Source organism: Paenibacillus sp. SJS-P3, from assembly GCF_056711585.1.
Map to the genome: position 1 here is coordinate 130344 of NZ_CM160043.1, position 114790 is coordinate 245133.

Sequence of the window (114790 nt, forward strand, 5' to 3'; positions counted from 1 at the left end):
ATTCCCATGACACGACGCGTTCCATCACGAAGCTGATGTTCCCGAGCTACGAGGAGGAGCATCTGGTCATCGCCAAGGATGCGGACGACAAGGCGCTCAAGCAGCAGGCGCTGGTCGCTCTGTTCCAGATGGGCTATCCGGGCGCGCCGACGATTTATTACGGCGACGAGGTGGGAGTGACGGGCACGAAGGATCCGGATTCCCGCCGCACGTTCCCATGGGAGCGGGTCGTGGAGAGCAGCGAAGGTCCTGCCGGCAAAAGCTACTCGGCAACCGGCTCCTACGCCGGATTGCTGGACTCCTATCAAAAGGCGGCCAAGCTCCGCGAAGCGGAGGCGGTGCTGCGCACAGGCGATCTGAAGGCGGTCTACGCCACCGGCGACGCCATCGCTTACGCCCGCAAGAACGACACGAAGGCCGCGCTCGTCTCCATCAACCGCGGCAATGCAGAGCAGAAAATCACCGCCGACGTGACGGGATACCTGCCGGACGGCCTGAAGCTTGTCGACGGCCTGGGCAGCGGCATCAGCGCCGTCGTAACCGGAGGCAAGCTGGAATACACGCTGCCGGCTCTCTCCGGGGTCATGATGATTTCCGAAGGCGCGCTGTCGCCTGTCGCGGAAGTCGGCGGCCTGCTGGCCAATGCGGGCAACGGCAGCGTCGAGCTGTCCTGGAACGCCGTTGACGGCGCCGAGGGCTACCGCGTCTACCGTTCCCTGATCGACGGCGGCAAGCTGGAGCTGGCCGGCACGAGCACGGAAGCGGCATTCACCGACACGGCCGTAACCAACGGAACCAAGTACTATTACAGCGTCGCGGCCTTCCAAGGCGCTTCCGAAGGATTGCCGGGCCCGACCGTATCGGCGACTCCGGCCTATTCCATCACGGAAGTGTCGGCCGTATCGACCGTCGCTGCGGACGTCTATCTCGGCGTAGGCCGGACGACGGGCGAGCTGACCGTATCCGTGAAGGCTCCCGGCCTGACGGACCGGGGAGACGGACAGCAGCCGGCCGGTCTCATCGGCAAGCTGATGTATTTCCCGGACGGCTCGGCCAAGGCCGAGGCCGCTTCCAAGCCGCTGAAGTTCAAGGCGGACGGAGCTGGCGGGGACAAGGTGTACACGGCTTCCTTCGAGCCGCTGCAAGCGGGCGTGTATCACTATTACGCCGCCTTCTCCGCTGATAACGGAGAGACCTGGACGGAATCCCCGGAGCCGACCCATGTCACGGTGTTCCCGAATGAGGACACGGATGCGCCGGCCACTCCGGCGCTGGCCGCCATTACGGTGGAATCCAGCCGGGCGGTGCTGAACTGGACGAGCGGGGACGACTCCGTCTATGGCTTCGAAATATATCGTGCTTCCGGAGCGGACGGCTCGTTCAAGCGGATCGCTTCGGTCACGGGCGGCAAGCGCAGCTATACCGACTTTACGGTGAGCAACGACACGGCCTACCGCTACAAGGTCGCGGCCTACGACATGGCGTACAACCGCAGCTTCTCGGAAGAGCAGAGCGTGACGCCGAAGCTGGTCATGGTGGATGTGACTCTCCGTCTCCATCTGCCGGATTATACGCCCAGCACGGATGACATCACCATTGCCGGCGATTTCAACGGCTGGAACGTGACATCGACCAAGCTGAACGTGCCGAGCGGCGCGACGAATCGCAGCGTGGTGGAATATTCGTTCAAGATGATGGCCGGCAAGTCGATCCAGTACAAATACGCCCGCGGCGATTGGGGCAAGGAAGCTCTCACCAGCCATAACCGTCTTGCCGGGGATACGCAGGATCCGGGCAACTGGGCCTATAGCTCCACCGATACGAACATGCAGCTTAAAATTTCCAATCAAGGCGGCAACCGCATGGTGATCGACGACTATGTCCTCCGCTGGGTGGACATGCCGTTGATGGTTCTCCAGCCGCGCATTTCTTACGGGGAAGACATCCGCTACTCCACGGATGAGGACCATTGGACGCTTAGCGCCAACGTTCCTTACGGTGTGGCCTTCACGATCAACAACCAGCCGATCGCCGACAGCGCCATGGATGCCGAAGGCAATGTGTATCTGCAGAATATTCCTCTGGTGCCGGGCGAGAACCGGTTCGTGCTCCATATCGAGCCGACGCAGGAGACGCTGAACCTGCCGTTCTATACGGATAAAGGACGGGCGAGCCAAGCAACCAGGACGATCAATGTCGTCATTGACCGCCCTTCGGACGAAGCGACGCCAAGCGCGAAGCCGAGCGAGTCGCCAAGCGCGACGCCAAGCCCGACGCCGAGCGCGAAGCCGAGCGAGTCGCCAAGCGCGACGCCGAGCGCGACGCCGAGCGCAACGCCGAGCGGGTCGCCGAGTGCGACGCCGAGCGAGTCGCCTAGCGCAACGCCGAGCGAATCGCCGAGTGCGACGCCGAGCGGGTCGCCGAGCGCAACGCCGAGCGAATCGCCGGCTGCAACGCCAAGTCCGAGCAGCGCGCCTTGGACGCCGTCCCCGACGGCTGCTCCAAGCGCTTCTCCGTCTCCATCGCCGGCCGGACACGCCTTCTCGATTTCGGCTGCCGACCTCAAGCCGGATACAGGCGGCGAAGTGAACGTGACGCTGGGTGAGGCCGTCCAGACGGTGCTGATTCCTAGAGAAGCCGCCGGTCTTGCCGCAGGCTCCGTGCTGCGGATCCATAAGGGCACAACCACGATCGTGCTGCCGCAGGAGCTGTTGGCCGCAGCGGCTGCGGAAGGCAAGGGCAGCCTTGTACTCCGCCTGGATGAAATCTCCGGCACCGAGGCGGACGCTCTTCTGGCCGGACTCAAGAAGCAAGGCCGATTCGGCAGCCTCGCGGCGACCGGCTCTGCCATTCAGGCGAGACTGCTCGTTCAGAACGGAGATTCCGAGCAGGCGGTATCCGCGAAGGGCATGAAGCTGAGCTTCAAAGCGGCTTCCGCAGCGGACGGGAAGACGGCTAACGTATACCGGATCGACGGAACCGGAACCGGGGCCTACGTCCGCGGAACGTGGAACGACGCCGACGGCAGCTGGACCGTTCCGGCCGACGGCAGCTTCGCTTATGCGCTGCTGAATGCCAGCCGCGCGTTCTCCGATCTCCCTGCCGGGCATTGGTCGGCAGCGGCCGTCCAGTTCCTGGCTGCCCGCGAGTTCGTGAACGGCGTCTCGGAGCAGCAGTTCGCTCCGAACAAGGCCGTCACCCGCGCAGAATTCGCCGCGATGCTCGCCCGGATTCTGGAGCTGAAGCCGGGCAGCGCCAAGCCTTTTGCGGATGTAGGCGAGAACGCCTGGTATGCGGATTCCGTCAGCAGCGCCTATGAGGCCGGAATCATCGGCGGCAGGGGCCATGATGCCTTCGCTCCGGGAGCATCCGTCACCCGCGAGGAAATGGCGGTCATGCTGATGCGCGCTTATGCGTACGGAATCAAAGCAGGCATGGTGCCGGCATTGCCGTCGGATTCGTCCGCTCCTTCCTTCAAGGACCAGTCCGCCATCAGCGGCTGGGCAGCGAAGGATGTCCTTGCAGCCGCAGGGCTTGGACTGCTCGGCGGACGGGACAACGGCTCCTTCGCTCCGGCGGATCAGCTGACCCGCGCGGAAAGCGCAGCGGCGCTCTACCGCTTGCTGAGCCGATAAGATCAAAAAAGAGGCTTGGGGATGCACATCCCCAAGCCTCTTTGTCTATCCATCAAGCGTCCCGGCTGCTTCGCGCTATCCTTGGCGACTCATGACAAGCAGCACGATTGCGGCGATGACCGCCAGGCAAGCCAGCGTAAACAAGGCGATTTTCCAAGGACTGCGCGGAGCGTGGCCGGATACTAGCCCGGTCTGTCCGTTGACCATGAAGCGGTACAGCTTGGATTTGTACGTGTAAGTCGCGTTCCATACCGGCAGCAGGAGATGCTTGTAGGTCTGGTCGGCGTACCGGGTGCTGATGCTCAGATTGCTGATCTCGTCGCCGCCGATCTGCGAGCGGACAGCTCCTTCCACCGAGGAGGCGATTCTATCCTTCGCCAGCTCCCAGCCCCGGGAGCGGCCGATCGAGTAACGTTCGGCGACATAACCGCTGAGATAGTCCGGCTTGTAGCCGAGCAGTCCTTCCAGGCGGAAGTCGCCGAGACGGTCCAGCAGCTTGGCGTCGTACTGGCCGGAAGCGGGAATGAGCACATCGTCGAAAAAATGGCTGTAGCTGCCGCTCACGTAGTGCCAGACCGTGTAGCGCTCCTGCTCGGTATACGTCTCGGTTTTTCCGTCTACGGTCCGGGTGCGGGTCACGGTCCGGTAATGATAATCGCCCCGCTGGGCGGAGTAGGCGGAGTCTGTGTCCGAATCATACGTCCAGTAGGGAATATAGATTCCTGACAGACGGGCGGCCGTGCGCTCCCGTTTGAAGGCATTGGGCAGGAACCAGCGCTTTTTCTTCCAGGCACGGAAGGAAGCCTCCGCAGCCTCGCTGTCGACATGAAACGGAATGAGCGATTCCGGGCGGATGCTGGCCGACTCCGGCTGGGGCAGCACCTTGGGCGAGCCGCAAAATACGCATACCGTCGCCGTCTGCTGGGCAGGAATGAGGCTTTCGCCGCCGCAATTGCCGCATTTGACCGCGATCTGGGAGATGCCCCAATCCGTATCGGCATCGTCCCTGCCATCCTCGAGGTCATACTCGCTGGGCGGGGTGCGGTCTTCCTCGATTTCCTGCAATCGACCGCAGTACTGGCATTTGAGCTGCTGGCTGTCCGCATCGAACAGCATGGGCCCCCCGCATCCGGCGCAAGGAAAAGCAATGACCTCCGGAACCTTCACTTCTTCGGCCATCGGAATCTACACCTTGGTTCCGCAGTTGGAGCAGAACTTCGCGCCGGGTGCGAGCGGCTGACCGCATTCCGAACAGAACTTCTTGCTGCCTGGAGCGGTGCCGGAATTCTGCGGCGCATCGCTCGCCGCCGAGCCTCCTCCAGAGGAGCCGCCTGCCGGTTCGCTGCTTCCTGCCGGGCTTCCGCCCGCAGCTGAATGGCTGCCCGCGCTCTCCTCGCCTTGCTGCGACAGCATCCGGCCCATCGCCTGGCCCAGCGCTATTCCGGCTCCGAGACCGATGCCCGCGCCGGCGCCTCCGTCCGGGTTGTTGGCCGCTTCCCGGATTGCTTCGGCGGATTGGTATTTCATATAGGTGTCCAGATTGCCCACGATCCCCATGGACGATCTGCGGTCGATGGCGCGCTCCACATCTTCGGGGAGCGACAGGTTCTCGATCGTGAGGGCGGTGAGGCCCAGCCCCATGGAGGCGAATTGGGGCTGTAGCTTGGCGGCCGCGGCGCTGCCGAGCTCGTCGTATGAAGCGGCGAGATCGATGACGGGAATCCGCGATTCGCCCAGCAGGTCGCTGATTCCGGACACGATGACGGATTTCAGGTAGCCCCCGACATTTTCCGCAGAGAACGTCGCTTGGGTGCCGAAGATTTCCCGGAGAAACACCGCCGGATCATGGACCTTCAGGGCGTAGTTGCCGAAGCCGCGCAGCCGCACCATGCCGAACTCCGCATCCCTCATGATGACCGGGTTGGACGTCCCCCACTTGAGCTGCGTGAAGTTGCGCGTGCTGACGAAGTAGACGTCGGCCTTGAACGGCGAGTTGAAGCCGTATTTCCACGACTTGAGGGCGGTCAGGACCGGCATGTTCTGCGTGCTCAGCGTATAGGTGCCGGGGCCGAAAACATCGGCGATCTGGCCTTCGTTGACGAAGACGGCCGCCTGCGACTCGCGCACGACGAGCTTGGCTCCCATTTTGATGGCATTGTCGTAGACGGGGAAACGGTAGACCATGGAGCCGGTGTCATCCAGCCACTCGATCACTTCGATGAATTGGCCTTTCAGAAAATCGAACAGTCCCATGTGACGCCTCCGATCAGTAAGGTTTTTCCCTATTATAAACGCTGCATGGCGACGATTCGACACCACTTGGTAAAAAGAGGGGAGGGAACAACAAAAAAACCGCTGCCTCAGGCACCGGTTGTAAGGGTTGTGATGGTCGAGACGACAGGATTTGAACCTGCGACCTCTTGCTCCCGAAGCAAGCGCTCTACCAAGCTGAGCCACGTCTCGAAAACGTTGCAAAAAAATAATAGCATGGATGCAAAGAAGCTGTAAAGATGGAAGCCCTTCATCCTAAGGACGAAGGGCTTGCGCTTATTTGCACACGTATTCGGTCAAAACGGCCTGAAGCTCGTAAATATTGAGAGACTTGTTGAACGTCTTCGAGACGGGTGTCGGACTGCCGGATACCCAGAACTTGAGCTCGGCGTCCAGATCGAAGTGGCCGGCCGTCTCGACGGCGAAATGCGAAATGCTTTTGTACGGGTACGAATGGTACTCCGTCTTCTTGCCGGTCAGTCCCTGCTTGTCGATGAGGATCAGCCTGCGGTCAGTGAATAGGAACATGTCTCGTATCAGCTTGTAGGCTTTCTCCACGCGTTCGTTCCGGCCCAGCATGTGCTGGAATTCCTTCTGCACCTCGGCAGGAGCAAGCTCGGATGCATTCCCCATCAGCCCGTCAAATAAGCCCATTGATCATCGCCCTTTCCTTCATTCAGCTTTCCACTTCTAACGCATGAGAAGGAGTAAAGTTCCAAAAAAAGGATAAATGGAATTCAGAGCCTCAAATTCACCATGAATAATATATATAATATTACAGGCAACCCTATAGCAGATAATATTGTGATTGCAGTACGTACATTTTTCTCATTTCGTAATATAAACGCTAAAAACTTATACCCTAAAATACCAATCCATCCACCCAAACAATTTAAAATGATGTCATCAATGTCAGCTGCTCCGATGCCTAAAAGCCACTGAATGATTTCAACAGATAAACTCACAAAGAATATAACCAACAGATTGGTTATTACTCTTATGTCCTTTTTGAATAGTGACAAATAAGTGCCAAGAGGAATAAGGATAACAATATTACCAACCACATTGCTAAAAGCGAATTTTTTTATAGTCGCAGAACCACCAAGTATATATTCCTTTATACTATAAAAAGGAATAAGATTGATTGACCTATTTAAAGTCCTTTGATCATTAAAGATCTCCGAAAGTGAAATTCTTGATAATAATAGTAGTTTAATTAAGAAAACGATGTAAAAAATGAAAACGACATATAAGAAAATTGATTTAATTCGCTCTCGTTTATTCATAGAACCTCCAATTTTCTTTTATCCCTGCTTATTCTTTGACGTTCAGTTTATAAATTATGTTCACTGAGTCAGAAACTTTTTTACGTGCTTAATAAAACTAACCCAATTATAGTCTAATTAGCAATCAGCCATCTTCATGTAAAAGAAAATTTACGGGATTTTTTCTAAGTCTTTTATATCAAGACGATGCAAGATAACCATTCGTGAAAGCAGCGCCAGTTCGAAATGCATTCTTTTTGCAATAACCGGTATCTCGCTTACTGGCTGCTGGATTACGTTGGCCTCGTATTGATGATCAATCTTTACGGTGATCAATGGACATAAAAAAAACCTCCTACAAGGACTCGTAGGAGATCGCCTTTTTTATATATATTGCCTGCCGCATGTGGCGGAAAGTTCGCTCGAATTGACGTTATAGACTGTGTGCCTTGCGCCAAGCCATCCGAAACCATTCAACGCTTGGAAATGTTGATGTTACGCGGTTTTGAAGGAAATGGCGCGCCCGATACGATTCGAACGTACGACCTGCAGTTTAGGAAACTGTTGCTCTATCCTGCTGAGCTACGGGCGCGCATCGGATTTACTATACCATGGTTGGGAACATCCCTGCAACCTGGGCGTCAATCCGACACGGCCATCAGGTAGGACGGGCGCAGCGATTCCCTGCGGACCGCGATCGGATAGTTGACGCCTCTCCAGGTCCGGAATGCCGTGGTGAATACATAGAGCCGGTCATCGGCGGCCAGCAGGCGATGCGTGTCCAGGCAGTACACCATCCTGGCGCCCGCAGCGAATTGCTCCTTCTGCTTCTTCTCCATCATTCTTCATCCATCCTCCCGCTTGCGTTCCTATCAGCTTTCCCGTCGAGCGAGCCCGCCAAACCTGTTCTCTGTCTTTATCTATATGAAGAAGGGACGAGATTCAGAACTTGAAGCCGGCAGGAGAATGGGCGGAAGCCGGGTTGCTTCACACAGTTCTATCTGTTATACTTTATGTATAACAAACACACATTAAACGAGGAGGAGGATGCCGCCATGATCGTCTCCATCGATTACGAGTCCGACACTCCGCTCTATACGCAGCTATACGACGAAATCGTCCGAGGCATCGCATCAGGCCGGCTGGAGTCCGGGGAGAATCTCCCCTCGGTCCGCAGCCTCGCCGGCGACCTCGGCATCAACCTGCATACGGTCAACAAGACGTATCAGCTGCTGAAGCAGGAGGGTTTTGTCCATATCCACCGGCAAAAGGGAGCGGTCGTGCAGGCGGCTGGGTCCTTGCCTGTCACGGATGCTTTCCGAACGCGGATGGAGCGGCAGCTGGAATCGCTCGCCTCTGAAGCGTTGTGCAGAAGCATTCGGGAAGAAGAGTTTCTGGAGAAATGCCGAAGCGCCTATCGGAGCATCCGGCCTCAAGCAAGAGATATGCATGAAGGGGGAAATGAGCGATGAATATGTCTATGTACGGATTCGGCTTGACGATGGGGGCTGTCTATCTGCTCATCCTGGCCGCTGCGGCTTTCCAGCCCTCTTTTGCTCCGCGGAATATCCTGTTCGGAATCTCGGTTCCGAAGTCGGCTGTCGACGATGATGCCGTCCGCAAGCTTCGCCGTTCCTATACGAGTCAGGTGATTGTGTACGGCCTCGCATTCGGCATCCTGGTTGCCGCGGGAATCCTATGGAAAGCCGGCGGGACGATGCCTGCCGAGAGCCTTTCGCAATGGCTGGCGACGCTGCCGGTCGGCGCCCTGCTGGCGCTGCTCGGCATTTCGGGAGGCCTGTTCGTCGCTTTCCACCAGAAGGCGGAGCGCCTGAAGCGCGAGGCAGGCTGGCAGGAGGAGAAAAGGACCGCCGCAAGCCTGTCGATCCGCAAGGAGCGGCTCCATTATCCGCTGTATGCATTTGCTCCCCATCTGCTCGTCATTCTTATCTGTGTTGGAGCCGCTTGGCTGCTGTACGGCAAAATACCGGACAGCATCATTACTCATTATAATGCCCAAGGAATTCCGGATCGGATTCAGGACAAATCCTACGGTACTGTATTCGAGATGAATATTGTCCAGCTGTTCATGCTGGCCGTATTCATCTTCGTCAACTACACGACGGGGGCAGCCCGGGTGAAGATCGATCCGGCTGACCCGGAGCGCTCGGAGGAGCAGCAGCGCCGCTATCGCAAGGGAATGTCCTTGCTGCTGCTTCTGCTGGGCCTCGGCATGATGATCTTCATGGGGTTCCTGCAGGCCTTCATGCTGTACGGCGGGAGCCGGATGGATGGAATCCTGATCGGGGCGGCGGGCATTGCGCCGCTTGTCATGTCGGCGGCTTTCGTCATCAGCATGATGAAGCTCGGCAAGGGCAGGATGGAGGCATCGAGACCGGGAGAGGATTCAAAGTGGAAGGCGGGGGCTTTCTATTGGGACCGGTCGGACTCCGCTATTTTCGTCGAGAAGCGGACGGGCATCGGGTTTACGCTCAACTGGGGCCATCCTGTTTCTTGGGTGATAATCGCAGTTATTCTCGGATTTGCCTGCATTCCCTTATTTTTGAATCGATAGTCCTATTCAAATGAGGCAAAAGACTTAATCCAAAACCGGATTTGTCGAATATTTCCACCATTTATCGTTATTTTGTCGACAAGTTATTACAAACAAATTCTCCTCATACGGGTATAATAAAGAACAGCCCGACGGAAGAAGCATCCAGGTGAGGAGCGTAACTTGAGCGACAATATGATGAGGAACGAACGATTGGAGAGGCTGCAGGAGCTGCGCAGCAAGCTATATCAGGCAGCTGAGGAGCGGGGGAGCCTGACGGATCCCGAAGTTCTGGCCATCAGCGAGGAAGCGGACCGCTTAATCGTCGAGCTGCAGCAGCAGCAGCGGGAGTTCAAGCTCGAACGGATATGGAAACAAGGGCCTGCGGCCCGGTGAGCAAGAGAGCAGATGATGCCTCCCTTGAGAACCGGAGCTGCAGGCCCTTACTTGTTCTCACCGAGTGGAACGGGATTTGCGCAGCCGTCTGAAAAAATCGGTGAGCAGCGAAGCGCACTCCTCTTGAAGTACCCCGGACGTAAGCTCGGCTATGTGATTGAACCTCGGCTCGTCCAAGAGATTCATCAGCGTGCCGGCGCAGCCGGCCTTGGGATCGGGCGTGCCGTACACAACCCGCTTGACCCTGGATTGGACCAGAGCTCCGGCGCACATCGGGCAGGGCTCGAGCGTGACGTACAGCGTGCAGTCCAGCAGCCTCCATGCGGCAAGGCTCCGGCTCGCTTCACGGATGGCCAGCATCTCCGCGTGCGCAGTCGAATCGGGCAGCGATTCCCTCAAGTTGTGGCCGCGGCCGATGATCTTTCCCTCATGCACGATAATGGCGCCGATCGGCACCTCTCCGATCGCTTCCGCTTTTCTGGCCTCGGCGATCGCCTCGCGCATCCAACGCTCATCTTCTTCCTGACGAAGCAAATCAATCTTTCCTTCCTGATGCGGGTTTATGGACTTATTGTCCCTGATACCCGGGGCGGATGCAAGCCGCTTGTACACAGAATCTGTGCATAAGAGCCCGCCGCAAGCATGTCTGCTCGTTCCTCTCGCTAGGAAGTGACTTTCGACAGGGAGGGGATGTCGAATAATAGCGTTTTATGCTACGAACAAACATTCTTTTGTTAACATGTTGTGCACAATTTTGTGGATAACTATAAATTATTTGAATCTTCCCGCAAACTATCCACCGAAATGCTGTGCACAACTCTCTGAAAATGTTGATAAGTCATCGTTTTTGTGGACAGAGCTGTGAATACATTCGGAATAGAGAAGAAGAGGACGTTGATCTGTGGATCAAAAGTCCTTTTATGCCATTGGACCCTTAACAGAAAAGGCCGCAGCTTGGATAAATGTGGTATCATCTGGGTATTGATCCTCATATAAGGATGTGTCCGGCATTGTCCGTCAAAACCAGGCTTTCCCTTATCATTTCCGTGCTGGTCAGCGTGATGCTGGTCTTGAATGTCTTCATCAACGATCATTTCATCCGCCGGGAACTGAATTCGCAAACGACCATGTTCTCGGAGACGGTGGGCAAGCATACGTCGGCTTTGGTGGAAGAATTCCTTGAAGGAAGGGAGGAGAAGCGCGAGAGAGCGGCGACGATTCTGCGCCACGCTGCCGTGCAGGCGGCATCCCTGGTAGGAGGAGAGGAAACGCAGGCCAGCCTCAAGAAGGCGGCCAAGCTGACGGGAGCCGAGAAGCTGGAGCTGCTGAAGCCGGTGTCTGGCGGCTACCAGATCATCGCATCCAGCGACGCCGGAAGGATTGGCCAAATGGCGCTCGGGAGGAACGATCTTCCTGTGGAATGGACGGGCGGGCCTCCAGCCAGCGGGCAGCGCTATCTCATGAAGGATACCTTCTCGGACGGGGGCAAGGTTCCTGTATCCTGGGGCTATTACACCGATTCCGAGCATCCCTACATCATTGCATTGACGATCTATGCGCATGGCTACTCTCCGGACTCGCTGATCGATCAAGTCAGGACCTATCAGCCCGAGGTGCTTGAGATCGGCATCTGGAGCATGGGCGGGCAAAAGGGAACCGATGCCAGCGCCTTGAAGTACGGAAGCGAGCAGTACGCTTCGGATCCGCGGGGAATGGAGCTGCTGAAGCTGGCGGAAGCAGGCCAGGTGCAGTCGGAACAAGCGGTCATCAGAGGCAAGTCCGTGCTCCGCTCCTGGTATCCCTTCCAGGAAGCGCAAAACAACAACTACGTCATTTCCGTCGTAGTCGACCGTACCAAGATCGAGAACCTTTCCTCCATGCACCGCCGCAATCAGATCGGCAGCTCTCTCCTCATCCTTGCCGCGACGCTGATCGGAACATGGGTCATCATCCAACTGCTCCTGCGGCCGCTCAAGGGGATTCTGCACAAAGTCAACGAAGTCGCGTTCGGCAGGTTCGACCGGGATATCGAAGTGAAGCGCAGCGATGAGATCGGGGAGCTGGCGAGCCGCATCAACCATATGTCGGGAAGCCTGAAATCGTATACGGACAAGCTTAAGGCGGCCGTCAATGAAAATGCGCTCATGAAGGAAGAGCTGGAATCGATCTTCAACAACACGGCCGATCCCATCGTCATCATCGGCTTGGACGGGAATCTGCTGAGGGTCAATGAATCCTTCCTCCATACTTTCGGGTATTCTCCTGCGGACATTTCGTCTCTCCGCATTACGGATATCGTCCATCCCGTCGAGCATGCCTATAAGAATCCGGAGCTCGCCCGCATGCTTCAGGGGGAGGCGCTGCCGCCCGGAGAAGAGAAGTGGCGCCATAAGGACGGGGATTACCTGATGGTGGGCGTGACGTTGTCCACCGTCCGCAATTCACAGGGAGAGGTGTGGAGCCTGGTGGCAGTCGCCCGCGATGTCACCTCCAGGGCCAAGATGGAAGAGCTGCTGCGGCAGTCGGAGAAGCTGACGACGGTCGGCCAGCTCGCTGCCGGCGTCGCCCATGAAATCCGCAATCCGCTGACGACTTTGCGAGGGTTCCTGCAGCTGCAGCAGCAGAGCGGCAGGCTGAATCTGCAGCATAACGACATCATGCTGGCCGAGCTTGACCGGATCAACCTGATCGTGAGCGAATTCCTCATCCTGGCGAAGCCTCAGGCCGCCAAGTTCGAGATCAAGGACGTCCGGTACACGCTGGGCGACGTCATCTCGCTGCTGGACAGCGAGGGACACCTCAAGAATGCCGTCTTCCATACCCGCTTCACGAACGATAGCTGCCTGATCTCCTGCGAGGAGAACCAGCTCAAGCAGGTGTTCATCAATGTCATCAAAAACGCCATCGAAGCCATGCCGCAAGGCGGCAACGTTTACTTCGACATCCACAGGGAAGAGCCGCATTCCGTCTCTGTCCGGATCACGGATGAAGGGATCGGAATTGCGGAGGATATCATCCCCAAGATCGGGAATCCTTTCTTTACGGGCAAAGAAACCGGAACGGGACTCGGCATCATGGTCAGCCAGCGGATCATCCAGAGCCACAAAGGCCGTATGGAAATCCAAAGCAAGCTGGGCCAAGGCACATCCATCACCATCACGCTGCCCATGTCTTCCGATAGGCGCAGCGGTGAAGACGGAGCGGCTTCTTGAGAGCGGCTGCGGGTGTGGTACAATGGTACCATTGAAGCTGCTGCCGAAGCGGCGCTTAGGCAGGCAGCAAGAGCCGAGGTGGATCGATTGCGAATCAATAAATGGATCAGCGAAACGGGGTTCTGCTCCCGCAGGGAAGCGGACAAGCTGGTAGAAGGCGGACAGGTTACGATCAACGGCGCGCTTGCCGTCCTGGGATCCCAAGTCCAGGATGGCGACGAGATCCGGGTGAAGGGCGAGCTGGTATCCGTCCACCGGGGCCATGTTTATCTGGCTCTGAACAAGCCGGTGGGCATTACGTCCACGACGGAGTCCCACATCGAGGGCAACATCGTCGATTTCGTCGGCCATAAGGAACGGATCTTCCCGATCGGACGCCTGGACAAGGATTCCGAGGGTCTGATCCTGCTCACCAACGACGGAGATATCGTCAACCGGATCCTCCGCGCGGAAGGCCGCCATGAGAAGGAGTACGTCGTGACCATCGACCAGCCGGTCACGCCGATGTTCCTGAAGGGAATGAGCGAGGGCGTACGCATCCTGGGCAGCATGACGCTGCCCTGCAAGGTGACCAAGGTCGGAGAGAGGACTTTCCGGATCATCCTCACCGAGGGCAAGAACCGGCAGATCCGGCGCATGTGCAGCGCCTTCGGCTACAAGGTCCGCCGGCTGCAGCGGCTGCGGATCATGAACATCCAGCTCGGCAGCCTGCCGGCCGGCAAATGGCGCGATCTCAGCCGCGAGGAGCTGCAGCAGCTGTTTTCCGATCTGGACTATGAGCCGGCTTCCCCCGCAGGAAGCCGGAGCTGAAACGGCGACAGGGATCAAGCTGCCGATGTCGCCATGGAGGATATCCAGGAGCCACTGGCGTCACCGCCGAGCGTTGCTCGTGCGAGCCCTATTAAAGAAGCCCCGCTTTCGCCGGTTCAACCGGCGGTAGCGGGGCTTTTGTGGAGATGGGTGCCGAAGCGGCGATAGCTCGGCGGCAAAATGGGACGCAAGAGCTTGCGGTCATGACGGAGAGAATGAGTCCTACTTGAAGACTTCCGATACCTCGCTTTTGGCTGAAGGTTCGGCGTAGTTGCGGATGATGGACACCTCGACCCGCCGGTTCTTGGCTCTGCCGACATCGGTGTCGTTGGTGGCCAGAGGCTTGTACTCGCCGTAGCCGACGGCGCTGAAGCGCTTCGGATCGAGGCTCGGATTGAGCAGGAGGACGTCCATGAAGCGGACGGCGCGCATCGTGCTCAGATCCCAGTTGGAGCTGAATTCGGAATTGTTGATCGGCTGGTTGTCGGTATGGCCCGACACCATGATCTCGTAATTGGGATATTTCTGCAGCATGCCGCCGATGAAGGTGCCGAGCTTGCGGGATTCGGGCTTCACCGCCGCGCTGCCGGAAGGGAACAAGGCACGGTCGCTGATCGTGATCATCAGGCGGGACTGGTTGAGCTTCGTCTCCAGCTGGGTGCTGAGGCCGTTGTCCTTGATGTACTTGTCCACCTGGCGCTTGAGCTTCTCGAGATCTTCCTGCTCCTTGCGCATCAGCTCCTGCATCGCCTTGTCCAGGCTCTGGGAGTCCTGGGTCGACTGCGACGAATCCGAGGAGGACTGTCCCTGCTCCTTTTCCTTCTTGTCGGATACCATCGCCTGGGCGTCGATCGACTTGTAGCTCTCGAGGACGCCGTTGCCTCCGCTGAGGGCGATGTTGAAGGCGCGGCTCATCTGCTCGAACTTCTTGGCGTCGACCGAGCTGGAGGCGTAGAGAACGATGAAGAGGGCGAGCAGCAGGGTGAGCAGGTCGGCATAGGGGATGAGCCAAGACTCGTCCACATGCTCTTCGTGGTCGTCGTGCTTATGTTTCTTGCTCAATGAGCTTCCCTTCTTTCGATTCCTGCATTTGGATTCGTTCCTTCGGCGTCAGGTAGACCGACAGCTTCTGGTTGATGGCGATCGTCGAGACGCCGGACTGGATGGAGAGAAGGCCTTCGACCATCATCAGCTTGAGCTGGATTTCGCGCTTGGAAATCCGCTTCAGCTTGTTGGCGATCGGATGCCACAGCACGTAGCCGGTGAAGATGCCGAGCAGCGTCGCGATGAACGCGCCGGCGATCGCATGGGCCAGCTTCTCCATGTCGCTCATGTCCGAGAGGGCCGCGATGAGGCCGACTACGGCTCCGAGAACCCCGAGCGTCGGGGCGTAGGTGCCGGCTTGGGTGAAGATGAGGGCGCCGGCCTTGTGCCGGTCCTCCGTCGCCGCGATGTCCTCGAGCAGCACCTCGCGCACGAAGTCCTGATCGTTGCCGTCGATGATCATGCGCATGCCGTTCTTCAGGAACGGGTCCTCGATGTCCTCGACCTTCGTCTCCAGAGCGAGCAGTCCTTCGCGGCGGGTTACAGAAGCCCAGTCCGCGAACATGCCGATCAGATTTTGGCGGGACAGCAGCTTGGGACTGAAGAAGACGAGCTTCAAGAGAGTCGGGAACTTGGCGATCTCCGACATCGGGAAGCCGATGAAGAGCGCTGCGGCCGTTCCGACAATGATGATCATAAATGCCGCTGGGTTAGCGAGATTGTGGAGCGGAGCTCCCTTTAGCACCATGCCGACCAATACGGCGGCAAAACCCAGTACAATACCGATGAATGTGGATTTTTCCATAATACACCCCGTCCAAAAATGGTTGATGACAGGCTCTCCAAGCGCCGAGGCGATGCGGAGCCGAGCCCTTTGTGTCCTATATATCGACTTCTCGGCTGGTTGCGATTAGAGAAATTTTGGCTTTTATTGTGTCACCAGGCGTTAAGGCTCCACATATCCGTGTACAATAGGAAAATAGATCCGTATTTACAGGAAGGATGGCGGAAGGCATGGGCGTGAAGCATGCGAGGGAATACAAGGAAATATTGGAAGATCTGACGGTCGCGGTGAGCGCGATTCGCGATAGTTACTCCTTTTTCGATATGAGCCAGGAGGATTGGGGCGAGCTTGGGGACCAGGAGAAGCATGAGGTGATGGAGGCGCTGGCCGACGATGTCTTCTACGGCCTCGGCGAGGAGCCGATCCTGCATGTGGGCGAGGGTGTCGTCGCCTATAAGCCGAAGTTCCATGTCATCGAGGTGCTGGTGGACGGCAAGGAAGCCCGCATCGTACGGCTGATCTGAGCTCGCCGCCGAGAACGAGGATGCGTCAGCCGAGAGCGGGCAGGAGTGCGCCGGCGAAACTGCGGATAGAAAAAAACGACCAGCCGGATGCGTACCGCATGCCGGCTGATCGCGATGCGCGAAAAAGGGCTGGCTGTAGGGCTCTCCGGGAGCTCTTCGAAAGCTTGTCACGCAAGGGAGAGTCCGATACAATAGCAATTAATGTCAAATTATCTCACATAAATGACCGGTACAGGAGAGGCTCCAGCGATGAAGATGGATTCAAGCGAGCGGCCGGAGGCGGACCAGCCGTCCCGCCCGCAGAACCCGAGAGCCTACTATCAACCGATCCTGGCCCTGGATACCCGGATCGTAACTGGATACGAAGTCCTTGGAAGAGATTGCGGAGCCTCCGGCACGCGCAGCCTGGGGGCTTATTTCAGCCATCCCGGCGTTTCCGAGGAGGCCAAGAGGGAGCTCGACGCCTGCATCCGGGAGCAGGCCGTGCAGGAGCATGGCCGGCTGGGACGGACCGAGAAGCTGTTCATCAATCTTCAGCCGGGGTGGCTGTCCGGCGGGTCCTCCGGCAGCGTGGACAGCTCTGTCCTTCATATGTTGAAGCTGCTGGAGCAATGCCAAGTCGATCCCGGCCTGATCTGCATCGAGGTGACGGAGGAGAATTTCGACGGAGAAATCGAATGTCTCGTGGGAGCGGTGCAGGAATTCCGCAGGGCGGGCTGCAGCATCGCCGTCGACGACGTCGGAAGCCGGTTCAGCAATCTGGACCGGATCGCGCATATCCAGCCGGACATGCTTAAGGTCGATATGAATATGGTGTCCAGGAGCGCACATCACGAAGGCTTCCACGGGGTGCTGAGATCGCTCTCGGCCATCGCCGACGGAATCGGCGCCTCCCTGCTCATGGAAGGGGTCGAGACCCGGCAGGATCTGCAGCGGGCGATATCGGCCGGAGCGCGCTACGTGCAAGGTTATCTGTTCTCGGGAGCGGAGGCTTCCTTCGGCAGCAGGGACCGGTATAAGCATCTGCTTGATTCGGAGCTGCTGGAGACCAAGCGGAAGCAGGCGGGAGAGGAAAGCGGACGCTGGAAGCAGGCCGAGGAGCTCGCCCGCGAGGCGGAGCGTCTGCTCCAGGACAGCGGAGGGGAAGGCGGCGAGGAGGCTTTCCTGGCACCGCTGCTCCGAAAGCTCGATGCAGGCTGCATCCGCGCCTATCTGTGCCGGTCCGACGGCATCCAGCTCTCCGCCGACTATCAGCGCACGGTAGACGGATGGATGCGGGAGGAGCGGTATCGGGGCTCGGACTGGAGCTGGCGTCCCTACTTCGTCTACAGCAGCGTTGAGCTGCTGTCCGGGCGGCGCTTCGCCATCTCAAGGCCGTATACGGATCTCCACCGGGCAGGCCGAGTGCGCACCGTGTCCGTGCCGGCGGGACCGGACATGTTCCTGCTTGTGGACGTCCGGGAGGACGAGCCGGGCTGACGGGAGAGCCTATGGAGGCTGCAGTGAGTACGGGCCGTTGGAAGTAGAGCTGAGCCGAGGTCCAACCGGGCCGCAGGAAGGAGTAGAGCTGAGGTCCAACCGGACCGCTGGAAGGAATAGAGCTGATGTCCAACCGAACAGCTGGAAGGAATAGAGCTGAGGTCCCCGAACCGCAGGAAGGAATAGAGCTGAGGTCCAACCGGACCGCTGGAAGGAATAGAGCTGAGGTCCAACCGGGCCGCAGGAAGGAATAGAGCTGAGGTCCAACCGGGCCGCAGGATGGAGTAGAGCCGAGGTCCAACCGAACCGCTGGAAGGAATAGAGCTAATTTACATCCCAGCCGCTGACGGTCAGCGGCCCTTGTACACCATGCAGTGGAACATCTTCGGTCCTTCCGGCGTTCCGCGTTCGTAGGTGTCGGTCAGGCGGAATCCGGCTTTCTCGTAGGCGCGCTTCGCACGGCGATTCCAGATGAGCACCTCGAGGTCGATCTCGTCCCCGGGCTTGCGCCGCTTGGCTTCTTGGACAAGCAGCGAGACGAAGGCCGGGCCGAGCCCGTCCCCGCACAGATCGGGCCGCATCGCCAGACCGAGGCGGGTGACGCCCTGGATGGGAAAGAACTGCGCGTAGCCCATCAGCTCGCCGTCCTCCGGATCGACAACGGCTGCATACTGCTCCTGCCTGAGCTTGGGATCTCCGATCTCGATCTCCAGCTTCCTGAGCACTTCCCAAGGATCATTATTGTAGACGTCATAGGGGGGCTCGAAGCGCCAGCCGCATACTTCCTCGGCATGCCGCTCCGTCATGGGTACGACCTGCCAGCCCAGCCCGCCGTCGGGTTTATTCGTCATATAAGGGTTCACTCCTTCGGCCGTGATAACGGTTGACTCGTCATGGCCATTATACCATTCCGGATTGCTCTCATGATATGATGGGGAGACAACAGGAACTCATCATGTAAAACTTGCACCTGAGGGAGCTGCGATGCGAAAACTGATTTTGCTAGGTTGCCTGTCCTATTTCGTCATAGGGCTAGCCCATGTCGTCGCCGGGGCGCTGCTGGAGCCGGTCATGAAGGAGTATGCGCTTGATTACAGCTCGGCAGGGCAATGGATCACCAACCAATTCATCGGGTTTCTGATCGGCGTTCTGGCGGCGCCGGCGCTCTCCTCGCGGATCGGCCGCCGGAGCACGCTGGTGCTCGCCATGGGAGCGCTGACAATTGCCGAGGCGGTGTACAGCACGCTGCCGCCTTGGGATATCATTCTGCTGGTCGCGCCGGTGGCCGGGTTCGGATTCGGCGTGACGGAGGCTATCGTAGGCGCGTTGATCATGGACGTGTTCGTCAAAGGCAAAGCTTCCGCGATGGGCTGGCTCGAAGTCTGCTTCGGCGTCGGAGCGCTCGTGATGCCCGGAGTGGCTTCCATACTCATCCAGGGCGGAATCTGGCCCATGAGCTTCCCGGTGCTCACCGCGCTGGCGGGCATCTGCCTCCTGCTCTGGATGACGCTGTCGTTCGGGGAGGCGGAAGAGGCGGTCGCCTATGTACCGCGCCGACCTGCACTCCTTGAAGGCTCGCCTGACGAAGCGCCTGCGCCGGGCCTGGATGGACCGGTCATGGTCAGGCAGAGGACAGAAGGCGAAGGCGCCGGAGAAGCGGGCGCCGTGCCAGCGGGAGCCGCAGATGCTGAAGAAGGAGGGCTTGCCGGAGCAAGGCCGGCTTCTCCCGCTGAGCCTGCTGCCGGATCCGGCAGCGCTTCGGCTGTTAGGGCCGATGCAAGGGCGGAGAGCGGGCATCCAGGCCATGGGACGGCTCCGGCGAGGCAAGGTCTCGCGGATCGGGCCGGCAGCGTCGGCGGGTCCCCGCCGGAGCTTGCGGACGGGCGAGCGGCTGACCGGCCTGTCCGTCCCCGCTATGCACGAGGCTCGATGCCGCTGTTGACGGCAGGCATGCTGTTCTTTTTCCTCTATGTCGGCATGGAGATGGTGTTCGCGAACTATCTGCCCTCGGTCATGACCTCGCAGGCTGGACTGAAGGAAGCGGAAGCATCCGCCGTTCTCAGCCTGTTCTGGGGCACGATGGTGGCTGGACGTCTGTTCATCGGAGCGGCGACCAAGGCGGCAGGCTACCGGACTTATCTGCTCGTATCCGTCGGAGCATCGCTCGTGTCTCTCGTTCTGATGTCGGGCGTAACGGAGTCGGGCTTGTCCTGGATGCTGGTGCTGGTCGCGCTCGCCGGACTGTTCATGGCGGGGATATTCGCGGTCGCGCTGATCTACGTCAACGAGAAGCTGCCGGGCATGACGGATCGCACGACGAGCCTCATGGTCGCTTGCGGCGGCCTTGGCGGGGCGCTGTTCCCCAAGCTGGCAGGCTGGATTCTCGACGTCTATGACTGGCATGTCCTGCTGCAGATGACGGCTGCGATGGCCGCCATGCTGCTCGTGCTGCTGCTTGCGCTTCTGGCGCTGCGGGGCGGGGAGCGGAAGAGCCGGGAGGGTTCGGCTGCTGCGGAGTAAGCCGGCCGGGTTGGAAGCGCAATAGATGGGGAAACTGCATTGGCGGTTGGAATGAGCGCCGAGCAGCTGAATAGAAGAGGCTGACATTGGCATCCTGCTCGGATGAACAGCCTGGGTAATTGCAGAACAAGCTCTAGAAGCGTGGTGAAAAAGTGACCGGAGGGTCGGAATGGAGTCGGAACAGCGTCAGCGTTCGCCTTTGTCGTCTGATTTCAACTGCTAATCCCTTTTTCAATGAAATCAGAACGACAACAGCGATTGGAGACCCATACCGACCGCAGGCCACCTATTTTTCAACACGCTTCTAGAATCGCTGGAACCGATCACGGCGCAGGCTTGGATCGGAGCCAAGCCTATTCGCTTATGAGGAGGATTTTCCCATGGGAACCATCGTATCGCCGAAATGGCTGCTGGCCCGGATGTATGAACCTGATCTCGTCATCGCGGACTGCCGGTTCGCGCTCGGCAAGCCGCTGTCGGGGCGCTCTGCCTATGAGGAAGCCCATATTCCCGGCGCCGTGTATCTGGACCTGGAGCAGGATTTGTCGGCTCCGGTCGGAGCGCATGGCGGGCGCCATCCGCTGCCGGAGCCGGAAGCGCTGCAGGCGGTGTTCCGCCGCGCGGGCATCGGCCCGGACTCCCGCGTCGTCGCGTACGACGACCAGGGCGGGGCGATGGCCTCGCGTCTGTGGTGGCTGCTGCGCTGGCTCGGCCATGACGCGGTCTATGTCATGGACGAAGGCTTCGGCGCCTGGCAAGCCGCAGGCTTTCCCGTGACGGCCGAGACGCGCATCGTCGTCCCGGGCGGCTTTGCCGCCAGGCCGCAGCCGCATCGGCTCGCGGACCTGGAGGAAGTGCGCGCCGCCTCGTCTGCGGCTGCGCCAGGGTGTTGGGCCGCCGGCGGCAGCGGCGGCCCTGCCGGGACGGATGCGGCCGGCGGGCACGCATCCGTGGAGGCGGTCCAACCGGGGAATCTGGCCCCGGTTGACCGCCTCGGCGTCGAGGCCTCCGTCGTAGACGGCCTCGAAGCGGCGTTCGGCTCGGTAGAGGAGCCGAACGAGGCAGCGGAAGGGGCGGGCGAAGCCGCCGCCCCGCTGCTGATCGACTCCCGCGACCCGATCCGGTACGCGGGCATCGAGGAGCCGCTTGACGCCAAGGCCGGGCATATTCCCGGCGCCGTCAACCGGTTCTGGAAGGGCGTTCAGGACGAGCAGGGCCGCTGGAAGTCCGGCGCCGCTCTGGAAGATGCGTTCGCCGGACTTCCGAAGGATCGCGAGATGATTGTCTATTGCGGCTCCGGCGTGACGGCTACGCCGAATGTGCTCGCACTGGAAGCGGCAGGCTTCACCAATGTGAAGCTGTATGCGGGCAGCTGGAGCGATTGGATTAGCTATGAGGGGAATCCGATTGCGACAGGGGAAGAGTAAGAACCGAGAGACCGCGTCGAACGCGGGTTTGGGGGCTGTGACAGGTTGTGAGCTAGTGACCTGTTGCAGCCCTCTTTGGGCTTTTCTGTCAACAGCTTGCAAACAAGAACCCGACGAAAGCAGTTGCAGGGACCTCGGAGCCAGCCACAGCAAGGTGGTCGGGTCAGGTGGTTGTTGAACGCTTGTCGGTTTCGCGTGCGTCCATCCACAAACAGTCCCGGCTTGTCCTTTCGTGCGGAGCAAGTGGACGACCGCCTATGGGAGCAATTCGCGTGGCTTTCCTTGGTGTTCCCGGTATCCCCCTGTTTGGCGGCATCGGCATCAAGAACGGGAAGGTTCGAGGGAGTGGACGTGGAAGAACCAAAGCCATTCCACCGCGCAAACCGTCACGACCGGGAGCCGTTCGGAGCAAGAGTCCTCCCGAAGTCCAGCAACGCCAGCAGCTGAGCAATCCAAGCGGACAATGTATGTAAGTACGATCTACAGAAAGTTTGCTACACTGTTGCGGGAAAAATTATAAAATCCCTTTACGGGAATATTCCTCATATGGTATATTTCGTTTATGGAAAAATTTAACGAAAGGAGTTGATCAGGGAGTGATGAACGAAGAGGTTACCGCCTTTATCGAGAACTTGGGAGAAACATGGCAAATTGAGCTTTCTAGGCGGCTGAGAGATATGGTTCACCAAACCATTCCATCGGTTGAAGAACGAATTCAATACAAAAAGCCCCATTTTCTGAAAAACGGCCACTATGCCGCAGTGATTTCACCTTCGAAGGATGCGATAGCCTTTATGATCATGAACACAGCTGGGATGGACTTTCCGAAGGGCTTCGAAGGACCGCCGGAACGCAAATGGATCAAAATTAAAGAAGGAGTTTCCCCAGACTACACCGTGCTTTCCTCGTTACTCGCTCAAGCCACTCAAGCGCTCTAATGAAGAGACAGCATTGGGTCGGAGAAAGATAATATGGAAACGGAGACGCTCGGTGCTTTAGCAGAGCCCACACGAATGCGGATTGTGGAGCTACTGCGCAACGGCCCACTTACCGTAGGGGAAATTACGAATAAGCTGCAAATCCGGCAGCCACAAGCATCAAAACACTTAAAAGTACTTAATGAAGCGAAGATCGTTGATGTGCATCCAGTTGCCAATCGTCGGTTTTACAAGCTTAGATCCCAACCCCTTCAGGAGATGGATACCTGGCTTAGCACGTTTCGCAGCTTGTGGGAAAATCAATTTGATCAGTTGGATGAGTATCTAACTAAACTCCAGAACCAAAGTAGCAGGGAGGAATAGAAATGGTAAACCATGAAGTGTTGTTAACTCGTGAATTTAACGCTCCACGCGAACTCGTGTTTAAGGTGTGGACGGAGGCGGAGCATTTTAGCAAATGGTGGGGTCCAAAGGGATTCACTCTCGAAATCAGCAAGATGGATGCCCGTCCGGGCGGAATTTTCCTCGGGTGCCAGAAATCGCCCGATGGAATGAGCATGTGGGGGAAATTCGTGTATCAAGAAGTGAGTGAGCCGGAAAAACTTGTTTTCATTCAATCGTTCAGTGATGAACAAGGGAATACAGTGCGGGCTCCATTTAACCCGAACTGGCCGCTTGAGATTATTAACATCCTGACCTTCGATGAAGTGGATGGAAGGACCACAGTAACATTCAGTGGCGGTCCAGTGAATGCATCGGAAGAGGAAATGGCAGCATTCGATGCTATGAAGCCAATGGTCAAGCAAGGGTTCGCCGGTACGTTCGAACAGTTGGACCAATACTTGGCCAGCCAGCAATAATGGAGAAAGCAACGTTCCGACTGCAGGGACGTTGCTTTTTGCTGTTTCCATGCCTCTTTTGGATACAGTAGTTTAGGAGAAACTTGTTTGCAAACATCCATTCAACAGCTTGCAAACAGTCCCCATCCGTCCAAACCCCAGCCCATCCACCCTTTGCCGAACCCCACTTTTTTGTTCCGGAATCCTGCGAACACAGGGGATCGTGGGGGATAAGAAGCTGGAGCGATTGGATTTCGTATATACAGCAAACCGAGCATGCGCTCGTATCCTCTGTATATGCTCAAAGAAGGCCGGGAAGCCCGCATCACGGTATGCAAACCCGGCCCGCCTTAAAAGTATTCGTCGGGCGTAATTCTGTTGCGGGTTCAGATGGTTCGGTTTCTTCTGGGCGTACTTCGGCCTCGATTTGAATCAGGTTCGCTCGTTCACGTACTTCTAAGGCAGACAGTGAAATAGGCCGTCCCAAGATGACAGGGACGGCCTTAAGTCGTTGCATTGATCTGACGGCCGATGTATACTGGCTTCATTATTGATCAATCACTATCGAAAGGGGGATCGAGGGATGGCTAAATCCGATGCAACGTCCGTTAATCGTAAAACGGAGATTATTTCTGCGGCGATCGAAGTATTCGCGGAAGTCGGCTATTACCGAGCTACGACGGCACAGGTGGCAGAACGGGCGAGTATTTCGCAGCCCTACGTATTTCGATTTTTCTCGACGAAGGAAAAGCTGTTGCTGGGCGCGTTGGAGGTCTCCTGGTACAGGGTGATCGAGTCGTTCCGTGAGGTGGTGGAGACGACATCGCCGGAATTGCTGGAGGCTACGCTTATTCAGGAATACGAGAATATTCAGGCGATGCACCGGAACGAGATGTTCTTGCAGATGCAGGCGCAGACCATTCGGGAGGAAGCGATCCAGGAGACGATGCGGGGCGGCTTTAAGGAAGTCCGCGATATGGTGCTGACGGCGTTCCGTGAAGCCGGTCTCGAGAAGCCCGAAGAGCGGACGATGCTGTTTCTCGCCCGGGGAGTGCTGTGCAATGTGGCCGTCGCGCTGCATATGCCCGAATTGATGAAGGGATGAAGGGGGAAGTTTTTCCCAAAAGTGTTATTGACCAATCACTAACCATTTGTTACAGTGGATATAAAGTTAGTGATTGATCAATCACAAAGCCGCGAAGTGAAATTCAGACGCTCCACTTGTGGCAATTTGATCGTCAGCTGCATAAGTACGCAATAATCAAAGCGAATTGGCAAGAGACCGGAAATTTTTTTGAAGAGTTGTAATTGATCAATCAATCACAAAAAATACGAAAGAGGTCGAGATGAGATGACGATAACGAAGGCAATGGTCATTGGAGCAACCGGCGGAACGGGAGCCGCGATTACGGAGGAACTGGTGAAGCGCGGGATCGACACGATTGCGTTCGGGCGTTCGCGTCAGAAATTAGAGCAATTCGCGAGTCGGCTAGGCAGCCCCGATCATCTGACGCTTGCCGTAGGGGACGCTATGCGACCCGACGATATCGTTTCTCAAGCAGGCGGAACAGACGTATGGTTTCATTGCGCGAATGTTCCGTACCACGAGATGACGAATAAGCTGATTCCGCTGGGCGAGTCGGTGATGGAGGCGGCGGACCGCATGGCTGTCCGGGTCGTCGCGATTGACGGTATATACCCATACGGCAGGAGACAATCCGACCCTGTAACCGAGGAGCATCCCAAAGAGCCGCATACTCGAAAAGGAAAAGTCCGCTTGGACTATGAACGGATGTTGTTCAGCAAGCGGTGGAACAAGGCCAAGGTTTTGATCGCCCGATTGCCGGATTATTATGGACCAACAGCCAACGAAGCCTCTTATTTGGGCTCGACTCTGGAGGCGATCGCGGCCGGCAAGATGTCGTTTTTCATCGGCAATATGCATATTCCTCGCGAATATGTCTATTTGCCGGATGCGGCGGCCATGATTGTCGAGCTGGCCGGCAGAGACTTCGCCTACGAACAGAATTGGCATATCCCGGGTGCCGGCTTAATCGCCGGGCGAGACATCGTGAAGATCGCGCATACGGCAAGCGGCAGCATCAAACCGGTCATTCCGTTGAAGAAGCTGGGTTTGTCTCTGCTCGGAATCGTCTTGCCCGTTATGAAGGAAGTGGTGGAGATGCTTTACTTAACCGAAGAGCCGCTGACGCTAAGCAGAGACAAGTACGAACGGTTCATCGGTCCAATCGTGGCAACGCCCTTCCAGGAAGGGATCGCCTCAACGATAAAAGCCTTGAATATGAAAAATTAAGACCACTACAGACTGAACCTGGCCGCCAGACGTTGAATAGCATCCGTCTTGATCAGTTTGTTAATGATAAGGAAACCAAGTGTACCCCCAAGAGTATTGGCTAGAATGTCGTTAATATCCGTACTTCTGCCGTTGCCAAGAGTAATCCGGATGATCAACTGCAGAATTTCAAACGAGAGGCTGAGGAGTAGAGCGAGTTTCGCCATTTTTGTTATGCTGCCGTATTTAGGATTCAACAAAGGCAGATAGATACCCAGTGGGATCAGCATGATGATATTCAGGATAAAGGTCTTTAAATCGACTGTTAATATAGGGATATAATTAATCGTTTTGTACCAAGGCGTCTGGTTCGCATATAATCCGATATTTACATCAATCGGAAAGAATACCAAATGGATAACAACGATTAGATAGATGCTGAACGTGAACAGCAAGGTGTATTGCAGAGGTGTAAACTTCCGTTTCTTAACTATAGCCAGTGCCAACAGAACGATCAGAAATACATCGGCAGCAGGACATACCAGGATTCAATGGTGAATTGGATAGACATATGCTTGGAATCTCCCTTCACTAGGCATAGATTATTGATATTAGAAACAAAGACAGACTACGAAGAATAACCTGGGCAGTCTGTCTTCTTATTTATTTGGCAGAAGGCAGCTCAATTCTTGTTTCCAATCCCTTGATATATTGATCCTCATGTACGCTCTCTGAAAAATCATCCTTGATTACAAAAGGCTTCAGAATCAAATATTTGGTCTCCCCGGGTGTTGAGGCATATCGGCTGTCAAAGTTCAGGCTGTTCGCTTCATACTCGCCATCCCCGCCCAGGGTGGCCAATTGGCGGCCTTGATCGTTGAATACGGCTACACCGATATGACGTAATCTGAGTTCATCTTTCATTTCCAATGTAATCATGTTGTTCAATGCAATTGAATAATTCACACGAGTCGTCAATGGGGTCAACTGCAGGTCGATGACGGAGAAAGTAAGCTCTTCATTGGGGACAACAGCATTCGGATGTACATTTTCTATATCTTCCGTGGTTTTATGGAAGGGAACATTCAGTTTAAATTCATGGTCAATTCCGTCCAAGATGACCGTTACATCGGCAATGAATGAGTCGGAAATGGAGCTGGTGCTGGATATATCGAGAACTTCTTCAAAGATTAGCATGTTCGGATGTTCTTCCCCGGCACCCATGTAGGATCCGCCCTTCAGGAACGAACCCGGATCTCCTTGCGATTTTCCGTCAACACTGAAATATACATTCTCAATTGCATTGCTGAGTTTCATTACCTTTTTTCCGTTATCATAGCGGCCATTCTTCAGATTAGGAGCCGTCACACTGACCAGAAAAGCGGCCCGGCTTCCGTCGAAGACCGTCTCTTTCACCTCAAGCTTAATGTCTTTATAGGAAACATTGCTGTTCACGGTTGAGGCAAGCCCAAGGTCACCGGCATTGCGGAGTCCGGTGTCGCCTTCAATAGAGCTGAAGATGCTTCCTATTAAAGGAATATTCTTGATCGAGCCCGCCATGACCGGAGACACGAAGCCGGAAGTGAAGAGTGCTGCTCCGAGGAAGACAGCTGCTGCAGTGACATAGGTTGATGCGCGCAGCCGCGAACGTGTGGGTCTGTTAGTACGCTGGGCAGGCAGCTCCGTGAGCGAAGCGTAAGTCTCATCCAGACGTGTGCGGACAAGCGGTGACATCTCCATATCTGTGTTGTTCACCTCTTTCTGTTTTTTCAGTTCCATCTGTAGTTTAAACGGATCCATAGTTCATCTTCCCTTCACGAAAGATTTTAAAATTTTTCAAAAGTGTATCGCGTGCTCTGGAAAGGCGCATCTTGACGGCACTCTCCGAGATGTCGAGGACACTGGCCACCTGCCGCAGCGGCAAGTCTTCAAAATAATGAAGAATGACAACGATACGCTGCTTCTCATCCAGTCGGTCCACGGCTTCTCTCAAATCAACTTTATCGTAGTCGTCGGAGTTTGAAGAAGACGCCAGAAGCTCTGAGCAAACTACGGTGCGGGAGCGGCCTGACAGAATCGTATTGCATTCATTGATCAGAATTCGGAGGATCCAGGTCTTAAAGAATTTGGGCTCACGAAGGGAATGTATCGATTTATAAGCCTTCAGGATGGTTTCCTGTAGGGCATCTGCGACATCTTCGTCTTTACCCACGATGGATTTGGCCATATGGTGTAAAGAGTTCTCCAAGTGCTTGACAAGGCTGATAAAAGCATTGCGGTCGCCCGCTGTCGCTTGAACCGCAAGTTGATTTAACTCCACATTCCACACTCCTTTTTTCTTATCTACAAGTTAGACTGCTCCCGTCGGTATAGGGTCACATTTATTTTTGTAATATAACTATCTTTTGAACTTATCTTGATTCTCCCTTTCTTCATACCCTAGTCTGGACGGCTTGGCCGTCACCAGCAGGACACGCACCAGCCTACCTCGGGCCAGTCGCTCCCATAGATGATCGGAAGAAGAGCCATAGGGGTAGAACGATCAGGGCAAATGACAAAGGGGCGGAGTGGGATCTCCATAGCCGGGAGCGCGTTACGCGAAACGTGTCTCGCAAAATAGACGACAGAGCAGGGGGACGCAACTCGCCCTGCTCTTTTTTTGTTATACAGTTGAAATGTATAGTTCGACTGTATATAATAATATAAAGTTCAACTGTACAGTTAGACTGTATATGGGAAGGGGGAGCGCTGCATGAAGCATCCGCTGCTGCCGCTGTCGGAAACGATGCATTATATCTTGCTCTCGCTCAAGGAGCCGCTTCATGGATACGCGATCATGCAAACGGTCGAGCAGATGAGCGCAGGGACTGTCATTCTGGCGGCCGGAACGCTGTACGGGGCCGTGGAGAACTTGAGCAAGCACGGCTGGATCGAGCCGGTGCCGGGCGAGACGGGCCGCCGGAAAGTATACAGGATCACGCAGGACGGAGAACGCATCCTGGAAATCGAGCGAAGAAGGGTAGAGCATCTGCTATCACTTTATGAAACGAGGGATCGCCATGAAAAAACGTAGATGGTTCATCAACCTGCTGAAAGAGGAGAAGTGGCTGAACGATCGGCTGGCCGAAGGATACTCCTGCCGGCGGATCGGCCCGCTCGGCGGGTACACCTTTGAGCCTTCCAGCCGCAGGATGGTTATCCGTCTCGATTATCAGGATCGTATGAGCGCGGGGAAGTACGAGGATTATAAGATGACCTACGCGGATTTCGGGTGGACCCTTCTGAAGGGCAGCCGATGGGGGAGCGTGCAATATTGGCAAAAGCCTGCGGACGGGCGCGACGAGATCTTTTCCGATGCCGGCTCGCTGGTTGCCTTCTATAAGCGCCTGACCCATTATGCGCTGACGACGGCATGTCTCTTCTTCATTTACATCTGTGCCGTGTTCAACGGCCACATTTTTAACGCTATGTTCAATATCAAAGCAAGCTATCTGACGGACGGCTTATGGGAGATGGAAGGAGCTTCCTTCTGGCGCGCCTTTCTATTCGAGACCCCATTCGCGATGCTTCGCTTCCTGCCGGCCTGGATCTTTGCGATCTGCTGCCTCATGTGCCTCTACAGCTATTATCAATACTATAAGCTGAAAAAGAAATACGCCTGACCGGCGGCTTATGCCCAAGGCAATATGCATTGTTCGGGCGACGCGTTCACGAACGCCTGAATGGAGGGCTGACGCAGCGCGCGGCCTTCCCGCCATCTCCACTCGCTGTACTGCACCTTGGCCGTCAGCTTCGGCATCACCCAGTAGGCGTCCTTGTAGCGCTCCGGCCGGTTGGCGAACGGGGAGCCCGGGGCCGCCATCGGCGCCAGCGCCTGCGTCAGGGCCCGCCATTCCGCTCTCGACAGCTTGCCGGTGCCGGTATGGCCGATGTACCATAGTCTGCCTTCGCTATCGTACTGCTCGAGCAGCACGGCATTCACGTATCTTCCGCTGAGCGTGTAGCCGCCGATCGCCGCCATGATGTCCCCGTAATTTTTCACCTTCCTCCATCGCGAATCCTTGCCGCCTACGGCATAGGTGCTGCGCAGATCCTTGCACACGATCCCCTCCATGTCCTGCTTCCGGATCGCCTCGAACAGGTCAATATAATTTCATTTGACCTAAATAAACAATTGGCTATATAGACTGAATTAAAGAATAGCATTTTGAAAAATCGGCCAGTCCTAGTTGGGGTAATAGAGGAAACAACAACCAGTTAGGACGTGATTTTATGGCAACAACCGACGAAAAGCATAGAGTTGAAAAGGCGCTTCGCGAGGCTTCCGACAAACGGATGTATGAGCGTTATTTGGCGGTGCTACACGGCCTTGAAGGCCGCACGATTAAGACATATCGAAGATGATCAAACGGATGGAGAAAACCACCGCCGGATACATTCATAGCTATGAGCGTGACGGAATTGGAGGTCTTGGGCTGGGCCATTCACCCGGCAAACCCCGCCGGCTTACGGATGAGCAAGAGAAGATCCTGGCGGGCACCATTGCAAACAAGCGGCCGGTCGACGTAGCATCGAAGCCAAGTATACATGGACCCTCAAGCTCCGAAAGCTATACGGAAAAAGGAATGTCCGTCCTGCTGCACCGGCTCGGATTCAGCCACACAAAGGCAACTTACACCATGGAACTGGCCGATCCTGCGGAGCAGGCAGCGTTCAAATCGGAGACCTTCCCAGCGCTAAAAAAAGCTGATGAACCAAGAAATCGACCATCTGCTGTTTGAAGACGAGTGCATGATTCGGACGTACCAGTCGCTGCAATATAACTGGTTCCCGATTGGGCAGCAACGAAAGGTTCCGACTTACGGACGCCAAGAAGGCGCGAAACTGTTTGGCGTGCTGGATTACGAGACCGGGCACGTGCTCTACCGTGACGGCGAGCGGTATGATGCCCCGGCTTTTATCCAGTTCCTCGATGCTGTTCTGAAGGCCTATCCTGAAGGCAAGATGGTGATGGTCCTGGATAACGGCCAGATTCATCATGCCGCACAGGTACAAGCCTATTTGCAAGAGCATAAACGGCTGCAATTCGTCTTTCTGCCGAAGTACTCGCCGGATCTCAACTTAGTTGAAGGGCTATGGAAATGGTTGAAAAGCGATGTCCTCCATAATGTGTTTTACAAGAAGTTTTACCACATCCGCATCAACGTCGCCCCCTTCATGAAACGCGTCAATGCCAGGCCCATGGAGGTCATCGATCGGCTGTGTATCCGCATGTAATTCAAAAGTTCAGTCTATATAGTTGTATTATTTTTGCGTGTATTTGGACCTTCAGGGAGTGTAATTTGACGTTTTTTGCCAAAAGAATCCAGTTCATTGGCGTACCTTGCAACGCGCATAATGGCGTTGGCCCAATTTGTAAAATTTACATGATTTAAGATACGTATTGCCAGCACCCGTCATTGACGCTCTCTATGGTTACGTCCTATAGTGAGGGTTACGTGGCGGAACCCAATAACTGATCCTTTTTTGTCTTCTCGGACAGGGACTTCTCCATAAATTCTGCTTGTCTGTTTGCGAAACCCGCCGCTTACTGCGGCCAAGATCCTGCCCAGATCAACATGCGGAAGGTTGTCGGTTCGATTGACGTTAAAACGAAGGATATTTCTAATTTTTATCATCAGTTCGCTGGTTCCCTTTGTGAGTATTTTTTTCATCTCGAACTATACGATCGATCATATCTTCGATAACAAAATAGACAGCGGCATTAAAAGCAACCTGAGGCAGGTCGAGCTTTCCTTGCAAAATACGATCAGCAACCTGAATCATGTCTCACAGCATCTGGCATACGGCCAATCGATCATCAAACAACTGGACAACGTATGGTACCAACCGATGGACGCCTATCAGCGCGTACAGACCCGAGACCAGTTGAAAAATGAACTGAACATGGTTACATTCACGAACCCAAGCATAGGATTATCCTTTTATTATATAAAGGACGGCGACAAAATCGAGTTCGAAAACTTCCCGGTAAAAAAGACTTTTTCACTGAAATCGTTACCATTGCTTGCCCAATATTACGGCATTACCTATTTCGGCCCGTATCAAAGCATGAATGAATATGACGACCAAATTGTGTTGTCTGCGCTGAGGAAGGTGGGCCTTCCGGATCGGGACGATGTCTATGTGTACACGGAATCGGGATTTTCCATGACGCAAGATATCCTCGACAGCAACGAATACGGCGGAAGCCTTTCTCACCTGATCTTGGACAGCACCGGCCGGATTGCCTACAGTGATAAACCGCGTATATTCGCTGCCGGAGACGCCTTTCCCGGGGTTGACAAGGATGCGGAGACAGGCCTGTTTAAGGGCTATCACTGGTTCAGGCAGACTTCCAATCAAGGCTGGAGTGTCGTGTCCGTTATTTCCGAGACGGATTATAACAAGGAAAAAAATCGATGGATTTTGCAAGTTTTCCTGGTTTCCCTGGTTTTTTTTAATTTGACGATATTGTTTGCCTGGCTGCTCTGGAAAATGGTATACAGGCCGCTGAATATTTTTCAGGCTGAGATCAGGTTGATGTCTCACAATCGTTCGCCGTCGCAGCGTGAGCTGACGAAAATTCCCGAATTCGATTATCTGTTAAGGAAGTTTTCGGAGATGAAAGACGAGATCTGGAACTTGTTTAACGAGATAGAGCGGAAGGAGAAAAAACGTCACGATCTCGAGGTGGAGAAGCTGCTCTATCAGATCAACCCCCATTTCTTGATGAACACGCTGGATACGGTAAACTGGCTCGCGATGATGAACGGACAAAAGGAGATCAGCCGGCTCGTCAAGTCGCTGAACAAGCTGCTGTTTTACAATTTGGGCAAGCTTGGGCAGGTATCAACGATCCGGGAAGAGATCGATGCGCTGAAGCAGTACCTGGTGCTGCAGCAAATCCGCTATGACTTCCAGTTTGACGTTCGAATCGAATTGGACGACAGCATCCTTGAGATGGCCGTGCCACGCTTTATCCTTCAGCCGCTGGTTGAAAATTCACTTTATCATGGGTTAAGCGATGACGGCTATATCCACGTCAGTGTGAAGCGGGGTAAGGACGTGATGATTACGATTGAGGACAATGGGGCGGGCATGTCACAGGAGACGATCAATGAGCTGCTGAGCAGCCGGACGGTCGCCCAGGAAAAGATTGGCATGGGGATCGGGATGAATTATGTGATGCGCATACTGGAGGCCCGGTATGACAATAAAGCAAAACTGGAGATCATGAGTGAGATCGGCAGGGGGACCCGAATCGTTCTTACCCTGCCTTTGATTGGAGAGGATATGTCATCATGATCAAAGTACTTTTGGTGGACGACGATAAGCTGGTCCGCAAAGGCTTGATTTCGCTTCTCCCCTGGCACAAGTTCGGAATGCATGTTGTGGGGGAAGCCGGCAATGGCGAGAAAGCATTGGAGTTCCTGGAATCGCAGCCGGTTGACTTGCTGATCACCGACCTGTCCATGCCTGTCATGTCTGGTATTGAATTGCTGCGGGTCGTCCGTAAAAAGTATCCGCGCATGCATACGGTTGTCTTAACGCTTCATCAGGATTTTGAGTATATTCAGGAGGCGCTCAGGCTTGGCGCGATTGATTATATTGCGAAGGTGCAGATGGATGAAGACCAGTACGAGGACATTCTCGGCCGAATCGCCGAACGGATCGGCGAGTCAAATCCGGCGCTCCCGGCCGCTTTGCAAAATGACAGCCTCGTGCCCTCCGTTAAACAGAGTTATGCGTTGCTGCACCTCGAACGCGAAATCGATCATGGATGGCTGAATCTGGCGCATGCTGATGTAACCCTTCTTGAGGGGGATGCGCGCAGTTGGATATGTGTGCCCGCGGCAGGCCGCGAGGATGAAGGATTTAAAGTCCTATCGGACATAGTGCGCCTGGAACCAAACGTCGTGCTGCTTATTTTGTCCGACTTCCAGGGAATGACCGTGAACGATATGAAGCGTTGGATAAGAGACTATTCGCAGAAAGTGCTTTTTTATGCGTATCATCCGGACCGGACGATCATAACGGTTTCCAGGGCCAATCTCCAGGAGGAGATTAGCGAAACGGATCATTTGGCAATGGAGAAAATAAAGGATCAATGGTTGATATCCACATGGATTCATAACGAAGAAGGGTTTCAAAGCCTTCTGGTTGAAACAAAATCGCTGCGGCTGCAGCAGAATCAGTTAATGGGCATGTTGTATTCGCTGGTCACGGAGTGGAAACGGATGTTTGTCCATACCCTGTCGGTAAACATTCCTGCTATCCCCGCGGTGCATTCGTGGTTTGCGGTCGAGCAGTGGTTAGGCGAAGTCCGCGGTTGCATCCGGCAATCAATGAAGCATCTGTCCTATTCACCCGAAATCGTCGAGTTCATCACGAAGGCAATCATGATCATCCAGGAGGAAATGGACAGGCAGGTTACAGCCGCCGAACTGGCGCAGCGGCTCAATCTAAGCCGAAGCTACTTCAGTCAATGCTTTAAGGATATCATCGGAAAAACGTTCAACGAGTACTGCCGTTCTGTCCGCATAGAAAAGGCCAAGGAGTATTTGTTGAATACAAACAAGCCCATTGTCTGGATTGCGGAACAAACCGGGTACACGGACGAGAAGTATTTCAGCCGGATTTTCCGTGAATTGGCCGGTGAGCTTCCGAGTGAATATCGCCAGAATCATCGAAGGTAGATAAATGGGGGCAAGACAGTGGGGGGAATGTTGGAAATTATAGTTGGAGATTGTTGAATGCCGCAATAAATTGCCTTCATTTCTCTACCTGGACACCCGCCCGCTTCCTATCTCGGAAAGCCCGAGTAAGCGATTAAACTAATCGTGTAACCAAACTTGATTGGGAAGAGGGGCACAGAATGAAAAAGAAGATTGCAATCGGATTTCTTGCAGCAACGATGCTGCTGGCAACGGCCTGCTCGAACGAGGCGAAGGATTCCAGTACGGCTGAGACGAATACGCCGAAGGCGTCGAACACAGAGTCGGCCGAGAAGACACCTACGGCGGATCCTTTTGGCAAATATGAGGAGCCGGTAACGATCGGGATTGCCTACAGTGTTGACCCGAGCTTCAAGTCTACCAAAGGCGAAACGCTGGAGAACAACGCCTGGAAAAAGGCATTGAAAGACGACCTGAATGTCGAGTATAAAATCAACTGGCAGACGTCCAAAGAGAACTTTGACCAGAAAATGAACTTGTCAATCGCCAGCAACGATCTGCCCGATGTGGCGGTGGTTAGCCAAACGCAGCTGACGCAAATGGTGAAAGCGGGGCAACTCGAGGATTTAACGGAACCGTTCAATCAATATGCGTCTCCCTCTGTAAAGAAAATCATTGAGAGCACGAATGGAATTGCGCTGAACCAGGTAACCTTCGACGGCAAAATGATGGCCGTGCCGAATGTATCCGCCGAGGACTTTAATTTCTTGTGGATCCGCAAAGACTGGCTGGATAAGCTTGGCTTGGAGGTTCCGAAAACCGTGGAGGATGTCGAGAAGGTGGCGAAAGCCTTCGTTGAACAGGATCCTGACGGCAACGGCAAGAAAGATACGATCGGGATTGCCTCCGGCACCACATTGTACAACGATTTCACGGGCGGCCCTGCGGGCTTTGACCTGACGCCCATCTTCAGCGCATTTAACGCATACCCTGGGTATGTGGTAAAAGGCGCGGATGGCCAGCCGGTATATGGTTCGACGCTGCCTGAAACGAAAACAGCACTCGCCAAGCTGCGCGACATGTATGCAAATGGCCTGCTCGACAAGGAAATCGGCATTCGCAAAGCGGCTGAAGAGACGGTTATCAGCGGCAAAGCGGGCATGTTCTTCCTGGGCTTCTACGGCGGTTACTGGCCGCTGCCGACGGCATGGGCAAACGATCCGACAGCCAACTGGCAGGCCTATGCGGTGCCGCTTGATGCACAAGGCAAATACAATGCAAAGGTGACGAACCCTTCGAGCGGCTTCCTCGTCGTGCGCAAAGGCTACGAGCATCCGGAAGCGCCGATCAAGGTCAACAACCTGTATCTTCGCGATGAATCAAAGAACGGTAACGACTTCATGCTGGCGCGCAACTTCTTCGCGCCGCTTGATGAAATCGGATTTGAATACAAAGCGCTGCAAGAAGTACTGGCCGGGACGAAGAAACCGGAAGATTATTCGGATCTGACGGAGTACAAGCTGTTAAAGAACTCTCTGGAAACGATCAAGAATGCCAAGAAAGAGCCTTACGACAAGCTGGATATCCAGTACTGGAACCAGAAGGATAAGGACTTTATGCGCGCCTATTCCGTCATGGTCGGCGCGAAAAACCACTTCGATCCTAACCTTAACAAAGTGGAAAGCTTGAGTTATATGCGTACCAAAACGATGGAAAAGCGCTGGACGAACTTGACCAAGCTGGAGAACCAGGCCTTCCTGAAAATTATTATGGGCTCCGCGCCGATCGACTCCTTCGACCAATTCGTCAAGGATTGGAATAAGCAAGGCGGCGAGCAAATCCTGAAGGAATTGTCCGAAACGATCAAATAATTCGCGCTCCAAGCAAAGAACCCTTTCGACCGAAAGGGTTCTTTGCCATTGTCGGAGACGGGGTAGATAAATGTGGAATGGACAGGGGTGCATATGTATCATCGTCCGGCTGCGGCCGATTCCCGGTTCGCGTGAATCGTGTAATTTTCCTTCATTTATCTACCCAAACGTCCTCCCCCCTTCTAACTCGGTTGGCGGCCTTCCTTGTATATACTGTACGAGTAGCAGAAAGATTGGGGGACAGCATCTTGAAGAACAAAGGCTTCGCCAAACATTACTATTTAATGTTACTGCCGGGATTTGTGTGGCTGATTATGTTCAGTATTATTCCAATGTTCGGGATACTGATCGCCTTTGAGGATTTTCAGCCTGTTGACGGGGTATTCGGCTCGGATTGGGTCGGACTTGAGAACTTTAACTACATGTTCGATCTTACCGACAGCAAGATTATTTTCATAAATACCATCCGTATCGCCGTTATGAAGATCATCGCCAATCTGATCATTCCGGTCATTTTCGCTCTCATGCTTAATGAACTGCGGGCGGCTATTTTCAAAAGATGGGTCCAGACACTCGTCTATCTGCCGCACTTTCTGTCCTGGGTTATTCTGAGCGGCATTATTATCAATATCCTTTCGTTCTCCGGCCCTGTGAACAACTTGCTAGCCGCATTCAATATCGAACCGGTCCTGTTTATGGGCAAACCCGAGCTGTTCCCGTATCTGGCGGTCGGCAGTGATGTGTGGAAGGAATTCGGCTTCAATACGATTGTTTATCTGGCAGCATTAACGGGCATCAATCCCTCCTTGTACGAGGCGGCGGCACTGGACGGAGCGAATCGCTGGAAGCGGCTTACAAACATTACACTTCCGAGCATTACGCCAACCGTCATGCTTCTTCTCATCCTGAGTCTGGGCAATGTACTGAATGCGGGATTCGACCAAATTTTTAACTTGTATAATCCGCTTGTCTATTCGACTGCCGACATCATCGACACTTGGGTTTACCGCGAAGGTCTTCTGAAGATGCAGTATGGATTGGCTACCGCCGTTGGATTGCTAAAATCCGTGGTTGGCTTCCTTTTGATCACTTGTTCCTACTATCTCGCCAACCGGTTTACAAACTACCGGATTTTCTAACGAAGGAGTACTGACATGGTTAGAGACACGACCGCGGCATCCAGAATTGTCGATAACATTCTGATTTTTGTGTTGTTTGTGATCACGCTTCTATGTATTCTTCCGATTTGGTACACGTTAATGATCTCGCTCAGCGACAAAGCCGCCGCAGCCGGCGGGACCGTCAGTCTCTGGCCGATCGGCTTCAATGTAGCGTCTTACCAAGAGATCATGAAGGACAACGCATTTTTGCATTCATTCTGGGTGTCCATCCAGCGTGTCTTACTGGGCGCCGCTCTCAGCGTTATCGTAACGGTGCTGATGGCCTATCCGCTGTCTAAGACCGCCCGGGATTTCCGCCTGCGGAATGTGCTGATGTGGTGTCTCGTGTTCACGATGCTGTTCAACGGAGGCTTGATTCCGATGTATCAGACCGTGAAGGCGTATGGCCTGATCGACAGCATCTGGGTATTGGTGCTGTCCGGCGGACTGCCCGTCTTTAACGTGATACTGGTCATTAACTTCTTCAGAAATTTGCCCAAGGAGCTGGAGGAATCCGCTTTTGTGGATGGCGCCGGTCCCTGGTATACGCTGTTCAAGATTTTTGTCCCGCTGTCCGTCCCCGTCTTGGCAACCGTTACGCTGTTCAGTATTGTTGGTCATTGGAACGAGTTTTTCAGCGGTTTGGTATTTATGACGAGGCCCGAAAACTATCCGCTGCAGACCTATATCCAGCAGATGGTCGTCCAGCTCGATCTATCGGAAATCAATAACGATCCCGAGGAATTGAAACGGCTGAGCGAATTGTCGAACCAGACTCTTAATGCCGCCAAAATCTTTATTGCCATGATTCCGATCCTCGCGGTATATCCGTTTCTGCAACGATTCTTTATCCATGGCATTACGCTGGGATCGGTTAAGGAGTAATAAAGTCTGGGATAATTGAATCAGAAACTCATGGACCTGCATTGGTTCCGTTGAGTCATATACTTCTTGGAGGGATGGACATGATTCGCGTTACGGTATGGAACGAGTACCTGCATGAGAAGATGCATAAGGAGGTTGCGGGCATTTATCCGGACGGCATCCATCAGGCGATTGCAAACGGCATTTCATCGGAATCGATTGCAGTGCGGACTGCAACGCTGGAGCAGCCGGAGCATGGGCTGAGTGAAGGCGCGCTCCACGAGACGGATGTGCTCATATGGTGGGGGCATATGGGCCACGACGAAGTTGATGATGCCGTGGTCGATCGCGTTTACCAGCGCGTCCTGGACGGCATGGGGCTCATTGTGCTGCATTCGGGTCACTTCTCAAAGATTTTCAAGAAGCTGATGGGCACGGGCTGCGATCTCAAATGGCGCGAAGCCGGGGAGAAAGAGCGGATCTGGACGGTGAACCCCGCCCACCCAATTGCAGCCGGTATTCCCGAAACGTTCGTCATTCCGCATGAGGAAATGTACGGGGAGCATTTCGATATTCCTGCCCCCGACGAACTAATCTTCGTCAGTTGGTTCGAAGGCGGCGAAGTGTTCCGTAGCGGATGCACGTTCCATAGAGGGCAGGGGAAAATCTTTTATTTCCGACCCGGTCACGAGACTTTCCCCACTTACTATCAGCCTGAAGTGCTGCAGGTGATCAATAACGCAGTGAAATGGGCCGCTCCGTCGCAGGCGGCCAAACCGGTCCGCGGATTGCACGCGCCGCTTGAGAACGAAGAGGTAAAGAAGAGCTTCGAAGTGGTTTTGAGGCAGTGGGAGGCTTTCCGGGCGGCGCAGCAAGAAACCAGGCAATAAGCCGCGAAGGGCGAGTCCATAAAAAACAAAAGGCTTCTCATGGGTTCGACGAACTCATAAGAAGCCTTTTGTCATGTTACGCACGCGCGTGAGTTTGAACAAATCGGGCAACGGTTTCGGCATAAAACTCAGGCTGCTCGTATCGTGGCATATGGCCGCTGTATTCGAAAATCTGAAGTCGGCCGTTCGGTATGCAGTTCAAAAAAGCGTCGACATGCCTGTCGCATGTGACGTGATCATGCTTTCCCTTAAGCAGCAAGGCCGGGCATTTTATGGAAGAGAGAAGCGGCAAGATGGACCGTCCGATTTCATCCTCCGCATGAAGCTTGCTCTGAAATTGTTGCTGTTTGCCCCAATTGCTTTGAGGAAACGGCGACTCTGCAATCACCCGGTCGAAAAACAGCTTATCCGGTCCGTAAGTATAAAGATTCTCACGCTGATCTCCCAGACCGCTTAGCGCGTAGCCGAAGCAAGCCTGCATGATTTGGGCAGGCGTGCCGTACTCCTTGTCCGCCGCATTCCGGCACGCAGCCGCACGTTCCGGTTGTCCCAGCTTCTCATATTCCTTCGCGGCGCCCCTCATTAACGAACGGGCCGACAGAGCGTAATCAAACGTCGGAGACTCAAAGATTACGGTCTCGATCGACTGCGGATATAAGGTCGCATAATATAATGCGAGATAGCCACCAAAGGAGTGGCCGAGGACGGACCATTTCGGAATGTCGAGCTCGGAACGGAGCGCTTCACAGTCCTCCGCCAAATCATGCAGGGACAAGGCTTCTTCTTCGAACAGCGAATCCGAACGAAGACACCCCCGCTGATCGAATGTGATCAGGTAGACGGAGCCGGAAAGGCGGTGCGCCTGGAACAACTCAAAGTCGTACGCGCCTATTCCGGGACCTCCATGCAAGTACAGCAAAGCCGGTGATTTCGGATCCCCTGAACAGGTGACATATATATTTTTGCCGCGAATGTTTAAAAGACCTTCCGTTTTCATTTTCGACCACGCTCCTCGTCCATATAGTAGAACAGACAAGCGTGGCTGGCTTGATGCCGGGGCCGGATTTTGGGCTCCTCCTGCAGACGGATGCCGCAGACGGCTGAAGAGCTGTCAGGCTTGATTGAGTGATTCAAGTTGTAAGAATCAGGGGAACAGGACAGGGGTCAACGTTTCAAGCCGGATATCCGGAACGGATAAGCTCCATCCATATCGGATTAGGAGGTGAGGATAATCTGGTGGAGAGGCGGAACGGGCAAACACCCAAATCCCGGGAAATAGCGTGGTTAGTGGCACAAACAAACCAATTACAAAAAATACGTCATACGATCATAGGAAGGAGTTCTTCTCTAATATGCGTACCAGTCACCCTGACGGGGTCTAATATTTTTTCTGTGTCGGAGGAGCTGGCGAAACCGAAGTGGAATCAATTCGGCCATAGACCAAGATATATCGATAATCCCTGGAATAAAGAAAAGCCGCTGCTCCTCCGCTCATCGTGCCGCATGTACGATAAGAGAGAACATGGAGAGATGTGCTGAAGTTGTCGAAACGGACGGAAAAGCAGCGGTTTGAAAATTCGGGAATCCATCAAACAAGTCTAATCTGCGGGAACTTTCATGTGAAGGCTTTCTTAAATAATGTCGAGCTGAACCTTTCCAGTCGGTTTGGGGAACGCCTCATCTAACATCCCCAAGTCTTCCTCGGTAAGCTTAATACGTTCCGCCTCCGCATTCTCTTCCACATGCGCTGCTGTCGACGCCTTAGGAATGGCAATCACGTCACCGCTTCTAATGCACCAAGCCAAGAGAATCTGAAGCGGCTTCACGCCATGTCGATCGGCAATCTCCTTAACCACTGGATGCTCAACCAACCCTCTTCGTAATGTGCCCGCCTGGGCGAGCGGACTGTAGGCCATCATCGGGATTTTTCGCTCTCTCAACCAAGGAAGCAGGTCGTATTCTACGCCGCGGGAACCGAGATGATACAGCACCTGATCGACCATGCAATGCGTCCCTCGCGCCGCGTCGAACAGTTCCTTCATATCTTCCGTGTCCAGGTTCGAGACGCCCCATCGCAAAATTTTCCCCGCTTCGACCAACTGCTCCATCGCTTCTACCGTTTCGCTTAGAGGAATGCTTCCTCTCCAGTGAAGAAGATAAAGGTCGAGGCGGTCCGTCTTTAACCGCTTCAAGCTTTGTTCGCAGCTGCCGGCGATGCGATTCAGTCCCGCGTTGTGCGGGTACACTTTGGATACCAGAAACACTTGATCTCGTATCCCTTCGATCGCTTCTCCAACCAAGGACTCGGATCTGCCGTCGCCATACATTTCAGCCGAATCGATCAGGTTCAATCCAAGCTCCACACCGCGTCTTAACGTGCGAAGCTCTTCATTTTTTTTGGACGGATCATCCCCCATATACCACGTACCTTGACCGATTCTGGGCAAAGACGTCCCATCAGGAAGGGTTGCCATGCGCCCACCCCCTTATTTTTTACAATATTTTTCCCGCTGCGTCCCGTCCTATTCTCCATAGAGAATATGTTGGGCGATGTTTTTGCATTGGTCTCCCACACGTTCTAAGTTGCTAAGTATATCCAAGTAAATGGCACCTGAAGTAATGGGCATAATTTTGGTTCAATCGGTTAATATGCGCCTTACGGAACGTATTTTCCATTCGGGCTCTGTTTTAATGCAGACCTAACAAAGAAAGATGGAGGAATCCCTCATGGATCCTCCATCCTTCATCTTTCCTTGTTGAATTAATATGCCGCTGCTTGCCGCGCGGCTGCGCCTGAGCTAGAGACCGTAGATGCGGCTGTACTTCTCTTCCAGGTAGTCCACCAGATAGTCGGCCTTCAGATCTTCGCCTGTGACCTGGCGGATAAGCTGCTCCGGCGTATAGAGCTTGCCGTGACGATGAATCTTATCCTTCAGCCATTCCTGGATGCCTTCGAAGCGGCCGGCTTCGATGTCGGCATAGAAGTCGGGCTTCTCGCGCAGAATCGTATTCAGCAGCTGGGCTGCGTACAAGTTCCCGAGGGAGTAGGAAGGGAAGTAGCCGAAGCCGCCAAAGGACCAGTGGACATCCTGCAGGACGCCTTCCGTATCGTTGGCAGGCGTAATGCCGAGGTATTCCTGCATCTTCTCGTTCCAGATCGCCGGCAGCTCCGCCACCTCGATGTCTCCGTTGATCAGCGCCTTCTCGATCTCATACCGGATCATGATATGAAGGTTGTACGTCAGCTCATCCGCTTCCACTCGGATCATCGTAGGCTGCACGCTGTTGATCGCCCGGTAGAAGTCATGCTGGCTTACGTCTTCCAGCTGCTTCGGGAAGTGTTCCTGGAGCTTGGGATAGAAATATGTCCAGAACGACTCGCTGCGGCCGATCATATTTTCCAGGAAGCGGGACTGCGACTCGTGGATGCCGAAGGATGCTCCGCTGGACAGAGCGGTTTCTTTGAAGCGCGGATCGATGTTCTGCTCATAAATGCCATGTCCTGCCTCGTGAATCGTCCCGAATACCGCAGAACGCACATTATTCTTGAGATATCGGGTCGTAATTCGGACATCCCCGGTGTTTATGGACAGGGCGAACGGATGAACCGTCTCGTCCAGCCGTCCCGCGTTCATATCGAAGCCGAGGATCGGAAGGAAGTAGTGATTGAATTTTTTCTGCTGATCAACCTCGAATGCTTGCTCGAAGACGGCTGTCGAAGGCTTGTTGCCGGAGCTGTTGATCCTCTCCAGCAAGCCCACGCTGCTCTCTCTCAGCTTGGCGAACAACGGATCCAGTACCGCCACGCTTAAACCCGGCTCGAATTCATGCAGGAGAGCGTCATAAGGATGCTGATCATAGCCGAAAATTTCAGCCATTTTGCGGTTATAGTCAACGATCTTCTCCAAATAAGGCTGGAAGAGGGAGAAGTCGCTCGTCTCTCTGGCTTCTTCCCAGGCATCGTTGGCTTTGGAGGTGAGGACGACATAATCGCGGTACATCTCTTCGGGGATTTTCTTGAAGCGCTCATATTCCTCGGTGCGATCCCGAATCTGCGCCTGCGTGATTTCGTCCAGTTCAGCCTTTACCTCAGGAGCAGACAGGATTCGGAGCAGAGAGCCCATCTCTTCCGATACGGATAATTTGAACTGTTCCGTTCTGAACGTCCCGATTGCTTTGGCGAACAAGTCTCTCCCTTTCTTGGGAGCGGTCACCTTCTGATCCCATCCGACCAGACTCGAAATCATGCCTAGATGAGCGATCTTCTCTTCCAATGCTTTATACTGGTCGACAGCTGTCCGAATGTTTGGATCGAGGGATTTCAGTTCCATGCAAAAGCCTCCCATTAGAAACGATTGTTGTTGCCCTCACAAAAAAGACTGGTCAGTCTATTTTATTTAATCACTTTTTTTTCCTGTCATCAAGTGAATTTATGAACAGAAATATCCAGGAGATTTCCGCGGCAGCGGAAGAGGTGCCGGCGAACTCCATCCACCAAGGATCGCCGGCGAACTTTCCGCAGCTGGCGCGAAAATGAGCGAGACGGTGCCGGGCATGAGCTTCCCAGTTTTCTTGAAGCAATTGCCTTACATAAGGCGAAGTAAACGTCCGCCATACCGTATTTCATTCGCGCGCCGACATCTTCTCGCAATTCCCGTAAATGAGGCTTGCAGCCCTGTTCCATGCCACCATATTCAGCCGTTGATCCGTAATACAGGCCGGACTTGTTCCCTGCAGTGAAGGCTGGTAGAGGCATTTTATCGAAAAAGCAACTAAACGCTTGCGGTGAATGGGAAACTTCCGAATGCATGAATCGGGATCATTCCAAAATGCGGAGAAGGTCTCTCCGGAATCCGGCTCCAGCATCAAGAACCCGCGTCCGGCGCGGGTTCTTGATGTCTGCGGTTCCTCGTTAATCAATCGTCGCCACTTTCCACTCGCCTTGTTTATTCTTGAGCAGCGAGATGAGGCCGCTGCCCATCGTCAGGTAACCGTTGGAGTGAATGGCCTGATAAGTGAAGGCGTAATCGATCCTCTTTGTATCCGCGGGCTGCCCTTCGTAGGATAGGAAGTCGAAGCGGTATTGAATATCGGCGTACAAAAGAAAATCGAAGGCTTCCGCCGTCTGCGGAGAATAAAGGGAGGAGCTGAAAAGCTTCCGGTCTCCCGTTGCCCAGCCGTTCAGGCAATCCATGACGGCATCTGTCATCTGCTCGGTTCCCTTGCCGCTCAGCTTGGGGCGTGTGACGTATACACCGGGCTTGGGCAGCTTTTTCTTCTCCAGAAATTGAGCGTTCTCAAGCATCTTCGTGAATATCGGGAGCATCCGCTCCCGATATTCTATCGCCGTCCGAATCTCTGCGGTATAAGGCTTGCCATGCGCCGTGAAGGCAAAATAATCGACGGACGTTTCCCGGTCGCGGACCGTTCCCTTATATTCCTTGTACTTGATCCATAACGGATCCTGTTCGGAGGTCTTTAAGGCCATGGAACCAGAGCGAAAGAGCAGATGGTTCCGATGATACGAGGTTCCCCACGCCTTTCCCTTTCCTTCCTCGAACTCCTCAAGCGCAACCGGAACGAACACGGCAATCGGAGTGAGGGAATCGCTGAGCAGCTTGGTCTGCGTTTCCTGCCCGTCCACCATGAAGCTTCGGCCCGAACCGTCATAATCAGGCATGATTCCATCCGGGAACAGCGACTCGGAGGCGGCAGGCGCATCTGGAGAAGGGCCTGGTGCAGTTGGTCGGGGAGATGCTGCTCCTGCAGGCGGCGAGGCCGCAAGCTGCACCGTGGATTCCGAAGCGGGCTGGCGGCTGCGCGGCGCTTCTTGATCGGCACCGCAGCCTGCGGCGAGCACTAGCGTCAGGAGCGAAGCTGCGGCGTAGTTGACGTTCCGATTCATCCTAGGATCACCTCATCCATCAGACGTCGGGAATTTGAAAATGGTTACTGTTTTCCAGAGAGAGTTTGCTGCTTCCCCTGCACGGAATGATCATGGCTGGAATCTCCATTCCCGCACCACTTCGCGCTCATCCCGGCTCACCTCTGCAAAGCCGAGAGAAGCATAAAGGCCGGATGCCCGCATGTTGTCGGGCCGATGACCGAGCTTGATCGTGCCGCCCAATTGCTTCTCCTCGATATATCGCATGAGCTCTTTCATTCCGGAGCGTCCAAGCCCTCTTCCTTGGAACTTGCGATCCAGCATAAAAGCCATGATCCAGCAGCTTCCGTCAGAGGGATCGATAGCGTACACCGCGAATCCCGCGAGTTGTTCATCCGTGTACATCGCGAGAGGAGTGAACCCGCAATAGGCGGACTCAGCGAGCCAATAGACCGCAGGTACAGGAAATACGTCCTTCTGCTCGTCCGTGACTTCAAGCTGGGTGCAAGCGTACCAGTTATTTGGATCGATGGGTCGCAGTTCTACTGTCGGCCTCAAGCGGTACCGCAGCCGATCGCACGCCTTCAAGAGCTTGATCCGAAGCTGAAGAGCCCACTCGGGCGAGCGATGGATATCCATATTCTCCACGCTGCGGAGGAGACGTGCGAACGCATACAGGTCTGCAAACCTTTGAAAAAGAGGGAACGTCTGCACACAGCGTTCATCCAACGGTTTAATGGACCGATACCCGATTAGAAAATGCTCGATTTTCCGCTGGGCGCCGGCATCCTCTTGCTCCGCCAGATCGCTCAGGGCCGATGCTGCATCCATCCCGTACCAGTGGATCATGGCATCGTCAAAATCGATGACGGAAAAGCGGGATTCCTCTTCGTCATAAAAAATATTGTCCGTTTCGAAGTCATAATGAATCAAGCCCATATGTCTCTCTTCAGTCGGAAGCTTGGAGAGCTGTTCACGGATGCGTTCTAGCTCGTGCCGGGCCATTTCCTCCGAGGGATGCCGCTGCAATACGGAGGCGATGAAGTTTAGGGCGTCCATCCAGCTTTGTCGGGATTTCGACACGGCCGAATAAGACTCGGATAAAAGATGCAGCGAAGCAAGCGACCTTCCCCACTCTTCGGCATGCCGATCCGTCATGAGATCTAGCGGAATATGGTTTCCCTTGGCTTGTTCAAATACAACGCCGAAGTACGATCCATCTGCCGTCCGGATCGTTTCGATCCAGTTGCCGTATCGGGATAGGACAGGAGCGGCAGCCGGATAGCCGGACGATATCAGATACAGGATGAAATCAAGCTCTGCCCGAATATTCTCGAGACTGTTGTCCTCTTCATGGATATACCGTAGAAATTGCCGAACGCCGTTTCTTTCAGACAAGTAGACAAAATTGCTGCTTGCTCTCCAAAACGTCAGCGTGTTGGCATCATGCTCCCAGCATGAAATCAGTTGTTTGGCCGAGGAATCGTTTTCCGTTCCCCGTACCATGTTTTTTAGCGACATCATTTCCGGTTGCCTCCCATGGCCTAATGAGAGGTGTAAGGGTTACAAATAGCGACCTCTCACAGGTTCATTTGTATGTTCGTTCGTCTTCAACCACCATCACTCCTCAATCGTAGTAGGGATTTAATGTTTAGGTTTGGAGCGGATTAAATCTTTCCCTCGTAAAATATGGTTGAATATATTCCCAGTAGGATCAAGGGGTAATTTAGACTAAAGAGTTTTATACGAAGAGAGCCGGGGGCGGCTGTTTGCCGAGTGAATTCCGAGGGCACGAGCAGCATGGCCGGCAGATCGCCGCTGTCGATGCGGGGAGCGCCTATATCGCCTATTTGCTTGAAGATGGAATAATCGTACATGGTCGAAAAGAGCGAGAAGCAAGTGCCCAAGCCGGCCAATACAGAATCGATTCAAGACGAAATAAAATGATGCTGAAATCCGATCGTCTTGCTGCTATCGGTCAGGATGGCGGCGAAAAGAGCCACGAGGACAGCGTATCCTGCCGCGTACAGCATCGTTAAGTCCGAGCGCCCTCGGGATGTAGAGAGCCGAGGTTCCCTCCGGGAGATGGCCGAAGCCGGATAGAAGCGAGGCTTCAATCGTGCTTACGACCGGAAAGACCGAAAAGGACACCCTGCGAGGTGTCCCTTAGCGCTTTCATGCTGAATCTGGAGCCTGAAGCCCGGGCAGCGGGCCTACTCTCCCGCGAATCGCTCGAACGTTCTCTGGAAAATCTGAATCGACTGCTCCACCGTCAGATTGCCCATCGGGTTGAAGCGGTTCTGGCCGACGCCCTGCATCAGGCCGAGACCGACGGAGCGGTATACGTCCGCCTTCGCCCACGAGGCGATCGCCTCGTCATCTGCGAACGCGCCGGTTGGAGCGGCGGATCCCGGCGGCTTTCCGGCAACGCTTGCCAGCTTGCTCTCCAGCCGGGTCAGCAGGGCCGCGGCCTCCTGGCGGGTAATCTTCGCCAAGGGAGCGAACTCGGTCGGGGAGACGCCGCTGATCAGTCCGGCAGACACCGCCTTGGAGACGTTGGAGTCGCTCGTATCCTGAAACGGCTTCCGGTCTGCCGGAAGGCTGCTTCCCGTGGTGTTTTCATAAACCCCGACGAGCATGCGCACGAAATCTATGCGGCGGATCGGCGTCTGGTACTGCGTGTCCAGGGAATAGGGGATGAGACCGGCGCCCTTCGCCTTCGCATAGGCTTCCTTCGCCCAGCCGCTCGGGGTGTCGCCCGGCGCTGCCGGCCGCACGGTGACGTAGAGCGAGTTCTCCTGTCCCAAATAGTTGCTGTAGCGGATATAAGCAGCGCCCGCCTTCAAGCCGCGCAAGACGCCGGAGGAATCCACCGACGCGACGGACGGCTCGCTCGATTCCAGCTGTCCCGCCATTCCGCCTGCCACAGCGCCTTCCCCCGTTGAATAGAGGCGCAGCGGGACGCTCTCGCCCGGTGCAAGCGCGACCGCATCGCTGCCGAACCGTTTCATTTCCGTCATCCGGAAGAAGACGGTATCATATTCGATCGACGTTTCCGGACTGGCTTTGGAGCGGAGGCCGTCTATGCGCACGTGGAAGCGGTCGTCCTCTTTGAAGTCCGATATTCCGTCCGGACGGAAGATAATGCAGACCGGAATGCCGCCGTAACCGCCTTTGTCGACACGGAAGTATTCGCCGGACTTGTCCGTATCCGACTTGTCCAGCGTCCATTTCCGGCCGTCTTCTTGCCGGGTCACCGTTACGGTGATGGAGTCCGTGTCGTTTTTGTCGTACCGGTCCGTGTTCAGCGATACCGACCAGGCGTCCGAGGGCGAGAAGGCTTCGGACGGGAAATAACCTGCTGCCGGCCAGCCGATGAAATCATAATCGACGCTGCCAGCGGTCCTTCCTTTGTCAAAAACGTACATGGAGGAGTACGGCGACCCGTAACCGCCCGTCTCGACTGCCCGGACATAGCCGAACATCGTCCGGGTCATCGCCGGATTCAGGATCCATCTGCGGTGGCCGACCCGGTCGATATTGCTTGGATCGCTGTCCGACATGTAGCCGAGGACGCTGCTGTACAGCGTCGGGCTGCCCATATAGAGGTTGCTGCTGCTTGCTCCTGCATAACCCAGCTTGTACGGTCCCTCCTCCATCCCGGCCGGCTTGGCCGGAGAGTGGCTGAGCTGATCGTTCAGGGCGTTGATCAGCGATGCGCTCTGCTGCTGCCGATGCAGGGTCCAGTCCGGCTGCACGTCATCGGGGACTCCGGCCAAATAACGGACGAAATTCGTCGCCCGCACTCCGTCTTCGATATACTCGGCTTTTAATTTGCCTTCCTGGAAAGGAGCTGTCAGACTCGGCAATTGCTCGTAAATGTCGTTCCCGCTCATATAGGCAAAGGACCGCTTCATGGGCAGGTAGCTCTGCATCCATTTCTCGACGATCTCTTCCTTCGTTCTCGCGGCGGTTGTCTTCCCTATGCTGTCTGCGGCTTCGGCTGTCTGCGGCCATACGGCCAGCATGCCTGCGGCCAGGGCGCATGCGCAGAAGGCGGCCGTCGTCCTCGGCATCCATTCGCGAGGTTTCCAAGCGGTTTGATTGCGGTTCATTCGTTCCCACCCTCTTCACTCTATTCATCTGATGCCTTCTTCTCGTTATCGGCGGTAACGGGAAAAATCGGTAGGCCGCAAGACGAGTGGAGGACGAAATGGAGGAAGAAGCCGATAGCCTGCAAATGAGAGCGGGCTGTCGGCTTCAAAAGAGGGCATGAATGCCGGTTGTTGCTGGCACAGGGAGAGACAGGAAAGATGCAGGAAGGATGCAGGAAGGATGCAGGAAAGATGCAGGAAAGATGCAGGAAAGATGCAGGCTCTCTTCAGGCCCTCTTCGGCCCTCTTCAGGCCCTCTTCAGGCCCTCTTCAGGCCCTCTTCAGGCTACCTCTTGACCGCCAAGCAATAGTTCACATGATCGAAGGCCGTAATCGGGTGCTCGGGCTGGCTCTCATTATAGGCGTGAAACAGCTGCTCGGTAATTTCCTCCGGATTCAGATGCTGATCAATCCGCAAACCCATCTCTTCGAGCATCCGCTCCAGCTCGGAGCAGGAGTAGCCTGCCTGCATCGGCTCGCCCGCACGCGCGGTCATCATGAGCTGCTTCTGCACCCGCTCGCCTGCCTGAGGAGTGAATGTCTGCTCATCAGGATAATCGAAGACGATGCCGCTGCCGGCCGGAAGCAGGGAAACGATGCCGGACAACAGCTGCCGGAAATCGTCTTTGGCGAGGTAATAGCTGATGCCCAGCAGGCTGCAGAAGCTGAGCCGATCGGGATTGAACCCGGCGCAGGCCAGCACATGTCTCTGCCAATCCGGCTCGCGGAGGTCGACGGCGATGTGATGAAGATTGGGAGGCCGGTCCATATGCAGGGCGGACACGCGTGCATGCTTGTCGGCGGCCGTAACGGGATGGTCGAGCTCGAAGATCTCGAGCTTGGAGGCCCATTCCGGCTGGCGATAGGCGAACGTATCGTAGCCTGCGGCGAAGATGAGGTACTGCCTGGCTCCAAGCGCGGCGGCCGCAGCCAGTGCCCGCTCGGCAAATGCCGCCCGGCCGAGCGGAGTGGGTGAAAGCTGATGGTCGACAACCTTGCGGAGGGCTTGCTCCTGCGTCCCTGAGAACCCGGGCTGGAAGAACGCGATCGCCTGCGACATGTTGCTGGAGATTCCGTCGTATTCTTCATCGGTCAGCAGCTGCCTGGCGATCCGGTCGTCGAAGATTTTGACCGGATTGTGCTCGGCGTGGTAGGCGCGCGAGAACGCGCTGACAAGTGCGGTCAAGCTTTTTGATTCCATGATCATCACCTCTATTCCGTTGTATCATCGGGACGTGGCGAAAAACAACACTTGACTTTATTGTATTTTTATGGTATAATTTATCAAATATTTTTACATAGTTCACTATTCTGTCATATTTGAGGCGATTTTATTGTTCAGTCATACACGAATCTCCGCTGCGACCAATAGCTGAAGAGGAACAGGGAGGCTTCCGTCATCAGCTTGGCCGCGACGAGCGGGATGCCGATGCTGGCATGGAAGAAGAGCATCAAGCCGTAGTTCAGCAAGACGATCACGATGACGAGCGAGAAGTACCGGGGCAGCGATTTTGTGATCGCGGCCTCTTTGCCATGGGGGAAAACCATGCGGCGATTCATCGTGTAATTGAAGATGGAGCTGCATATCCGCGCTCCGATGACCGACAGGAGCAAGCTGGACGTCAGCCATTGAAGCAGGAGCAGCAGCGAGAAGTCCAGGATCGCGGCGAACCCGGAGGACGCGCAGAACTTCAGGAATGGAAAATAGATCCGGGCGGAATCGGCGAGCGGACGAAAGTGGGAGGACTTGTTGTCTTCCAGATAGACCGTGTCGATCGGCACCTCGACCAGGCCATAACCGGCTTGGGGAGCATCAAGCAGCATGTTCATCTCGTATTCGAAGCGCTCGCCCGGCACTTCGCACAGCCAGTCCAGCATGTCGGAGGAATACCCGCGCAGGCCGGTCTGCGTATCCTGGACAGGCCTTCCTGTCGCGAGGGCATAAACCATTCGCGTCGCCGAATTTCCGAAGCGGCTCCGCATGGGAACCTTGCCGGTGAATTGCCGGCTGCCGAGCACGATATGGCGGCGATGCTCGCGGACGGCTTCCGTAATCCGTACAATATCTCCAGGCAGATGCTGCCCGTCGCTGTCGGCGCAGACGACGCCCTCGCCGCCGCCCTGCCGCCGCACATAGTCGAAGCCGGTCTTGAGCGCGCTGCCTTTGCCTTCGTTCGACCGATGCGTCAGCACGGTGCAGCCCGTTTTCTCCAAGGAATCGAAGATCGTCCGGTATTGCTCGCCGCTGCCGTCGTCCACGACCAGGATCGGGTCGGAACTGACTGCCTTCAGGCTGCCGACAAGGGCGAGAAGGCGCTCGTCAGGCTCGTATGAGGGAATAAGGATGGTCATATCGGTTGCCTCCTTGTCAGGACTGGGGAACATAGATAATGTCGCTCACGCCTCGCTCGTTGCCCTTGCCGAGAGGATTGTTCACGACCCGGCCCATGAAGTACATCGTGGACGATCCGCCTCCGTCGAGATTGTAGGCTTCGGTGGCGCCGAGCTTCTTGAACAAGTCCGCGAACTCGGTGAGAGTCATGCCGCGGCTGTAGCCGCTGCTCCTTCCGTCGACCACGACAAACACCAGATGGTTGGGAGCGATCATCCCGATTCCGGTCCGCGGATTGGAGTCTTGAATGGAACGGTTGCCGAAGTTGCTGTCGATGCGCACGCTGCTGAAGTCGCCTGCGACCTCGCCGTCCTTCACGAGAACCGGCCCGAAGGAGAACGTGTTCGTCGCTCCCTCGGCAAGCAGGTCGGCCGAGGAGGTCTGCTCCTCGTCATAGGTCTGCAGGGTGCCGTTGCCGAGCAGGGCCAGGCCGTCGCGCGCCGGCTCGTCCCGGTACAAGGTGCCGTTGCGGATGATCACTCCATCGCTGCGGAAGCCGTAATAGTCGCCGTTGATCGCCAGCACGGCGTTGTTCGCCGCGGCGATCGCCGACGTGTTTTCGGTAATGTTCGTGCCGAAGGTGTTTTTGGCCAGGGCGGTCAACACGTTCGGGGTGTCGGCAAATTTCACGTCCGCCACGAAGTAAGTGACGGCATCGGAACCGGAGCCGGTCTGGACTTTCTTGATGCTTATCGTCCGGTTCGCATCGGAGTAGTTCCAGTCATCCGACTGGACTTGCGCCGTGGAAGAAGCGGCCGTCGTCTGCCCGACGGCGGTGCTGTTCGGGGCGACGACGACTTCGGCATGCTCGATCAGATAGCGGTCTGCCAGACGGTACAGGATGGTGGAGAGGATGAGGAGGGACATCGCGATGATAGCAATGATTTTGGTTTTTTTGCGCCGGTGGAACATGGCCGATCACTCCTTCAAGAGGTTGTTGCCGTTATCTTAGATCCGCTACCTGTAATGAAACTTAAATGGGAGGACGCCAATCAGGCCAGCCGCAGAAAATGCATTTACAATCTTGCCTGATTTCAGTATCATCAAAAGTAAATTCCGACTGTGCGTGACTGGCGGAGCATGGGTCCAACCATGAGGGAGCGCACGGATACAGCAGCCGTACGCCTGGGCAGAGGTAAGGGGGATACCCCTTACCTCTTTGCGTTTTTAAGCGGACAAAAAAAGGAGAGCTGCAGAAATGACGGAGCAAACGCTGATATTGGATGGGGCCCGAGTGGCCGGGGAAATCAAGGAGCAGTTGGCCAAAAGAGTCGAGACTCTAGCCGGCAAAGGAGTCGTGCCGTGCCTGGTTACGATTCTGGTGGGAGACGACCCGGCTTCCGAGACCTATGTCCGGATGAAGGGCAATGCCTGCCGGAAGCTCGGCATGGAGTCCAAGAGGATCCATCTCGATTCGGAAACGACGACAGGGGAGCTTGTGGACGTGATCCGCGGATTGAACGAGGACCCTGCCGTTCACGGCATCCTGCTGCAGCATCCCGTGCCGGAGCAGATTGACGAGAGGGAGGCTTTCGAGGCCATCGCGATCGACAAGGATGTGGACGGGGTCACGGCGCTCGGTTTTGCGCAAAACGCCTTCGGCTACGCAGCCTATCCATCCTGCACGCCTGCCGCCATCGTCGCCATTCTCGACTATTACGGCCTTCCGATCGAGGGCAAGCATGCCGTCGTCGTCGGACGCAGCCCGATCCTTGGCAAGCCCGTGTCGCTCATGCTCCTGAACCGCAACGCGACCGTGACCGTCTGCCACTCCAAGACGCAGCGGCTGAACGAGATTGTCGGACTTGGCGATATCGTCGTGGCGGCCGTCGGCAAGCCGAAGTTCATTCAGGGAGAATGGATCAAGGAAGGCGCCGTCATTCTCGATGCCGGCTACAACGAAGGAAATGTCGGCGACGCCGACTACGAGGCCTGCGCCCTCAAAGCGAGCGCGATTACGCCGGTTCCCGCGGGCGTAGGTCCGGTCACGATCGCGATGCTGCTCAAGCATACGGTGGATGCGGCGGAGAAAGCCCTTTCCGCCCGCTGATTGAAGACGGGAGCGGGATGAAGCCCAGGATGGACTGGACGAGAGAGGACCGGCTGCTCATCGTGAATGCCGACGATTTTGGACTGACCCGAGGGACGAACGATGCCGTCATGGATCTGTTTGCCCGCAGCTCGATTACTTCGGCATCCCTCATGATGACAGGCGCTGCCGCCAAGGAAGCCGTTGGCTCCGCCAGCCCTAAGGCCCGGAGCCATACGGGCATCCATCTTACGCTGTCCAGCGGAGAGACGTCGCCTCAGGCTCCTGTATATCGGGGGAGGGCGCTGCGCAGCTTGGTCGATGAGGATGGATTTTTCCATGCCGACATCTCGCTTCTGGAACGGCAGGGCGATCCCGAGGAGGTCAGGCTCGAGTTGGAAGCCCAGATCCAGGGCGCCATACAGGGAGGCATCGATCCGACCCATCTGGACAGCCATGCCGGAAGCGTGCTTGGCCTCCATACGGGCAGGGATTTTCTGGATCCTGTATTTGAGCTTTGCTGCCGATACGGGCTTCCTTTCAACCTTCCTTTGGGAATCGTGGAGCAGCCTTATTTCAGCTCGGTGCAAAAGGAAAGATTTCAAAGGCGGATCGATTCGGCTCGGCGAAGAGGAATTGTCCTCATCGACGATATGGTTTCACTGCCCTATTGTTCATCGGGCAGCTATGAAGAAGCCAAGCGGCAGCTGATTGAAATTCTAAGAGGCCTCAGACCGGGAATCACGCAGCTGACGCTGCATCCTTCGCAGGTGACGGAGGAGCTGAAGGCCGCGACAGCCTGCTTCCGCGAAAGGGAAATGGAGTACCGCCTTTTGATCGACCGCGACATCCGGCTGTTGTGGGAGACGGAGAAGATCAAGCTTCTGTCCTGGAGAGAGATCCGGGAGCTGCAGCGAGCGGGTTCGCGGGCTTGGCGAAGCCCGTGATTCTCTTTGAACGCAGCCTATTGCAACGGGGTGAAAGGGCATTGACCATTTGCCGCTCCGCTGACGGATGAGCAGGGAAGAGATGGCTTGATGCTCGCGGAACAGATTCTCGACAAGGATGCGCAAGAGCTGAGCTTTTCAGGGAACGGTCGACTTTTTTGGGGGCAAGCTATAGGGGAATGGAAAAGGGGCTGCCGAGTCTTGCTCGGCAGCCCTTAGAGTGCCGAAAAAGTGGTTATGGGTTTCAAATAAGGCCCAAATCGGTCCTTGGAGCGAAGCGAGAGTGGTCATGGGTTGCAAATAAGGCCCGAATTGGGCCTTGGAGCGAAGCGAAAGTGGTCATGGGTAGCAAATAAGGCCCGAATTGGGCCTTGGAGCGAAGCGAGAGTGGTCATGGGTTGCAAATAAGGCCCGAATCGGGCCTTGGAGCGAAGCGAGAGTGGTCATGGGTTGCAAATAAGGCCCGAATTGGGCCTTGGAGCAAAGCGAGAGTGGTCATGGGTAGCAAATAAGGCCCAAATCGGGCCTTGTAGCGAAGCAAGAGTGGTCATGGGTTGCAAATAAGGCCCGAATTGGGCCTTAGAGCGAAGCGAGAGTGGTCGTGGGTTGCAAATAAGGCCCGATTTGGGCCTTGGAGCAAAGCGAGAGTGGTCATGGGTAGTAAATAAGGGCCGAATCGGGCCTTGTAGCGAAGCAAGAGTGGTCATGGGTTGCAAATAAGGCCCGAATTGGGCCTTGGAGCGAAGCGAGAGTGGTCATGGGTTGCAAATAAGGCCCAAATCGGGCCTTGGAGCGAAGCAAAAGTAGTCATGGAGGGCAATAAAACCCTTATCGGGCCGCTGCCGAGTCTTGCTCGGCAACCTTGTTTCTCGCTCGGCAGCAGCCTTGTTTCTTGCTATTAACAGGTGAAGGATTCGACGCTCTGCAGATCCAGGCCGGAGAACGCCCAGCTGAACCCGGTCCAGCGGAAGCCCGCGACGGATGTGCGCCCGACAAAGACGGGATAGAACCAGAAGCCGGGCCCGAACCGGGGCCAGATGTACGTGAAGCGGAAGGAGCAGCCCGAGATGGCGCCGGGATCTACGGCGAAGGTCGAGACGAGCGGCTTCTGCGGCACCGCTTGAGGCGGTGGCGAAGAGGGAGCTTGAGCCCCGCCTGCAGGATCACCGGGAACACCGCCCGGCGTACCGCCCGGGAACCCGCCGGGAACACCGCCCGGGAAGCCTCCGGGAATACCACCCGGGAACCCGCCGGGAACACCGCCCGGCGAACCACCCGGCATGCCGCCCGGGAAGCCTCCGGGAACACCGCCCGGCGAACCACCCGGCATGCCGCCCGGGAAGCCTCCGGGAACACCGCCCGGCAAACCACCCGGCGTACCGCCCGGGAAGCCTCCGGGAGCACCGCCTGGCATGCCCCCGGGGAAACCGCCTGGAAATCCTCCGGGCAATCCTGGGGGCGTAGGAAGCATGAAACCCATGGTCAGAACTCCTTTTTGATCAGATGACTGCACGTGGCTACAGCAAGGTGATGGCGAGCAGATCGAACAGCACAAGCGGCAGGATCACATTGTTGTAGTACGGATTGACCGGTCCCGGCAGGAAGGCGCGGCTGCAGCCTTCATTGGAGAGACGGATGCAAAGGATGCTCTTGTGGCAATGAATGATGTAGCCTTCGAAAACGTCCCCGTCGATCGTCTCCACCTTGACGAGCCGATTCGCATGCTGCGAGCACAGCTGATGCAGATGGCTCTTGACCGACCGCAGCGTATGGCCGACATGCGGCTCGCATTTGTAGAACGGCTCCGCTGCCGCCGCTTCCATGTGGGAATAGGATGGGCTCATGAGGAAGATCCTCCTTTTATAGCAACCTGGGTTATCCTATGCAGATGCCTATGGCGAGGTTACGAAGGAGCAAGGAAAGCCGGCACCGGCAAGCTCCGGCTTGCTGCGGCGATGGCGGATCCGAGCCTTGCCGGACCCAGGACATTTTCCGAATAAAAAAGAAACTATCCGGGCTCATCCCCGTACTACAACAGACCAATCATTTAAAAGCTGTTCGAACACGCAAAAGAAAACGGGACTCCGAAGGGGAGTAGCTGCTACAGTAAAGTCGTCAATACGAGAGCCCACTCTCCGGCTTTACTGGCAATGCCGAACCGCATTGTTAGCGAGACCTTTGTGCATCCGAGGCCATTCATATCCTCGGGAAACAACGGTCTTTTTGCGTTCGGCCAGCTCATCTGGAGGAGGAAGAAGATGGATTTCGCTTTATTGATGGAATATGGATGGGTGCTGCTCGTCCTCATTGCCCTGGAAGGATTGCTGGCGGCCGACAATGCGCTCGTGCTGGCGATCATGGTGAAGCATCTGCCGGAGAAAGAACGCAAGAAAGCTCTCTTCTACGGCCTCGCCGGAGCGTTCGTATTCCGCTTCGCGTCCCTGTTCGTCATCTCGTTCCTCGTGGACGTATGGCAGGTGCAGGCGATAGGAGCATTGTATCTTCTGTTTATTGCCCTCAATCATATTTTCCGGAAAGTCATTGTCAAAAAAGGCGAGCGGAACGCGGAGCCGCATACCGGGGCCAAGCCCAAGAAAGCCGGGTTCTGGCCGACGGTCATCAAGGTGGAGCTGGCGGATATCGCCTTCGCCGTCGACTCCATCCTGGCTGCCGTGGCGCTGGCCGTGGCGCTGCCGACGACGAACCTGCCGAAGATCGGCGGCATGGACGGCGGCCACTTCGCCGTCATCTTCCTGGGCGGCTTCATCGGGCTGCTGATCATGCGCTTCGCTGCCAACTGGTTCGTCAAGCTGCTCGAGAGCAGGCCGTCGCTCGAAGTCGCCGCCTTTGTCATCGTCGGCTGGGTGGGCGTCAAGCTGGCGGTGCACACGCTGGCGCATCCCGCGCTGCATGTCATCCCGCATGACTTTGCCGAATCGACAGCCTGGAAGCTGACGTTCTACATCGTGCTTGTGCTGATCGCGGCCTGCGGCTGGTTCTTGTCCGGCAAGGCCAAGACGGAGCGGAAAGCGGAGACGGGAAGCTCGTTGTAACGTGGAATTCATCCGAGATGCAAGGCCGGACGCCCACAGCGGTGTCCGGTCCTTTTTTTCATCATCGGGGCGGCCGCTCGGGAATATTCTCGCCTTCGCCGCCATTGCTGGTAGAATGAAGGGAGTGTCTCTAGTCGGGGGAATGGGAAAGAGGGGAAGAGATGAGCGTCATACGGCTTGAAAATGTCACGAAGAAATACGAGGATGCTCTTATATTCCGCGAAATTTATTTTCGCGTGAGCCAGGGCGAGCGCGTCGCCGTCATCGGGCGCAACGGCGCCGGCAAGTCGACGCTGTTCAAGCTGATCATGGGCAAGGATGAGCCGACATCGGGCAAGGTGGAGGTTGATCCGAAGGCGAGGATCGGCTACTTCTCCCAATTTTCGGAGATGAGCGGCAGCCTGTCCGTCCAGCAGGAGCTGGAGCTGTGCTTCGAGCAGGTGGCCCTGATCGAGCGGGAGCTGCAGGAGGTGGCGGAGAAGCTGGGCACCGTCACGGATGACAGCGAGATGGACCGGCTGCTCTCGAGGCAGGCGGAGCTGTTCGAGCAGATGGAGCATCTGGACGGCTGGAACGTGTCCGTGGAGATCAACACGGTGCTGACGAAGCTCGGGTTCAACGACCGCTCGCGCCATCAGCCGGTGGACGAGCTGTCCGGAGGCTGGCGCAACCGCGCCGCGCTCGCCAAGCTGCTCGTGGAGCAGCCCGATGTCGTCCTGCTCGACGAGCCGACCAACTACCTGGACATCGAGGGAATCGCCTGGCTGGAGCAGTGGCTGTACCGGTTCGGCGGCGCCATGATCCTGATCTCCCATGACCGCCAGTTCATCGATAAGGTCGTCACGCGGACGATCGAGATCGAGAACTATCATTTCCAGGAGTATGAAGGAAACTACACTGATTACGTCCGCAAGAAGAAGATGCGCAAGAAGGAGCTCGACCGCCAGTTCGAGTGGGAGGAGGAGCTCCTGCTCATGGAGTCGGAAGCGATCGACAGCCGGGCGGAGCGCAAGTCGGCCAAGGACCGGCTGTCGCGCAAGCTGGCGGACAGCAGGAAGCGGATCGAGCCTCATCCCGTGAACGTGCTCATTACCGACATTTACGAGAGGCTCCGGTTCCCGGACAAGCTGGCGGAGGTCAAAGGAATCGGACAGGCCTACGACGGCCGGATCATCTTCGAGAACGTCAGCTTCGATATTCAGAAGGAAGACCGTCTGGTCATCACGGGTCCGAACGGAAGCGGCAAGTCGACGCTCATCAAGGCGCTTACGGGACAGGAGAAGCCGGAGAGAGGCGAGGTGAGCTGGGAGAAGGGCGTCGGGTACGCCTACTTCAACCGCATGTGGGAGGAGCTCGATCCGAAGGATACGGTCAGCCATGCCGTGAACACCTATGGACTCGGGCTTGACGCGCCGCGCAAGAAGGTGAACAAGTTCCTGTCCATGCTCCAATTCTCGGAGGCGGATCTCAGCAAGACGATCGGCAATCTGTCCGGCGGGCAGAAGGCGCGGGTGGCGCTGGCCAAATGCCTCCTGTCCGGCGCCGCCGTCATCATTCTGGACGAGCCGACGAACCATCTCGATCTGACGAGCATCCAGGTCATGGAGCAGGCGCTGATCCATTTCCCCGGCGCCGTCGTTACGGTCAGCCACGACCGCTTCTTCATCGACAAGATCGGCACGAAGATGCTCGCCTTCGATCCGGAGGCCGGAGTGACGATGCAGAATTTGTGAGGCGGGCAGAAGGCTCCGAGGGCGGCCCGGTTTTTGGACGCTAAGGAACGAGCTGCTGCAGAAGCTCGCCCCTTGCAGGTGAACAAATAAAGGCCAGGCGGTGTCCTTGAGGGACTCTGCCTGGCCTTTTTGTTGACTTAACCCATGGTTCAAGAAAAGAGTGCGTGAGGCTCCGTTCAGTCCTGGGGACGCGGCCCGGGCTCCAATCCCGTCGACGAGGCCGTTTTGATCAGCCGGATTCCGAGATCGTTCTCCAGCCGGATCTGGCAGGACAGCCGGACGGACGGGTCTTCGATGCCTTTGTTCCTCAGGGTGGCCGCTTCCGCCTCTCCCATCTCCGGGGCGTCGCCGGACAGCACTTCCACTGCGCAAGTGGTGCATCGGGAATTACCGCCGCAGCGGTGGAGCATATCGACCCCGTTATCCTCCAGCGCGAGCACGAGCTTCGTGCCTTCGCCCGCCTGAAGAGCTTCTTTTCCCTCGATTTGAATCGTCGGCAAGCGCGATCCCTCCTTTGAAATTTCAATTCTATAAATACATTCAAGCTCCATGCCCCTGATACCTGCAAAAACACAGCAGAAAAGGTCCTATTATCTCGCTAATATGAGCATGGAATGAGTTGCTTGGCGTCCATGGAATCCTCCTGGATGTGGGATGGGTTGAAATCGGGCTACAGCCATTGTACGGCCTCGATATTTCGTCGGGCATCGACTCATGAGTGCGGCTTTAACGGCATGGTTCCGGCATATGGGCGGTAAACGGCTTGGAAGAACCGGTTGTTTCCCGCGGAAGGACGGGATCTGTTGCATTTTGGACACATTATTTTCTTGAAATAGGCCAAATAGGTTGATCTATCAACTGATATTGATTATCATTACTAACTGAGGGTTTCAAAATCTGTCTATCCGGATTGGATATCGGCAGGCGCAACAGACTAGTCATGAATTGCGAATCGGCAAGCCGGCAATGATGGCGGCATCGGTTCCATCATCAAGGAGGATATCCCGTGGTAAAAAGCAAGCTGAAAGTTCCTGCCCTGCTGCTCAGCATCGCATTCATGTCCATGCTGCTCGCAGCCTGCGGAAGCGGCAATAATTCGAACACGGCGGCAGGCAACGACGCATCGCCGGCGCCAGCCTCGACGGCTCCGGCTGCGACGCCGGCGCAATCCAAAATGACGGACGGGCTCGGCCACGAGGTCGAAGTGCCGGCCAATCCGCAGCGCATCATCGCTTCCTACCTGGAGGACTACCTGGTCTCGCTCGGCGTGAAGCCGGCAGCCCAGTGGTCTGTAGCGAACGGCACCCAGGAGTACCTGCAGGATTCGCTGAAGGATCTCCCGACGATTCCATACGATCTTCCGCTTGAAGCGGTGACCAGCTTCGATCCGGATCTGCTCATCATCGGCTCGAACAGCGCCGTCGAAGGCGGCAAGTACGATCAGTATGCCAAGATCGCCCCGACCTTCGTGCTCGGCGACGAAGTGAACAACGACTGGCGCAAGGCGCTGCTGAAGATCGGCGAAGTTCTTCATAAGAGCGACGAAGCCCAAAAGGTGCTGGACGACTACGAGAAGAAGGCCGCAGACGCCAAGGCGAAGCTGGAAGCTGCGATTCCGGGCAAATCCGTTGCCGCCGTCTGGCTCGTCCAGGGCAAATTCTTCGTCGTCAGCGACAAGCTGTCGAGCGGAGCGGTGCTCTACAAGGATCTGGGGCTGAAGGCGCCGGAAGTCGTCAAGGAGATTTCCGCCTCGGGCGCAGGCAACTGGAACGCCATCTCGCTGGAGAAGCTGGCCGACCTGGATGCGGATTACCTCATTCTCGTGAACAGCGACAAGGACTCCGGATCCGCGGCGTTGAATGACGCCCTGTGGAAATCCGTGCCGGCCGTCAAGAACGGCAACGTATTCGAATATCCGAAATCGTCCAGCTGGCTCTACTATGGTCCGATTGCCAGCTCGCAGATGGTCGACAATCTGCTCAAGGATATCGTAAAATAAGAATGGAAAGATAGGAGGGAGCCGCGGCTCCCTTTTTTCGCTTGGAACTTATTTATTAAAACCTTGGAACTTTATTTTTCAAAGCCCTGGAACTCCATTTATCAACGCGGGAGTTCACCGCAACATGCGGGTGTCCGGCCGGGAGGCCGAATACGCCTGCAACTACAAGCAGACTGGGGAATCGGGACTATGGCAGCAACGACTCGCAAGGGAAGGGACGGCGGACAGCCTGCCGGAGATAAGGCGGACGACGCCTTACATAAGCTCCATTCCAGGCCAAGGACGGCTCTTGTCCTGATTGTTGCCGGGGTGGCGGCTCTTCTGTTCAGCCTGGCGCTGTCGGTCTCGTTCGGCGCGATGGACATCAAGTTCCGGATGGTATGGGAAGCGGTCTTCCATTACAACTCCGACTTGAAGGAGCATCAGGTCATTCAGGAGCTGCGCTTGCCGCGAGTGCTCGGATGCATGCTCGTCGGCAGCAGCTTCGCGGTTGCAGGAGCGGTCATGCAAGGAATGACGCGCAATCCGCTGGCGGATTCGGGCCTCATCGGCCTCAATTCGGGAGCGGCTTTCGCGATCGCACTCTGCCTCGCCTTCCTGCCTGGTCTTCCGTACCGTTATGTCGTGCTGCTGGCGTTTGTCGGGGCAGCGCTGAGCGCGGCATTGGTTTTCGCTCTCGGTTCATCCGTCCGCGGAGGGCTGACGCCGACGCGGCTCGTTCTCGCCGGCGTGACGCTCTCGGCGCTGCTGACAGCTCTCAGCGAAGGCATCGCCCTGTACTTCCGCATCGGCCAGGATCTGGCCTTCTGGTTCGCGGGAGGGGTCGCCAACATGCGCTGGCTGGAGCTGAAGATCATGACGCCATGGATCGCCATTGCGCTTGCCGGCGCCATGGCCCTCTCCCGATCGATCACGATGCTGAGCCTCGGCGAAGAGGTTGCCCGCGGACTGGGCTTGCGCTCCGGGCTGGTGAAGGGGCTTGGCCTCGCCATCGTCGTCGTGCTGGCGGGCTCAGCGGTGTCCGCCGTCGGCGCTGTCTCCTTCGTCGGGCTGCTCGTGCCGCATCTGGCGCGCAAGCTTGTCGGCGTCGACTATCGGTGGATCATCCCAACCTCAGCCGTGCTCGGAGCGCTGCTCGTCGTGCTGGCCGATCTGGCGGCAAGGACGGTCCATCCGCCCTTCGAGACGCCGATCGGAGCGATGATCTCGCTGATCGGCGTTCCCTTCTTCATCTATCTGGCCAACAAAGAGAGGAGGGAGCTATAGACGATGTTCATGTCCGAATCGGAGCGGCGCAAGCGCAGGAAAGCCTTGCTTGTCGCCGCCATCCTGAGCGCTGCGATCGCCATTGTTTTTGTCGTCAGCATGAATACAGGGGTGATCCGGCTCTCTCCGATCGATGTGCTGCGGACGCTGGCGGGAGGCGGGACGGAGCGCCAGCAGCTCATTCTGTTCGACTTCCGCCTGCCGCGGATCGTCATCTCCTTGCTGATCGGAGCCGGCCTGGCTGTATCCGGGGCCGTGCTGCAGGCGCTCTCGCGCAACGCGCTCGCGGATCCCGGAATCATCGGCATCAATTCGGGGGCGGGGCTGACCGTGCTGCTGTTCATCGCTTACTATCCGGCGCCGGCCGCAACTCCGGCTTACCTGCTGCCTCTGCTAGCCTGGGCGGGGGGAGGAGTCGCAGCCGCGCTCGTCTTCCTGCTGTCGTATCGAAGGCATATGGGGCTGTCCTCGAACCGGCTCATTCTGAACGGCGTCGCCGTCAACTCCGGCTTCGCCGCGGTGACGATCGTCGTCTCCCTGCGGATCAACCCGGAGCAGTACCAGTTCGTCGCGACATGGATGGCCGGCAGCATCTGGGGCAAGGATTGGAGCTATGTGCTGGCGCTGCTGCCGTTCATCGCGGTCCTCCTGCCCTATGTCTTGTTCAAGGCCCGGACACTCAACGTGCTCAACCTGGGCACTCCTATGGCAACAGGACTCGGAACGTTCGTGAACCGGGAGCAGGCTCTGCTCCTGGCCGCGGCGGTCGGGCTGGCTGGATCCTGCGCGGCCGTCAGCGGCAGCATCGGATTTGTCGGCCTCATCGCCCCGCATCTGGCCCGCCGTCTTGTCGGGCAGCGCTATCAGGCGCTGCTCCCGGTCGCGGCTCTGTCCGGAGCGCTGCTCGTCATGGCTGCCGATACGATCGCCAAGGTGATTCTGCAGCCAGCGGAAATTCCGACCGGAATCATCGTGGCGGCAGTCGGCGCCCCGTATTTTCTTTATTTGCTGTACCGCTCGAAGTAGAGATATCCTTGCTTGTTTGATCGCCGGCCGGAATGGTTCCGGCCTTTTTTTATGCCTGCGGATTGCACCTATACAATTGTCCGCAATCCTTCGTTGAGTTCCCTGCTCTTGAGCAGCGGGGCTTTTTTTCGAGAAAAGGAAGCAGACCTTTCCGCGCATGCATAAAAGCAGCTGGCATAGGAAATCATTCAGGTAGCTTCGCTCAAAGAAAGGAGGACTTTCCATGAAAACCGCTTTTTTGAAACTGATGGCGATCGCAGCCATCGCTTTGTTTGCAGTCCAGGGCCAAGGAAGCGCCAACGCCGCCAAAGACCCGATTCCGATGTTGCAAACGCTGTCCCAGGTGTCGGCCAATCAAATTCAGATCACCTATGATCGCAGCGTGGATGTCGTCAAAGGCATGCGGCCGTCCAATTACTGGGTTCAGAGCACGACAGACGTAGTGCCGAGCGGCATTGCGACGCTGGGCAAGGATGATAAAGTAATGCCTGATAATGCCTTGACGGGAAGCCGGGTTTCGATCAATCCGGTCGACGGCCAGAACAAAAGCTTCGTCCTGACTTTCAGTCAAGCCATCCCGACAGGCCAGTCCTACAGGCTGATCATCTGCTTCGTGACGATTCCCGGAGGCGCACCTTACAGCGGGGATAACGGAATGGCCGTATTTACAGGGAAATAGCACGGAGGAAGCAGAGGGCGATCGGCTTGAAGGCCGGGTCGTTTCCCCGTGCCGCTTCCTATTTCCAGCAAAAGCCCTTGAATCTGCATTCAAGGGCTTTTTTCCTGTCCCATCGATAGAACGAAGGCATCCCGCTCCAGGGATGCCTTTTTGCATGAATCGGATCGGCCGGCGGAAGGGACCGAGGATGACAAGACCGGGATCTTTTTTTAGAATGAAGCATATCAGCCTTGCCGTCCATGACTATAGAAAGAACACAGCGACCATTCTTAGGAGATGAACGACGATGTCCACAGATACCCGGCATGCCCTTATTCTGAACGAAGCCGAGAGCTTCGCCAAATCCGAGTTGGGAGGCGATCTGACCGGACACGACTGGTGGCATGTGCACCGGGTGGCCAAGATGGCGGATCGCCTCGCCTCCTTGGAGGGGGCAGATCGATTCGTCAGCGTATTGGCGGCTCTGCTGCATGACGTGGCGGACGAGAAGCTGAACGAGTCCAAGGAGAGCGGGCTCCGGAAAGTGGAGGACTGGCTCGAGATCCAGCTGGTGCAAGAGAGGGACAGGGTGCATGTGATGGAGATCATCTCGACGATGTCCTACAATGCGGGGGCGAATCCTCCGATGCGCAGTATCGAAGGGCAAGTCGTGCAGGATGCGGACCGCCTCGATGCGATCGGAGCGATCGCCATTGCCAGGGCATTCCTGTATGCCGGGGTGATCGGCCACCCGATCCACGATCCGGAGCTGCCGCCGCGCGAATCGATGACGAAAGAAGAATACCGCAAGGCCAAGAGCACGGCGATCAATCACTTCTACGAGAAGCTGCTGAAGCTGAAGGACCGGATCAATACGGCATCCGCCCGGCAGATCGCGGAGGAGCGCCATCGGTATATGGCAGGGTATTTGGACCAGTTCATGTCGGAGTGGGAAGGGAACTAGCGGGACTGCCGCTCGTCCAGGACGGTCGAAGGAATGGCGGCGTGCGGTCCAGGAGATGGAATGGTATGCTGAATGCCTATTGAGGCGCGCGAAAGGAGAGAAATCGGATATGAAGAAAAATCGAATCGGTTCATCCGGGCTGCTCGTCGGGGAGATCGGCCTCGGCTGCATGTCGCTCGGCACGGAGGAGGGCAAGGCGGTCGCGCTTGTCCATGAGGCGCTGGAGCTCGGCGTCAACCTGCTGGACACGTCGGATCTGTACGATGCCGGGCGCAATGAGGAGCTGGTCGGCCGGGCGATCAAGGGACGCCGGGACCGCGTCATTGTGGCCACGAAGGTCGGCAACCGGCGCTACCCCGGGCAGGAGGGCTGGACGTGGGATCCGTCCAAGGCCTATATCCTGTCCGCCGTGAAGGAGAGCCTGAGAAGGCTCGGCACGGACTATATCGATCTGTACCAGCTGCACGGAGGGACGATCGAGGATCCGATCGGCGAGACGATCGAAGCGTTCGAGCAGCTGAAGCGCGAGGGAGTCATTCGGGAATACGGCATTTCCTCGATCCGGCCCAACGTCATCCGGGAATATGCGGCACGCTCCTCGATGGCCAGCGTGATGAATCCTTACAGCATCGTCGACCGGCGTGCCGAGGAAGAGGTTCTGCCTCTTCTGGAGGACCGAGGCATCTCCGTCATCGCCCGTGGCCCGCTTGCGAGCGGTGCGCTTGCGGAGAACCGTCAGCCTGCCAAGGGAGTGACGGACTACAGCCTGGACGAGCTTGGCGAGCTGCGGAGCGGACTCAAGCGGCTGGCCGCTCCGCAGCGGAGCATGACCCAGCTGGCGATCCGCTATTCGCTGAGCCATCCGGCCGTCGCTGCCGCCATCCCGGGAGCGAGCTCGCGCGAGCAGCTGCTGCAGAATATCGCTGCTTCCGAGGTGCCGGAGCTGACGGAGGAGGAAGTCGGAATCATCCGCGGGCTTAGCAAGGCGAATGTCTATGCCCAGCATCGGTAGCATTGGCGTGAAATGACCGGAAGGATACAGAGAGGAATGAGGGAATGGGGTCTTTTTTCAGCAATATCAAGCTCGAGATACCCCGTACCATGACGTTGGCCGAGCTCGAGGAAGCGTTGGACGCCATCATGGACGGAAGGAATTACGAACGCAGCGAGGTCCCGGCCGGCCGCACGATCCACGTAGCCTGGGATCGGAACGGCAAGTGGCTGACCATCTACGATGAGGGAATCGAGGCTGGCGATTGGGACGAGCTCGACGGCATAACGGCGCAGCTGTCGCTAAGCGCTGGCACATACGCTGTGAGCAATGCCGTTCTGGACAGCGATCTGCTTCGGATGAGGCTCTTCGAGCAGGGGCGGGCAGCGGATATGTTCATCAACGACCCGGAGCTCTATAACGGGATGACGGGGCAGCGCCGCAAGAGGAAGGGGCAGCTGTCCAAATGGCTTCCGCTCCAGCAAGAGGGTCCCGACAAGCCGGGGCTGGCCGAGATCTGGGAGAGGGAAGAGGCTTGCGCCGAGAATAAATTGGCCGCGTTGGCCGAAGCCTTCGGATGGTCGGCGACGGCTACCGGAATGGGATTGTCGGATTGGGAAGAGATGGGGCAGGATCATGCTCCTGCCGTTCTTCGCCTTCATTTCCGGAAGAGTTCTATTATTCGTTGACCGAACCGGTCGATTCATGAAGATGCGGACAGCTCATTCAGCAGCCTGGCGGTCTCCTCCAGCATGCCCGGGATCCAGGCATCCGAGCCGGGAATCGCCTCGGTACCTCCGTCAACCATCCAACTCAAGGTTTTGACCAGCCAGCAAAGCCCTCCGATAGCGACCTGCCAATCCAGCTCGCCGGCCGTCATGTCATCCTCGATCTCCCGATATGCGGAGAGGATTTGTTCCCGATCTACTCCTGCATGCTCGCGTGCATCTTGCGCAAGGCCGTAAAGATCGCTCAGATCGGGACTCAGGCACGCTAGAGCCCAATCGACGGGCAGAATGGAACCGTCCTCTCGGACAATCAGGTTTTTGGCGCGGTAGTCATGGTGGGCGATAGTCATCGGAACGGTCCGGTACAGCCTTTCCAGCTGGGCAGGCAGAAGCCCCTGCATTTTCACAATCGTTGCGCTGCCCGCAAGCTGCGGCGAGGCGGCTAGCCTTTCCAGATGATGGAGAAAATCGGCAGCGTAAAGGGAATGCGAGACTCTTATTTCCGTTGGAATCGCCATGTCCAGATTCGCGGTTGCGACGCGTCTGATCCGAGCCAGCTCCCTGGCGGCTTCGAGGAACGCGGCGGGAGCGGGATCAAGCTCCAGATTGCCTTTTCCCACGTCCTCCATGACGATCGTGACGCTGTCTTCCGTTTCGAACGAGCCGAAGATGCGGGGGGATTTGAGACGAAGCGGAACAACCAGATCGCGATAGACGGCATGCTCGGCGGCCATTTCCTTGCCTCCCCACTTGACGATTCGAGTTTCCCCGGAAGGCAGCGTTGTTCGGTAGACCTCGGATAATGCCCATTGGCGAAGGAGCGTCCAACCGATGGCTTCCCGAATGAGCAGCGCGGAACGGAATGGTTTGAAGCGGATTGGAATCATAAGCATAGCCTCCGTAGATTAAAATGGGTACGGAGAAAATTCTGGCATACTGAGCCAAAAAAATATAGACTGTTTCGGTCCGCTCTGTTATGATGTTGAATAAGGTCTTGAAAAAATTCGGGACTCTTTTTTTATGCCTAAATTTATCTTTCGCTCTAAATAGCGGCCAACCTGGGAGGGATCGGATGCGGCTCAAGCGCTGGAAAAGGAATCTAGCCTATCACGGCATTCGCTTGCTTCGGCAGCGCCAAGGTTCCCACCGGATCTCGCTTGGGGCCGTTCTCGGATTCCTTCCCTGCTGGTACCCGACCTTCGGCATCGGACTCGCGTTGTCGCTCGGCCTGATCCGCCTGTTCCGCGGCAATGCCGTCTCCGGGCTGTTCGCGGCTTCCGCCGGGACCTTTCTGTGGCCGCTTCTCTTTTATGCTAACTACCTCACTGGACAGCTGGCGAGAGAGCTGTTTGCCCGCCCGGCCGAGCCGGAGCTGGACGAGCTTCTCTCCGAGCCCGCCGCGGACATCAGCTACGAGGAGACGGCCGACAGCCTTGGCGCGCTGAGCGGCATCGGTGTTGATTTCCTGATCGGATCCGTGCTCAACAGCATCCTCGTTTCCGCGGCGATGTACGGCTTGCTTCGAATTCTCTGGACCCGATACCGTCTCTCGATGCTGAAGCATGTGCGGGCCCGCGCCGCAGGTGCGAGAGCCGTGGCGACCGGAATATAACCGCAAAAAGGAAAGACGGCGCCTGGACGGCGTCGTCTTTTTGTGTTGGACAAAAGCTGGATGGCTCTCTTCCCCGCGCTCTTGCTAAGCCTGGCGGCGCGTCGACTTCGACACCAAGCCCCGGCAGCTTCTCCTGGGCCGCATCGGCGAGCGCGTAATCCGGACCGGAATGGAAGAGGAAGCCGAGGGCGAGCAGACGGTCGGTCAGCGCGACCCCTACCTTGCCGGCGAGATGATCGTAGCAAGTGCGGGCATGTCGCATATGCCTCTGCTCGACCGATTCGCGCAGCGACTTCACAGCCTTGACCGGCGCGATGACAAGCATGGCCTCCAGCGCCTGGCCGACCTCCGGTCCGGCAAGCCGGTAATAACGATGGCGTCCGGCGGCTTCCTGCCGCAGCTGCATGAATGAATCCGGAACATAAAGGAGCAAGCAGCAAAAAATCGTTATCTGTACGGTGCGCTATTACACAAACGTATGTTCCTGTGTTAAAATAATGGCATACATAAAGTTTGCGGGTTAAAGGAGTTTTGCTTCATGAATGACATTTCAGCTGTCTTAGACGAATTCGAATCGGCATCGAAGTGGGCAAGGAGCCTTGACGTCGCCGAGCAGGCTTGGAATCGCCCGATAGCGGAGGGAAAGGCCACGATCGCGGGGATTGTATCTCATCTGCTCAATTGGGACCGGTATCTGATCATTTATACGGTACCCTCGGTCTTGAAGGGGGAGGGAATCATCTTTCCCGAGTTCGATGCCTTCAACTCGTCTGCCTACGAGTATGCCGAATCCGGGGTGAAGCAGGAGCAGCTGCTCGCGGAATTCGCCGATACGCGCAAGGAGCTGTGCGCCTTGCTGCGCTCCATCGGAGAGGGGGAGATGCTCCGGGCCGTATCCGTCAACGGCGTCTCCCACTGCCCGCATACGGGCAGCCCTTATTCGCTGCTCTACGTTGTGGGAGAATTCGTCGACCATGACCGCCATCACCAGAGGCAGATCGAGATCGCGGCTTCATCTCTCTCGGTGGGACAGAGCAGATAGAGCGCAGCCGCCCCATTACGGCTGACACGGACCTTGATCCCGGAACGGCTCGCTTCAACTCGGCGGTCACGGTCAGAGGTCCAAGCCAAAAGACACCTTCACTATAACTTGAAGGTGTCTTTTGGCTTTGCTCCCGGGATGAGCTTCATCTCTTAGGCGAAAAAATCGGAGGATCCGCCGGCGTGTTGACGTCTGTCGTTGATTCCCGCTACTGCACGGAGCCCAAAACCCGCTCCCTGACCGTCTTCTCCGCGGGCTTGCCGAGCGCCAGCTCCAGCGCCCAGAGTACGGCGCCGGCAGCAGGCGGGGCTTCGAGCAGGACATAGCGGCACTCCTGCCCGGACAGGCTTCCGACATGATGCTTGAACCGGTCCCGCATGATGGGGGAGACGGCCTTGACCCAGACGGAGCCGGCCATGACGATGTCGACCGGCTCCTCTCCGAAGTCGAGCCCGCGGATGCAGCCTGCGGCGGACAGGGCCATCTGGCGGGCGGAATGATCGACCGCCGCGAACGCCGCCTCGTCTCCCGATGCGGCGGCCTCGAGCAGCACGGTGACGAGCTCCGTATAAGGCAGGGAGCGGGAAGTCGCCGCCTCGACGACGCGCTCGATGTACCGTTCCTTGTCGTCCAGGCCGAGCAGCCTCATGACCGGTTCGGTCATGGCGGTCGGCTGGCCGAGCCGGTAGAAGGCGTCATAGACGATGCGCAGCGCCCGGCGCGCCAAGTAGTAGCCGCCGGCCTCGTCGCCGGACAGCTCGCTGCCGACCCCGCCGATCTGCAGCCGCCGGCCGGAAGGCGAGATGCCTCCGGTGCAGGCGCCCGACCCGTTGATGGAGCAGATGCCGCTGCCGGATTCGCTGCCGGCCTTCACTCCGAGGAAGCTGTCGTTGTCCATCGCGAAGCGGGCGAAGCCGAGCTCCCCGATGATCTGGTTCAGGCTGGCCTTCTGGGAGGCGATATCCGCTCCGGCCAGGCCGAAGGCCGCTGCCGCAGCATCCTCGGCGCGCAGCCCGTTGCGGGAGAGGAGCAGGCCGAGCTGCTCTCCCATGACCCGCTTGGCGCTGATGTAGCCGTCCTTGAACTGCTCGTGGCTGCATGTGCCGGAGCGGATGGAGTCGATCTTCCTGCCGTTCAGATCGAACAAATAATAATCGGTCTTGCTGTTGCCGCCGTCAACGCCGATGACGAATGCGTTCTTCATGTGATGGTCCTCCTCGGCGCCTTACGGAAACTGCGGGAGATATTCCCGGTGAGCTTCCTTCAGCTCGTCGAAGCAGGCGCGGGCCGCGTTGTAATCGCCGACGAGCGGGTTCATCATGAGGGCGCGCATGGCCGCTTCCTCGCTGCCGGACACGGCGGCAGCGACCGTCTCGCGCTCGTAGGCCTTGATCATCCGCATGTAATCGCGGATATGGGCGTTGTCCAGCTCCGGCTGGGGAATCGGCTTCGCTCCGTCCTTGCCGATGACAGCCGATATTTCCACCGCGTCGCCGTCTTCCATGAAGCCTAGAGCGCCGTTGTTCAGCAGATTGACGACATGGATCTCCTGCTTGTCGTTCCAGATCGCATCGACGAGGCTGATCGCCACCTCGGAGTAGTTCGCCCCGCCGCGGGAAGCCAGCAGCTCCGGCTTCGCGTGCAGCTTGGCGTCGGCATACATGCCGAGCAGGTCCTCCTCGATCTCCATGCAGCGCTCCCCGCGCGATTGCTGGCTTTCCATGAGAATCTTCAGCTTCTTGTTCTTGAAATAGTAGTATTCCAGGTAAGAAGAAGGGATGGCGCCGACGAGCTGCACGAGCTCCTTGCTGAAGCCGCTGGAAGGGATATTCTTCATCGTCTCGCTGTTGAGGCCCATGTCCAGCGCTTCCTGCAGGTAGTCCTTGCCGCCGTGCTCGATGGCCGTGATCCAGCTCAGATGGTTCAGGCCGACATAAGTGAGGCTTGCATCGGGCAGCTCCATCGAAGCGCGGATGCTCTTGAACATATTGTAGGGTACGTTGCAGAGGCCGAGCATCTTCACCTTCGTATGGGTAAGGATGGCTTCGGTCAGGATGCCGGCCGGGTTGGAGAAGTTGATCAGCCAGGCATCCGGGCACAGCTGCTCCATGCGTCTGGCGATGTCGAGCATGACCGGAATCGTGCGCATCGCCTTGAAGAAGCCGCCGATGCCGCAGGTTTCCTGGCCGATCATGCCGTGCTTCAGCGGTATGCGCTCATCCAGCACGCGGGCCGGCAGCTTGCCGACGCGGATCTGACCGAGCACGAAGTCCGCTCCGCGCAGCGCTTCGTCCAGATCCTGAGTGAGCGCGACGCGGCAATCCATGCCGGCCGCTTCGATCATGCGCCCGCTGAGTCCCCCGACGATGCCGAGCTTCCGCTCGTCGATGTCCATCAGCGCGAGCTCGCTGACCGGCAGCCCGTCCTTGCGCTTGATGATGCCTTCGATCAGTTCGGGCGTGTACGTGCTGCCGGCTCCGATAATGGCGATTTTCATCTCGTATTCCATCTCCTCTAGCCTTTGCTGGTCCAACCGGATGTTGAGAAATGCGGCTTGCCGTTTGTCCGCGCGAGCGGCTGTCGAGCTCCGCCGCCAAGCAGGCGAAGCCGTTTTGCAGGGGTCATTCCGTTATGTGGGCTATTCTAGCACAGGTTGTCCGGTACGGGAATGAAAAATTGAAATTTTTATTCGAATGGTATATAAATAATTAAAATAAAATTTTAGCATCTGAATGGCGACAGCTGGATTCCCCTTTATCGCCATCCTGGATCTAGACTTCTCTATTCCGCGCGAGCCTTCAGCGGCCCGAAGAGAGGTTCAAGCCGTTTTGCTCGGACAACCCTTGTTTTTCGCACCGGGAGCGTATACGATAATGGCGCTGAACAAGCAGATTACATCGCCAGCCAAGCGGCAGCCGAGCAAAACGCATCGTCCTCTCGAGCGGCGAAGGCAGATGGCCGCTTCAGTAGAGAATAATAGAATGCTGCGCATTTCATACATCCTTTTTTCACCCGGAAACGGCAGGAGGCGGCCTATGGCAATCAACGACAGCGTTCTCATCAAAATCCGTGAGCGGAAAGACAGCTTGACTCCTGTCGAACGCTTGGTAGCAGAGTATATCTTGGAGAACAAGGACGAGATTCCGCATCTGTCCATCAAGAACCTTGCGCAGGGAAGCCGGACCAGCGACGCGTCCGTCCTGCGCTTCTGCAAGACAATGGGGTTCAGCGGCTACCGCAGCTTCATCGTGAGCATATCGGCCGCGCTCGGCTACAAGGAAGAGACCGGCGAGGAGCAATATACCGACATCCAGCCGGGAGACGACCTGCAGACGATCATCTCCAATATCGGCCGCAACAACATGATGTCCATCGAGGACACGCTCAGCCTGCTCGACCGGGATGCCGTGGCGCGCGCGGTCCAGGAGCTGCGCACCTGCAGCCGCATCTTCCTGTTCGGCATCGGCGCATCGGGACTCGTGTGCGAGGATGCGGAGCAGAAGTTCACGCGCATCAACAAGAACTGCCACGCCTATCTTGACGGCCACAGCCAGCTGACGGCAGCGACGCTGCTGCGCGAGGGCGACGTGGCGATCTTCGTCTCGAACTCGGGCAATACCGAGGAGATTCTGGATTCCCTCGACATCGCCTGCAAGAGCGGGGCGCTGACGATCGCCATTACCAAGTACGGCAAGAGCGAGCTGTCCGAGAAAGCCGACCTGCTGCTCAGCATCTCCACGCCGGAGATCACCATCCGCAGCGGAGCGATGGGCTCCCGAATCGCCATGCTGACCGTCATCGACATGCTTTTCGCCGGAGTGGCGAGCGCGGACTACCAGCAGGTGAAGCATTATCTCTCCCGCAGCCATAACATCATCGCCAGCAAACGCAGGAGATAGCAAGGATGATTTATTAAAATCTTCCATAAACAGGGTGTTCGGGGCGTAAAGCCTCGGATGCCCTGTTTTTGTGGGATGCGGGAAACCGAGACTTATGTTAACTTAACTCCCATGAAAAAGCTCTTTTTGGACAAGATCTGATATAAAATATCAACAAAATGTTTTATTCTAAAAATTTATTTCAAAATGTATTGACCATCCCGTTTGCGAATGCTTAATATTAGAGATGCAAGACGCAATCAACGAATCGATCCGCAGGCGCCTTGGCGCCGCGATCCAGATCACGTTAGGGGAATCAAGATGAATGAATACCTTGCCAGCTTGACGACGGAGGGAATCAATCCCGATACGCTGTCCATCGACGAATGCTCGACCGAGCAGATGCTGCAGCTGATGAACCGGGAGGATGCCAAAGTGCCGGCGGCCGTAGCGGCCGAGATTCCGCTGATTTCCGAGGCCGTGGACGTCATCTACGAATCGTTGTCGAACGGGGGCCGCATGTTCTACATCGGAGCCGGAACCTCGGGAAGGCTTGGAGTGCTTGACGCCTCTGAATGTCCGCCGACCTTCGGCGTTGATCCGCTGCTTATCCAAGGGTATATTGCCGGAGGGGACCAGGCGCTGCGGACGGCGGTGGAAGGCTGCGAGGACGACGGGGACGAAGGCCGCGCGGCAATCGACCGGATCGGCGTCACCGACAAGGATGTCGTCGTGGGCATTTCCGCCAGCGGCAGCGCCGCCTATGTCATTGAAGCGCTGCGTCGGGCCAGCGAAATCGGAGCGGCAGCCATTGGAGTCGTCAACAACAAGCGGACGCGGCTCAGCGAAGTGTGCGACATCTGCATCGCTCCGGTCGTCGGTTCCGAAGTCATCTCCGGTTCCACGAGGCTCAAGGCGGGAACGGCGCAGAAGCTGGTCCTCAACATGCTCAGCACCTGCACGATGGTGAAGCTGGGCAAGACGTACAACAACCTGATGGTCGACCTGAAGGCGAGCAACAAGAAGCTGTACGACCGGTCCCTGCGTATCATCCGGAACGCTACAGGAGCCGATGAGCCGACTGCGGCAAGCGCTCTTGAAAGGGCTTCCAAGGACAGCAAGCTTGCGATCATGATGATCCAGACCGGCCTGGAGCCGGATGAGGCGAGGGCGGCGCTGGATGCCAGCTCCGGCAACCTCAAGGCAGCGATACGTATCTGCGCACAGGCCAACTAAACCGCTCAGGGCCGGATGCGAACCTATAGAATTGGCTCACCAAAAAAAGGGAGGATCTTGAAATGAAAAAAAGATCAAGATTTGCCGCAACCGCACTTGCGCTCGTCGTCTCTGCCGGCGTCGTATCCGCCTGCGGAAGCAACAATGACGGCGGCAATGCCGCAGCCGGCAATACCGGCTCGGAAGGCGCCAGCGCCAAGAAAGACACGATTACAGCCCTTCTGCCTCCGGTATCAGCCAACTTCCAGGCCAACTTCAACCAGATGGAAGCCGAATTCACCAAGCAATATCCGAACCTGACCCTGAAAATCGAGCCGGCCAGCTGGGAAGACATGACCCAGAAGCTGGATACGCAGGTGAACGCCGGCAGCCCTCCGGACATCGCCTTCATGGGCTCGGAAGGCATTTCCAAATACGTTCCGATGGGCATGGTGATGGACATCAAGGACGCCGCGACGCCGGAGATGATCGCCGACTTCGACGAAGGTCCCTTGAAATATATGTACAACGGCGACGGCCTGTACGGCTTCCCGGCCTACATGGAAGTCCACGCGATCGGCGGCAACAAGCCGTTCCTCGAGGAAGCCGGCATTGATTGGAAGAAGGTGCAGCAGAACGGCTGGACGTTCGACGAGTTCCGCGAGGCGATCAAGAAAGGCGTCGTGAAGGAAGGCAATACGACGAAGCGCTACGGCTTCGTATTCGCCACCGCGGGCGTTACTTCCAAGGACTACCTCGGCATTCTCGTCAAGAACGCCGGCATGCCTGCCGCCTTCGACAAGGATCTCAAATATGCCTACACCAGCAAGAACTACCTGACGCTGCTGACGAACATCCGCCAGATGATCGACGACGGCTCGATGCCCAAGGAGCTCAGCTCCATCGACGCGGGCAAGCGCTGGAACATGTTCCTGACCGGCCAGACGATGATTACGGGCAAAGGCATGGCCGTCTTCGAGAACTCGTCGCGCCTGAACAACGAGAAGATCGACAAGAACGACGGCAGCGCCGTCAAGGACAGCATCAAGACCGACTACGTCGTGCTTCCGGTTCCTTCCTTCGCAGGCCAGCCGGCCGTAGCGAACTCCATCGTCGACGGTTATGTCACGTTCCGCGGCAAGAAAGAGCCGACGGCCGAGCATAAAGCGAATGTCGCCAAAGCGGCTTACTTCCTCGCCAGCGGCCAGGTTGCCGCAACGACCAATGGCGAGCTGTTCTCCGCTCCGATCACGAAGAGCTCGCGCAAGGCTGCCGAAGGCATGGAAAGCAAGCAGAGCCCGGAAAACAAGGCGGCGGTAGAGCATCTGCTGTCGACGGCCGCTCCGGCCCGTCCTGACATCCCGGCCGAGCTGGGCGCCAAGGCGATCAAGCTGGAGACGGAAGTCATCGTGCCGAAGCTGCAAGCGCTGCTCGCGGGCGAAACGACGCCGGAAAAAATGTACGAGGACGTGAAAAAGGCCGCCATCGACACGTTCGGCGCGGACGGAGTCGTACAGGATTAGCCACTTGCTCGGATAGCCGCCACCTCGGATAGCCGCCACAAGCGGCTATCCGATCTCTTTTATCGGATCGGAAAGAATGACAAGCGCATGCTTTCCTTCTCTACTCCAGGCAAGCGAACGCCCGCCGGTCAAGGCGGCCAAGTCGATCAGCTTGGAAGCCTACCAGCGGAAGCGGAAAGGAGTCCTGCATCATGGCACGAGAAGCTTCAACCATCAAGACCAAATACCGTTTGAACAAAGGGGACGGAGCCTGGGCCTACGCCTTCATCGCCGTCGCTCTGGTCGTCTACGCCATGTTCACGGCCTACCCTGTCGTCAGTGCCTTCATCATCAGCTTCCAGGACTACAAGCCGCTCGGCTCGTCGTATGTCGGCCTCGACAATTATGTCTCCGTCTTCAAGAGCGACCTGTTCTGGAAGTCGATGGGCAATACCGTGCTCTATACGGTGCTGACCGTCCCGGTCGCGCTGATGCTCAGCTTCGGCGTGGCGATTCTCATCATGCCGCTCAAGAAATGGATGCAGACCAGCTTCAAAGCCATCTACTATCTTCCGGCGGTCGCCTCCGGCGTCGCCCTGTCCGTCGTATGGCTGTGGATCTTCGATCCGCTGCAGTCGGGCATTCTGAACCAGCTGATCGGCTTCTTCGGCATCAGCAACCAGAACTGGCTCGGCGCAAGCGCGACCTCCATGTTCTCCCTCGTGCTCATGTCCTGGCTGTCCAGCCACGGAACGAGCATCATCATCTACGTCGCCGCCCTGCTCGGCATCGACAGCAGCTATTATGAAGCGGCCGATATCGACGGAGCCTCATTCCTGCAGAAGATGTGGCATATCGTCCTGCCTTGCCTCAAGCCAACCACGCTGTTCCTGCTCGTGACCGGAGTCATCGGCTCGTTCCAGGTGTTCCAGAACGCCTACCTGATGACCGGCGGCGGACCGGACCATTCCACGACGATGGTCGGCCTGCTGATCTTCGACACGGCATTCAAATACTTCGAATTCGGCAATGCCGCGGCGCAGTCGCTCGTGCTCGCGCTGGTCATCGCCGTCATGGCTTTTGTCCAGTTCAAGTTCCTGGGCAAAGACGTGGAATATTAAGCGGAAGGAGGCCGGAATATGGGCTTATACAACACTCACTTAGGCAACACGATGCTGCGCAGCCTCCGCAATGCCGTCATCATCTTCCTCCTTCTGCTGTTCGCGCTGGCGACGCTGTTCCCGATCTACTTCATGTTCATCTCCTCCTTCGGAGATCCGGTGGAGGCGGGGGCGGTCAGCTATTCCCTGTGGCCGGAGAAGATCACGCTCGATTCCTACAAGTTCTTCTTCGATTACAGCGAGTACTCGTACCGGTGGCTGGGCAACTCCCTGCTGGTCGCGACCGTGACGATGGCGTCCAACGTCGTGTTCGCCACGATGGCGGGCTACGCCTTCGCCAAGATCCGCTTCCGGGGCAGCAAGGTCCTGTTCGGCGTCCTGCTCGTCGCCATGATGATTCCGTACCAGGTGACGCAGGTTCCGCTGTACATCCTCATCGTCAACGTCTTCAACATCTCCAACTCGTATACGGCGCTGATCGCGCCGAGCCTGGTCACTGTCTACAACATCTTCCTGGCCAAGCAGTTCATGGGCTCCATACCGAAGGAAATTCTGGAGAGCGCCAAGGTGGAGGGCTGCAGCCAGTGGCAGATCCTCACCCGCATCGTCATGCCGCTGTCCAAAACCGTCATGGCCGTCATGGCCATCCTTACGTTCATGGAATCGTGGAATACGTTCTTCTGGCCGTTCCTCGTGACCAACACGATGGACATGCAGACGATCCAGGTCGGACTCAAGAACTTCCGCTTCGCCAACACGACGTACTTCGCTCCGATGATGGCGGGCGCGACCGTCTCGGCGCTGCCGATGTTCATCCTGTTCTTCAGCCTGCAGCGCTACTTCCTGGAAGGCGTCACTGTCGGAGCCGTCAAAGGTTGACGAGCCGGCCTGCGGGAAGAATCCCTCGGGGCTGAAGCGATGCCGGCCGGGCGGCCGGCAAAGGAGGCGGACAGCATCGTGATTGCCGCATGGGACAACCGCTATGAAGAGGAAGCGGTCGCGCTCTGGAACGAGGAAGCCGTGCCCGACGGCTATAAGGAATTGAGCGCTGAGCGGCTCCGGTCCTCCATGACCGGGCATCCGAGCTTTGATGCGGGGACGGCCTTCGTCTTGCTGAAGGAAGGCCGGGTCGATGGGTTTGCCGTCGGCTGCGCAGGCGACGGGCTGCCGCTCGGCGACGTCGCCGGTTATATCACCTGCGTCGTCGTCCGCAGCGGCCCGGAGGCGGATGCAGCCAGGGGCCGGCTGCTGGATCAGCTGGAGCGCCGGTTCCGCGAGCTAGGCAAGCAACAGGCGGAGATCCTCTTTTTCAATCCGATGAGGCTGGCCTGGTACATACCGGATACGCCGGGACATGAGCACAACAACGCTCCCGGCGTTCCGGCAGGAAGCTCCCTTCACCGCCTGCTCCTGGAGCGCGGTTATGCCGAACGGGCAATTCAGAAGGCCATGTATTTGCCTTTGGCGGATTTCTCCGTGCCGGATGAAATCCGAGCCAAGGAAGAGCGGGCCGCATCTGCCGGCTACCGGGTGGAGCGGCTCGATGCTGCGCGGCATTCCGGACTGGCAGAGATGCTGGAGGCGCTCGGCAACCCGCTTTGGAAGCAAGAGATCGCTTCTGCGGCCGTTTCAGGCGTGCCGGTGCTGCTCGCCGCCCATGAAGGGCGGGCGGCAGGCTTTGCCGGGCCGGTCATCCGCGAAGACACCGGGCGCGGCTACTTCGCCGGCATCGGGGTCGAGCCCGGCCATGAAGGACATGGACTTGGCACGATCCTGTTCTTCCGCCTCTGCGAAGCGTTCCGCTCCGCCGGCGCGGACTACATGTCCTTGTACACCGGAAGCGGCAACCCCGCTTTGCGCATCTACGAAAAAGCCGGTTTCAGGACGGTGAAGGAATTCGCCGTCATGAGAAAGGAGCTCTGAACATGAGCGAGAGAAAGCCTTTGACGATTCTTGGAATCGGCGCGCATGTAGGCGACGTCGAGCTGGTGGCGGGCGGCGTGCTCGCCAGCCACTATCTGAAGGGCGACCGCATCGCGACACTGGCGCTGACCGCAGGCGAGCGAGGCGTGCCCGAGGGCCGGGACGTGAACGAATACCGCGACCAAAAAATCCGCGAAGCCCATATGTTCGCCGGCATGCTCGGCGGCGAAGCGAGAGTGTTCGAGATTCCCGACGGAGAGATTCCCGACGACGAGGCGATCCGCCTGCGCGTCTGCGATGTCATACGCGAGGTGAAGCCGAACATCATCATCACCCATCACTGCAACAGCATGCACAAGGACCATGCCACGACGCACCGGATCGTCAATGACGCGCGGTTTTTCGCCGGACTGAAGGCGATGGAGCGGAAGCATCCGGCCCATTTTGCCGGCAAGCTGTATTACGGGGAGAACTGGGAGGACGCGGTCGGCTACGTCCCTTACGTCTACGTCGACTTCGACCAGGCAGCGTTCGATCTCTGGATCGAGGCTCTGTCCACCCATTGGTTCGTCACCGGCAGCAAGTCATTCAATTACATGGACTATTACAAGAGCCTGGCACGCGTGCGCGGTCTCGAAGCCCGCAAGGAGTACGCGGAGACGTTCATGATCCCGCCGGAGACGATGCGTCTGCGCCAATCCGAGCTGTAAGCGGCGGCCGGGATGAATACCGAACGGCTTCGGCCGGATAGCGGGAGGCGGCGGATCCGCGGCGTCTTCCGCAGAAGGAGGCAGGGATGACTTCCATTCAGAACGGCATCGACCGGATCTCGGATTATGACGGCCTGCTGCGCGGCAAGCGCATCGGCCTGATCACGGCTCCGACCGGACTTGATGCGGAATTCCGCTCCACGATCGATCTGCTGCATGGGCGGTACGGCCTTGCCGCCCTCTTTTCCCCGGAGCATGGGGTACGCGGGAATCTCGGCGCCGGCGATCTGGTTGATGCTTATGTCGACCCTCAGACCGGGGTTCCGGTCTACAGCCTCTACCGCAAGGATTCCAAGAGGCTGACCGGGGAGATGCTGCGCGAGGTCGATATCGTCGTGTACGATATACAGGACGTGGGCACGCGCTACTATACGTTCATCTATACGATGCTGTACGCGCTGGAGGATTGCGCCGCCGCGGGCATTCCCTTCGTCGTGCTGGACCGGATCAATCCGCTGGACGGCGTTACGGTCGAGGGCAATGTGCTGAGGGAGGAGTTCAGCTCCTTCGTCGGCGGGTATCCTTTGGCCGTCCGCTACGGCTTGACGGCCGGGGAGGTCGCCTCGATGGCCAATGCGGAGCGCGGCTGGAACGCCGAGCTGCATGTGGCGGAATGCCGGGGCTGGAAGCGCGGCATGCTGTTCCCGGAGACGGGACGTCCGTGGATTCCTCCTTCCATGGGCATTCCGAGGTTCCATACGGCGCTGCTCTATCCCGGAACATGCCTGTTCGAGGGGACGAATCTGTCGGAAGGCAGGGGCACGACGGCGCCCTTCGAAACGATCGGGGCTCCCTTCGTGGACGGCGAAATCCTTGCCAAGGAAATGAACGGCTTGAAGCTGCCGGGTGTGCATTTCCGTCCGGTTCATTTCAATCCGCATATGTCCAAGCACCAGGGCTCCCTATGCGGCGGCGTATATGTGCATGTGTTGGACGAGAGGGCGCTCCGTCCGGTGGAGACAGGCGTACGGCTGCTGTTCAAGGTCAGGGAGATGTTCCCGGCCTTCGAATACCTCGCTCCTTACCGCAAGGGCGGGAGGCCGTTCATCGACCTGCTCGGCGGGGACGAGGGGTACCGGACGGAGAGTCCGGACGCCTTGCTGGAAAGGTTCGCAGACGAGAGCCGTCTGTTCGTGGAGCGCAAGAAGGCTTATCATTTGTACGAATAGGCAGCTGGTCCGCATTCGCGGCGATTGCACAGACTTGAAGCTTGGGGGAATCAGCATGAGCTATGTGGCGGGACTGGACGGAGGCGGCACCAAGACGGCCGTGGCGGTGGCGGACGAGACAGGCAAGGTCATTCATTCCTTCCCTGCAGGCCCGCTCAATTACAATGGCCATGACGAGCAGCGGGTCGAAGCCTCGATCCGGGAAATCTGCCTCGGGCTGGAGACGGCTTGCGGCTCGCTGGCCGCCGTCACCGACCTGTGCATCGGCGCGGCCGGGGTGAGCAATCCTTCGGTCGGAGGCCGTCTGCAGGCCGCCCTCCGCGCTGGCGGCTACAGCGGCGCGCTGACGCTCGCCGGCGATCATGAAACGGCGCTGGCCGGCGCGCACGGCCGGCTGCACGGCATCGTGCTGATCGCCGGCACCGGCTCGATCTGCTACGGCCGCAGCCTTGGCGGGGCGGCTCATCGCGCCGGCGGCTTCGGCCATCTGATCGACGACGAGGGCAGCGGCTACAGCATCGGCCGCGGGCTGCTGACGTCTGTCGTGCGCGCAGCCGACGGCCGAATCGGGCCGACCGCGCTGACGGAGCTCGTCTACGGAGCGCTCGGAATCGGCTCGGTGCCGGAGCTGGTCGGCTATGTCTATGCGCCGGGCCGCAGCAAGGCGGATATCGCCGCGTTCGCGCCGCTTCTCGGCGAGGCATGCGATGCCGGCGATGCGGCCGCCCTGCGGCTCGCCGCGGATAGCGGAGCTGCGCTGGCAGAGCTTGTACCGGCGGTCGCATCCGCGCTCGATATGGAGGACGGCGAGATCGCACTGCTCGGAAGCGTGCTGGAGCGCAGCTCCTACGTGAGGGAGGCCTTCCGGTCGGAGCTGTCCGCGCGGCTGCCGCGGCTCAGATGCGTCGAGCCCGAGCGGGACGCCGCCTACGGAGCGGTGCTGCTGGCGCTTGAGGCCAGACGGAGCAGGCTGGAGTCCGGCAAGGGAGGGGAAGGCCGATGATGACCTGGACGCCTCCCCGTCCGTACGCGATCGGCGTCGGACTGATGTCGGGCACTTCGCTCGACGGCGTGGATGCGGCCGTCGTACGGCTTGAAGGCAGCGGCTTGGACACCCGCGCAGAGCTGCTTCATTTCCATACCCGCGCGTACGGGGAGCCTCTTCGGGAAAGCCTCCGCAAGCTGTGCGATCCCGAGGCTTCCGATGTGGAGAGCTTGTGCGGCATGAACGTCTATATGGCGGAGCTTTTCGCGGCCGCCGTTCTGGAGGCGGTGCGGGATGCCGGGCTCTCCATGTCGGAGGTGGACTTCGTCAGCTCGCATGGACAGACGGTGTGGCATATGCCGGAGCCTCCCGCCGGCAAGCCCCATCTGTCGAGGTCGACGCTGCAGATCGGCGATCTGTCGGTGCTTGCGAAGCTCACGGGTGTGCTCGCGGTCGGCGATTTCCGTCCAGCCGACCTTGCAGTCGGCGGCCAGGGCGCGCCGCTTGCTCCTTACGGCGATCTCGTGCTGCTTCGCCATCCCGACCGGGGCCGGCTGCTGCAGAACATCGGCGGCATCGGCAACTGCACGGCGCTTCCTGCCGGAGCCGGGCCGCAGGATGTGTTCGCATTCGATACCGGGCCGGGCAATATGGTCATCGATGCGGCGGTGCATCGCCTCACCGGCGGCGCGGCCAGCTACGACGCGGGAGGGGCCATGGCGGCGCGCGGCACGCCGGACGCCGGGCTGCTGGCCGAGCTGCTGGAGCATCCGTACTTCCGCATGCCGCCGCCGAAGTCGACCGGCCGGGAGCTGTTCGGCGCCGCTTACGCCGACGGCTTCCTGGAGCGGGCCGCTGCCCGCGGCCTTGGCCCCGAGGATATCGTCGCGACAGCTACAGCTCTGACCGCCCGATCCATCGCGGACGCCTGCCGGCAGCTCGTGCTGCCGCGCTGCCCGGTTCATGAGCTGGTCGTCAGCGGCGGCGGGGCTCACAACGCGACGCTGCTGGATATGCTGGCAGGGCTGCTCCCGGAGCTGGCCGTTACGACCTCGAGCGCTCTGGGCATTCCGGACGACGCCAAGGAAGCCGTCATTTTCGCCCTGCTCGGGCATGATTTCCTGCTCGGCCAGGCCAACAACCTGCCGAGCGCGACGGGGGCATCGCGCCCGACCGTCATGGGGAAGCTCGCGCTTCCTTGATGGAGACAACGGCTGTCCTTTCGGACGGCCGTTTTTTTTGCATTTCCTTTACCAGGAGAAATATTCATTTCTGGAAGATATAAGCCGAAAAGAATACTAGGTCTTAATTCTTATTTTTCTAGACGAAATAGACTAGTTGTCGCCTGATCTTAGCTTTCGCTATTTAGGCCATTATGGGGGTAGTACGATGAGCATCAGTTGTTACGTTCATGACGGGGCAGTCTCCATCGGAACTTGCGTCGGCTGCGGCAAATTCATCTGCAGGGAATGCAATACGGAGGTACAGAACAAGAACTACTGCAAGAACTGCATCAACGCGCTTATGGAAGACAACCAAAGGAGAATCGCAAGCCTGGAAAATCGCAGCCAGCAGCAAGCTCCGATGGTATTCATGAACGCGGGCGGCGCTTCGAGCTCCTCCAGTTCGGCTGCAAGCTCCGGTTACGGCGCCGGCATCCCAATGGTCCGCAAAAGCAAGATCGCAGCGGCTGTACTCGCCATCTTGCTGGGGAATTTCGGCATCCACAAATTCTATCTGAACAGACCTGGTACCGGAATTCTGTATCTGTTGTTCTGCTGGACTGGAATTCCCGGCTTCATCGGCCTCATCGAAGGCATCGTGTATTTGCTGAGCAGCGATGGGGCCTTCGACTCCAAATACAGCACGTTCGCGAGAATGTGAAGCACGAAAATAAGGGTCGCGGAATCATTCCGCGACCCTTTTCCGTTATGGCGGCATTCGGAGTATCGGCTACCGGCCGCTGCCGGCAAGCGGAAGCTCCAGCGTGACGACCGTGCCTTCTCCCGCGATGCTGTCGATGGCAAAGCTGCCTTCATGCGCGGCCATGATGCGCTTGACGATCATGAGCCCAAGGCCGTTGCCGCCCGGCTTGGTCGTATGGAACGGCTCTCCCGCCCGCTTGAGCCCTTCCGCGTCGATGCCTGCTCCCGTATCCGAGATCGAGATGGATTGACGGCCGTCAGCCGCCTCCAGCGTAATCGAGATTTCCCCGCCGCGCGGCATGGCTTCGGAGGCGTTGCGCAGCACGTTGAGGAACACCTGCTTCATCTGGTCGCACTCGCAGAGCAGCAGCCCGGAGCTCTTGTATTCGCGTCTTATCGAGATGTTCTCCAGGCGGCATTGGAATTCGAACATTTGAAGCGTCTCTTCCAATAGGCCGGAGCATTCCCGGATAGCGAGCTGGCGCGTCTTCGGCCTGCCGAGGACGAGAAAGTCGTCTGTGATGAGGTTGATCCGCTCGATCTCGCTCATGAGCAGGGAGTAATGGGCAGGATCAAGCTGGCTCGAGGTGAACTGCAGCATGCCCTTGATCGCGGTGAGCGGATTGCGGATTTCATGCGCGATGCCGACGGCCAGCTGGCCGGCAAACACGAGCTTCTCGTTATGGCGGAGCTGCTCCTCGGCCCGCTTCATTTCCGTCGTCTCCCGCAGCGTGCCCGCAGTACGGATCAGCCGCCCGTCGCCGCCTACGATGGGAACGATGTCGAGGATGAAATGCTTCTGGACGCTGAAGCGCTTGTCCGAGAGCTCGAGTCCTACGATGTGATCTCCGCCTTCGTCCAGAAGCCGACGGAAGCAAGATCCGATGACAGGCAGGCTGCGCGCATCGAGGCCTTCGTACTTATCTGCGAGGCTGAGCATGCGGGACACGGAGTCGTTCAAGGTCAGAATCGTTCCGTGCTCATCCGTCAGGACCACGCCGAAGTGGGTTGTTTCCAGCAGCGCTTGCGTCAGAATCTGCTGCTGGGTGTTCTGCTTGCGCAGCAGCAGCTCCCTCTCGATGGAATCGGCCATCGTGCCGAGCAAGGCGAGCAGCTGGGGATGGGCGTTGTCGGCTACGGTCATGATCGAGATAGTGGCGTATATCCTGCCCGAGCCTCCCGGATCCGGCAGGGGCGCCGTGTAGCAGGCCATCTGCTGAAGCGGAAGATGATAGTGTTCGGCTCCGATCACCTGCACGGGTTCGTTGCGCTCCAGGCACAGCGTGATGGAGCTGATGGCGGTCTCCTCCCCGTAACGGACGCCTTCGACTATATTGAACTCGTGAAGCGAGCAGATCATGGCCGGATTGCCGCCGAAGCCGAGCACATGGCCCTCCCCGTCGGAGACGGCAACCAGCATCGGGTCCTGCGGCAGCAAGCCGAGGAATCGTTCGGCCAGATCAAGCGACACCTCGAGCACATCGGCGTAATCGGACTTCCTTTGACGAAGGGCGTCGGCGGCAAGCCGGTCCTTGAAATCGGGTATAATGGAGGAATCCAGCCCCATGGCATGGTAATATCGTTTCAATTCCTCGAAATCAAGCAACTCCATTCTCTGTTCTCCTGTCTGAACACTCGTTACTTTGAGAATACCATAAACGGGCCGGTCAACTCTCGGGGAAATTTGAAGTCTTGCATTGCAGACTCTATGTAAAACAGGGTATCATGGCAGTAGGTGTACGTGTATGAGAACGCAAATAAGCCCGATGAATCGCTGGAATCGATTCATATCAGGCTATTTGAGGTAAAGGAATTGTACACCCTGACAATTCAACCATGGAGGTGAATCATCATGGCAAAAGACGTTCTGTGCGAAGTGAACTCCTGCAAGAACTGGGCCGACGGCAACAAATGCAGCGCTTCGTCGATCTACGTGGTCAGTCACCGTGGACAAGCCAGCCAATCCGAAGAGACGGATTGCAAAACGTTCGAACCGAAACTGTAATTCACATATGATTTCTCTTGGGGCAGCCGTTGCAGCGGTTGTCCTTTTCGTTATGCTCTTCTACTATAATAACCAATAATGATAATTGTTATCAAGTGGTTGAGAGAAAAAGTTTTTAACCCTCATCAGCTTTTCATGTTGGCAGCTCTCTCCAGATCCATAGAGGCCGATTGACAAAAAATGCTCTTCCAGCATCCGGATATTTGATATGATGGAAACAGAAATGGAAGGATATGGACGTCGGCAGGCCGAACGGCCGCCGGTCCGCAAGGAAGGAACGGAGGGGTACAGGCCTGGCGTGGCGCCGAAGGCTTTTAAAATGATCCATGGAGGGAAAACGATGAGCGACAACGAGGAGACGTTCGGATCGGCAGTTGCTGCAAGTCCGGTCAAAAACAAGGTCGGCAGCTATTTCATTCCGGTAAGGAATATCGAGGCTTCCCGCAGCTGGTACTGCAAGGTGCTGGGGCTGATGGAAGCCGATTGCCCGATCCATTTCGGGCATCTATGCCCGCTGCCGATGCAGGGAACGGGATTGATCCTCGACACGATGCCCAAATGGGGAGGCAGCGATCCGGACGGGGCTCCTTCGATCCAGACGCCGGCGTTCATGCTTCTGACCGATAAGCTGGAGGAATCGCTCGCTTATATGAAGGCGCTTGGCGTCAGGCTCGTGACGGAAATCGAGCATGACCAGTGGTTTGTCGTTCTCGACCCGGACGGCAATAAGCTGATGATATGCAGGGAATAAGCAAGAAGCCCCGTCGCTGCCGCAATCAGGCAGAGGACGGGGCTTCTTGCCGCTTCCGGAGTCTGGGCTGCTGGTGCCGGCAAGCAACCGCCGGTCCGGGGGATACAGAACCTATCGATCGGGGGTACCCGCCATCAGGACTCCTTCGAAGGATGAACGGAATCGTATTTCCGCAGCATAGTTAGAAACATTCCGTAGTGTCTTTTTTCATCCAGCAGGATCATTCTCCAGACTTTGTTGATCTCTTCCATGGTTGAGTTTGCAATATGGTTTGTATAATGATTGATTGCAGTCAACTCAGCTCGCTTCCCTTATTTTGCTGGTGACAAAGATCGGTTTTCCTTGCGGTTGCCCCCCCCCCCCCGGAACGGTATAGCTCACCATCTTTAACCCTTGATTAGGTAAAGTGAATGGTTAATCTTATGCATTTTTTAGGGCTTATGATGGTTGACGAGGAAGGTAGGGGAAAGGTGGGATGTGCTGTTCTGCTCTGCAGCCTTGTAGATATAATTTTTCGGGTCATGCGCGTCTTCTTAAGAGAATTTAATTTTGCTCGTTTATATTGAAACCACAAGAACGCATGAAGCCATCCTTGGATCGGAGGAATCGAAATGGCGAGAATGAACAAGGAGTGGATTGTCCTATAGGAACATAAAATGAACGCAGCTCATGGTTGCCAACAATTGTACGGTGGCATAAAAGAAACAATTAAAGGAGGAAAAGCAACTTATGCTGACTGAAATCATGAACCATCTGCACCCCATTATCGTCCATTTTCCAATTGCCCTTATCTCCATCGGCCTCGTATACGATCTTGTAACTTCGGTTGTTCATCGTTCCCTGCCGCCAAGGAAAGGACTCTGGTTGTGGTTGGCGGCGGCATTCGGAGCATGGCTGTCCGTAGCGACCGGTCCGGAGGAAGATGCCCGTGGCAATACATCATTTCTTGAAATTCACTCCATGTTGGCCGACATCACGGCCTGGGTCGTCACTCTGCTCGTATTGGGCAGAATTATTATGGCATTCAGAGGCAACCGGTCTCTTGTCAAAATGACTTTGGCGGTATATCTGGTTCTGTCTATCGCTTCGTTCGGACTTGTGCTCGGTACCGGCTATTATGGGGGCAAGATGGTTTATTCGAACGGAGTAGGCGTCAAAGTCAACGGAACGGCCGTCAATCCTCCGCGAGCAGACAATCATTAATGAATAAAGAAGAAGGGCGAAATCCAATAGCGAGGAGCTATCTCGGAGTTTCCTCTGAAGCTGAAGGCTTGACGGGCATCCCCTCCGCTGTCGACGCTTGATATAAAAGCCGAATGCTCCGCTGTGCTTGATCGTCCAATATCGTGTATGATGGGAACAATGGATATTGCAGCGGAGGTTGAGCATGGATTATATCGTGTTGGATATTGAGTTCAACGGGCGGAAGTTCGCCAGCGACAAGCCGATGGAGGTAATCGAGATCGGCGCGGTCCGGCTGAACGAAGCCTTGGAGAAGATCGACGAGTTCACGGCGCTGATCAAGCCGGTTTATTTTGCCAAGCTGAACAGCTTCATTCGGGAGAAGACGGGCATACCGCAGGAGGACATCGATGCGGCGAGCGGGTTTGTTCCGGTCATCCGTCATTTCCTGGCTTGGCTGGGGAAGAGCGAGGCCTGCACGTTCGTGACATGGGGCGGCGAGGACATGAAGCGGATCGTGCTGGATACCCGCATGCACAAGCTTGACGATGCCTACTGGCTCGCGGCTTCCTATTATGATCTGCTCAAAATCTATTTGCGCGCGCGCAGCCTGACCAATGATGTCAGCGTCGAAGCGGCTTTGGCGGAGCTTGCCATTCCGGCCGAGGGCAGCGCCCACCGGGCTCTTGACGACGCCCGCATGACGGCGGAGATTTTCCGCCGCATCTTCCCTGACATTCAGCATGAGACGGACGCACGGCAGTACAAGGACACCTACTCCAACGCCAAGGAACGGAGAATGGTGAAAAATGCGATCCGCGGCCTCGCCGTGCAGAAGGTGCAGCCGACTTGGGAGCTGGTGGCCGATAAGCTGGCCCAGGCGAAGGTAGACATGGACAACGCCAAAAAGGCGGCGGAGCTGCGGGACTACTACGAGGCGGAGATCGTGAAGGCGCCGAAGCGGCCGCAGACTCCGCGTCCAGGCATGCGTCCGGCTGGTGAATCGTCCGCCGAAGCGGCAGACGTCTCGGAAAGACAAGCAGATCAGGAAGCTGTAATCGTTTCGGAAGAACCGGCGGTTGATAGCGAGGCGTCTGCAGATTCATCCGGGCAATCCCATAGCGGGAGAGGCGCGGACGCTTAAGTCATCCCTCCTTGGATTAAGGCAGTGAAACCATAGAATGGCCTTTCCGTTTTGGACATGCCCGTTTGGGGTCGGAGCAGGATTGGCATGTGCATACGATCTGTGCTGCAGAATGCCGGCGATTCATCGTCGGCGTTTTTTTATGGAAGCTCAATGGATAATCAAGGGCTGTGAACCGATATAATCCTGAAATGGGATTTGGAAGGGACTGGATGCGTGTAACGTAAGTTTGGAACGGCTTCGCAGCAAGCCGGCATATTTTAGCGTTCAAAAGGGGATAGCACATGAAGCTCGAAGAGAGAGTCGAACGATTGGAACGGCTTATTCAGGGCTTGGCGCTCGAGCTGGCGGAGCTGAGGCAGCAGCAGGCTGCTTACCTGCCGTTGTCCGGCGGGGAGCAGCGGGTAGGCGCTGCGGCGCCGGCATACGGAAAGACCGAGGCATCCGAGCAGGCGAGCGGGGGGCAACCCTCCGAGCATCCGCTGCAGACGGCGCCGGCCCGATCTCATGCAGGGGGCGGGCATCCGTCCATGCCGGGATCTGCTCCGAGGCCTGTCGGTCCTTCCGGACATGCGGCAGCGGGAGGAACCGCGCCTTTGCAGGCTGCTCCTCGCCCGCCCGCCCCTCCAGTCGATTGGGAGCATCTGCTCGGCAGGGTGTGGCTGCCGCGGATCTTCATCGTCGTGCTGCTGCTCGGCGTGCTGTGGGGCTTCGCCGCAGCCGTCAATGCCGGCATGATCACGCGCCCGGTCCGCTGCTGGCTCGGCGCTGCGGCGGCGGCATGCATGTTCGCAGCCGGCATCCGGCAGATGCGGCACAAGCGGGAAGCGCTCGGCCAGGCGCTGCTTGGCGGAGCGCATTCGCTGCTCGTGGTGACGTTGTTCGCGGCGCATATGCTGTACGGATTCTTGTCCGTTCCGCTGGCCTGTGTCCTTTACGGCATCGCCATCCTGCTGTTTGGCGCGACAGCGCTCGCCTACCGCTCGCAGTCTCTCATGCTGCTCGCCATGGCTGCCGGATGCCTGATTCCGTTTCTCCTTGATTCCGATGCTTCCCATGTCTCCATTCTTGTCGCTTATGAAGGGCTGTTCGCGGCTTCCGCGCTGCTTATCGGCTGGAGGCTTCAGTTCCGCTGGGTGTACGCCGCTTCCTATGTGCTTCTGCAGCCTTCGCTCCTCGTCGCCGCCCTTCTTGGAGCCGGCGATGGAGCGGAATGGTGGTTCCTCTGCGCCCAGCTCTTGCAGCAGGCTGTCCTCCTCGCAGCGTACCTGCTGGAGAAGCGGGAGGCTCCGGTCTTCTCCGAGCGGAGAGGGCTTGTGTTCACTTCCTTTGCGGTTACGGCAGGGTGGGCATACCTGCTGCTGATGCCGAAGCATGAAAGCCAGTATTTGATCCTGGTCGGGATCGGCGCGGCTGTCTACAGCCTTCTGGCTTACTGGCAGCTGTCCAAGAAAAAGGAAGCGGCCGAACTGCTCGCCGTCACGGCGACGCTCGGATGGATCCTGCTGCTTCTCGAGTCGCTGCCGGGCACTTATGCGGGAGCGGCACTCGCGGTCGAAGGGACGCTCGCTCTGGCGATCGGCCTGCGCATCCGCGCTCCCTACCAGCAGGGAGCGGGGGCGGTCATATTCTTCATCGGCGCGATGCGGATTATCGGGATGCCCATCGATGCCGTCGCATCGCTGGAAACCTTGAGCTGGATCGTCCTGCTGGCGGGCTTGCTGGTCCTGTACAGAATGGTCCTTGCGAATAAACAGAGCCCGCAAGCGAAGCGGGGCGCCGGAGCGCTGTTATGGCTGACCGGAATTCTTGGCCTGGTGTTCTTGACCCAGCTCACGCTGGCAGCGTCGAGGCTACTGGAGACGGACAGCCAAAGGCTGATCTTGTCCGCGGTATGGATCGTCTATGCGATTGCGCTGATCACGGGCGGAATCATGCTGCGGCGGCCGAAGGCCCGGCTTGCCGGCATGCTGCTCGTGCTGCTCACCTTGCTGAAGGTCATCTTCATCGACGTTCCAGGCGTGACGATCGCCGTCCGCGCGATTCTGTTCATCGGTCTCGGGGTGGTGGGCATCGCTGTATCGCGAGTCATGTACAGCAAGCAGAAAAGCGAGTAGAAAAAGAGGGTCCCGCGAGGGACCCTCTTTGCCGTGCATCCAGAGCGTATCCGCCCTTGGGCATGCCGATGCGTGCGGCTTCCGCTGCAGAGGCATCGGCCGCCTTGCTTGCTATCGCAGCGTCCTAGGCTTCCGCAGATGCGCGGCCCGGCTCTTCCGCCAGCTCCAGCACGACCGGACAATGGTCGCTGCCCAGCACGGCGCTGTCGATGGAGGCGTCCTTCAGCAGCGGACGCAGCCGCTCCGAAGCCAGGAAATAGTCGATGCGCCAGCCGATGTTCTTCTCCCGCACCTTCGGCATGAAGGACCACCAGGTATAGGCGCCCTCGGCTTCGGGATGGAAGTGGCGGAACGTATCGACGAATCCGGCTTCCAGCAGCGTCGTCATCCGGCCCCGCTCTTCCTCGGTGAAGCCCGAGTTGCCGCGGTTGGCGCGCGCATTCTTGAGGTCGATGTCCTGATGGGCGACGTTGAGGTCGCCGCACAGGATGACGGGCTTCACGGCATCCAGACCTTGAAGATAGCGGAGGATGCGCTCCTCCCATTCCAGCCGGAACGGAAGGCGGGACAGGTCGCGCCGGGAGTTGGGCGTATAGACGTTGACCAGATACCACCCTTCGAATTCAAGGGTGAGGATGCGGCCTTCTTCCTCGAAGTCGTCCTCGAGTCCGTACCGGACGGACAACGGCTTGATCCGGGTCCAGACGGCCGTTCCGGAATAACCCTTGCGAACCGCGTAATTCCAGAACAGATGATAGCCTTCGGCATGGTCCAGCTCGATCTGGCCTTCCTGCAGCTTCGTCTCCTGCACGCAGAAGATGTCGGCATCCATATAATTGAAATAATCGGCAAAGCCTTTCTTGACGCAGGCTCTCAGCCCGTTGACGTTCCATGACACCAGTTTCACTTGCATTCTCTCCCCGCTTGCGGCATGGCTTATCTGTGCATGGCTTTATCTGTCCAGTGTACCATGGCCGGGCTCCGGGCGGGGAGGAAGGAAGCCATTGGAGGAAGGAAGCCATTGGAGGGAGGAAGCTATTGGATCGCGAGGTAGCGGGCAGTCTCGGCCCGGTAGGCGGCCAGCGCAGGAATGAGTCCGGCTGCGATGCCGGCCGCAAGCACGATGCCGGCGATGCCAAGATGGGACCACTGGAATCCGACCGTCACGGCGATGGATACGCGGGAGCCGATATAGCCGGACAGGACGGCGGACAAGCCATAGGCTCCGGCGATGCCGAGGGCGCAGCCGAGCAGCATGACGATGGAGGATTCCAGCAGCACGATGGCCATCACATGGCGGCGGCCGGCGCCGATCGCGCGCAGGATGGCCACGCTGCGGCGGCGCTCCATAGCCGATCCGTACAGGGAGAGGCAGACCGTGAGGCCTGCCATGCCGAGGATGACGTATCCGATGCTGCGCAGAACCTGCTCGCCGCTGCCCAGCATGTCGAACAGCTTGGCCAGCGTCTGCCCCGGCAGCACGGCCTGCGCTTCTTTTCCGGCATTCGTCTGCTGGTACAGCTTCATCAGCCCGATGTAGCTCTTGGGCTTGACGAGGACGGCCGTCACTCCGCGGGCAGCTTCTTCCTCGGCGGAGACAGCCGGACCAGGCGCGGATGAAGCCTCGGCAGAAGAAGACAGTTCCTGTCCGCCTGCGGCCGCTCCGCCTTCCTCCTCTTCATGCCCATGCTCATGGCTGATCCAATAGCTGTCCATGCTGACGTAGATGCCACGGTCGGAAGGAGCAGCTACCGGCTTCAGGATGCCGACCACCTCATAGGGATGATCTGCATGCTCATCCGGCTCGGCGGAGACGACGACTCCATGCTCGGAGACGAAGCGGTCCCCGACCTTGAGCCCCTCGCGCGAGGCGACCTCCGCTCCGATTACCGCCTGGAAGGGGCCGCTGAACAACCGTCCTTCACGAAGGTTGAAGTAGGGCGGATCGGCAGGGCGGCCCTTGAGGTCGAAGAAATCGGCGCTTGTCCCGACGATCCGGAATCCCCGGTACTGGTCTCCGAGAGCGAACGGAACGGCTGTCTGCACCTCGTCATTCGCGGCCAGCTCCTCATAGTAGGCATGGCTGAGGTTGTCCAGCGGGCGGTCCATCAGAAATATGGTGTTGAACACGAGCTGGTTGGCACTCCCCTTGGAGCCGATCAGGAGCCCGAACGGCTCGCTTGCCCGCTCGATGCCTCCGCGCACGCCCCCGGAGAGGACCAGAACCGCCAGCGTGACGGCGATTCCGACAAGAACGACGGCGGCTGTCAGGGCGGTTTGGACTTTGCGGGCCATCAGATTGCGGATGGCCATGCTCAGCAAGGACATGGCTAGGCTCCTTTCGCCGGCGAGAGCGGCCTGCGCGACAGCTCCCGCATGGATACGGAGCCGTCCATGCGTGCCGCCTGCTCGAGGTCATGGGTGCAGAGAAGGAGCGCGGCGCCCGCATCGGAAGCGGCGGCAAGGAGCAGCTCCATGATCTGCGCCGCCGTCGCGGCGTCCAGACTGGCTGTCGGCTCGTCGGCCAGCAGCAGCTCCGGGCCGTTCACAAGCGCCCGCGCGATGGCGACGCGCTGCTGCTCGCCCTGGCTCAGCTGGGCGGGCCGGTGGTGGAGGCGGTGTCCGAGACCGGCCTGCTCCAGCAGCTCGGCGGCTCTGCCGCGCCGGGCGCGCTTGTCGAGCACCCGGCCGAAGCTGGCGGCGGCGAGCACGTTCTCCAGCGCCGTGAAGCCGGGCACCAACTGGAAGCTCTGATGCACATAGCCGATATGAGCGGCTCGCAAGCGGTCGAGCTCCGCCTCCCGAAGCTGGTCTGTCCGCTTGCCCATGAAGGTGATGGAGCCTTCCGTCGGGCGCGAGATGCCTGCGATCAGATGGAGCAGCGTGCTTTTGCCGGAGCCGCTCGGTCCGACCAGCGCCTTGCACTCGCCTTGGCGCAGCTCGAAGAAGGGGATATCCAGCACCGGCATCATGATGCCGCCTTGGATGCGGAACCGCTTGACCACTTTCTCCATAGAAACCAATGTCATTTCAACACCTCCGTCTTGTCGGCATTGATGCGGATCAGGCTGACGAAGCCTGTCTCCTCGTCGGTCATGGAGCCGACGCTCAGCGTCCCGGTAATCTTGACCTGATGCTCGGTCGGCGTCATCTCCGAGCCTTTCGGCAGATTGATGACGACGATATCGGTCGGCCAGTCCGCGTCGGAGGAGCAGAAGGGGCAGATCGCCAGCGGGATGCGGGTAAGGACGAAGAAGCGGACGGTCGCCGTCAGCGGCGGAGCCATGTAGCCGATCATTTCCACCTTTTGCCCGTCGAGCTCCTTGAGCTTGTCGGAAAAGGTCAGTCCCCGCACCGTTTCCTTGCCGTACAGCTCGGAGAAACGGATCGTCTCGGGTCCGTCCAGACTGGAGCGGACGGTCGGCGGAGCGGAGCCTGCCGGACTCGGCAAAGGCGAAGCCGAGCTGCCGGGCGAGCTTGCCCTAGGGCCGGAGGATGCCGGCGGGCCATCGGATGCCGACGGGGCCGGGGATGCGCTCGCGGCAGGCTTGGAGCCGGATGCGGGTCCGGCGGGCAGCTTGCCCTGCGAGGGAGCCTGCTGCTGACGCTCCGCATCCGGGCTTGCTGCTGCATATGCCGTCCCCGGCGTTTTGACCGCAGCGGGGCTTGCTCCGCCAGCAGGCTTGCCGCCGTCGGACTGCTTGCCGGATGATAGTCCGGCGCCATCTTGCGCTGCCGGCGCCTCTGCTCCTCGATCAGCCGGCACCGGATTCGCCTTGCCGGAAGACGCGCCGGCAGCATCGAGTCCTGCTGCTGCATCGGCGGAGTCTCCGGCAGCATTTCCTGCCTCGTCGCTGCCCGCCGTTCCGGCCGCAGCGTCAGGAGCCGGGGGCGCCTGGCTTGCCGCCGCCGTTCCGCCATCCCCGGAACGCTCGCCCTGCTCCGCGGAAGGCGACGTTCCGGCTCGTCCGCTTGCCGCGCCCGTACCGGCTTCCGCGGGGGCCGCAGCTGCCTCGCCGAGGGAGGCCGAAACGGAAGAAGGCTCTCCCCCTGAAGGGAGAGCCTTGGTTCCGCAGCCGGCCAGCAGCAGCCCGGCCGCCGTCAGCCCCGCAAGCAGCGGGACCGGACGGAAGAGTGACGCCGGACGGCTCCTCATTGGCCGAGGGAAGCCAGCAGCGAATCGCTGGTGACGATCAGCTTGCCGTTCTCGCTTTTGAACTTCAGCGGCACCGGCTTGTTGTTTTTCTTCGCAATGCCCTTGTCCATGTACAGCACGAGCTTGCTCGCTCCGGCGTTCACGAAGGTAACGTGTTTGGCGGCATCATAGGAAGTGCTGCCTCCGACGGACTTCAGGAAGCCGTCCAGCTCGATCCAGGTCTGCTTGTCCGGCTTGCTGCCGTCCAATTTCAGGCCGAGCGCCTGAGCCATGCCGAAGAACACTTCGGTATTGTCCAGCGTGCCTTTGAAATAGTCGGAGCCAGGGCCGTGAGCCATCAGAGTTACGTCGTCGGCGGAATGGACCTCGACGCTTTCGGACTTCGGCAGCGTGCCCGTATGGAGGTACTTGTCCTTGTCAGGCGCGTCCGGATTGGCCAGCGTTCCCGGATTCGCGATATAGGCATCTCCGGAAAGGACGGCCGGAGCCTGGGGAACGGAGCTGAACTTGTAATCCTCGTAATAGTCCGGCGTGGCGCCGAAGACGACGGCCAGCTTGCGGTCGACATCCGGCGTATCCGGGAAGCCGTCCTTGTCGGAATCGGTGTAGGTCGGGAACTTGGACTGCTCATAGGTGCGCACCGCTTCGCGTCCCGTCTTGCCGTCGCCTTCCCAGTACGTGCCGGCGATGCTGGCGGAGTGGGCATGGTCGGCCGTCGCCAGGACGAGGGTGTCGCCCGAGGCGTCCGCGTAACGGCGAGCCTCGCCGATTGCTTTGTCCATCTCGATCGTATCGTAGGCGGAGCGCTCCCAGTCCATCGTATGCAGCTGCTTGTCGATGCTGGCGCCTTCGACCATCAGGAAGAAGCCGTTCTCGTTCTTGCTGAGCACCTCGATCGCTTTCTTGGTCATGTCCCACAGATTCGGCTGGTCGGTGAACGACTTGAGCGCCGCCGTGTTTTTGGTCGAGCGGTCGTAGTAGACGTTCATGTCGCCGGTATGGAACAGGCCGAGCAGCTTGGAAGGCGTTCCGGAGCTTTTCAGTCCCGAGGCGCTCTCCACGAATTTGTAGCCGGCTTTCTCGAAGCCGCTGATGAGATCGTTCTCGTCCTTGCGCTTAGAGCCGGCAACCGATTTGGGGAGGAAGTAGGCCGATCCGCCGCCCATGACGACTTCAGGCTGAAGCTTCAGCAGCATGTCGGCGATCTCCGGCTTGTCCGCGCGGCGGCGGGTATGGGAGACGACCGCGGCCGGCGTCGCGTCCTCGATCTCCGAGGTCGTGACGATGCCGACCGACATGCCGCGCGTGCGCTTCAGCATCTCGGCGAGCGTCTCGACCTGCGGATCGTCCAGCGAGCTTTCCGTATTGTCCGGATAGACGCCGAGGGCGTTCACGGCGGATTTGTGGCCGGTATTGTAGGCGCTGGCGCTGTTGGCCGAGTCGGTGACGATGGAATCCATGCCGGAGGTGGTGACGACGGCGCGCTGCTCCAGCTTGTCCATTTCCATGAGGCCGTTGTACTTGCCCTCGGTCAAGCCCTTGGACATCGCGCGGGCGATCGTGATGCTAGGCTGCGACATGCCGTCCCCGACGAAGAGGATGATGTTCTTCGCCTTCTTGCCGGCTGCGGAGGTGGTCACCGCTTGATAGGAGACCGTGCGGGACAAGGAGCCGGCCGTCACCTTCACGGTGTAGGAGCCCGGCTTGTCCAGCGATACGCCGCGGATCATGAAGGAGGAGCTTGAGGCGGTGCTGGTTTTTTCGAAGCTTTTGCCGAAAAATGCTTCCGCGCTTTTGCCGTTTATCTGGATGCTGACGGCCGAGGCATCGCCTGTCCAGTCGTTCAATTCCACGCGGAAATCGAATTTGCCGCCCGCCAGAAACTTGGCATTATGGATGGGAGCTACATAAATGGACGGCGCCGCTTTGGCCGTCGCGGCCGCTTCGGCTGCCGCCGCAGGAGCCGGAGTCAGCTCGGCCATTCCGATTCCTCCTGCTGCCAAGGCGCTCGCAAGCGCCGCTCCGAGAAACATTTTACCTGCTTTTGCTTTCTTCATCTCCCCAAAACCCCTCCGCTACTAGAAATGAATGCACTTCCACAGCGTAAGTAAGAATGATTAAGCAGGTGCTAACGATTTGTGAATAGTTGGTAAATCAAGAAAACGCCTGCGAAGCCGCAAGGCGTTTTCATTCATGCATGCATTCGACGGCTATTTCTTCTCCTCGGCAGCTGTTCCGTCCTCCGGAGGACGATTGCCGTTTTTCAGCTCCCAGATCGAATAGCCGAAGTCCATTTGCAGATGGGGATTGTCCGGGAACTTGGGCCAGTCGCCGCCCCATGTGAAGCCGAGCCCCTTGGCGATCGCTACGACCTCCAGCCAGTCGGCTTTGCCGTTCTTGTTCCCGTCGTATTCCATATCCCAAATAATATCGCCCCCGCGGTCCTTGAGAGCGAAGTCGATCGCCAGACCGTAGTTGTGGTAGGATTCTCCGCCGCGGGCATGGGTAACGATGGAGCCGTCGCCATCCCGGCCTTTGCTGTACAGGACATCCTGCTCTGCCGAGCTGCGGAAGCCGTCGGTGATGACGACTTTGATGCCTTTTGCGGCGGCCAGCGAGATAAGCTCGTCCTTTTTCCCGTCCAGCACCGGATGCAGCTGCGTAACGGGAGGCACCTCCCGGTATAGTCCCGGAGGGACGACCCGGTCGAACAGGCGCGGCATCTCCAGCTTGAAGAGGGCAGCCGCCGCAAGTACGAGTCCCGCCGCAAGCAGCAGGCAGCCGAGGCCGCTTCTGCGCCGGGTCTGAGTCCGGCCTGCGGACTTGGGGCTGCGGCCCTTTTGTCCGCCCGTCATGGGGCTTTGCTGCATGAAGGTCTCCTTTGCACGTTCGCTTTGTTCAAGCTTATACGAGCGGGAAGGGCAAAAAGCTTCAGGAAACGGCTGATCGGCTTGGGATCTGTTTCCAGTTGGAGCGGATGGGGTAAGGATAGGAAACGAGCTGGAAAATGCTGACGCCGGCAGCCGGGCGCCGAGCATGCGCAAAAGCAAACAAACCGCTGGCCGCCGCCCCGAAGGGCTGGCTGCTGCGGTTTGCGCAAGGGGATCCGGATTCAGGACAGGCTAGTCCACATCGGGACTGCCGTCAACCGTATCGGCTGGATCGTCGGCGTATTTCTCGTACTTGGTGTCGTCCATGATCCGGCGTGCGGACACGTAACGCTTCGTGTAGTAGGAATCGCTCAGGCTGCTGATCATGACGCCTTTGCTCGACGAGGAATGGGCGAACTTGCCGTCCCCGACATAGATTCCGACATGCGAGACGCCGCGGCCGCTCGTATTGAAGAACACGAGGTCGCCCGCCTTGAGATCAGCCTTCGCGACTTTCTTGCCCAAGCCTGCTTGGGAAGAGGAGGAATGCGGCAGGGAGATCTTGAATTGCTTGAATACATAGGACGTGAATCCGGAGCAATCGAATCCGTTCGTCGTCGTTCCGGCCGTTTTGTACGGCGTTCCGACGAGATCGCTGATGACACCGTCCATTTTGGAATCAGCCGCTGCGCTGCCTGCGCCTGCAGTGAACAACAGAGAGATTCCGAGGATGAGGCTTGCTGCTTTCTTCTTCAAGCTTGAGTAGCTCCTTCCAGAGCCTACGAGGTTAGCTGTGGGGTTCGGTTGAAGGTTCCCTATGATTCCTGCGGCATGCGTGACAATAGCTGACGGACGCCCAAAATCAATTCACCCTGAAAGTGGTTCCCCCGTTTCCATGTTCAACGGAATTCGGCATTTTGATGATACTGGAAAACATATTCTTGCTTTTCGCCCCTTCTCCTTCCCAAAACGACATTTTCTAATAATTCTCATGTTTCAACGAGAAGAAAATAGCGTTTACATCCGGATTATATGGGAGCTGACCTCCCTTGAACAGACAAAATGGCGACTCTTCCCTATTTATGCAACCGGTATGGCAATCGCTCCACATTGCCTTTCCTGACGGCCGCCGATCGGACGCAGAAGACTGAGAAGACTGGCGCTGCCGCCAGTCTTCTTTGTCTTTTCTTAGAAGGGGATGCGACTACAAAAAGCCCCGTCTTCTCCAGGAGAAGGCGGGGCTTGACTGATTCCGCAACCGGATCAAACGGTATAAAGGACGTCTTCCATCAGGGTAAGCAGCCGGGATCTCATTCCGACCAGCTTCATCAGGGCTTCCTCCTGCAGGCTGCCGGTATCCGGGCTGAGCAGGGCGTGCTCGCTGCTGATCGCCTCAAGGGCCTTGCCTGTGTTGGGATTCAGGTCGTAATGCTCAAAACGGTAAAGCAGCTCGGCGGTGGATTGGTGAAGCTCTTCATAATAAGCTTGAATTTGTTCGGTCATCGTTCGATTTTCCTCTCTGGTTTGGTTATTTTCTCTATTCTGCTGTTCGATGTATGGGGGCGGCCCCGAGAGAGCCGGCGATTGTGTGCGGAAACTTCGCTTACAGCATGCCCATCGTTGTTTTCATTGCTTGCGTCTGTTCTTCCGATCCGATAGCGGGCAGCGGATGGGGAGCGGGAACCCATCTGCCGACTCAGGGATAGGAACCGATATGCGTGAGTCGAGCGGAAGCATAGGGTGCCCGATTGCCTGAGAAGGTATTAAACCGGCAGACGCTCTTTGAAAACAAGTCATAATTGTCAGAGAATTTTCACAATTGTACGATGGAATTATTGCTTTGTCAACTAATGTGACGCGAATCCTCCCAGCAAGCGTACTGTGATGTCAGCAGCCACAAGTCAAGCAGCGTGCGGACGAGATGATAGGCTTGCTGGATGACGAGGGCGGCCAATCCGGCCCATGCCATCGCTGCGGCGCTGAAGCCGGCACCGATGACGCCGGAGAAGAGGAGCAGGGTCAGGCTGAGGCCGGCCATCGGGAGCAGCCGTCTGCAGGCGGCCGATAGGGACGCCGAGACTTTGAGCCTGGATACCGCTCCGAGCTGGAGGGAGAGGCTGAGCAGATGCAGAACCCCGATCCACAGCAGCCACGCTGCCGCCCAAGGCAAAATGCTGACGGCGATTTCCTGCAGGGAGGATCCGTTCTTGACCACATCCCATGCCCGGGAGCCGAGCCACCAGAGAGGAGCGACGGCAAGAAGCGTCTCCGCCCAGTAGAGAAGCAGGACCGGCTTCCATGCCTTGCGCATGCCCTGCAGGAATAGCGTGCCGCCTTCATGTCCCGCCGCGGTATGGTGGATGGAATAGAACAGGCCGGCATTGATGAGCGGCGTGACGATCATGCGGGAGAGCAGCAGGGCGGCCAGCGTCCACAGGACCGGCTGGGCGAGATCGGTCTTCATCAGCCGGAACTGGGCTTCCGCCCAGAACAGGGCATCCGCCCCTTGCGAAGGCTCGTTCGCTCCGGGATACCGCCGAAGCAGCGGTCCGATAATGGAGTCGACATAGCGGTAGAGGAAAAATCCCCACAACAACCGGTACAGGAACAGGGCGACGGCCACCGGCAGATGCTTGATGGTCAGGCGCCACCCTTGCTTGAGATAAGTAGACACGTTTGAGACTCTCCTCTCTTCGGGCCGCTACCAGGCGAACGCTCCCGCAATCCATTCCAGCGCCTTCACGATGCCGAGGCTGATCCGGACCTCCTGCTTGCGGGGAGCCTCGGCTTTCAGGAAGTTGTTCATCTGCCGGTTGTCCAGCACGTTGGTGCGGTCCGGATCGACCGCGGCCCAGAGCAGCGGGGAGGGGGCGGTCAGCTTGTAGAGCATATCCGATTCAACCCCGTCCCAGGTGCGTGAGGCCGTAGAGCCGTCGGCGAACTTGAAGGTGACCGGGACCGGGCCGTAGACGCCGCCGCCGCGCTTGACGAGCACGTCAGACTCGTACATTTTGGAGGCGCCGGAGTCCGCCGCCTTCGAGACCCGGATGGAGGCGACCGAATAGTCGGCCATCTCGCCTCCGTACACGAACTGGCTGAAGTAGTCGTCCCAATTCTGCTTGCTGACCTGCTCGACGACTTTCTTGAAGTCCGCCGTGGTCGGATGCTTGAATTTATATTGGTTGAAATAGGTCCGCATGATCTTGTTCATGATGTTCATGCCGACCCGGTTCTCGATGCCGGTCAGCACCAGCTTGGCGCGGCTGTAGACATTGTCCGCATACCGGCTGTGCGAGCCGAACGACCAGGAAAGCAGCTTGAGCGGGGCGGGATCGGTAACGTAGCTCGCCTCCAGCGCCGTGCGGGGCTCCACTCCGTATTCGCTCTCCATGACCTTGTCCTCGGAGTAGGAGGTGAAGCCTTCGTCCAGCCAGGCTTCCTCGAACTCGTTGGAGGCGACCATTCCGTACCAGTACTGATGGCCGATCTCATGCACGACCGTCCGCTCCAGACTGTAGCCGGGATTGTCCGTCTCGGCGGCGAATGCGGTCACGAGCGTCGGATATTCCATGCCGCCGGCGCCATTGGCCCCTTTGGGAGGGACGACGATGGAGAGAGTGCTGTACGGGTAGCTGCCGTACCACTGGGCGTATTTGGCCAGGGCCGACTTGGCTGCGTGCATGTAGCGCTCTTTCTGCTCCTTGTGCAGCGGATCGAGATAAAGCTTGATGCGGACTCCGGGAACGCCGGGAGCGGAGAAAGGCTCCTCGCTGTAAAGGAAATCGGGCGAGGCGGACCAGCCGAAGTCATGCACGTCCTCGGCATAGAACGTATATTGCTGCCCGCCTTTGGCCGCTTCCAGCTTCGTCTGGACGCCTGTGGCAGCGACTTTGTAGCCGGCGGGAACTTCGATCTTGACGGAATACACGCCGAAGTCGCTGTAGAATTCCGAGTTGCCGTGATATTGGTGGACGTTCCAGCCTTCCGCGCTGCGCGTGCCGGTGCTGGTCGTGTTGTAGGCCGCGATCTTGGGGAACCACTGTCCCGCCATCGTGAAATCTCCCGAATAGCCCATGCGGGCGAACACCTCGGGAAGCCCGACGGTGAAGCCGATCTGGAGCGTGACCTCCTCGCCCGGAGCGACCGGCTGCGGCAGCTTGAGCTTGGCCAGCGTGTAGTCGTCCTTGTTGCCGTCGTCGGGCTGCACGTAGTGGACTCGAGGCAGCAGGCTCTCCCCGTTCTCCGTCTTGAAGGAGTCGAGGCGCATGTAGCCGATGCTGCCTGCAGTCGCCTTGTCGTTCCGGAGCTTTCCGCCGGATTCCTTCATGAACGTGGTTTTATCCGACAAGAAGGCATTCGGATACAGGTGGACATACATGTCCGAGACGGTTTTCCGTCCGGGGTTCTTCCAGGTGACCGTCTCCGTCCCGGTCAGCGTGCGTCCGCTGAGCTTGACCTGAATCTGGTAGTTGGTCACTCTTCGGGACAGCGGCTCCGCTTCCGGCTCCGGGGCGGGAGAGCTCTCGGCCGCCGGCTCCACGCCGGGTTCATTTCCAGCAGCGGCATATGTATAAGAAGTAAGTCCGTGATGTCCGCTGCCTTGGAACGGAGCGAGGAGAGATGTGGTGAAGAGCAGGGCGAGCAGCAGTGTTTTGCAAGTTCGGCTTGAGGCCATGGACCGGTTCCCTCCCGTTGACAAGCTTCTAAGGCATGTATATGTTTGCTTTTGCCTGATTATTAGCTAAAATGGAATTTATCCGGACGAACTCCCGGCCCGTCCCGCCAGCAAGCGGTTTGACGGGCTTTCATAGGCAAATGAAACCTTATTATTCACACGGAAGCAGGGATCAGAATGGAAGAAAATCAAGGAACGCCATCCCCGGGCAGCCCGGAGGGCGAAGCGGCGGCACAGCCGGCCAAGGGCAAGCGCTCGCTGTCGCTCAACGTCGTGAGCAGCAAGGAGCATCGCGGCTTCGGAGCGGGGACGATCGATCTCAGCCGGGTTTCCTCGGTCATCATCGACGGCGGCGAGGCTTATATCGATAACGGCGCGATTCATGCGAAGAGCAAGGTGGAGAAGGGCATCAAATTCCTGACGGACAAGGAAGCCGTCCCGAACGGCCGTCCGTGCTGGATCGTGTGGGTAGCCGTCGACCGCGACGACGAGGGCTCCTACTACGCGGGAGCGACAGCCTGCCCGATGACGGTAGACCCGGAAATCCGCCGCGGCTGGAAGATTCTCGCCCAGCATGTCAACAACCTGGACTACGCGATCAAGCGCCGGTTCATGCTGGAGGAGCTGCCGGCTTCAGACAAGCAGGCGCTGAAGAAGCTGCTGATCGAGAACAACGCCGAGTGGTGGGAGAATTCCCCTGCGGCGCTCAAGGAACAGCTGGAAGGCTGAGCATCCAGCCTCTGCATGACCTCCGTTTTGCCGCTGCGAGCGGCTGCGGAGGTTTTTTTATTCCGCTTTCCTTTCCTTTCATATGGAAAATGGGCTATAGGGGGAGAGGGATGAATCCTACAAGAGAGAGGGGATTCGTATCTTTAGCGGATTTAACTTCAGCGGATTGATCGTGCTCATTGTGTTCCTTGTCCTCCTCATAGGGCTCATAAGGAAACGGATCCATAAATAACTGCTTCCCTCTAGCCTGCGCGCGCCCAGGATGCCTAACCATCCATGCCGCGGCTGCTCAGCGGCGTCAAATAATGGGCGGCACTCTCTCCTGCGGCACGGCGGAACAATAAAGAAGAACGGACTTCTGCGGCAAGCACGGGAATATCTCCCGCGCCGCAAGTATCGAGACCGTCCAAAGGAGCACAAAGCGGATGAAAATCGAAAATCGTTCTGATCGGAGGAGGCGGCTTCGTGTTTGCCCCGACCGTCCTTGAAGACTGGATCATCAAGCATCGCATGGAGGGAGAGCTCATGCTGGTGGACTTGAACCTGGAGGCGGCCGCCGCCATGGCGGGAGCGGGACGAGTCCTTGCCCGGCAGCACGGGGTGAATATCGTCATTTCGGAGACGGATTAGAGGGAAGAGGCGTTCCCATGCGCGGACTTCGTCATTCTCTCCGCTGCCCCGCAAGGAGCGCTTCGCTGGAAGATAAGATGGACTTTGATATCCTGCAGGAATTCGGCATGGGCGATCAAGCGCGGGAATGCGGCGGGCTCGGCGGCATGCTGGGAACGTTCCAGAGGCCATGCGATGCAGGAGCTGCCGCCGGAGCGAATCGTGGAGGTGCCGGTCTGCATTAGCGGCGCATGCAGCGCTGGACCGGATGCTGGAGGCGCATGCCGATCTTCTTCCGGCGTTTGCCTGACGTCAAGGCAGCGAGCTGGGGGCAATGCTCATGAATGAGGCCCATGAAGGTATTTGACCTGCGTCAACCTGACCGGGATGCATCCGTCCGCTAGCCTTCCTCCTTGAATCCCTTGTACGAGCGCCGGTGGAAGTCGGAAATCCAGCGGAACAGCTGTTGGCCGTCGCCTTCCCGAAACAGCGCTTCTTGTTCCGGACTCAGGCCGCTGCCGGAGGAGAACGGACGGTAGAGGGCGCGGTACGGCTCCGGCACCCAGATATAGTGGTGGACATACCCCGTTGCATGGAAGCCGGCTTGTTCCCAGAACCGGATCCGGCGCCGGTTGTCGGTTGTGGCTTCAGCCTCGGCTTCCACAAGCAGCGCGAGCGCGCCGGCGGCATGCCGTCCGCCCCATTCGTCGAGCTTGGCGAGCAGGAGGGTTCCGTATCCATGGCCTCTCCGCCTGGAATCGACGGCGAGATAGTCGACGACAAGCACGCGTCCGCCGCCGCTTGGGCCGGCGAGAGCGATGGCGACGGGACGCAGGCCGGCGCCGCCGTCTCTCTCGGCGAGAATATGCACGAGAGCAAGGCCTCGCTCCAGCATGGCGCGGATCAGCGCTTCCGGCTTGCGGCTGTGCGGAGCGAAGGCTTCCTCGTAGATCCGGCGGGCTGCCGGCCAGAGAGGGTGCTCCAGATTATTCAACGTAAGCATGAGCATGTGCGGCCTCCTGAGCAGATATGGGCAGGCTGTTGCCTGCTTAGTATAACCGCTTGGGTCCATTCAAGCACAAATAGGGCTTTCGCTTGTCCGCTGACAACCGAAAGCCCTATTTCCTGCTTATCCAGTTCCTATTCAATTAGACGCTTACACTCCATTCCCAGCAGCTTGCGTAACCTGACGCTTGCTTCCTTCTTAGATTTCGCTTTCTCCATACAGATTGGATGACCGGTTCATGTACACAACAGACTTCAGGACCCGCATGCCCGCTCAGCAGCATCAGCTGCTCTCTTCTTGCCAGCCTGGCGGCGTTGCCGTCGGCTTCGGGACACGCTTCGCTAACCGTCTCCATTGGACTATCCCCTTCCCCTGTGGAGTGATTTCATTATACCTCATCTTTACAATTATTTAAATAATCAGAATATTCAATTACAGGCCGAATTCCTCTGAAATCAGGCTTCTGCCCAGAGAAATCGCCTGTTTCTACATTGTTTTACGGGATATGACCGTTTTCCTCCTTCGGATGAAGAGGAAGATTAAAGCAACTATTGCGGTCAAGCCGGCGTCTAACTGTCTGATGCAAGTTCGAAAGAACCAGCGCAAAGTATGCAAAGAGGAAGGAATGAAGACGTTCACATGAGGTTCAACCGAGCAGAAGCGGCAGGGAGCATCCGCAGGAAGCTGGCGCTCTCCTTGATCGCGGCAACGGCATCGTCATTCGTTCCAGGCGCATGGCATGCCGATGCGTCGGCGGCGTCCGCCATCGGCATTTATCTGGACGGACAGAAGCTGTCTAGCGAAGCCCCGCCGTATATCCTGCCCAAGGTCAACGTGACGATGGTGCCACTGCGGATTGTAAGCGAGGGGCTCGGCGCTACCGTCGACTGGTCCGCGAAAGAGAAGACGGCCCGGATCTCCATGTCGGGCAGCGTCATCACCCTGAAGATGGGTCAGAACTTCGCCGTCGTGAACGGCGCGAACATATCGCTGGACGCATCGGTGGAGACGAAGCAGAGCCGGACGATGGTTCCGTTGAGATTTGTCGGGGAACAGCTCGGATTGAGCGTCGACTGGAACGCTGCCAGCAGGAAAATCTCGCTGTCTTCCCCGGCCGGCCCGGGAGCTGGAGGCGAGCCGGGGACAGGCGCGGGAAATCAGCCCGATGCGGGAACAGGCACTCAGCCAGGTACAGGAACGGGCAGCGAGCCCGGCACGGGTACAGGCACTCAGCCAGGTACAGGAACGGGGAGCCAACCGGGCACCGGCTCGGGTTCGCAACCCGGCGGCGGCACGGTCGTCCCGGGCCCGGGCTTGCAGGCGCCTTTGCGCGGGGCTTGGGTGTCGACCGTCTACAATCTGGACTGGCCGTCAACGGCTTCGTACAAGGATGGAGCCAGGCAGCGCCGGGAATACGTCCAGCTGCTGGACGACCTGCAGCGGCTTGGGATGAATGCGGCCTTCGTCCAGGTACGGCCATCGGGAGATGCCTTGTACCCGAGCCTTCTCGTCCCATGGTCCTCTTATTTGACCGGCAAGCAGGGTCTGGCTCCAGACTACGATCCGCTGGCCTTCATGATTGAAGAGACGCATCGGAGGGGCATGGAATTCCATGCCTGGTTCAATCCGTTCCGGGCGTCGACCACATCCGACACGACGAAGCTCGATTCCGGCAGCATCATGCTCCAGCATCCGGAATGGATCGTCAACTCGGGGGGCAAGCCTTATATCAATCCCGGCATACCGGCTGCCCGCCAGTCCATCATCGATGCCATCATGGAGGTCGTAGCCCGCTACGACATCGACGGCGTGCATCTCGACGATTACTTCTATCCATCCGGCAGCTCGTTCGACGACGAAGCCGTCTATAGGCTGTACAGCGCCGGGAGCTTGAAGGGCAAGGCCGACTGGCGGCGGGACAACATCAACGCCTTTGTCCGCCAGCTCAGCGAGAGCATCCATGCGCAGAAGCCTGCCGTACGCTTCGGCATCAGCCCGTTCGGCGTCTGGCGCAACAAATCCGCCGATCCGGAGGGCTCGGATACGAAGGCAGGCACGAGCACATATGACGGCATGTACGCGGATGTGCGCCTCTGGGTGCGGCAGGGCTGGCTCGATTATGTGGCGCCGCAGATCTATTGGAGCTTCGCCCATCCGACCGCTCCGTACGAGAAGGTTGCGGAGTGGTGGACAGCAACGGTGAAGGGCACCGGAGTCGATCTCTATATCGGCCACTCTCCTTACAAGCTGGGAACGACCGAAGCAGGATGGCAAAGCGCCTCGGAAATCATCCGTCAGCTGGATTACGATCAGTTGACCGGGAGCGTGACGGGAGAGCTGTTCTTCAGCGCCAAGGATCTTCGGCGCAATCCGCTTGGTGTGGGCGATGCCCTGAGCTCCTATTATTCCTCGGCCAAGAAGTGATTCTGCCCTTATTGCATCTTTCGCCTGCATCCGGAATTCCGGATGCGGGCTTTTCCATGTCCCGGGCTATCGACGCCGCGCGCCGGCATGCCCGCGCTTCTCGCGGGAGGCGCGAGGGCATCCGGCCGGCTCCGTGAGCCTGCATGGGCAGGTGCTGGCGGCGGATGCCTCGGTCACATCAGAATCTAGCGGCATAGGGTGAGAGGAATGCTACCTTCCAGCAGCCGACGACGCCGGCGGATACTTCTCCCGGACGGTCTAAGTGTCCAACTTCCAGATCATGCTGCACGGGATGATGGGGGTGACCCCCCAAAGGATAGGGGGTCAGCCCGTCGATTCGCGCACGATGAGCCTAGGCTCGATCAGCCGCGATTGGCGCGGCAGGGCAGGATCGGAGAGCCGCTGCATGAGCAGCTTGCCCGCCTCGATGCCCAGCTCGAACGTGTCGATGTGAAGGCAGGTAAGGGGAGGCGAGGTGAATGCCGACAGGGGATAATCGTCGAAAGCGGTGACGAGAAGGTCATGCGGCACCCGGACGCCGAGCTTGTCCGCCGCGCGCAGCAGGCCGGCTGCCGCATAGTTGCTCATGCAGACGACGCCGTCCGTACGGCTGCCTTCCGACAGCAGCCGAATCGCCATGTCATACCCGCCATGCTCGTCGGCCGTTCCTTCCAGCACCCAATCGGGGCTGAATCCGATTCCGGCCGCGGAGAGCGCATCTCGATAGCCCCTGAAGCGCTTGTCGTACAAGCTGCCCCCTACGTGGCCGCCGATGAACGCTACGGAGGAGCATCCCCGCTGCAGCAGATGCTCCGTCAGCATGTAGCCGCCGCGCCGGTTGTCGTAATCGACCCAGTGTACAGTGCTTCCGTTCTCGCCGATCGAGACGAGCGGGAATTCGAGATCCATCATCTCGGCCGTGTTGTCGGCGGTGAGCAGCTCGCTGCTGGCGATCAGCCCGTCCACGCGCCGGCTGCGCACCAGCCTCTCCATATAGCTCGGCCCGTTTTGGTGGTACTGCACGTTCGAGATCGTCAGCTCATAGCTGAGCGGGCCGATGACGCTCTCCACGCCTCCGATGATATTGTAGAAGAAGGCGTTGAGGAAATCCTCGCGCTGGGCCATGTCGACGAGCATGCCGATGTTGAAGCTGCTCTGGCGGGCCAGCTGGGTCGCGAGGCTGCTTGGCGTATAGTTCATTTCGCGCATGATGGCGCGGATCCGCTGCTTGGTCGCCTCGGAGATGCGCGGCGAGTCGCTCATCACCTTGGAGACCGTGGATTTCGCCACGTTGGCGGCATTGGCGATATCTTGAATCGTCACCCTCATCCAGGCGCCCTCCCGTTCCTGTTTTCTTCTATTGTAGCTCCTCGGCGGGCTCATTTCCTCTTCTCTCGGAGAGGCACAAAACAGCCCCTCGCGGCCGGCCGCGAGGGGCTTCGTGCGCAGTTATTTCTTGCCGGAGCGGAAGATGGACACCAGCATGTACAAGAACATGGCCGCAGCGATCCCGAAGCCGATCTCGAGGGCCGGTATCCGGGACAGCAGGCCGGGCTGGCGGCCCAGCGAGGAGCCGACGATGAGGCCGGCCATGATGATGCTGAAGCTCAGAAGCACGATGCTGAAGCTGAGCCTGCCGCTGATCCGGTCGAGCCGCTGCATGACACGGTCCACGTCGGGTACCGACAGCTCCAACGGCAGCTTGCCGCGCATGAGGATGCGGCCGAGGCTGCGCAGGCGGGAGGGGATCTCGCTCAGCAGCGAGGCGTATTCGATCGCATGGCCGGCTGCGGACTCCGCCAGACGCCCGGGATGCAGCCTCTCCAGCAGCAGCCGGCGGCCGAACGGCTCCGCCACGCTGACGACGCTGAATTCCGGATCGAGAGCTGTGATGACGCCTTCGAGCGTAAGCAGGACTTTTCCGAGGAGCATGAAATCGGACGGCATCCGGATGCGGTGCTTGTAGGAAACATGGAATAAATCCGTGACGGATTCGCCCAGGCTGATCTCGCTGAAGGGCACCTGATAGTATTTTTCCCTGAGCTTGTCCACGTCCCGCCGAAGCTCCCGCCAGTCCGCGTCCTCCGGAATGAGCCCCATCTCGTCGATCGCCTTGATGACGCCGTCGGTGCTCTGGCGCCGCAGGGCGATGACGAGCGAGGCGAAGTGGCCCTTCATTCCCGGCGTCAGGCGGCCCGTCATGCCGAAGTCGAGCAGCCCGATGACCGGGTGCTTCTTGTCCGACTCCGGAGCGGGCTTGCCGGGGAGGGCCTCCGGGCATTCCATGACGAGGATGTTTCCCGGATGGGGATCGGCGTGAAAAAGGCCGGAGACGAAAATCTGCTCCAGAATGACGCCGGCGACGCTCTCGGCGATCGCCTTCAGCTCATAGCCTTCCCGGCGCAGCCTCTCCCGGTCATGCAGCTGGATGCCGCGCATGAATTCCATGGTGAGGACCCGCTTGGAGGAAAGATCCCAATAAATGGCCGGCACCCGAACTCTCGGGTTGTCCTTGAACTGGGCGGCGATCCGCTCCGCGCTGCGCCCTTCAAGCGTGTAGTCCAGCTCCGCAGCCAGCGACGCGGCGAGCTCCTCCACCAGCTCCGCTGCCTGGTACTGGGCTGCCCACTGCAGCCGGTTCTCCGCGATCCGGGCCAGATCGAGCAGGATCTCAAGGTCTGTATCCACGATCTTGCGGATGCCGGGACGCTGGATCTTGACGGCGACCTCCTCCCCGGACAGCAGCCTTGCATAGTGGACTTGTCCGATCGAGGCGGCGGCGACGGGCTCGCGGCCGAATTCCAGGAAGACGGATTCCAGAGGAGCGCCGAGCTCCTCCTCAAGCACCCGCCGGGCTTCTTCGAATGAAAAGGGGGGCACTTTGTCCTGCAGCTGCCGCAGCTCCTCGACGATGTCGGCCGGGAGCAGATCATGCCGGGTGCTGGCGATCTGTCCGAGCTTGACGAAGGCGGGACCGAGCTCCTGCAAAAAAGACCGGATACGTTCTCCGGTCGTTCTTGCCGCGGTATGGGAGGGCTCCTCCACCGTTCTCCAGTGGGGAATGAGCTTCAGGAGGCCGAGCTCCCGCACGAAGTAGCCGAACCCGTTGCGCGCGAAGGCGAGCAGGATTTCCCTGTAGCGCTGCAGATGACGGATTCGGCGGCCGAGCATCATTCTCCTTTGCCGTCCTGAAGCGAATCTCTTTCCTCCCGCAGACGGGCGGACTCTTCCGCTGCCTCGTCCGTTACGGCGGAGACGGAGCTGTGTCCGGGTGCGTCCGGATGTCCGGGTCCGGGATCGACGACGGGCGGAACTCCGGGTCCGGCCTTGCCGGTCCCTTCATAGGCGCCTTGCTCCAGCTGCGTGCTGCCCGGGGCCGTCGCGGCGGCATGCTCCGAAGGAATGCCGAGGCGGGACTCCAGGTCGGCGATCCGCTTCTCCAGCCGCTGCAATTCCTCCCGGTGGACGAGATTGAGCTCGTCGGTGACCGCCTTGACGCGCTCGCGGACGAACGTTTCCAGGCTGCCCTTCGCTTCCTGCCCGCGCTGGATCATGCTGCTGACGAACTGCTGGGAATCGGCCTTGCTCATGTCGCCTTTGGCGCTCAGCTCCTGCGCCAGCTTCTCGGCCTGCTCCCGGGTCGAGGCGGCAAGCCCCAGCCCCAGGGAAAAAGCTTTGTTCATGAGATCTTTCATCAGTCGACACCTGCCTTTTTCATAGTCGCGTGCCTGATCATCCGGTTATTCCCTTTCATTATACTCCAGCCTTCTCCCTTAATCATCCAATTGCCGTCCCCAGCTGCCGCTTCACCTGCGCCACCAGTGGCGGATGCCTTCCAGCCACCCTTTGGCAGCGGGCTGCCCCTGGGGCTCCGACTTCGGCAGGGCTCCGCTGCCGGACGGAGCTTCTTCCCGGCAGAAGCTCTGAGGCTCCGTGCCCGAGACGAACAGCTCCATCCTCCATCCGGAGCAGCCGGCAGCGGCCTTCAGGCCGGTCGCGGGATCGACGGCGACGCTGACGACCCCATCGGGAACGATGAACGGCTTCGGCGTCACTCCCTGCAGCGCCTTTTCCGTGAAGGAGGCGAAGATCGGCGCGGCGCGATGGGCTTCCGAATAGGTCAGGCGGCGGTTTTTGTCATAGCCGGTCCATACGGCGGTAGCCAGCTCCGGCGTATAGCCGACGAGCCAGGCATCGCTTGCGGTCGTGCCGGTCTTGCCGGCGACCGGCCGGCGGATCATGCCCGAGACGCGGCTGCCGGTGCCTCCGGTTTCGAACACGCTTTCCATGAGGCTGGTCAGCACGTAGGCGTAAGGAGCGGCTGCCGCTCTCGAGAGGCGGGGCTGCGCCTCATAGAGAGTTTCTCCTTTGCTGTCCTCGATGCGCAGGATCGACACCGGCGCGGCGCGGAGGCCTCCCGCTGCCAGCGTGCCGAAGGCGGATGCCATCTCCAGCGGACTGACGGGATAGGTGCCGAGCGCGAGCGAGGGAACCGGCTGCATCGGGGAGCTGAGGCCGAGAGCTCTGGCGGTGGCGATGACCTTGTCAGCGCCTACCTGCATGATCGTGTTGACCGCGTAGGTGTTGTCGGAGCTGGCGATGGCGTCGCGCATCGAGATCGGCCCGCCCATGTAACGGTCGTTGTAGTTGCGGGGAGCATAGCTTTTGCGTCCCTCGTCGTAAGCGAAGACGGTCGGGGCGCTGGTGAACGGCGTTACGGCGGTCAGCCCGCTCTGCAGCGCGGCGAGATAGAGCACCGGCTTGAATGACGAGCCGGGCTGCCGTCTGGCGAGAGCCCGGTTGAACGGACCGCTCCGGTAATCGAGCCCTCCGACCATCGCTTTGATATAGCCGGTCCGGGGATCGATGGCGACGAGAGCAGCCTGCTGCTGCGAGCTGCCCGGAATGGAGGCGCGGATCGCCTGCTCCGCCGCCTTCTGCGCCGCGGGATCCAGCGTCGTGTAGATGCGGACGCCGCCTTCGCTGATGAGATGCTCGTCCAGTCCGAGCTGGTCGACGGCCGTCTGGCGGACGTAATCGCGGAAGTAGGGCGCCGCGCCGCCCGCGCCGCCCGGCTCCAGCGGACGAAGCGCGAGCTTCTGCGCGCGGGCTTCGTCCGCTTGCCCCGCCGTGATGTCGCCGGCGTCCTGCATCGCTTTCAGAATCAGGCGCTGCCTGCGGACCGCGTTGTCCATGTCCATATAGGGCGAGTAATATTTCGGGCCCTTGGGGACGCCGGCGAGCATCGCGCTTTCCGCGAGCGTCAGCTCGGCGGCGCTCTTGCCGAAGTACATCCTCGCCGCCTTGCCGATTCCGTAGGCGCCGTGCCCGTAATAGATCTGGTTCAAGTACATGCCGAGAATCTCATCCTTGGAATAGTTCATCTCCAGCTGGGCGGTGTACATCGCTTCCTTGAGCTTGCGCTTCCAGGTCCGCTCATGCGTCAGATAGAGGTTGCGGGCCAGCTGCTGCGTGATGGTGCTGGCGCCTTGGCGCGCCCGGCCGCTCTCCAGGTTCACGGCCGCCGCCCGCGCCATGCCCTTCATGTCGAAGCCGCCATGCTTGTAGAAGCGGTGGTCTTCGATCGCGAGCGTCGCCTGGACGAGATAGGGGGATATCCGCTGCAGCGGTACGGATTCGCGGCTTTGGCCGGCGCGGAACGATTCCATCAGCTGGCCGGAGGCGTCGTAGATCTCGGTCAGCTGGACAGCCGAGGAGGCGGGCAGCGATTGAAGGCGCAGCGACAGCAGCAGGATGCTGAGCGCAAGCAGTCCGAGGGATATCGCAGTGCCGGCCAGCAGCCCGAGCAGCCGGAGCGGCCGCCCGGCAAGCAGGGCGGAGAGGCCGAGGAGGACGGATTTGCCGCGGCCGCGGGAGAGCCTTCGTCTGGGACGGAGGGGATTGCTCATGGAGGATGTGTTCCTTTCCCGGATTCGACATCTTTTTCCATAGTATGGATAATTCGGAGGGCCTCTATTCAAAGGGCGGAAAAGCGCGAGAAATCACGGGGAAACGTTTGTATTGGAGGGGGGATTTGACTATAATACAGGTTGAACCGTCGACCTTAAGGAGGCAGATCCGACAAAAGCTTCTTTTGCCGTATCGCCTTTGAACGGGAGAAATGGATGCGCAAGAGCCTTGTCAGGCATCCCTGCGCTTCGAGTTCACGCCCTAGATGATATTGCCTTCAGCACATATAATCTCGTTGCTCCATCGCATACGTGCGCCATCCCATCGCTGGCGAGGCCGTATTGCTTGGGCCGGCTTGCCGGGGCGGTCAGCATCCGATGGACGGTCCTTCCGTCCCCAACCTGAAGAAGAAAGAAGGGACTCTTACCATGGAATTGTGGTATACCGAGAAACAAACCGAAACCTACGGCATTACGGCCAAAATCAAAGAAACCTACGTCAACGAGCAGACGGACTTCCAGCAGCTCGCCATGATGGAGACCGATGAGTTCGGCACGATGCTTGTCCTCGACGGCATGGTCATGACGACGGACAAGGACGAGTTCGTCTATCATGAGATGGTCGCTCATCCGGCCCTCAACACGCATCCGAATCCGGAGCAGGTGCTCGTAGTCGGCGGCGGCGACGGGGGTGTCGTGCGCGAGATCCTCAAGCATGAGAAGGTCAAGCGCGTCGTGCTCGTCGACATCGACG

The 114790-nt window shown here is 57.9% G+C and carries 104 protein-coding genes, 2 tRNA genes, 2 pseudogenes and 2 riboswitches (2 of these 110 only partly in view); of the genes and pseudogenes, 60 read left to right on the plus strand and 48 right to left on the minus strand.

Annotation, left to right across the window (positions count from 1 at the left end; genetic code table 11):
* Window positions 1-3635, plus strand: partial view of an alpha-amylase family glycosyl hydrolase gene (locus AC06G8_RS00600; RefSeq protein ID WP_480284094.1) — the 3' portion only. Its footprint begins 2644 nt before the window's first position; the window shows 3635 of its 6279 coding nt (coding positions 2645-6279); its start codon lies off the left edge, out of view; its stop codon occupies window positions 3633-3635.
* A 75-nt stretch (window positions 3636-3710) separates the two neighbouring features.
* Here AC06G8_RS00600 and AC06G8_RS00605 read toward each other — a convergent pair whose 3' ends face one another.
* The 7 genes from AC06G8_RS00605 to AC06G8_RS00635 all read right to left on the minus strand — a co-directional run bounded on the left by AC06G8_RS00605 (window position 3711) and on the right by AC06G8_RS00635 (window position 8013).
* Entirely contained in the window at window positions 3711-4814 is a 1104-nt protein-coding gene (locus tag AC06G8_RS00605; RefSeq protein ID WP_480284095.1) for a TFIIB-type zinc ribbon-containing protein, read from the minus strand.
* A gap of 6 nt (window positions 4815-4820) precedes the next feature.
* Complete coding sequence (locus tag AC06G8_RS00610) at window positions 4821-5888, minus strand: SPFH domain-containing protein (RefSeq protein ID WP_480284096.1); 1068 nt, start codon at window positions 5886-5888, stop codon at window positions 4821-4823.
* 133 nt (window positions 5889-6021) lie between these two features.
* Window positions 6022-6098, minus strand: a tRNA-Pro gene (locus AC06G8_RS00615).
* An 84-nt stretch (window positions 6099-6182) separates the two neighbouring features.
* Window positions 6183-6560, minus strand: coding sequence for a PH domain-containing protein (locus tag AC06G8_RS00620; RefSeq protein ID WP_480284097.1), 378 nt, complete (start codon window positions 6558-6560; stop codon window positions 6183-6185).
* Window positions 6561-6643: 83 nt separating this feature from the next.
* On the minus strand, window positions 6644-7192 hold the full coding sequence (locus tag AC06G8_RS00625) for a VanZ family protein (RefSeq protein ID WP_480284098.1): 549 nt from the start codon (window positions 7190-7192) through the stop codon (window positions 6644-6646).
* A 494-nt stretch (window positions 7193-7686) separates the two neighbouring features.
* Window positions 7687-7763: transfer RNA gene (locus AC06G8_RS00630), tRNA-Arg, on the minus strand.
* A 49-nt stretch (window positions 7764-7812) separates the two neighbouring features.
* On the minus strand, window positions 7813-8013 hold the full coding sequence (locus AC06G8_RS00635; protein ID WP_447665100.1) for a hypothetical protein: 201 nt from the start codon (window positions 8011-8013) through the stop codon (window positions 7813-7815).
* A 213-nt stretch (window positions 8014-8226) separates the two neighbouring features.
* Between AC06G8_RS00635 and AC06G8_RS00640 the strand changes: the two genes are divergently transcribed.
* From AC06G8_RS00640 to AC06G8_RS00650, 3 genes are all read left to right on the plus strand, one after another.
* Window positions 8227-8643, plus strand: coding sequence for a GntR family transcriptional regulator (locus AC06G8_RS00640; RefSeq protein WP_480284099.1), 417 nt, complete (start codon window positions 8227-8229; stop codon window positions 8641-8643).
* A complete protein-coding gene (locus tag AC06G8_RS00645; RefSeq protein ID WP_480284100.1) occupies window positions 8640-9746 on the plus strand; it encodes a DUF1648 domain-containing protein in 1107 nt (368 codons plus the stop codon). Before AC06G8_RS00640 ends, AC06G8_RS00645 begins: the two co-directional genes overlap by 4 nt.
* 162 nt (window positions 9747-9908) lie before the next feature.
* Window positions 9909-10121 carry a Spo0E family sporulation regulatory protein-aspartic acid phosphatase gene (locus AC06G8_RS00650; protein ID WP_447665103.1) on the plus strand — a complete coding sequence of 71 codons (213 nt, stop codon included), beginning with the start codon at window positions 9909-9911 and terminating at the stop codon, window positions 10119-10121.
* Window positions 10122-10178: 57 nt separating this feature from the next.
* Here AC06G8_RS00650 and tadA read toward each other — a convergent pair whose 3' ends face one another.
* On the minus strand, window positions 10179-10655 hold the full coding sequence (tadA, locus tag AC06G8_RS00655; protein ID WP_447665104.1) for a tRNA adenosine(34) deaminase TadA: 477 nt from the start codon (window positions 10653-10655) through the stop codon (window positions 10179-10181).
* A gap of 476 nt (window positions 10656-11131) precedes the next feature.
* Between tadA and AC06G8_RS00660 the strand changes: the two genes are divergently transcribed.
* Both AC06G8_RS00660 and rluF read left to right on the plus strand, forming a co-directional pair.
* On the plus strand, window positions 11132-13333 hold the full coding sequence (locus AC06G8_RS00660; protein WP_480284101.1) for an ATP-binding protein: 2202 nt from the start codon (window positions 11132-11134) through the stop codon (window positions 13331-13333).
* An 87-nt stretch (window positions 13334-13420) separates the two neighbouring features.
* On the plus strand, window positions 13421-14143 hold the full coding sequence (gene rluF, locus AC06G8_RS00665) for a 23S rRNA pseudouridine(2604) synthase RluF (protein WP_447665139.1): 723 nt from the start codon (window positions 13421-13423) through the stop codon (window positions 14141-14143).
* Window positions 14144-14365: 222 nt separating this feature from the next.
* On the opposite strand, the gene motB is transcribed toward rluF, so the two are convergent.
* Both motB and motA read right to left on the minus strand, forming a co-directional pair.
* Window positions 14366-15205, minus strand: coding sequence for a flagellar motor protein MotB (motB, locus tag AC06G8_RS00670; RefSeq protein WP_447665106.1), 840 nt, complete (start codon window positions 15203-15205; stop codon window positions 14366-14368).
* Entirely contained in the window at window positions 15189-15992 is an 804-nt protein-coding gene (gene motA, locus AC06G8_RS00675) for a flagellar motor stator protein MotA (RefSeq protein ID WP_048745204.1), read from the minus strand. Before motA ends, motB begins: the two co-directional genes overlap by 17 nt.
* A 209-nt stretch (window positions 15993-16201) precedes the next feature.
* On the opposite strand from motA, the gene AC06G8_RS00680 reads away from it, so the two are divergent.
* Window positions 16202-16495, plus strand: a complete 294-nt coding sequence (locus AC06G8_RS00680; protein ID WP_447665107.1) for a hypothetical protein — start codon at window positions 16202-16204, stop codon at window positions 16493-16495.
* A gap of 249 nt (window positions 16496-16744) precedes the next feature.
* Complete coding sequence (locus AC06G8_RS00685; RefSeq protein WP_480284102.1) at window positions 16745-17974, plus strand: EAL domain-containing protein; 1230 nt, start codon at window positions 16745-16747, stop codon at window positions 17972-17974.
* 350 nt (window positions 17975-18324) lie between these two features.
* On the opposite strand, the gene AC06G8_RS00690 is transcribed toward AC06G8_RS00685, so the two are convergent.
* Window positions 18325-18825 (minus strand): GNAT family N-acetyltransferase, encoded by a 501-nt coding sequence (locus AC06G8_RS00690; protein ID WP_076359603.1) that lies wholly within the window; start codon window positions 18823-18825, stop codon window positions 18325-18327.
* 133 nt (window positions 18826-18958) lie between these two features.
* Between AC06G8_RS00690 and AC06G8_RS00695 the strand changes: the two genes are divergently transcribed.
* From AC06G8_RS00695 to AC06G8_RS00725, 7 genes are all read left to right on the plus strand, one after another.
* On the plus strand, window positions 18959-20494 hold the full coding sequence (locus tag AC06G8_RS00695; RefSeq protein ID WP_480284103.1) for an MFS transporter: 1536 nt from the start codon (window positions 18959-18961) through the stop codon (window positions 20492-20494).
* Between the two features lie 380 nt (window positions 20495-20874).
* Window positions 20875-21921, plus strand: coding sequence for a sulfurtransferase (locus AC06G8_RS00700; RefSeq protein ID WP_480284104.1), 1047 nt, complete (start codon window positions 20875-20877; stop codon window positions 21919-21921).
* Between the two features lie 599 nt (window positions 21922-22520).
* The gene (locus AC06G8_RS00705; protein WP_447665140.1) at window positions 22521-22859 is read left to right on the plus strand and encodes a DUF1801 domain-containing protein; all 339 of its coding nucleotides are present in this window, start codon (window positions 22521-22523) and stop codon (window positions 22857-22859) included.
* A 33-nt stretch (window positions 22860-22892) separates the two neighbouring features.
* A complete protein-coding gene (locus AC06G8_RS00710; protein ID WP_447665111.1) occupies window positions 22893-23222 on the plus strand; it encodes an ArsR/SmtB family transcription factor in 330 nt (109 codons plus the stop codon).
* Window positions 23223-23224: 2 nt separating this feature from the next.
* Complete coding sequence (locus tag AC06G8_RS00715) at window positions 23225-23719, plus strand: SRPBCC family protein (protein WP_447665112.1); 495 nt, start codon at window positions 23225-23227, stop codon at window positions 23717-23719.
* Window positions 23720-24281: 562 nt separating this feature from the next.
* Window positions 24282-24803, plus strand: a complete 522-nt coding sequence (locus tag AC06G8_RS00720) for a TetR/AcrR family transcriptional regulator (RefSeq protein WP_480284105.1) — start codon at window positions 24282-24284, stop codon at window positions 24801-24803.
* A gap of 246 nt (window positions 24804-25049) precedes the next feature.
* Window positions 25050-26012, plus strand: a complete 963-nt coding sequence (locus AC06G8_RS00725; RefSeq protein WP_480284106.1) for an NAD(P)H-binding protein — start codon at window positions 25050-25052, stop codon at window positions 26010-26012.
* 5 nt (window positions 26013-26017) lie between these two features.
* Here AC06G8_RS00725 and AC06G8_RS00730 read toward each other — a convergent pair whose 3' ends face one another.
* The 3 genes from AC06G8_RS00730 to AC06G8_RS00740 all read right to left on the minus strand — a co-directional run bounded on the left by AC06G8_RS00730 (window position 26018) and on the right by AC06G8_RS00740 (window position 28311).
* Window positions 26018-26497 (minus strand): VanZ family protein, encoded by a 480-nt coding sequence (locus AC06G8_RS00730; protein ID WP_480284107.1) that lies wholly within the window; start codon window positions 26495-26497, stop codon window positions 26018-26020.
* A gap of 157 nt (window positions 26498-26654) precedes the next feature.
* On the minus strand, window positions 26655-27791 hold the full coding sequence (locus tag AC06G8_RS00735; RefSeq protein WP_480284108.1) for a DUF4179 domain-containing protein: 1137 nt from the start codon (window positions 27789-27791) through the stop codon (window positions 26655-26657).
* Window positions 27778-28311, minus strand: coding sequence for a sigma-70 family RNA polymerase sigma factor (locus AC06G8_RS00740; RefSeq protein ID WP_480284109.1), 534 nt, complete (start codon window positions 28309-28311; stop codon window positions 27778-27780). Before AC06G8_RS00740 ends, AC06G8_RS00735 begins: the two co-directional genes overlap by 14 nt.
* A 432-nt stretch (window positions 28312-28743) precedes the next feature.
* Here AC06G8_RS00740 and AC06G8_RS00745 point away from each other — a divergent pair, with 432 nt between their 5' ends.
* Both AC06G8_RS00745 and AC06G8_RS00750 read left to right on the plus strand, forming a co-directional pair.
* On the plus strand, window positions 28744-29064 hold the full coding sequence (locus AC06G8_RS00745) for a PadR family transcriptional regulator (protein WP_447665118.1): 321 nt from the start codon (window positions 28744-28746) through the stop codon (window positions 29062-29064).
* Entirely contained in the window at window positions 29051-29653 is a 603-nt protein-coding gene (locus AC06G8_RS00750) for a DUF2812 domain-containing protein (protein WP_480284110.1), read from the plus strand. Before AC06G8_RS00745 ends, AC06G8_RS00750 begins: the two co-directional genes overlap by 14 nt.
* An 8-nt stretch (window positions 29654-29661) precedes the next feature.
* On the opposite strand, the gene AC06G8_RS00755 is transcribed toward AC06G8_RS00750, so the two are convergent.
* Window positions 29662-30105, minus strand: coding sequence for an ATP dependent DNA ligase (locus tag AC06G8_RS00755; RefSeq protein ID WP_480284111.1), 444 nt, complete (start codon window positions 30103-30105; stop codon window positions 29662-29664).
* Between the two features lie 158 nt (window positions 30106-30263).
* Between AC06G8_RS00755 and AC06G8_RS00760 the strand changes: the two are divergent.
* The 7 genes and pseudogenes from AC06G8_RS00760 (at window position 30264) to AC06G8_RS00790 (ending at window position 39493) form a co-directional block, all read left to right on the plus strand.
* Window positions 30264-31268: pseudogene (locus AC06G8_RS00760) on the plus strand (IS630 family transposase).
* 363 nt (window positions 31269-31631) lie between these two features.
* The gene (locus tag AC06G8_RS00765) at window positions 31632-33338 is read left to right on the plus strand and encodes a sensor histidine kinase (protein ID WP_480284112.1); all 1707 of its coding nucleotides are present in this window, start codon (window positions 31632-31634) and stop codon (window positions 33336-33338) included.
* The gene (locus tag AC06G8_RS00770) at window positions 33335-34729 is read left to right on the plus strand and encodes a response regulator (RefSeq protein ID WP_480284113.1); all 1395 of its coding nucleotides are present in this window, start codon (window positions 33335-33337) and stop codon (window positions 34727-34729) included. The genes AC06G8_RS00765 and AC06G8_RS00770 overlap by 4 nt, the downstream gene beginning before the upstream one ends.
* A gap of 179 nt (window positions 34730-34908) precedes the next feature.
* Window positions 34909-36579 (plus strand): extracellular solute-binding protein, encoded by a 1671-nt coding sequence (locus AC06G8_RS00775; RefSeq protein ID WP_480284114.1) that lies wholly within the window; start codon window positions 34909-34911, stop codon window positions 36577-36579.
* Window positions 36580-36827: 248 nt separating this feature from the next.
* Window positions 36828-37718 (plus strand): ABC transporter permease, encoded by an 891-nt coding sequence (locus tag AC06G8_RS00780; protein WP_480284115.1) that lies wholly within the window; start codon window positions 36828-36830, stop codon window positions 37716-37718.
* A 15-nt stretch (window positions 37719-37733) separates the two neighbouring features.
* A complete protein-coding gene (locus tag AC06G8_RS00785; RefSeq protein ID WP_480284116.1) occupies window positions 37734-38624 on the plus strand; it encodes a carbohydrate ABC transporter permease in 891 nt (296 codons plus the stop codon).
* Window positions 38625-38704: 80 nt separating this feature from the next.
* On the plus strand, window positions 38705-39493 hold the full coding sequence (locus AC06G8_RS00790) for a ThuA domain-containing protein (protein ID WP_480284117.1): 789 nt from the start codon (window positions 38705-38707) through the stop codon (window positions 39491-39493).
* Between the two features lie 76 nt (window positions 39494-39569).
* Here the strand turns inward: AC06G8_RS00790 and AC06G8_RS00795 are convergent, their stop codons facing one another.
* From AC06G8_RS00795 to AC06G8_RS00825, 7 genes and pseudogenes are all read right to left on the minus strand, one after another.
* Window positions 39570-40490: an alpha/beta fold hydrolase gene (locus AC06G8_RS00795; RefSeq protein WP_480284118.1), complete on the minus strand. Its 921-nt coding sequence runs from the start codon at window positions 40488-40490 to the stop codon at window positions 39570-39572.
* Window positions 40491-41124: 634 nt separating this feature from the next.
* Complete coding sequence (locus AC06G8_RS00800; protein ID WP_480284119.1) at window positions 41125-41967, minus strand: aldo/keto reductase; 843 nt, start codon at window positions 41965-41967, stop codon at window positions 41125-41127.
* Between the two features lie 48 nt (window positions 41968-42015).
* Window positions 42016-42120 carry a PhoU domain-containing protein gene (locus tag AC06G8_RS00805; protein WP_480284120.1) on the minus strand — a complete coding sequence of 35 codons (105 nt, stop codon included), beginning with the start codon at window positions 42118-42120 and terminating at the stop codon, window positions 42016-42018.
* Window positions 42121-42291: 171 nt separating this feature from the next.
* On the minus strand, window positions 42292-43824 hold the full coding sequence (locus tag AC06G8_RS00810; RefSeq protein WP_447665128.1) for a carboxypeptidase M32: 1533 nt from the start codon (window positions 43822-43824) through the stop codon (window positions 42292-42294).
* Window positions 43825-43894: 70 nt separating this feature from the next.
* Window positions 43895-44104, minus strand: a pseudogene (locus tag AC06G8_RS00815) (MmyB family transcriptional regulator); the annotation flags it as partial.
* 301 nt (window positions 44105-44405) lie between these two features.
* Window positions 44406-45398 (minus strand): hypothetical protein, encoded by a 993-nt coding sequence (locus AC06G8_RS00820; RefSeq protein ID WP_480284121.1) that lies wholly within the window; start codon window positions 45396-45398, stop codon window positions 44406-44408.
* A gap of 90 nt (window positions 45399-45488) precedes the next feature.
* A complete protein-coding gene (locus tag AC06G8_RS00825) occupies window positions 45489-46901 on the minus strand; it encodes a GNAT family N-acetyltransferase (RefSeq protein WP_447665131.1) in 1413 nt (470 codons plus the stop codon).
* A 245-nt stretch (window positions 46902-47146) separates the two neighbouring features.
* Here AC06G8_RS00825 and AC06G8_RS00830 point away from each other — a divergent pair, with 245 nt between their 5' ends.
* The gene (locus AC06G8_RS00830) at window positions 47147-47416 is read left to right on the plus strand and encodes a hypothetical protein (protein ID WP_447665132.1); all 270 of its coding nucleotides are present in this window, start codon (window positions 47147-47149) and stop codon (window positions 47414-47416) included.
* A 174-nt stretch (window positions 47417-47590) separates the two neighbouring features.
* Here AC06G8_RS00830 and AC06G8_RS00835 read toward each other — a convergent pair whose 3' ends face one another.
* From AC06G8_RS00835 to AC06G8_RS00850, 4 genes are all read right to left on the minus strand, one after another.
* Window positions 47591-49492: an S-layer homology domain-containing protein gene (locus AC06G8_RS00835; protein ID WP_447665133.1), complete on the minus strand. Its 1902-nt coding sequence runs from the start codon at window positions 49490-49492 to the stop codon at window positions 47591-47593.
* Window positions 49493-49817: 325 nt separating this feature from the next.
* A complete protein-coding gene (locus AC06G8_RS00840) occupies window positions 49818-50732 on the minus strand; it encodes a class I SAM-dependent methyltransferase (RefSeq protein WP_447665134.1) in 915 nt (304 codons plus the stop codon).
* Window positions 50733-50869: 137 nt separating this feature from the next.
* Window positions 50870-51883 carry a GtrA family protein gene (locus AC06G8_RS00845; protein ID WP_447665135.1) on the minus strand — a complete coding sequence of 338 codons (1014 nt, stop codon included), beginning with the start codon at window positions 51881-51883 and terminating at the stop codon, window positions 50870-50872.
* 16 nt (window positions 51884-51899) lie between these two features.
* Window positions 51900-52835, minus strand: a complete 936-nt coding sequence (locus AC06G8_RS00850) for a phosphodiester glycosidase family protein (RefSeq protein ID WP_447665136.1) — start codon at window positions 52833-52835, stop codon at window positions 51900-51902.
* Window positions 52836-52979: 144 nt separating this feature from the next.
* Window positions 52980-53061: riboswitch (ZMP/ZTP riboswitch) on the plus strand.
* Window positions 53062-53121: 60 nt separating this feature from the next.
* Here AC06G8_RS00850 and AC06G8_RS00855 point away from each other — a divergent pair.
* Window positions 53122-53973: a bifunctional 5,10-methylenetetrahydrofolate dehydrogenase/5,10-methenyltetrahydrofolate cyclohydrolase gene (locus AC06G8_RS00855; protein ID WP_480284122.1), complete on the plus strand. Its 852-nt coding sequence runs from the start codon at window positions 53122-53124 to the stop codon at window positions 53971-53973.
* A gap of 29 nt (window positions 53974-54002) precedes the next feature.
* Window positions 54003-54899 (plus strand): polysaccharide deacetylase family protein, encoded by an 897-nt coding sequence (locus tag AC06G8_RS00860; RefSeq protein WP_480284123.1) that lies wholly within the window; start codon window positions 54003-54005, stop codon window positions 54897-54899.
* An 898-nt stretch (window positions 54900-55797) separates the two neighbouring features.
* On the opposite strand, the gene AC06G8_RS00865 is transcribed toward AC06G8_RS00860, so the two are convergent.
* Together AC06G8_RS00865 and AC06G8_RS00870 are read right to left on the minus strand one after the other, a co-directional pair.
* Window positions 55798-56379, minus strand: a complete 582-nt coding sequence (locus tag AC06G8_RS00865) for a hypothetical protein (RefSeq protein ID WP_480284124.1) — start codon at window positions 56377-56379, stop codon at window positions 55798-55800.
* A gap of 37 nt (window positions 56380-56416) precedes the next feature.
* Window positions 56417-56743: a hypothetical protein gene (locus AC06G8_RS00870; RefSeq protein ID WP_480284125.1), complete on the minus strand. Its 327-nt coding sequence runs from the start codon at window positions 56741-56743 to the stop codon at window positions 56417-56419.
* Between the two features lie 414 nt (window positions 56744-57157).
* Here AC06G8_RS00870 and AC06G8_RS00875 point away from each other — a divergent pair, with 414 nt between their 5' ends.
* Complete coding sequence (locus tag AC06G8_RS00875) at window positions 57158-57952, plus strand: TerC family protein (protein ID WP_480284126.1); 795 nt, start codon at window positions 57158-57160, stop codon at window positions 57950-57952.
* A gap of 161 nt (window positions 57953-58113) precedes the next feature.
* Window positions 58114-59685, plus strand: a complete 1572-nt coding sequence (locus AC06G8_RS00880) for an ABC-F family ATP-binding cassette domain-containing protein (RefSeq protein ID WP_480284127.1) — start codon at window positions 58114-58116, stop codon at window positions 59683-59685.
* A gap of 176 nt (window positions 59686-59861) precedes the next feature.
* Here AC06G8_RS00880 and AC06G8_RS00885 read toward each other — a convergent pair whose 3' ends face one another.
* On the minus strand, window positions 59862-60185 hold the full coding sequence (locus AC06G8_RS00885) for a 2Fe-2S iron-sulfur cluster-binding protein (protein ID WP_480284128.1): 324 nt from the start codon (window positions 60183-60185) through the stop codon (window positions 59862-59864).
* 506 nt (window positions 60186-60691) lie between these two features.
* On the opposite strand from AC06G8_RS00885, the gene AC06G8_RS00890 reads away from it, so the two are divergent.
* The 7 genes from AC06G8_RS00890 (at window position 60692) to AC06G8_RS00920 (ending at window position 67278) form a co-directional block, all read left to right on the plus strand.
* Window positions 60692-61684: an ABC transporter substrate-binding protein gene (locus AC06G8_RS00890; RefSeq protein WP_447665077.1), complete on the plus strand. Its 993-nt coding sequence runs from the start codon at window positions 60692-60694 to the stop codon at window positions 61682-61684.
* A gap of 189 nt (window positions 61685-61873) precedes the next feature.
* On the plus strand, window positions 61874-62950 hold the full coding sequence (locus AC06G8_RS00895) for a FecCD family ABC transporter permease (RefSeq protein WP_480284129.1): 1077 nt from the start codon (window positions 61874-61876) through the stop codon (window positions 62948-62950).
* A 3-nt stretch (window positions 62951-62953) separates the two neighbouring features.
* Window positions 62954-63976, plus strand: a complete 1023-nt coding sequence (locus AC06G8_RS00900; RefSeq protein WP_480284130.1) for a FecCD family ABC transporter permease — start codon at window positions 62954-62956, stop codon at window positions 63974-63976.
* Window positions 63977-64199: 223 nt separating this feature from the next.
* On the plus strand, window positions 64200-64655 hold the full coding sequence (locus tag AC06G8_RS00905) for a hypothetical protein (protein WP_447665074.1): 456 nt from the start codon (window positions 64200-64202) through the stop codon (window positions 64653-64655).
* 286 nt (window positions 64656-64941) lie between these two features.
* A complete protein-coding gene (locus AC06G8_RS00910) occupies window positions 64942-65598 on the plus strand; it encodes an HD domain-containing protein (protein ID WP_480284131.1) in 657 nt (218 codons plus the stop codon).
* A 109-nt stretch (window positions 65599-65707) separates the two neighbouring features.
* Window positions 65708-66610, plus strand: coding sequence for an aldo/keto reductase (locus AC06G8_RS00915; protein WP_480284132.1), 903 nt, complete (start codon window positions 65708-65710; stop codon window positions 66608-66610).
* 44 nt (window positions 66611-66654) lie between these two features.
* Window positions 66655-67278, plus strand: coding sequence for a hypothetical protein (locus tag AC06G8_RS00920; RefSeq protein WP_480284133.1), 624 nt, complete (start codon window positions 66655-66657; stop codon window positions 67276-67278).
* Window positions 67279-67292: 14 nt separating this feature from the next.
* Here the strand turns inward: AC06G8_RS00920 and AC06G8_RS00925 are convergent, their stop codons facing one another.
* On the minus strand, window positions 67293-68204 hold the full coding sequence (locus tag AC06G8_RS00925; RefSeq protein WP_480284134.1) for a phosphotransferase: 912 nt from the start codon (window positions 68202-68204) through the stop codon (window positions 67293-67295).
* 185 nt (window positions 68205-68389) lie between these two features.
* Between AC06G8_RS00925 and AC06G8_RS00930 the strand changes: the two genes are divergently transcribed.
* The 3 genes from AC06G8_RS00930 to AC06G8_RS00940 all read left to right on the plus strand — a co-directional run bounded on the left by AC06G8_RS00930 (window position 68390) and on the right by AC06G8_RS00940 (window position 69971).
* Window positions 68390-68929 (plus strand): DUF2062 domain-containing protein, encoded by a 540-nt coding sequence (locus AC06G8_RS00930; RefSeq protein ID WP_447665069.1) that lies wholly within the window; start codon window positions 68390-68392, stop codon window positions 68927-68929.
* Window positions 68930-69098: 169 nt separating this feature from the next.
* Entirely contained in the window at window positions 69099-69341 is a 243-nt protein-coding gene (locus tag AC06G8_RS00935; protein WP_480284135.1) for a hypothetical protein, read from the plus strand.
* A gap of 126 nt (window positions 69342-69467) precedes the next feature.
* On the plus strand, window positions 69468-69971 hold the full coding sequence (locus tag AC06G8_RS00940) for a DinB family protein (protein WP_447665067.1): 504 nt from the start codon (window positions 69468-69470) through the stop codon (window positions 69969-69971).
* Between the two features lie 208 nt (window positions 69972-70179).
* Here AC06G8_RS00940 and AC06G8_RS00945 read toward each other — a convergent pair whose 3' ends face one another.
* Entirely contained in the window at window positions 70180-71175 is a 996-nt protein-coding gene (locus AC06G8_RS00945) for an N-acetylglucosamine kinase (RefSeq protein WP_480284136.1), read from the minus strand.
* Between the two features lie 21 nt (window positions 71176-71196).
* A complete protein-coding gene (locus tag AC06G8_RS00950) occupies window positions 71197-72468 on the minus strand; it encodes a 6-phospho-beta-glucosidase (RefSeq protein WP_480284137.1) in 1272 nt (423 codons plus the stop codon).
* A 538-nt stretch (window positions 72469-73006) separates the two neighbouring features.
* On the opposite strand from AC06G8_RS00950, the gene AC06G8_RS00955 reads away from it, so the two are divergent.
* The 11 genes from AC06G8_RS00955 to AC06G8_RS01005 all read left to right on the plus strand — a co-directional run bounded on the left by AC06G8_RS00955 (window position 73007) and on the right by AC06G8_RS01005 (window position 84418).
* Complete coding sequence (locus tag AC06G8_RS00955) at window positions 73007-73870, plus strand: MurR/RpiR family transcriptional regulator (RefSeq protein ID WP_447665064.1); 864 nt, start codon at window positions 73007-73009, stop codon at window positions 73868-73870.
* A 300-nt stretch (window positions 73871-74170) separates the two neighbouring features.
* Window positions 74171-75085, plus strand: coding sequence for an N-acetylmuramic acid 6-phosphate etherase (gene murQ, locus AC06G8_RS00960; protein ID WP_447665063.1), 915 nt, complete (start codon window positions 74171-74173; stop codon window positions 75083-75085).
* Window positions 75086-75147: 62 nt separating this feature from the next.
* Window positions 75148-76587, plus strand: coding sequence for an ABC transporter substrate-binding protein (locus AC06G8_RS00965; protein ID WP_447665062.1), 1440 nt, complete (start codon window positions 75148-75150; stop codon window positions 76585-76587).
* 191 nt (window positions 76588-76778) lie between these two features.
* Complete coding sequence (locus AC06G8_RS00970; protein WP_480284138.1) at window positions 76779-77687, plus strand: carbohydrate ABC transporter permease; 909 nt, start codon at window positions 76779-76781, stop codon at window positions 77685-77687.
* 18 nt (window positions 77688-77705) lie between these two features.
* Entirely contained in the window at window positions 77706-78566 is an 861-nt protein-coding gene (locus tag AC06G8_RS00975; RefSeq protein WP_480284139.1) for a carbohydrate ABC transporter permease, read from the plus strand.
* 78 nt (window positions 78567-78644) lie between these two features.
* Window positions 78645-79610: a GNAT family N-acetyltransferase gene (locus AC06G8_RS00980; protein WP_480284140.1), complete on the plus strand. Its 966-nt coding sequence runs from the start codon at window positions 78645-78647 to the stop codon at window positions 79608-79610.
* A gap of 2 nt (window positions 79611-79612) precedes the next feature.
* Window positions 79613-80320 (plus strand): PIG-L deacetylase family protein, encoded by a 708-nt coding sequence (locus AC06G8_RS00985; protein WP_480284141.1) that lies wholly within the window; start codon window positions 79613-79615, stop codon window positions 80318-80320.
* Between the two features lie 86 nt (window positions 80321-80406).
* Window positions 80407-81549, plus strand: a complete 1143-nt coding sequence (locus AC06G8_RS00990; protein ID WP_480284142.1) for an exo-beta-N-acetylmuramidase NamZ family protein — start codon at window positions 80407-80409, stop codon at window positions 81547-81549.
* A gap of 55 nt (window positions 81550-81604) precedes the next feature.
* Window positions 81605-82552, plus strand: coding sequence for an N-acetylglucosamine kinase (locus tag AC06G8_RS00995; protein ID WP_480284143.1), 948 nt, complete (start codon window positions 81605-81607; stop codon window positions 82550-82552).
* Window positions 82549-83736, plus strand: coding sequence for an anhydro-N-acetylmuramic acid kinase (locus AC06G8_RS01000; protein ID WP_447665054.1), 1188 nt, complete (start codon window positions 82549-82551; stop codon window positions 83734-83736). Before AC06G8_RS00995 ends, AC06G8_RS01000 begins: the two co-directional genes overlap by 4 nt.
* Before the next feature lie 460 nt (window positions 83737-84196).
* A complete protein-coding gene (locus AC06G8_RS01005; protein ID WP_447665087.1) occupies window positions 84197-84418 on the plus strand; it encodes a TM2 domain-containing protein in 222 nt (73 codons plus the stop codon).
* A gap of 69 nt (window positions 84419-84487) precedes the next feature.
* On the opposite strand, the gene AC06G8_RS01010 is transcribed toward AC06G8_RS01005, so the two are convergent.
* Window positions 84488-86071 (minus strand): ATP-binding protein, encoded by a 1584-nt coding sequence (locus AC06G8_RS01010; RefSeq protein WP_447665053.1) that lies wholly within the window; start codon window positions 86069-86071, stop codon window positions 84488-84490.
* 240 nt (window positions 86072-86311) lie between these two features.
* On the opposite strand from AC06G8_RS01010, the gene AC06G8_RS01015 reads away from it, so the two are divergent.
* From AC06G8_RS01015 to AC06G8_RS01035, 5 genes are all read left to right on the plus strand, one after another.
* Window positions 86312-86464 carry a DUF1540 domain-containing protein gene (locus tag AC06G8_RS01015; RefSeq protein WP_076359549.1) on the plus strand — a complete coding sequence of 51 codons (153 nt, stop codon included), beginning with the start codon at window positions 86312-86314 and terminating at the stop codon, window positions 86462-86464.
* Window positions 86465-86672: 208 nt separating this feature from the next.
* Window positions 86673-87215, plus strand: coding sequence for a VOC family protein (locus tag AC06G8_RS01020; RefSeq protein WP_480284144.1), 543 nt, complete (start codon window positions 86673-86675; stop codon window positions 87213-87215).
* Between the two features lie 729 nt (window positions 87216-87944).
* Complete coding sequence (locus AC06G8_RS01025) at window positions 87945-88418, plus strand: DUF2231 domain-containing protein (protein WP_447665050.1); 474 nt, start codon at window positions 87945-87947, stop codon at window positions 88416-88418.
* Between the two features lie 184 nt (window positions 88419-88602).
* Window positions 88603-89541: a 3'-5' exonuclease gene (locus AC06G8_RS01030; RefSeq protein WP_480284145.1), complete on the plus strand. Its 939-nt coding sequence runs from the start codon at window positions 88603-88605 to the stop codon at window positions 89539-89541.
* A gap of 284 nt (window positions 89542-89825) precedes the next feature.
* A complete protein-coding gene (locus AC06G8_RS01035; RefSeq protein WP_480284146.1) occupies window positions 89826-91658 on the plus strand; it encodes a DUF2339 domain-containing protein in 1833 nt (610 codons plus the stop codon).
* Window positions 91659-91782: 124 nt separating this feature from the next.
* Here the strand turns inward: AC06G8_RS01035 and AC06G8_RS01040 are convergent, their stop codons facing one another.
* The 10 genes from AC06G8_RS01040 to AC06G8_RS01085 all read right to left on the minus strand — a co-directional run bounded on the left by AC06G8_RS01040 (window position 91783) and on the right by AC06G8_RS01085 (window position 103359).
* Window positions 91783-92565: an exodeoxyribonuclease III gene (locus tag AC06G8_RS01040; protein WP_480284147.1), complete on the minus strand. Its 783-nt coding sequence runs from the start codon at window positions 92563-92565 to the stop codon at window positions 91783-91785.
* A 128-nt stretch (window positions 92566-92693) separates the two neighbouring features.
* A complete protein-coding gene (locus AC06G8_RS01045; protein WP_480284148.1) occupies window positions 92694-93986 on the minus strand; it encodes an ABC transporter permease in 1293 nt (430 codons plus the stop codon).
* Between the two features lie 2 nt (window positions 93987-93988).
* Window positions 93989-94687, minus strand: coding sequence for an ABC transporter ATP-binding protein (locus AC06G8_RS01050; protein ID WP_480284149.1), 699 nt, complete (start codon window positions 94685-94687; stop codon window positions 93989-93991).
* Window positions 94684-95814, minus strand: a complete 1131-nt coding sequence (locus tag AC06G8_RS01055) for a hypothetical protein (protein WP_480284150.1) — start codon at window positions 95812-95814, stop codon at window positions 94684-94686. The genes AC06G8_RS01050 and AC06G8_RS01055 overlap by 4 nt, the downstream gene beginning before the upstream one ends.
* Window positions 95811-97871, minus strand: coding sequence for an alkaline phosphatase (locus AC06G8_RS01060; RefSeq protein WP_480284151.1), 2061 nt, complete (start codon window positions 97869-97871; stop codon window positions 95811-95813). The genes AC06G8_RS01055 and AC06G8_RS01060 overlap by 4 nt, the downstream gene beginning before the upstream one ends.
* Window positions 97872-98024: 153 nt before the next feature.
* Window positions 98025-98537: a M15 family metallopeptidase gene (locus AC06G8_RS01065; protein ID WP_480285360.1), complete on the minus strand. Its 513-nt coding sequence runs from the start codon at window positions 98535-98537 to the stop codon at window positions 98025-98027.
* Window positions 98538-98936: 399 nt separating this feature from the next.
* A complete protein-coding gene (locus AC06G8_RS01070) occupies window positions 98937-99440 on the minus strand; it encodes a C40 family peptidase (RefSeq protein ID WP_447665041.1) in 504 nt (167 codons plus the stop codon).
* Between the two features lie 5 nt (window positions 99441-99445).
* Window positions 99446-99609, minus strand: a riboswitch (cyclic di-AMP (ydaO/yuaA leader).
* Window positions 99610-99947: 338 nt separating this feature from the next.
* Window positions 99948-100187, minus strand: coding sequence for a hypothetical protein (locus AC06G8_RS01075; protein ID WP_480284152.1), 240 nt, complete (start codon window positions 100185-100187; stop codon window positions 99948-99950).
* Between the two features lie 340 nt (window positions 100188-100527).
* The gene (locus tag AC06G8_RS01080) at window positions 100528-101358 is read right to left on the minus strand and encodes a hypothetical protein (protein WP_447665039.1); all 831 of its coding nucleotides are present in this window, start codon (window positions 101356-101358) and stop codon (window positions 100528-100530) included.
* Between the two features lie 27 nt (window positions 101359-101385).
* Entirely contained in the window at window positions 101386-103359 is a 1974-nt protein-coding gene (locus tag AC06G8_RS01085) for a M1 family metallopeptidase (RefSeq protein WP_480284153.1), read from the minus strand.
* A 177-nt stretch (window positions 103360-103536) separates the two neighbouring features.
* On the opposite strand from AC06G8_RS01085, the gene AC06G8_RS01090 reads away from it, so the two are divergent.
* The 3 genes from AC06G8_RS01090 to AC06G8_RS01100 all read left to right on the plus strand — a co-directional run bounded on the left by AC06G8_RS01090 (window position 103537) and on the right by AC06G8_RS01100 (window position 104942).
* Window positions 103537-104088 carry a YwhD family protein gene (locus tag AC06G8_RS01090; protein ID WP_447665037.1) on the plus strand — a complete coding sequence of 184 codons (552 nt, stop codon included), beginning with the start codon at window positions 103537-103539 and terminating at the stop codon, window positions 104086-104088.
* A 447-nt stretch (window positions 104089-104535) separates the two neighbouring features.
* Window positions 104536-104718: a hypothetical protein gene (locus AC06G8_RS01095; RefSeq protein ID WP_480285361.1), complete on the plus strand. Its 183-nt coding sequence runs from the start codon at window positions 104536-104538 to the stop codon at window positions 104716-104718.
* 17 nt (window positions 104719-104735) lie between these two features.
* Window positions 104736-104942: a hypothetical protein gene (locus tag AC06G8_RS01100; RefSeq protein WP_480284154.1), complete on the plus strand. Its 207-nt coding sequence runs from the start codon at window positions 104736-104738 to the stop codon at window positions 104940-104942.
* A gap of 155 nt (window positions 104943-105097) precedes the next feature.
* Here the strand turns inward: AC06G8_RS01100 and AC06G8_RS01105 are convergent, their stop codons facing one another.
* Window positions 105098-105700 carry a GNAT family N-acetyltransferase gene (locus AC06G8_RS01105; protein ID WP_480284155.1) on the minus strand — a complete coding sequence of 201 codons (603 nt, stop codon included), beginning with the start codon at window positions 105698-105700 and terminating at the stop codon, window positions 105098-105100.
* 642 nt (window positions 105701-106342) lie between these two features.
* Here AC06G8_RS01105 and AC06G8_RS01110 point away from each other — a divergent pair.
* On the plus strand, window positions 106343-108127 hold the full coding sequence (locus tag AC06G8_RS01110; protein WP_480284156.1) for a family 10 glycosylhydrolase: 1785 nt from the start codon (window positions 106343-106345) through the stop codon (window positions 108125-108127).
* A 324-nt stretch (window positions 108128-108451) separates the two neighbouring features.
* Here AC06G8_RS01110 and AC06G8_RS01115 read toward each other — a convergent pair whose 3' ends face one another.
* The 4 genes from AC06G8_RS01115 to AC06G8_RS01130 form a co-directional block, all read right to left on the minus strand.
* Complete coding sequence (locus tag AC06G8_RS01115; RefSeq protein WP_480284157.1) at window positions 108452-109456, minus strand: LacI family DNA-binding transcriptional regulator; 1005 nt, start codon at window positions 109454-109456, stop codon at window positions 108452-108454.
* 120 nt (window positions 109457-109576) lie between these two features.
* Window positions 109577-111298, minus strand: coding sequence for an ABC1 kinase family protein (locus AC06G8_RS01120; protein ID WP_480285362.1), 1722 nt, complete (start codon window positions 111296-111298; stop codon window positions 109577-109579).
* A complete protein-coding gene (locus AC06G8_RS01125) occupies window positions 111298-111822 on the minus strand; it encodes a phasin family protein (protein WP_480284158.1) in 525 nt (174 codons plus the stop codon). The genes AC06G8_RS01120 and AC06G8_RS01125 overlap by 1 nt, the downstream gene beginning before the upstream one ends.
* Before the next feature lie 111 nt (window positions 111823-111933).
* The gene (locus tag AC06G8_RS01130) at window positions 111934-114036 is read right to left on the minus strand and encodes a transglycosylase domain-containing protein (protein ID WP_480284159.1); all 2103 of its coding nucleotides are present in this window, start codon (window positions 114034-114036) and stop codon (window positions 111934-111936) included.
* Window positions 114037-114465: 429 nt separating this feature from the next.
* On the opposite strand from AC06G8_RS01130, the gene speE reads away from it, so the two are divergent.
* Window positions 114466-114790 carry the 5' portion of a polyamine aminopropyltransferase gene (speE, locus tag AC06G8_RS01135; protein ID WP_480284160.1) on the plus strand. It continues 503 nt past the right edge of the window, so only the first 325 of its 828 coding nucleotides appear in the window; the start codon lies at window positions 114466-114468; its stop codon lies off the right edge, out of view.

Coding starts and splice junctions, on each gene's coding strand:
- AC06G8_RS00870 (WP_480284125.1), bottom strand. CDS start 56,743: ATGAGCCCATCCTATTCCCACATGGAAGCGGCGGCAGCGGAGCCGTTC.
- AC06G8_RS01110 (WP_480284156.1), top strand. CDS start 106,343: ATGAGGTTCAACCGAGCAGAAGCGGCAGGGAGCATCCGCAGGAAGCTG.
- AC06G8_RS00745 (WP_447665118.1), top strand. CDS start 28,744: ATGAAGCATCCGCTGCTGCCGCTGTCGGAAACGATGCATTATATCTTG.
- AC06G8_RS01085 (WP_480284153.1), bottom strand. CDS start 103,359: ATGGCCTCAAGCCGAACTTGCAAAACACTGCTGCTCGCCCTGCTCTTC.
- AC06G8_RS01120 (WP_480285362.1), bottom strand. CDS start 111,298: ATGCTCGGCCGCCGAATCCGTCATCTGCAGCGCTACAGGGAAATCCTG.
- AC06G8_RS00915 (WP_480284132.1), top strand. CDS start 65,708: ATGAAGAAAAATCGAATCGGTTCATCCGGGCTGCTCGTCGGGGAGATC.
- AC06G8_RS00645 (WP_480284100.1), top strand. CDS start 8,640: ATGAATATGTCTATGTACGGATTCGGCTTGACGATGGGGGCTGTCTAT.
- AC06G8_RS01105 (WP_480284155.1), bottom strand. CDS start 105,700: ATGCTTACGTTGAATAATCTGGAGCACCCTCTCTGGCCGGCAGCCCGC.
- AC06G8_RS00640 (WP_480284099.1), top strand. CDS start 8,227: ATGATCGTCTCCATCGATTACGAGTCCGACACTCCGCTCTATACGCAG.
- AC06G8_RS00805 (WP_480284120.1), bottom strand. CDS start 42,120: ATGCCCATTACTTCAGGTGCCATTTACTTGGATATACTTAGCAACTTA.
- AC06G8_RS01000 (WP_447665054.1), top strand. CDS start 82,549: ATGATGACCTGGACGCCTCCCCGTCCGTACGCGATCGGCGTCGGACTG.
- AC06G8_RS01125 (WP_480284158.1), bottom strand. CDS start 111,822: ATGAAAGATCTCATGAACAAAGCTTTTTCCCTGGGGCTGGGGCTTGCC.
- AC06G8_RS00720 (WP_480284105.1), top strand. CDS start 24,282: ATGGCTAAATCCGATGCAACGTCCGTTAATCGTAAAACGGAGATTATT.
- AC06G8_RS00620 (WP_480284097.1), bottom strand. CDS start 6,560: ATGGGCTTATTTGACGGGCTGATGGGGAATGCATCCGAGCTTGCTCCT.
- AC06G8_RS00990 (WP_480284142.1), top strand. CDS start 80,407: ATGACTTCCATTCAGAACGGCATCGACCGGATCTCGGATTATGACGGC.
- AC06G8_RS00965 (WP_447665062.1), top strand. CDS start 75,148: ATGAAAAAAAGATCAAGATTTGCCGCAACCGCACTTGCGCTCGTCGTC.
- AC06G8_RS00690 (WP_076359603.1), bottom strand. CDS start 18,825: ATGACGAATAAACCCGACGGCGGGCTGGGCTGGCAGGTCGTACCCATG.
- AC06G8_RS00820 (WP_480284121.1), bottom strand. CDS start 45,398: ATGAATCGGAACGTCAACTACGCCGCAGCTTCGCTCCTGACGCTAGTG.
- AC06G8_RS00945 (WP_480284136.1), bottom strand. CDS start 71,175: ATGAAGAACGCATTCGTCATCGGCGTTGACGGCGGCAACAGCAAGACC.
- AC06G8_RS01115 (WP_480284157.1), bottom strand. CDS start 109,456: ATGAGGGTGACGATTCAAGATATCGCCAATGCCGCCAACGTGGCGAAA.
- AC06G8_RS01130 (WP_480284159.1), bottom strand. CDS start 114,036: ATGAGCAATCCCCTCCGTCCCAGACGAAGGCTCTCCCGCGGCCGCGGC.
- AC06G8_RS01075 (WP_480284152.1), bottom strand. CDS start 100,187: ATGACCGAACAAATTCAAGCTTATTATGAAGAGCTTCACCAATCCACC.
- AC06G8_RS00955 (WP_447665064.1), top strand. CDS start 73,007: ATGGCAATCAACGACAGCGTTCTCATCAAAATCCGTGAGCGGAAAGAC.
- AC06G8_RS00835 (WP_447665133.1), bottom strand. CDS start 49,492: ATGAACCGCAATCAAACCGCTTGGAAACCTCGCGAATGGATGCCGAGG.
- AC06G8_RS01065 (WP_480285360.1), bottom strand. CDS start 98,537: ATGCCGCGCCTGTTCGACCGGGTCGTCCCTCCGGGACTATACCGGGAG.
- AC06G8_RS00855 (WP_480284122.1), top strand. CDS start 53,122: ATGACGGAGCAAACGCTGATATTGGATGGGGCCCGAGTGGCCGGGGAA.
- AC06G8_RS00900 (WP_480284130.1), top strand. CDS start 62,954: ATGTTCATGTCCGAATCGGAGCGGCGCAAGCGCAGGAAAGCCTTGCTT.
- AC06G8_RS00930 (WP_447665069.1), top strand. CDS start 68,390: ATGCGGCTCAAGCGCTGGAAAAGGAATCTAGCCTATCACGGCATTCGC.
- AC06G8_RS00940 (WP_447665067.1), top strand. CDS start 69,468: ATGAATGACATTTCAGCTGTCTTAGACGAATTCGAATCGGCATCGAAG.
- AC06G8_RS01055 (WP_480284150.1), bottom strand. CDS start 95,814: ATGAGGAGCCGTCCGGCGTCACTCTTCCGTCCGGTCCCGCTGCTTGCG.
- AC06G8_RS00790 (WP_480284117.1), top strand. CDS start 38,705: ATGATTCGCGTTACGGTATGGAACGAGTACCTGCATGAGAAGATGCAT.
- AC06G8_RS00770 (WP_480284113.1), top strand. CDS start 33,335: ATGATCAAAGTACTTTTGGTGGACGACGATAAGCTGGTCCGCAAAGGC.
- motA (WP_048745204.1), bottom strand. CDS start 15,992: ATGGAAAAATCCACATTCATCGGTATTGTACTGGGTTTTGCCGCCGTA.
- AC06G8_RS00775 (WP_480284114.1), top strand. CDS start 34,909: ATGAAAAAGAAGATTGCAATCGGATTTCTTGCAGCAACGATGCTGCTG.
- AC06G8_RS01010 (WP_447665053.1), bottom strand. CDS start 86,071: ATGGAGTTGCTTGATTTCGAGGAATTGAAACGATATTACCATGCCATG.
- AC06G8_RS01060 (WP_480284151.1), bottom strand. CDS start 97,871: ATGAAGAAAGCAAAAGCAGGTAAAATGTTTCTCGGAGCGGCGCTTGCG.
- AC06G8_RS01025 (WP_447665050.1), top strand. CDS start 87,945: ATGCTGACTGAAATCATGAACCATCTGCACCCCATTATCGTCCATTTT.
- AC06G8_RS00695 (WP_480284103.1), top strand. CDS start 18,959: ATGCGAAAACTGATTTTGCTAGGTTGCCTGTCCTATTTCGTCATAGGG.
- AC06G8_RS01045 (WP_480284148.1), bottom strand. CDS start 93,986: ATGTCCTTGCTGAGCATGGCCATCCGCAATCTGATGGCCCGCAAAGTC.
- AC06G8_RS01015 (WP_076359549.1), top strand. CDS start 86,312: ATGGCAAAAGACGTTCTGTGCGAAGTGAACTCCTGCAAGAACTGGGCC.
- AC06G8_RS00605 (WP_480284095.1), bottom strand. CDS start 4,814: ATGGCCGAAGAAGTGAAGGTTCCGGAGGTCATTGCTTTTCCTTGCGCC.
- AC06G8_RS00680 (WP_447665107.1), top strand. CDS start 16,202: ATGGGCGTGAAGCATGCGAGGGAATACAAGGAAATATTGGAAGATCTG.
- AC06G8_RS00975 (WP_480284139.1), top strand. CDS start 77,706: ATGGGCTTATACAACACTCACTTAGGCAACACGATGCTGCGCAGCCTC.
- AC06G8_RS00610 (WP_480284096.1), bottom strand. CDS start 5,888: ATGGGACTGTTCGATTTTCTGAAAGGCCAATTCATCGAAGTGATCGAG.
- AC06G8_RS00895 (WP_480284129.1), top strand. CDS start 61,874: ATGGCAGCAACGACTCGCAAGGGAAGGGACGGCGGACAGCCTGCCGGA.
- AC06G8_RS01090 (WP_447665037.1), top strand. CDS start 103,537: ATGGAAGAAAATCAAGGAACGCCATCCCCGGGCAGCCCGGAGGGCGAA.
- AC06G8_RS00985 (WP_480284141.1), top strand. CDS start 79,613: ATGAGCGAGAGAAAGCCTTTGACGATTCTTGGAATCGGCGCGCATGTA.
- AC06G8_RS00825 (WP_447665131.1), bottom strand. CDS start 46,901: ATGATGTCGCTAAAAAACATGGTACGGGGAACGGAAAACGATTCCTCG.
- AC06G8_RS00715 (WP_447665112.1), top strand. CDS start 23,225: ATGGTAAACCATGAAGTGTTGTTAACTCGTGAATTTAACGCTCCACGC.
- AC06G8_RS00810 (WP_447665128.1), bottom strand. CDS start 43,824: ATGGAACTGAAATCCCTCGATCCAAACATTCGGACAGCTGTCGACCAG.
- AC06G8_RS01100 (WP_480284154.1), top strand. CDS start 104,736: ATGCGCGGACTTCGTCATTCTCTCCGCTGCCCCGCAAGGAGCGCTTCG.
- AC06G8_RS00950 (WP_480284137.1), bottom strand. CDS start 72,468: ATGAAAATCGCCATTATCGGAGCCGGCAGCACGTACACGCCCGAACTG.
- murQ (WP_447665063.1), top strand. CDS start 74,171: ATGAATGAATACCTTGCCAGCTTGACGACGGAGGGAATCAATCCCGAT.
- AC06G8_RS00685 (WP_480284102.1), top strand. CDS start 16,745: ATGAAGATGGATTCAAGCGAGCGGCCGGAGGCGGACCAGCCGTCCCGC.
- AC06G8_RS00700 (WP_480284104.1), top strand. CDS start 20,875: ATGGGAACCATCGTATCGCCGAAATGGCTGCTGGCCCGGATGTATGAA.
- AC06G8_RS00935 (WP_480284135.1), top strand. CDS start 69,099: ATGGAAGAGGAAGCCGAGGGCGAGCAGACGGTCGGTCAGCGCGACCCC.
- AC06G8_RS00635 (WP_447665100.1), bottom strand. CDS start 8,013: ATGATGGAGAAGAAGCAGAAGGAGCAATTCGCTGCGGGCGCCAGGATG.
- AC06G8_RS00970 (WP_480284138.1), top strand. CDS start 76,779: ATGGCACGAGAAGCTTCAACCATCAAGACCAAATACCGTTTGAACAAA.
- AC06G8_RS00860 (WP_480284123.1), top strand. CDS start 54,003: ATGGACTGGACGAGAGAGGACCGGCTGCTCATCGTGAATGCCGACGAT.
- AC06G8_RS00705 (WP_447665140.1), top strand. CDS start 22,521: ATGAACGAAGAGGTTACCGCCTTTATCGAGAACTTGGGAGAAACATGG.
- AC06G8_RS00995 (WP_480284143.1), top strand. CDS start 81,605: ATGAGCTATGTGGCGGGACTGGACGGAGGCGGCACCAAGACGGCCGTG.
- AC06G8_RS00750 (WP_480284110.1), top strand. CDS start 29,051: ATGAAAAAACGTAGATGGTTCATCAACCTGCTGAAAGAGGAGAAGTGG.
- AC06G8_RS00785 (WP_480284116.1), top strand. CDS start 37,734: ATGGTTAGAGACACGACCGCGGCATCCAGAATTGTCGATAACATTCTG.
- AC06G8_RS00625 (WP_480284098.1), bottom strand. CDS start 7,192: ATGAATAAACGAGAGCGAATTAAATCAATTTTCTTATATGTCGTTTTC.
- AC06G8_RS00735 (WP_480284108.1), bottom strand. CDS start 27,791: ATGGATCCGTTTAAACTACAGATGGAACTGAAAAAACAGAAAGAGGTG.
- AC06G8_RS00925 (WP_480284134.1), bottom strand. CDS start 68,204: ATGATTCCAATCCGCTTCAAACCATTCCGTTCCGCGCTGCTCATTCGG.
- AC06G8_RS01005 (WP_447665087.1), top strand. CDS start 84,197: ATGGTCCGCAAAAGCAAGATCGCAGCGGCTGTACTCGCCATCTTGCTG.
- AC06G8_RS00845 (WP_447665135.1), bottom strand. CDS start 51,883: ATGACCATCCTTATTCCCTCATACGAGCCTGACGAGCGCCTTCTCGCC.
- AC06G8_RS00850 (WP_447665136.1), bottom strand. CDS start 52,835: ATGTTCCACCGGCGCAAAAAAACCAAAATCATTGCTATCATCGCGATG.
- AC06G8_RS00710 (WP_447665111.1), top strand. CDS start 22,893: ATGGAAACGGAGACGCTCGGTGCTTTAGCAGAGCCCACACGAATGCGG.
- AC06G8_RS00840 (WP_447665134.1), bottom strand. CDS start 50,732: ATGGAATCAAAAAGCTTGACCGCACTTGTCAGCGCGTTCTCGCGCGCC.
- AC06G8_RS00875 (WP_480284126.1), top strand. CDS start 57,158: ATGGATTTCGCTTTATTGATGGAATATGGATGGGTGCTGCTCGTCCTC.
- AC06G8_RS00725 (WP_480284106.1), top strand. CDS start 25,050: ATGACGATAACGAAGGCAATGGTCATTGGAGCAACCGGCGGAACGGGA.
- AC06G8_RS01050 (WP_480284149.1), bottom strand. CDS start 94,687: ATGACATTGGTTTCTATGGAGAAAGTGGTCAAGCGGTTCCGCATCCAA.
- AC06G8_RS01035 (WP_480284146.1), top strand. CDS start 89,826: ATGAAGCTCGAAGAGAGAGTCGAACGATTGGAACGGCTTATTCAGGGC.
- AC06G8_RS00755 (WP_480284111.1), bottom strand. CDS start 30,105: ATGGAGGGGATCGTGTGCAAGGATCTGCGCAGCACCTATGCCGTAGGC.
- AC06G8_RS00910 (WP_480284131.1), top strand. CDS start 64,942: ATGTCCACAGATACCCGGCATGCCCTTATTCTGAACGAAGCCGAGAGC.
- AC06G8_RS01030 (WP_480284145.1), top strand. CDS start 88,603: ATGGATTATATCGTGTTGGATATTGAGTTCAACGGGCGGAAGTTCGCC.
- AC06G8_RS00800 (WP_480284119.1), bottom strand. CDS start 41,967: ATGGCAACCCTTCCTGATGGGACGTCTTTGCCCAGAATCGGTCAAGGT.
- AC06G8_RS00865 (WP_480284124.1), bottom strand. CDS start 56,379: ATGGGTTTCATGCTTCCTACGCCCCCAGGATTGCCCGGAGGATTTCCA.
- AC06G8_RS00905 (WP_447665074.1), top strand. CDS start 64,200: ATGAAAACCGCTTTTTTGAAACTGATGGCGATCGCAGCCATCGCTTTG.
- AC06G8_RS00795 (WP_480284118.1), bottom strand. CDS start 40,490: ATGAAAACGGAAGGTCTTTTAAACATTCGCGGCAAAAATATATATGTC.
- AC06G8_RS00880 (WP_480284127.1), top strand. CDS start 58,114: ATGAGCGTCATACGGCTTGAAAATGTCACGAAGAAATACGAGGATGCT.
- AC06G8_RS00920 (WP_480284133.1), top strand. CDS start 66,655: ATGGGGTCTTTTTTCAGCAATATCAAGCTCGAGATACCCCGTACCATG.
- AC06G8_RS01020 (WP_480284144.1), top strand. CDS start 86,673: ATGATGGAAACAGAAATGGAAGGATATGGACGTCGGCAGGCCGAACGG.